111 protein-coding genes and 1 pseudogene (2 of these 112 running past the window's edge) are annotated in these 112385 nt (G+C 54.4%); 65 read left to right on the top strand and 47 right to left on the bottom strand.

The annotated features are described in order from the left end of the window. The 10 genes from accC to G0Q06_RS08765 all read left to right on the top strand — a co-directional run. Window positions 1-614: the final stretch of an acetyl-CoA carboxylase biotin carboxylase subunit gene (accC, locus tag G0Q06_RS08810; protein ID WP_163964575.1), read on the top strand. 766 nt of this gene lie to the left of the window's left edge; only the last 614 of its 1380 coding nucleotides appear in the window; its start codon lies beyond the left edge, outside the window; its stop codon occupies window positions 612-614. 26 nt (window positions 615-640) lie between these two features. After that, window positions 641-1072 (top strand): Asp23/Gls24 family envelope stress response protein, encoded by a 432-nt coding sequence (locus G0Q06_RS08805; protein WP_163964572.1) that lies wholly within the window; start codon window positions 641-643, stop codon window positions 1070-1072. 35 nt (window positions 1073-1107) lie between these two features. Further along, complete coding sequence (locus tag G0Q06_RS08800) at window positions 1108-1650, top strand: Asp23/Gls24 family envelope stress response protein (RefSeq protein WP_163964569.1); 543 nt, start codon at window positions 1108-1110, stop codon at window positions 1648-1650. Window positions 1651-1708: 58 nt separating this feature from the next. Then, window positions 1709-2191, top strand: a complete 483-nt coding sequence (locus G0Q06_RS08795; protein ID WP_163964566.1) for a low molecular weight protein arginine phosphatase — start codon at window positions 1709-1711, stop codon at window positions 2189-2191. Then, window positions 2188-2637, top strand: a complete 450-nt coding sequence (gene rpiB / locus G0Q06_RS08790; protein WP_163964563.1) for a ribose 5-phosphate isomerase B — start codon at window positions 2188-2190, stop codon at window positions 2635-2637. Before G0Q06_RS08795 ends, rpiB begins: the two co-directional genes overlap by 4 nt. A 40-nt stretch (window positions 2638-2677) precedes the next feature. Then, window positions 2678-3955: a serine hydroxymethyltransferase gene (locus G0Q06_RS08785; protein ID WP_163964560.1), complete on the top strand. Its 1278-nt coding sequence runs from the start codon at window positions 2678-2680 to the stop codon at window positions 3953-3955. Beyond that, window positions 3952-4656, top strand: coding sequence for a TrmH family RNA methyltransferase (locus G0Q06_RS08780; RefSeq protein WP_238710451.1), 705 nt, complete (start codon window positions 3952-3954; stop codon window positions 4654-4656). The genes G0Q06_RS08785 and G0Q06_RS08780 overlap by 4 nt, the downstream gene beginning before the upstream one ends. 60 nt (window positions 4657-4716) lie before the next feature. Then, window positions 4717-5520, top strand: coding sequence for a DUF4339 domain-containing protein (locus G0Q06_RS08775; protein ID WP_163964558.1), 804 nt, complete (start codon window positions 4717-4719; stop codon window positions 5518-5520). Between the two features lie 19 nt (window positions 5521-5539). After that, complete coding sequence (locus G0Q06_RS08770; RefSeq protein ID WP_163964555.1) at window positions 5540-7009, top strand: YihY/virulence factor BrkB family protein; 1470 nt, start codon at window positions 5540-5542, stop codon at window positions 7007-7009. A gap of 75 nt (window positions 7010-7084) precedes the next feature. Then, window positions 7085-8740, top strand: coding sequence for a SurA N-terminal domain-containing protein (locus G0Q06_RS08765; RefSeq protein WP_163964553.1), 1656 nt, complete (start codon window positions 7085-7087; stop codon window positions 8738-8740). Window positions 8741-8743: 3 nt separating this feature from the next. On the opposite strand, the gene miaA is transcribed toward G0Q06_RS08765, so the two are convergent. Next, window positions 8744-9637, bottom strand: coding sequence for a tRNA (adenosine(37)-N6)-dimethylallyltransferase MiaA (gene miaA, locus G0Q06_RS08760; RefSeq protein ID WP_163964550.1), 894 nt, complete (start codon window positions 9635-9637; stop codon window positions 8744-8746). 44 nt (window positions 9638-9681) lie between these two features. Beyond that, window positions 9682-9999 carry a HesB/IscA family protein gene (locus G0Q06_RS08755; protein WP_163964548.1) on the bottom strand — a complete coding sequence of 106 codons (318 nt, stop codon included), beginning with the start codon at window positions 9997-9999 and terminating at the stop codon, window positions 9682-9684. Between the two features lie 133 nt (window positions 10000-10132). Between G0Q06_RS08755 and G0Q06_RS08750 the strand changes: the two genes are divergently transcribed. Genes G0Q06_RS08750 through G0Q06_RS08730 form a run of 5 tightly spaced genes read left to right on the top strand, consistent with a single transcriptional unit; the run spans window position 10133 to window position 14961 of the window. Beyond that, the gene (locus G0Q06_RS08750; protein WP_163964545.1) at window positions 10133-11134 is read left to right on the top strand and encodes a serine/threonine protein kinase; all 1002 of its coding nucleotides are present in this window, start codon (window positions 10133-10135) and stop codon (window positions 11132-11134) included. 5 nt (window positions 11135-11139) lie between these two features. Then, window positions 11140-12648, top strand: a complete 1509-nt coding sequence (gene rpoN, locus G0Q06_RS08745; RefSeq protein ID WP_163964542.1) for an RNA polymerase factor sigma-54 — start codon at window positions 11140-11142, stop codon at window positions 12646-12648. Further along, window positions 12641-13303, top strand: a complete 663-nt coding sequence (locus tag G0Q06_RS08740) for a hypothetical protein (protein ID WP_163964539.1) — start codon at window positions 12641-12643, stop codon at window positions 13301-13303. The genes rpoN and G0Q06_RS08740 overlap by 8 nt, the downstream gene beginning before the upstream one ends. Next, on the top strand, window positions 13300-14448 hold the full coding sequence (alr, locus tag G0Q06_RS08735) for an alanine racemase (RefSeq protein ID WP_163964537.1): 1149 nt from the start codon (window positions 13300-13302) through the stop codon (window positions 14446-14448). Before G0Q06_RS08740 ends, alr begins: the two co-directional genes overlap by 4 nt. 57 nt (window positions 14449-14505) lie before the next feature. Further along, a complete protein-coding gene (locus G0Q06_RS08730; protein WP_163964534.1) occupies window positions 14506-14961 on the top strand; it encodes a hypothetical protein in 456 nt (151 codons plus the stop codon). A 13-nt stretch (window positions 14962-14974) separates the two neighbouring features. Here G0Q06_RS08730 and G0Q06_RS08725 read toward each other — a convergent pair whose 3' ends face one another. Continuing rightward, window positions 14975-16198: an aminoacetone oxidase family FAD-binding enzyme gene (locus G0Q06_RS08725; RefSeq protein ID WP_163964531.1), complete on the bottom strand. Its 1224-nt coding sequence runs from the start codon at window positions 16196-16198 to the stop codon at window positions 14975-14977. Between the two features lie 38 nt (window positions 16199-16236). On the opposite strand from G0Q06_RS08725, the gene G0Q06_RS08720 reads away from it, so the two are divergent. Continuing rightward, window positions 16237-16614 carry a hypothetical protein gene (locus G0Q06_RS08720; RefSeq protein ID WP_163964529.1) on the top strand — a complete coding sequence of 126 codons (378 nt, stop codon included), beginning with the start codon at window positions 16237-16239 and terminating at the stop codon, window positions 16612-16614. On the opposite strand, the gene G0Q06_RS08715 is transcribed toward G0Q06_RS08720, so the two are convergent. The 11 genes and pseudogenes from G0Q06_RS08715 to G0Q06_RS08665 all read right to left on the bottom strand — a co-directional run bounded on the left by G0Q06_RS08715 (window position 16593) and on the right by G0Q06_RS08665 (window position 27597). Continuing rightward, the gene (locus tag G0Q06_RS08715; protein ID WP_163964526.1) at window positions 16593-18095 is read right to left on the bottom strand and encodes a sigma-54-dependent transcriptional regulator; all 1503 of its coding nucleotides are present in this window, start codon (window positions 18093-18095) and stop codon (window positions 16593-16595) included. The two genes, G0Q06_RS08720 and G0Q06_RS08715, sit on opposite strands and share 22 nt — an antisense overlap. 69 nt (window positions 18096-18164) lie before the next feature. Continuing rightward, window positions 18165-19130, bottom strand: coding sequence for an AAA family ATPase (locus G0Q06_RS08710; RefSeq protein WP_163964523.1), 966 nt, complete (start codon window positions 19128-19130; stop codon window positions 18165-18167). A gap of 255 nt (window positions 19131-19385) precedes the next feature. Continuing rightward, window positions 19386-19463: pseudogene (locus G0Q06_RS14800) on the bottom strand (EF-hand domain-containing protein); the annotation flags it as partial. Window positions 19464-20405: 942 nt separating this feature from the next. Next, window positions 20406-21191 (bottom strand): LolA-like protein, encoded by a 786-nt coding sequence (locus G0Q06_RS08700; protein ID WP_163964520.1) that lies wholly within the window; start codon window positions 21189-21191, stop codon window positions 20406-20408. A 32-nt stretch (window positions 21192-21223) separates the two neighbouring features. Beyond that, window positions 21224-21697, bottom strand: coding sequence for a preprotein translocase subunit SecG (gene secG / locus G0Q06_RS08695; protein WP_163964517.1), 474 nt, complete (start codon window positions 21695-21697; stop codon window positions 21224-21226). A gap of 86 nt (window positions 21698-21783) precedes the next feature. Then, the gene (locus G0Q06_RS08690; protein WP_163964500.1) at window positions 21784-22833 is read right to left on the bottom strand and encodes a ParB/RepB/Spo0J family partition protein; all 1050 of its coding nucleotides are present in this window, start codon (window positions 22831-22833) and stop codon (window positions 21784-21786) included. Between the two features lies 1 nt (window position 22834). After that, a complete protein-coding gene (locus tag G0Q06_RS08685) occupies window positions 22835-23446 on the bottom strand; it encodes a LysM peptidoglycan-binding domain-containing protein (RefSeq protein ID WP_163964498.1) in 612 nt (203 codons plus the stop codon). Window positions 23447-23485: 39 nt separating this feature from the next. Further along, a complete protein-coding gene (gene fmt / locus G0Q06_RS08680) occupies window positions 23486-24499 on the bottom strand; it encodes a methionyl-tRNA formyltransferase (RefSeq protein ID WP_163964496.1) in 1014 nt (337 codons plus the stop codon). Then, a complete protein-coding gene (gene der / locus G0Q06_RS08675; RefSeq protein ID WP_163964494.1) occupies window positions 24496-25899 on the bottom strand; it encodes a ribosome biogenesis GTPase Der in 1404 nt (467 codons plus the stop codon). Before der ends, fmt begins: the two co-directional genes overlap by 4 nt. Window positions 25900-25914: 15 nt before the next feature. Further along, window positions 25915-27078 (bottom strand): pyridoxal phosphate-dependent aminotransferase, encoded by a 1164-nt coding sequence (locus G0Q06_RS08670; RefSeq protein WP_163964492.1) that lies wholly within the window; start codon window positions 27076-27078, stop codon window positions 25915-25917. Window positions 27079-27111: 33 nt separating this feature from the next. Beyond that, window positions 27112-27597: an Lrp/AsnC family transcriptional regulator gene (locus tag G0Q06_RS08665; RefSeq protein ID WP_238710449.1), complete on the bottom strand. Its 486-nt coding sequence runs from the start codon at window positions 27595-27597 to the stop codon at window positions 27112-27114. 130 nt (window positions 27598-27727) lie between these two features. Between G0Q06_RS08665 and G0Q06_RS08660 the strand changes: the two genes are divergently transcribed. Together G0Q06_RS08660 and rpmB are read left to right on the top strand one after the other, a co-directional pair. Continuing rightward, window positions 27728-28726, top strand: a complete 999-nt coding sequence (locus tag G0Q06_RS08660; protein ID WP_163964491.1) for an SAM-dependent methyltransferase — start codon at window positions 27728-27730, stop codon at window positions 28724-28726. Between the two features lie 63 nt (window positions 28727-28789). Continuing rightward, complete coding sequence (gene rpmB, locus G0Q06_RS08655; protein WP_163964489.1) at window positions 28790-29020, top strand: 50S ribosomal protein L28; 231 nt, start codon at window positions 28790-28792, stop codon at window positions 29018-29020. A 75-nt stretch (window positions 29021-29095) separates the two neighbouring features. Here the strand turns inward: rpmB and cobA are convergent, their stop codons facing one another. Further along, complete coding sequence (gene cobA / locus G0Q06_RS08650) at window positions 29096-29854, bottom strand: uroporphyrinogen-III C-methyltransferase (RefSeq protein ID WP_163964487.1); 759 nt, start codon at window positions 29852-29854, stop codon at window positions 29096-29098. 107 nt (window positions 29855-29961) lie between these two features. On the opposite strand from cobA, the gene G0Q06_RS08645 reads away from it, so the two are divergent. After that, window positions 29962-30684, top strand: coding sequence for a phosphoadenylyl-sulfate reductase (locus G0Q06_RS08645; protein WP_163964485.1), 723 nt, complete (start codon window positions 29962-29964; stop codon window positions 30682-30684). 20 nt (window positions 30685-30704) lie between these two features. On the opposite strand, the gene ligA is transcribed toward G0Q06_RS08645, so the two are convergent. Next, window positions 30705-32726, bottom strand: a complete 2022-nt coding sequence (ligA, locus tag G0Q06_RS08640) for an NAD-dependent DNA ligase LigA (protein ID WP_238710447.1) — start codon at window positions 32724-32726, stop codon at window positions 30705-30707. Further along, on the bottom strand, window positions 32723-33199 hold the full coding sequence (locus tag G0Q06_RS08635) for a VanZ family protein (protein WP_163964480.1): 477 nt from the start codon (window positions 33197-33199) through the stop codon (window positions 32723-32725). The genes ligA and G0Q06_RS08635 overlap by 4 nt, the downstream gene beginning before the upstream one ends. 204 nt (window positions 33200-33403) lie before the next feature. On the opposite strand from G0Q06_RS08635, the gene G0Q06_RS08630 reads away from it, so the two are divergent. The 15 genes from G0Q06_RS08630 (at window position 33404) to G0Q06_RS08560 (ending at window position 48766) form a co-directional block, all read left to right on the top strand. Then, complete coding sequence (locus G0Q06_RS08630; protein WP_163964478.1) at window positions 33404-34249, top strand: phosphopantetheine-binding protein; 846 nt, start codon at window positions 33404-33406, stop codon at window positions 34247-34249. Window positions 34250-34273: 24 nt separating this feature from the next. Continuing rightward, a complete protein-coding gene (locus G0Q06_RS08625; protein WP_163964476.1) occupies window positions 34274-35533 on the top strand; it encodes a beta-ketoacyl-[acyl-carrier-protein] synthase family protein in 1260 nt (419 codons plus the stop codon). Further along, window positions 35530-36672 (top strand): glycosyltransferase, encoded by a 1143-nt coding sequence (locus tag G0Q06_RS08620; RefSeq protein WP_163964474.1) that lies wholly within the window; start codon window positions 35530-35532, stop codon window positions 36670-36672. The genes G0Q06_RS08625 and G0Q06_RS08620 overlap by 4 nt, the downstream gene beginning before the upstream one ends. 74 nt (window positions 36673-36746) lie before the next feature. Further along, entirely contained in the window at window positions 36747-37187 is a 441-nt protein-coding gene (gene gspG / locus G0Q06_RS08615) for a type II secretion system major pseudopilin GspG (RefSeq protein ID WP_163964473.1), read from the top strand. Further along, window positions 37120-37686, top strand: a complete 567-nt coding sequence (locus G0Q06_RS08610) for a prepilin-type N-terminal cleavage/methylation domain-containing protein (protein WP_163964471.1) — start codon at window positions 37120-37122, stop codon at window positions 37684-37686. The genes gspG and G0Q06_RS08610 overlap by 68 nt, the downstream gene beginning before the upstream one ends. Further along, the gene (locus G0Q06_RS08605; protein ID WP_163964469.1) at window positions 37667-38140 is read left to right on the top strand and encodes a prepilin-type N-terminal cleavage/methylation domain-containing protein; all 474 of its coding nucleotides are present in this window, start codon (window positions 37667-37669) and stop codon (window positions 38138-38140) included. The genes G0Q06_RS08610 and G0Q06_RS08605 overlap by 20 nt, the downstream gene beginning before the upstream one ends. A 2-nt stretch (window positions 38141-38142) precedes the next feature. After that, on the top strand, window positions 38143-38817 hold the full coding sequence (locus G0Q06_RS08600; protein ID WP_163964467.1) for a pilus assembly FimT family protein: 675 nt from the start codon (window positions 38143-38145) through the stop codon (window positions 38815-38817). Between the two features lies 1 nt (window position 38818). Beyond that, a complete protein-coding gene (locus G0Q06_RS08595; protein WP_163964464.1) occupies window positions 38819-39949 on the top strand; it encodes a type II secretion system minor pseudopilin in 1131 nt (376 codons plus the stop codon). A gap of 47 nt (window positions 39950-39996) precedes the next feature. Then, window positions 39997-41247, top strand: coding sequence for a hypothetical protein (locus G0Q06_RS08590; protein WP_163964462.1), 1251 nt, complete (start codon window positions 39997-39999; stop codon window positions 41245-41247). Between the two features lie 3 nt (window positions 41248-41250). Then, window positions 41251-41796: a hypothetical protein gene (locus G0Q06_RS08585; RefSeq protein WP_163964460.1), complete on the top strand. Its 546-nt coding sequence runs from the start codon at window positions 41251-41253 to the stop codon at window positions 41794-41796. A gap of 16 nt (window positions 41797-41812) precedes the next feature. Continuing rightward, window positions 41813-44029, top strand: coding sequence for a secretin N-terminal domain-containing protein (locus tag G0Q06_RS08580; protein WP_238710440.1), 2217 nt, complete (start codon window positions 41813-41815; stop codon window positions 44027-44029). A 6-nt stretch (window positions 44030-44035) separates the two neighbouring features. Further along, window positions 44036-44590, top strand: a complete 555-nt coding sequence (locus G0Q06_RS08575; protein WP_163964457.1) for a hypothetical protein — start codon at window positions 44036-44038, stop codon at window positions 44588-44590. Between the two features lie 16 nt (window positions 44591-44606). After that, on the top strand, window positions 44607-46298 hold the full coding sequence (locus G0Q06_RS08570; protein ID WP_163964454.1) for a GspE/PulE family protein: 1692 nt from the start codon (window positions 44607-44609) through the stop codon (window positions 46296-46298). A gap of 6 nt (window positions 46299-46304) precedes the next feature. Beyond that, window positions 46305-47564, top strand: coding sequence for a type II secretion system F family protein (locus G0Q06_RS08565; RefSeq protein ID WP_163964453.1), 1260 nt, complete (start codon window positions 46305-46307; stop codon window positions 47562-47564). A gap of 134 nt (window positions 47565-47698) precedes the next feature. Further along, complete coding sequence (locus tag G0Q06_RS08560) at window positions 47699-48766, top strand: aldose epimerase family protein (protein ID WP_163964451.1); 1068 nt, start codon at window positions 47699-47701, stop codon at window positions 48764-48766. A 1-nt stretch (window position 48767) separates the two neighbouring features. Here the strand turns inward: G0Q06_RS08560 and lpxA are convergent, their stop codons facing one another. Continuing rightward, complete coding sequence (gene lpxA / locus G0Q06_RS08555) at window positions 48768-49547, bottom strand: acyl-ACP--UDP-N-acetylglucosamine O-acyltransferase (protein ID WP_163964449.1); 780 nt, start codon at window positions 49545-49547, stop codon at window positions 48768-48770. Between the two features lie 14 nt (window positions 49548-49561). Further along, a complete protein-coding gene (gene efp, locus G0Q06_RS08550; protein WP_163964447.1) occupies window positions 49562-50119 on the bottom strand; it encodes an elongation factor P in 558 nt (185 codons plus the stop codon). Between the two features lie 153 nt (window positions 50120-50272). Between efp and G0Q06_RS08545 the strand changes: the two genes are divergently transcribed. Continuing rightward, window positions 50273-51634, top strand: a complete 1362-nt coding sequence (locus G0Q06_RS08545; protein WP_163964445.1) for a bifunctional UDP-3-O-[3-hydroxymyristoyl] N-acetylglucosamine deacetylase/3-hydroxyacyl-ACP dehydratase — start codon at window positions 50273-50275, stop codon at window positions 51632-51634. A 35-nt stretch (window positions 51635-51669) separates the two neighbouring features. Beyond that, the gene (locus G0Q06_RS08540; RefSeq protein ID WP_163964443.1) at window positions 51670-52014 is read left to right on the top strand and encodes a histidine triad nucleotide-binding protein; all 345 of its coding nucleotides are present in this window, start codon (window positions 51670-51672) and stop codon (window positions 52012-52014) included. An 8-nt stretch (window positions 52015-52022) separates the two neighbouring features. Here G0Q06_RS08540 and dprA read toward each other — a convergent pair whose 3' ends face one another. Genes dprA through rnhC form a run of 6 tightly spaced genes read right to left on the bottom strand, consistent with a single transcriptional unit; the run spans window position 52023 to window position 57663 of the window. Continuing rightward, window positions 52023-53147 carry a DNA-processing protein DprA gene (gene dprA, locus G0Q06_RS08535; RefSeq protein ID WP_163964441.1) on the bottom strand — a complete coding sequence of 375 codons (1125 nt, stop codon included), beginning with the start codon at window positions 53145-53147 and terminating at the stop codon, window positions 52023-52025. A 47-nt stretch (window positions 53148-53194) separates the two neighbouring features. Beyond that, entirely contained in the window at window positions 53195-54751 is a 1557-nt protein-coding gene (locus G0Q06_RS08530) for an NAD(P)H-hydrate dehydratase (protein ID WP_163964430.1), read from the bottom strand. A gap of 17 nt (window positions 54752-54768) precedes the next feature. Then, a complete protein-coding gene (gene acpS / locus G0Q06_RS08525; protein WP_163964428.1) occupies window positions 54769-55176 on the bottom strand; it encodes a holo-ACP synthase in 408 nt (135 codons plus the stop codon). Next, on the bottom strand, window positions 55173-55943 hold the full coding sequence (locus G0Q06_RS08520) for a pyridoxine 5'-phosphate synthase (RefSeq protein ID WP_163964426.1): 771 nt from the start codon (window positions 55941-55943) through the stop codon (window positions 55173-55175). The genes acpS and G0Q06_RS08520 overlap by 4 nt, the downstream gene beginning before the upstream one ends. Continuing rightward, the gene (locus G0Q06_RS08515) at window positions 55940-56683 is read right to left on the bottom strand and encodes a ribonuclease HII (protein ID WP_163964424.1); all 744 of its coding nucleotides are present in this window, start codon (window positions 56681-56683) and stop codon (window positions 55940-55942) included. Before G0Q06_RS08515 ends, G0Q06_RS08520 begins: the two co-directional genes overlap by 4 nt. Next, a complete protein-coding gene (gene rnhC / locus G0Q06_RS08510; protein ID WP_163964422.1) occupies window positions 56683-57663 on the bottom strand; it encodes a ribonuclease HIII in 981 nt (326 codons plus the stop codon). The genes G0Q06_RS08515 and rnhC overlap by 1 nt, the downstream gene beginning before the upstream one ends. A gap of 47 nt (window positions 57664-57710) precedes the next feature. Here rnhC and G0Q06_RS08505 point away from each other — a divergent pair, with 47 nt between their 5' ends. The 3 genes from G0Q06_RS08505 (at window position 57711) to G0Q06_RS08495 (ending at window position 62951) form a co-directional block, all read left to right on the top strand. Then, a complete protein-coding gene (locus G0Q06_RS08505) occupies window positions 57711-58727 on the top strand; it encodes an A/G-specific adenine glycosylase (protein WP_163964413.1) in 1017 nt (338 codons plus the stop codon). Between the two features lie 252 nt (window positions 58728-58979). Then, window positions 58980-61919 carry a vitamin B12-dependent ribonucleotide reductase gene (locus G0Q06_RS08500; protein ID WP_163964411.1) on the top strand — a complete coding sequence of 980 codons (2940 nt, stop codon included), beginning with the start codon at window positions 58980-58982 and terminating at the stop codon, window positions 61917-61919. Between the two features lie 60 nt (window positions 61920-61979). Continuing rightward, entirely contained in the window at window positions 61980-62951 is a 972-nt protein-coding gene (locus tag G0Q06_RS08495) for a histone deacetylase family protein (protein ID WP_163964409.1), read from the top strand. Between the two features lie 19 nt (window positions 62952-62970). On the opposite strand, the gene G0Q06_RS08490 is transcribed toward G0Q06_RS08495, so the two are convergent. Then, on the bottom strand, window positions 62971-63654 hold the full coding sequence (locus G0Q06_RS08490) for a type II secretion system protein (RefSeq protein ID WP_163964407.1): 684 nt from the start codon (window positions 63652-63654) through the stop codon (window positions 62971-62973). Window positions 63655-63737: 83 nt separating this feature from the next. Beyond that, entirely contained in the window at window positions 63738-64724 is a 987-nt protein-coding gene (locus G0Q06_RS08485) for a ligase-associated DNA damage response exonuclease (protein ID WP_238710438.1), read from the bottom strand. Between the two features lie 59 nt (window positions 64725-64783). Between G0Q06_RS08485 and G0Q06_RS08480 the strand changes: the two genes are divergently transcribed. After that, window positions 64784-65407 (top strand): DUF445 domain-containing protein, encoded by a 624-nt coding sequence (locus G0Q06_RS08480; protein ID WP_163964403.1) that lies wholly within the window; start codon window positions 64784-64786, stop codon window positions 65405-65407. Window positions 65408-65465: 58 nt separating this feature from the next. On the opposite strand, the gene G0Q06_RS08475 is transcribed toward G0Q06_RS08480, so the two are convergent. Then, entirely contained in the window at window positions 65466-65831 is a 366-nt protein-coding gene (locus G0Q06_RS08475; RefSeq protein WP_163964401.1) for a hypothetical protein, read from the bottom strand. Between the two features lie 173 nt (window positions 65832-66004). Here G0Q06_RS08475 and G0Q06_RS08470 point away from each other — a divergent pair, with 173 nt between their 5' ends. After that, window positions 66005-67375, top strand: coding sequence for a M20/M25/M40 family metallo-hydrolase (locus G0Q06_RS08470; RefSeq protein ID WP_163964399.1), 1371 nt, complete (start codon window positions 66005-66007; stop codon window positions 67373-67375). Window positions 67376-67382: 7 nt separating this feature from the next. Here the strand turns inward: G0Q06_RS08470 and G0Q06_RS08465 are convergent, their stop codons facing one another. The 12 genes from G0Q06_RS08465 to G0Q06_RS08410 form a co-directional block, all read right to left on the bottom strand. Continuing rightward, a complete protein-coding gene (locus G0Q06_RS08465) occupies window positions 67383-68237 on the bottom strand; it encodes a sirohydrochlorin chelatase (protein ID WP_163964398.1) in 855 nt (284 codons plus the stop codon). Between the two features lie 22 nt (window positions 68238-68259). Further along, complete coding sequence (locus G0Q06_RS08460) at window positions 68260-69291, bottom strand: 3-deoxy-D-arabino-heptulosonate 7-phosphate synthase (protein ID WP_163964397.1); 1032 nt, start codon at window positions 69289-69291, stop codon at window positions 68260-68262. A 26-nt stretch (window positions 69292-69317) separates the two neighbouring features. Continuing rightward, a complete protein-coding gene (locus G0Q06_RS08455) occupies window positions 69318-70040 on the bottom strand; it encodes an RluA family pseudouridine synthase (protein WP_163964396.1) in 723 nt (240 codons plus the stop codon). 4 nt (window positions 70041-70044) lie between these two features. After that, window positions 70045-71169, bottom strand: a complete 1125-nt coding sequence (locus tag G0Q06_RS08450) for a hypothetical protein (protein ID WP_163964395.1) — start codon at window positions 71167-71169, stop codon at window positions 70045-70047. Then, on the bottom strand, window positions 71169-71762 hold the full coding sequence (locus G0Q06_RS08445; protein WP_163964394.1) for a Maf family protein: 594 nt from the start codon (window positions 71760-71762) through the stop codon (window positions 71169-71171). The genes G0Q06_RS08450 and G0Q06_RS08445 overlap by 1 nt, the downstream gene beginning before the upstream one ends. Beyond that, window positions 71759-72697, bottom strand: a complete 939-nt coding sequence (locus tag G0Q06_RS08440; RefSeq protein ID WP_163964393.1) for a sugar phosphate isomerase/epimerase family protein — start codon at window positions 72695-72697, stop codon at window positions 71759-71761. The genes G0Q06_RS08445 and G0Q06_RS08440 overlap by 4 nt, the downstream gene beginning before the upstream one ends. Window positions 72698-72821: 124 nt before the next feature. Continuing rightward, on the bottom strand, window positions 72822-73022 hold the full coding sequence (gene rpsU, locus G0Q06_RS08435; protein WP_163964392.1) for a 30S ribosomal protein S21: 201 nt from the start codon (window positions 73020-73022) through the stop codon (window positions 72822-72824). A gap of 75 nt (window positions 73023-73097) precedes the next feature. Then, the gene (gene clpB / locus G0Q06_RS08430) at window positions 73098-75707 is read right to left on the bottom strand and encodes an ATP-dependent chaperone ClpB (protein ID WP_163964390.1); all 2610 of its coding nucleotides are present in this window, start codon (window positions 75705-75707) and stop codon (window positions 73098-73100) included. 147 nt (window positions 75708-75854) lie between these two features. Further along, the gene (locus tag G0Q06_RS08425) at window positions 75855-77483 is read right to left on the bottom strand and encodes a peptide ABC transporter substrate-binding protein (protein WP_163964388.1); all 1629 of its coding nucleotides are present in this window, start codon (window positions 77481-77483) and stop codon (window positions 75855-75857) included. Beyond that, window positions 77464-78270: a glucosaminidase domain-containing protein gene (locus G0Q06_RS08420; RefSeq protein WP_163964387.1), complete on the bottom strand. Its 807-nt coding sequence runs from the start codon at window positions 78268-78270 to the stop codon at window positions 77464-77466. Before G0Q06_RS08420 ends, G0Q06_RS08425 begins: the two co-directional genes overlap by 20 nt. A gap of 4 nt (window positions 78271-78274) precedes the next feature. After that, window positions 78275-78664, bottom strand: a complete 390-nt coding sequence (locus G0Q06_RS08415; protein ID WP_163964385.1) for a hypothetical protein — start codon at window positions 78662-78664, stop codon at window positions 78275-78277. Window positions 78665-78720: 56 nt separating this feature from the next. Continuing rightward, window positions 78721-79065 (bottom strand): hypothetical protein, encoded by a 345-nt coding sequence (locus G0Q06_RS08410; RefSeq protein ID WP_163964383.1) that lies wholly within the window; start codon window positions 79063-79065, stop codon window positions 78721-78723. 86 nt (window positions 79066-79151) lie between these two features. On the opposite strand from G0Q06_RS08410, the gene G0Q06_RS08405 reads away from it, so the two are divergent. Both G0Q06_RS08405 and G0Q06_RS08400 read left to right on the top strand, forming a co-directional pair. Then, the gene (locus G0Q06_RS08405; protein ID WP_163964381.1) at window positions 79152-80249 is read left to right on the top strand and encodes a FecCD family ABC transporter permease; all 1098 of its coding nucleotides are present in this window, start codon (window positions 79152-79154) and stop codon (window positions 80247-80249) included. Window positions 80250-80251: 2 nt separating this feature from the next. Next, a complete protein-coding gene (locus tag G0Q06_RS08400; protein WP_163964379.1) occupies window positions 80252-81058 on the top strand; it encodes a heme ABC transporter ATP-binding protein in 807 nt (268 codons plus the stop codon). Here G0Q06_RS08400 and G0Q06_RS08395 read toward each other — a convergent pair. After that, on the bottom strand, window positions 81055-82536 hold the full coding sequence (locus tag G0Q06_RS08395; RefSeq protein WP_163964378.1) for an isochorismate synthase: 1482 nt from the start codon (window positions 82534-82536) through the stop codon (window positions 81055-81057). The genes G0Q06_RS08400 and G0Q06_RS08395 overlap by 4 nt on opposite strands. Continuing rightward, window positions 82494-83246 carry a putative 4-mercaptohistidine N1-methyltransferase gene (locus G0Q06_RS08390; protein WP_163964376.1) on the bottom strand — a complete coding sequence of 251 codons (753 nt, stop codon included), beginning with the start codon at window positions 83244-83246 and terminating at the stop codon, window positions 82494-82496. Before G0Q06_RS08390 ends, G0Q06_RS08395 begins: the two co-directional genes overlap by 43 nt. Before the next feature lie 109 nt (window positions 83247-83355). On the opposite strand from G0Q06_RS08390, the gene G0Q06_RS08385 reads away from it, so the two are divergent. Further along, the gene (locus G0Q06_RS08385) at window positions 83356-83892 is read left to right on the top strand and encodes a gamma carbonic anhydrase family protein (protein ID WP_163964374.1); all 537 of its coding nucleotides are present in this window, start codon (window positions 83356-83358) and stop codon (window positions 83890-83892) included. After that, on the top strand, window positions 83889-84887 hold the full coding sequence (locus G0Q06_RS08380) for an ABC transporter substrate-binding protein (protein WP_163964372.1): 999 nt from the start codon (window positions 83889-83891) through the stop codon (window positions 84885-84887). The genes G0Q06_RS08385 and G0Q06_RS08380 overlap by 4 nt, the downstream gene beginning before the upstream one ends. Before the next feature lie 37 nt (window positions 84888-84924). Here the strand turns inward: G0Q06_RS08380 and G0Q06_RS08375 are convergent, their stop codons facing one another. The 3 genes from G0Q06_RS08375 to def are packed head-to-tail and all read right to left on the bottom strand — an operon-like array spanning window position 84925 to window position 86659. Further along, window positions 84925-85293: a transcriptional repressor gene (locus G0Q06_RS08375; protein ID WP_163964370.1), complete on the bottom strand. Its 369-nt coding sequence runs from the start codon at window positions 85291-85293 to the stop codon at window positions 84925-84927. Window positions 85294-85307: 14 nt separating this feature from the next. Continuing rightward, on the bottom strand, window positions 85308-86081 hold the full coding sequence (locus G0Q06_RS08370) for a sugar phosphate isomerase/epimerase family protein (protein ID WP_163964355.1): 774 nt from the start codon (window positions 86079-86081) through the stop codon (window positions 85308-85310). Window positions 86082-86089: 8 nt separating this feature from the next. Further along, the gene (gene def / locus G0Q06_RS08365) at window positions 86090-86659 is read right to left on the bottom strand and encodes a peptide deformylase (protein WP_163964353.1); all 570 of its coding nucleotides are present in this window, start codon (window positions 86657-86659) and stop codon (window positions 86090-86092) included. A 56-nt stretch (window positions 86660-86715) separates the two neighbouring features. Between def and G0Q06_RS08360 the strand changes: the two genes are divergently transcribed. The 14 genes from G0Q06_RS08360 (at window position 86716) to G0Q06_RS08295 (ending at window position 104915) form a co-directional block, all read left to right on the top strand. After that, window positions 86716-88440 carry a hypothetical protein gene (locus G0Q06_RS08360; protein ID WP_163964352.1) on the top strand — a complete coding sequence of 575 codons (1725 nt, stop codon included), beginning with the start codon at window positions 86716-86718 and terminating at the stop codon, window positions 88438-88440. Next, a complete protein-coding gene (locus tag G0Q06_RS08355; RefSeq protein WP_163964350.1) occupies window positions 88437-89774 on the top strand; it encodes a coiled-coil domain-containing protein in 1338 nt (445 codons plus the stop codon). Before G0Q06_RS08360 ends, G0Q06_RS08355 begins: the two co-directional genes overlap by 4 nt. 142 nt (window positions 89775-89916) lie before the next feature. Continuing rightward, complete coding sequence (locus G0Q06_RS08350) at window positions 89917-90945, top strand: PIN/TRAM domain-containing protein (protein WP_163964348.1); 1029 nt, start codon at window positions 89917-89919, stop codon at window positions 90943-90945. 144 nt (window positions 90946-91089) lie between these two features. Further along, window positions 91090-91434 (top strand): prepilin-type N-terminal cleavage/methylation domain-containing protein, encoded by a 345-nt coding sequence (locus G0Q06_RS14630; RefSeq protein ID WP_163964345.1) that lies wholly within the window; start codon window positions 91090-91092, stop codon window positions 91432-91434. A gap of 76 nt (window positions 91435-91510) precedes the next feature. Next, a complete protein-coding gene (locus G0Q06_RS08340) occupies window positions 91511-93454 on the top strand; it encodes a glycosyltransferase family 39 protein (protein WP_163964343.1) in 1944 nt (647 codons plus the stop codon). Then, on the top strand, window positions 93454-95436 hold the full coding sequence (locus G0Q06_RS08335) for an ArnT family glycosyltransferase (protein WP_163964341.1): 1983 nt from the start codon (window positions 93454-93456) through the stop codon (window positions 95434-95436). Before G0Q06_RS08340 ends, G0Q06_RS08335 begins: the two co-directional genes overlap by 1 nt. A gap of 84 nt (window positions 95437-95520) precedes the next feature. Then, window positions 95521-97263 carry an ArnT family glycosyltransferase gene (locus G0Q06_RS08330; protein ID WP_163964338.1) on the top strand — a complete coding sequence of 581 codons (1743 nt, stop codon included), beginning with the start codon at window positions 95521-95523 and terminating at the stop codon, window positions 97261-97263. A gap of 1 nt (window position 97264) precedes the next feature. Beyond that, on the top strand, window positions 97265-98893 hold the full coding sequence (locus G0Q06_RS08325; protein ID WP_163964336.1) for an ArnT family glycosyltransferase: 1629 nt from the start codon (window positions 97265-97267) through the stop codon (window positions 98891-98893). A gap of 23 nt (window positions 98894-98916) precedes the next feature. After that, a complete protein-coding gene (locus G0Q06_RS08320; protein ID WP_163964334.1) occupies window positions 98917-99954 on the top strand; it encodes a DUF354 domain-containing protein in 1038 nt (345 codons plus the stop codon). After that, window positions 99951-100709, top strand: a complete 759-nt coding sequence (locus G0Q06_RS08315; RefSeq protein WP_163964332.1) for a glycosyltransferase family 2 protein — start codon at window positions 99951-99953, stop codon at window positions 100707-100709. Before G0Q06_RS08320 ends, G0Q06_RS08315 begins: the two co-directional genes overlap by 4 nt. Further along, complete coding sequence (locus tag G0Q06_RS08310) at window positions 100700-102025, top strand: flippase (RefSeq protein ID WP_163964330.1); 1326 nt, start codon at window positions 100700-100702, stop codon at window positions 102023-102025. The genes G0Q06_RS08315 and G0Q06_RS08310 overlap by 10 nt, the downstream gene beginning before the upstream one ends. After that, window positions 102022-102981 carry a glycosyltransferase family 2 protein gene (locus tag G0Q06_RS08305; protein ID WP_163964328.1) on the top strand — a complete coding sequence of 320 codons (960 nt, stop codon included), beginning with the start codon at window positions 102022-102024 and terminating at the stop codon, window positions 102979-102981. The genes G0Q06_RS08310 and G0Q06_RS08305 overlap by 4 nt, the downstream gene beginning before the upstream one ends. 40 nt (window positions 102982-103021) lie before the next feature. Further along, window positions 103022-103789 carry a class I SAM-dependent methyltransferase gene (locus tag G0Q06_RS08300; protein WP_163964326.1) on the top strand — a complete coding sequence of 256 codons (768 nt, stop codon included), beginning with the start codon at window positions 103022-103024 and terminating at the stop codon, window positions 103787-103789. A gap of 31 nt (window positions 103790-103820) precedes the next feature. Further along, window positions 103821-104915 carry a glycosyltransferase family 4 protein gene (locus tag G0Q06_RS08295; RefSeq protein ID WP_163964324.1) on the top strand — a complete coding sequence of 365 codons (1095 nt, stop codon included), beginning with the start codon at window positions 103821-103823 and terminating at the stop codon, window positions 104913-104915. A 38-nt stretch (window positions 104916-104953) separates the two neighbouring features. Here the strand turns inward: G0Q06_RS08295 and G0Q06_RS08290 are convergent, their stop codons facing one another. Continuing rightward, window positions 104954-105940: a glycosyltransferase family 2 protein gene (locus G0Q06_RS08290; RefSeq protein ID WP_163964322.1), complete on the bottom strand. Its 987-nt coding sequence runs from the start codon at window positions 105938-105940 to the stop codon at window positions 104954-104956. A 106-nt stretch (window positions 105941-106046) separates the two neighbouring features. Here G0Q06_RS08290 and G0Q06_RS08285 point away from each other — a divergent pair, with 106 nt between their 5' ends. The 3 genes from G0Q06_RS08285 to G0Q06_RS08275 all read left to right on the top strand — a co-directional run bounded on the left by G0Q06_RS08285 (window position 106047) and on the right by G0Q06_RS08275 (window position 109192). Next, the gene (locus G0Q06_RS08285) at window positions 106047-106739 is read left to right on the top strand and encodes a TVP38/TMEM64 family protein (RefSeq protein WP_163964320.1); all 693 of its coding nucleotides are present in this window, start codon (window positions 106047-106049) and stop codon (window positions 106737-106739) included. Beyond that, a complete protein-coding gene (xseA, locus tag G0Q06_RS08280) occupies window positions 106714-107994 on the top strand; it encodes an exodeoxyribonuclease VII large subunit (RefSeq protein WP_163964318.1) in 1281 nt (426 codons plus the stop codon). The genes G0Q06_RS08285 and xseA overlap by 26 nt, the downstream gene beginning before the upstream one ends. Window positions 107995-108271: 277 nt before the next feature. Continuing rightward, entirely contained in the window at window positions 108272-109192 is a 921-nt protein-coding gene (locus tag G0Q06_RS08275) for an aldose epimerase family protein (protein WP_163964316.1), read from the top strand. On the opposite strand, the gene G0Q06_RS08270 is transcribed toward G0Q06_RS08275, so the two are convergent. Next, a complete protein-coding gene (locus G0Q06_RS08270) occupies window positions 109179-109784 on the bottom strand; it encodes a hypothetical protein (protein ID WP_163964314.1) in 606 nt (201 codons plus the stop codon). The genes G0Q06_RS08275 and G0Q06_RS08270 overlap by 14 nt on opposite strands. Before the next feature lie 90 nt (window positions 109785-109874). On the opposite strand from G0Q06_RS08270, the gene G0Q06_RS08265 reads away from it, so the two are divergent. The 3 genes from G0Q06_RS08265 to G0Q06_RS08255 all read left to right on the top strand — a co-directional run. Next, on the top strand, window positions 109875-110570 hold the full coding sequence (locus G0Q06_RS08265) for a metallophosphoesterase (protein WP_163964312.1): 696 nt from the start codon (window positions 109875-109877) through the stop codon (window positions 110568-110570). Window positions 110571-110641: 71 nt separating this feature from the next. After that, window positions 110642-112003, top strand: coding sequence for a magnesium transporter (gene mgtE / locus G0Q06_RS08260; RefSeq protein ID WP_163964310.1), 1362 nt, complete (start codon window positions 110642-110644; stop codon window positions 112001-112003). A gap of 71 nt (window positions 112004-112074) precedes the next feature. After that, window positions 112075-112385 carry the beginning of an HAD family hydrolase gene (locus G0Q06_RS08255; RefSeq protein ID WP_238710436.1) on the top strand. The gene runs 742 nt beyond the window's last position, so 311 of the gene's 1053 nt are visible here — the first part of the coding sequence; its start codon is at window positions 112075-112077; its stop codon lies beyond the right edge, outside the window.

Below are 112385 nucleotides of genomic sequence, written 5' to 3'. Positions count from 1 at the left end.
GCGACGCCGCCATAAAGGCAGCCAAGGCATGCAATTATTGGAATGCAGGAACAATCGAATTCCTCGTCGATAAGCACCGGAACTTCTATTTCATCGAAATGAACACCCGGATCCAGGTGGAGCATCCTGTCACCGAGGAAGTCACGGGAATCGATCTCATCAAGGAGCAGTTCCGGATCGCCTCAGGCGAGAAGCTTCTTCTCGAGCAGAAGGATGTCCAGATGAAAGGCCATGCCATTGAATGCCGGATCTGCGCGGAAAACCCCAGTATGAATTTTGCTCCCAGCCCGGGAGAGATCAGTCTTTACTACCCGCCGGGCGGGCACGGTGTCCGGGTGGACAGCCATATTTACGGCGGCTACACGATTCCAAAATATTACGACAGCATGATTGCCAAGGTCATTACTGTTGGTCGCAACCGCGAACTTGCGCTTTCCCGTATGAACCGGGCCTTGAATGAATACCTTATTCGTGGTATCTTTACAAATATCAGCTTTGCCCAATCCATTATCAATGATCCGGATTTTGTGCGGGGCAACTATACCACCCGCTTTATCGAGGAATTCATGCAACGAACACCGAAAACTCTTTTCGAATCGAAGCACCGTCCCTAAAATAACCATTTAACCCAATACACGTCATGGAAGAAAGTCATCAAGAAGAGCAGAGTGAAAATTTCGATACCCTCCAGGAGGACTCCGGTCTCGGGAGCATCAGTATCAACAACGAGGTTGTGGCCAACATCGTCGCCATGGCGGCCAAGGAAGTTCCCGGTGTCGTCGGGCTTGCCAGTGGTGGCATCAAGGACGACATCGCAGGTCTATTTGGTGGCAAGCGCGACAGCAGTTCAGCAGTCTCGATCTCAGAGGCTGCTGACGGATCCTACCACATCAAGGCAAAGCTGATCCTGACCTTTGGGGTCCAGTTGGCCAAGGTGGCCCAAAGTGTCCAGGAGGCCGTTCGCGACCAAGTGGAAAACATGACCAACAAGGATGTTTCCAAGGTTGATGTGATCGTGGATGGCGTGCGCCGGGAAGACGCCGCTTCTCCTGAAGAGACGGAAACCGAATAAGGCAGAGTTAACCCCCTCGAAGACAGGGACTACCCATGAAGACAACCATTGAATCGCTTGAACATCTGTTGAGGGTTCCCTACCTCTACTACGCGGCGGTTGCCGTGGTTCTATTGGTGGCCTTGTATCTTTTCCGCAGTTACCGACGGGCAAACCAAGGCATTGTTCCCTTCAAGACCCAGGGAGGCACGATTGAAATTGCCCCTCAAACGCTTCGGAGCGTCATGCAGAACGCCGCCAATAGCGTTGAGGGAATCGACAAAGCGGCCTGCCGTCACTTCATGAAAGGCAGGAATGTCGGCGTGAAAGTGGCTGTGCATCTCCGCGCCAATCACCGGTTGAAGGATGTCGAGACAATGATCAAGCAACGGATCCGGGCAACTTTGCTGGATCAGTTTGGCATGGAAACCGTCGACCCGATCCATATCCGCGTCACCCGGATTGTCGGCGATCCGGTTGCCTCCGTCCCCAAGGATTCCGACTCAATGGAAGCTCTTCCGGGAGATGAATTTGAGGATGAAACGATTCCGAGGGATTCGGAAGACGACCGGCCTTATTCCGACGACACCCGCCTTTAAAGTCGCGCGCTTGACAAGGCAACTGAGGCATCCTTCCTTCAATCTCAATTGAGCAGTTATGGAAGGCCATCCTCGAATAATTACCGTAGTCTGTACCGGCAATGTCTGCCGGAGCCCAATGGCGGCCAGTCTGCTCAAGCACGCCTTGAAAGCTGAGGAAGAACCGCTTCGCTCCATCATTGTTCATTCGGCTGGGGTGTCAGCCTTCTCCGGGGATCCAGCATCAAGAAATGCCTGCAAGGCTCTGCAGCCGGTCAATCTGGATATTTCCGCACACCGGAGTCGTCCCCTTTCAGACCAGCTTGCTGACGAATCAGATCTTATCCTGACAATGACCTCGGGCCATATCGAAGCCATTCGACTGCACCATCCGGATCTGAAGGCCCCTGTTTACCGGTTTCGGGAATGGGTTGAATCAGGATCAAAGGAGGTGCCTGATCCCTTTGGCGGCCCTCTTGATTTGTATGTTGAAACAAGGGATCACCTGGCCGAGGCTGTCCCTTCCATCATCAAGTTTCTCAAGGAATCCCCACAACAATGAAAATCAGCATAGGTTTTGACCACGGAGCTCTTCCGCTCCGCCAAGCGCTTCTGGAACACCTTCAATCCGGCGGTCATGAGATCATCGACCATGGAACCGATTCACCCGCTTCTGTGGACTATCCGGACTTTTCCAGGGAAGTCTGCAAGGACGTGACGGAGCAACGGGCGGAAATCGGTATTCTCTGCTGCACAACCGGCATCGGAATGAGCATGTCAGCAAATAAATTCAAGGGAATCCGGGCGGCACTGGTCCAACATGAAGACGAGGCTGCCCTTACCCGCCGGCACAATAATGCAAATGTCATATGCTTTGGAGCCCTCCACACAACCCCCTACGAAGCCTGTCGCTTGGTCGATTGCTTCATCGAAAATGCCTTTGAAGGCGGGCGTCACGAGCGGCGAGTGGCGAAGTTCATGGAATTGGAGGAAGAATCCTGCAGTTGACGGGGAACTTTTGAATAGCACTCTACACTGAATTTTTAAAATGAGCACAATCGAATCCAATATCAACCATCTTGACCCGACTCCAACCCAGCAGCTCGACCCGGAGCTGTACGCCGCCATCCAAGGCGAATGGAAGCGACAACAAAACCACATCGAGCTAATCGCCTCGGAGAACTTCACCTTGCCCGCGATCATGGAGCTGACCGGCAGTGTTCTTACCAACAAATATGCTGAGGGTTATCCGGGAAAACGCTATTACGGGGGCTGTGAATGGGTCGATGTTGCCGAGCAACTCGCCATCGACCGGGCCAAGGAGTTATTCGGGGCCGAGTACGCCAACGTCCAGCCACATGCCGGCAGCCAGGCGAATTTCGGGGTCTATACGGCTGTTCTCGAACCGGGTGACAAAATCCTGACGATGAACCTGTCCGATGGGGGTCACCTGACGCACGGGAGTGCAGTCAATTTTTCTGGCAAGCTGTATTCAGTCGTTCATTACGGTGTGGATCCCGAGACAGGGCTGATCGATTATGATTCCCTGGAGGAACAGGCCCGCAAGGAGCGCCCGAAGATGATCACCGTCGGGGCCTCTGCTTACCCGCGCATTATTGATTTTGAGCGAATGGCTGGCATTGCCAAGGAAGTCGGGGCCTACATCCTCGCCGACATTGCCCATATCGCCGGACTCGTCGCCGCGGGCGAACATCCAAACCCCGTCCCGTTTTGTGATTTTGTCACGACAACTACCCACAAAACCCTTCGCGGGCCGCGGGGTGGCTTGATCCTTGCAAAGGAAAAATATGCCAAGCAATTGAATTCCGCTATCTTCCCCGGCGGGCAGGGCGGGCCCCTCATGCACGTCATTGCCGCAAAGGCGCTGTGCTTCCGCGAGGCCATGAAGCCAGAATTCAAAGCGTACCAGAGCCAGGTCCGCAAAAATGCGGCGGCCATGGCTCAGACCTTCCTCGATAAAGGTTACAAACTAAGCAGTAACGGGACCGACAATCACCTGATTTTAATCGACCTGCGCAAGAGTCATCCAGACCTGACCGGAAAAGTGGCTCAAATCGCCCTCGACAAGGCCCACATTACAACCAATCGCAACACCGTTCCCGGCGAAACCCGTAGCCCGTTCCAGACGAGTGGATTGCGGCTGGGCTCTCCCGCTTGCACAAGCCGGGGTATGGTTGAGTCTGATTTCCAGAAGATCGCGGAAGCTATCGACCTGGTCCTGGGAGATGTCGAGAGCGAGGCCGCTTTTGAATCAGCTCGCAAAGTGGCTCTCGAGCTTTGTGAAGCCCACCCGTTGCCCTATTGATTTTGTCTGCCCTTGATCCCCAGACCGAGGCGGCACTCGTCGAGCATCTCCTCCAATTCGTGACCCCGTCCAAGCGGGCGCGAATGGAAGCGGTCATTGCTCGCCGGACCGACCGGATACAGGTGGTCCTCGAGGACATTTACCAGCCGCATAACGCGAGCGCGGTTATGCGGTCATGTGAATGTTTCGGCATTCAAAACCTGCATGTCATTGAAAACCGCTACGAGTATACAGTGAACCGGGATGTAGCCATGGGATCCTCAAAATGGATCACACTCCATCGCTACCGGGAGGAGGCAGCTGACAATACAAAAACCTGTATGGAAGCTCTGCGGCAGAAGGGCTTCCGGATTGTTGCCACAAGCCTCGATCCGGGATCCGTTCCACTGGATGAATTCTCTCTCGATGAAAACACTTCCCTCTGGTTCGGTACCGAGGAGGAAGGACTGAGCCAGACTGTCCTCGAGTCAGCTGATGAACATGTCCACATCCCCATGGATGGCTTCACCCAGAGTTTTAATATCTCGGTCAGCGCGGCCTTGTGCCTTTATGAGTTGCGCCGGAAATTGGTCCAAGGCGATTTGCCCTGGCAGCTTTCCGAGAGTCGGAAAAATGAGATTTACCGGCTCTGGTTGCGCAATATTGTGAAAAATGCAGATATCCTCGAGCGCGGCTTCCTGAAGGAGAATTTACCCCAATAGGGCCCTGCATTGTCAATTTTGCTTGCTGGAAAGTTGAATATTCGCACCCTCGGATGAGGCATGGCTGAGGAATATTTTATCCGTGGACCCGAAGAAGAAACCGCCAGTGGGCCTTTCTCCATCGATGCGTTGTTGACCCTTGCGGAAGCGGGCAAAATCACCCCCGATCATTATTATTTTGATCCGCGCATGGAGAGCTGGGCTTTGATCCGCTCCAACGATGCCCTGATGGGACAGGTCTTTCCGGAAAAGAAACGCCTTTCCCTTCGGCAGAAGGCAGCTGACGAGGAACTGGAATCCGTGGAGGAGTCCCTTCCTGAGGTTAAAGTGGATGAAATGTTGGCGGCCGCCGAAGGCCACACCAAGGAGACCAGGCATGTTCGCACCAAAAGGGAATGGGAAGATCGGGCAGCGGGATTTTCGGTCCCGATCCTTGGTACCCTGCTCCTGATTTCCGCACTGTCGGTTTTGTATCCAAGCTGGAGCATCATTGACGGTATCATGAATGAAACGGATGGGTCCATGCACAAGCTCTTCCAAAACCCGGTTGTTTTTCTCGGGGCATTTGACTTGGTCATGGGGGCATTCCTCTTTCTGAATGCGACAGAAGTTTTCCCGCTTCTGCGCTTCCGCGCGATGGTCGGAGGCGGATTTTTCACGATTGTCTATGCAGCCGCCTGGTTGAACGGCGACCCTACCGGCATCTGGCTCTCCCTATCCTCCCTTTCTTTCGCCGTCGGTCTGTATACCTGCACCATCACCCTGAATTTTGTGTTGATGACGAGTGCGGCAATTCTTGGTTTTGCCGGTGCGCTCGGTGTCATCTGGTACAGCAACCTGGTTCCTCTCCTCCTCGGATCCTGACCGATCCGGTTCTTGTTTGATGGACCGGCAATCAAAAAGTCCCCCGCAAAAAACCGAATCGGAAGGCAAGCCCGGCTCCCGAATTGAGCGTGCCAGAAAATTTATCCAGGAAGATATCTGGGAATCCGGTTGGGGCACGGGCGAGAGCAGGCACAACCGCTGGGTATCCTTCCTGAGAATCCTGACCATTTCCTGGAAAGGCCTGAACGAAAACCGGCTTTTCAGCCGAGCCGCGGCGCTGAGCTACTCCTCGCTGATCGCCCTTGGGCCGCTTGTCGCCATCATCGTTATCCTTTCCAGCTCGTTTGTGCAGACGAATGCTGAGACACAAATCAAGCGGGCCCTCCTCTTTATTGCCCCTTCCCTGCAGGAGATGGTCACCTTGGATTCCGATTCTGAAGGCGCTGAAATGGCCACCGCCCTCGATGAGCTGCTCTCCCAAATTGTGGACGGAGCCGAGGGTTTGCTGAATCAAGTGAATACATCCGGATCAAAGGCCTTCGGGGCTCTCGGCGGCATCATCTTGATTTGGGTCGTTATACAGTTGCTGACCTCTGTGGAGACTACGCTCAATCAGATTTGGGGAGTTCACCAAGGACGGCCATGGAGCCAGCGGATCGTCTTTTATTGGACCTTTATCAGCTTGGGGGCCCTGCTTGGATTGGGGTCAACCGCCCTCTTTTCCGCTTCCAACCTGGCCAAAATGACGGACTGGGTGCCGTTTGGCAGCGAAATGACCGGCGCCCTGCTGAATTTCAGCCCGGTATTGTCATTTGCCATGCTGGTCCTCCTGTTGGCCCTGTTCTACCGCTTTTTTCCAAACACCACGGTTCGTTTCAGGGCGGCGCTGACAGGAAGTCTCCTTACCTCTGCCCTGTTGTTCCTGAATAATTACCTCAGCATCCTCTATGTTCACCGGGTCATTTCCTTCCAGAGCCTGTACGGCTCGGTCGGGATTATTCCGGTCCTGATGATTGGCCTCTACTTTTTCTGGGTACTCATTCTCCTTGGAGGTCAGCTCACCTATGCCGTCCAGAATGTCAGCTACCTTGCCAACCAGTCTGCCTGGAAGCGAATCAGCCCGATTGCCCGTGAAATTCTGGTCCTCTCCACCTTTGTCAACCTGGCCCGCCGCTTCCATGCCTGTAAGCCGGCCCCCACATTAATCGAGATGAGCGAGGAATTATCTGTCCCTGTAAATATCCTCAACGAGTCACTCGAGACACTGGAGGATATGGATTGGGTGACTAAAGTCTCCATGGATGACGGGGAAGACACCACGGAAAAGATTGGCTTCCGCCCAAGCAAACCTCTTTCTGCGTACACCCTTTCCAAGTTCAAAAGCTCAATCGAGCAATTCGGGCAGTCAGCCATTATAAAGGGCCTTCTGCAGTCGGATAACCTGCTGATAGAGTACCATGAGGCCCTTCGCTGGCATGAAAAAGACCCGTTTTGCAAAAAGGATATCCAATCTCACTTCTCCAACTGAAGGAGAGATGCGCCACAACCTTGACAGGGAGTACTCCACACCTAGCATCCCCGCCTTTAATATTGCATCAATTTTATGATTACCAAGCTTCAGAATTTCTTTCTCAAACATAATAAATGGCTCTTTGGCGGCCTTCTGGTCGTCATCATTGTGACCTTCGTCCTGACGATCGGACCGCAAAGCTTTTTCGGAAGCGGTGGCTCCCAGCAGCGCCAAGCCCTCAAATACTACGGCTACGATTTGAGCTCGCAGGCTGACCAACGGGCCATGGGGTTCACTGCCGAAATTAGTGCGATTTTGCACCCTGAACTGCGTCTGCGCCGCGAGCAGTTGATGGATTATGCCTACCTCCGTGTGGCAGCTCTCGGTTTGGCGAATCAATTGGGAATCCCTGATCCGGACAAGGAGGCCCTCGCGAAATTTGTCGAGACCCTGCAGATTTTCCAGGATCCTCAAAGCGGTGAATTTTCCGCTGAGGCCTACCAGCGGATGATTGAAGCGCTCCAGAGCAATGCCCGCTTTGATCGCGAATCAGTGGCCCTTGTCCTGCGTGAGGACTATCGCATCTCGAAGGTGCGGGAAGCGCTTGGCGGCCCGGTCTATGCCCTCCCCTTCGAAAGCCAGCAGGACTTTATCGATCGGGAAACCTCCTACACTGTCGCACTGGCCACATTTGACTATGAGAGCTTTAGTCCTGAGTTGGAAGCCAGTGATGAAGCGCTGAACCAATATTACATGGAAAACCCCAGCCGGTACGAAATCCCCGAGACCATTTCAGTAACGGGTCTGCTTTTTGAAGCCGAGGCTTATCTCGACGAAGCACCAATGCCGGACGCCGGCGCGCTGGAAACATTTTTCGCCGTACGGAAGGCCCAATATACTCCACAGCCCGAGGAGGGCGCTGAACCGGTGGAAATCACCCTTGACGAAGTGCGCGAGCAGGTGGTTTCCGACTGGCGGCTTGAGCAGGCAGCGAAGATTGCCGCCAAGAAAAGCGAGCAGTTCAGCCTGAAAATCTGGCAGGACGGCGTGCTCCTTGATTCAGATGCTTACAAGGCTTTGCTTGATGAATTCAAGATCCGGACGATGCCGATTCCCGCTTATTCCCGGGATCAGGCTCCATCCATCCCCGAGGCCCCGGCCGAACTTTTGAATTCCATGTGGATCTACACCAGTAATCCCGCCCGCTATTTCTCCGATATTGCCCAGACTGCCAATGGGGCGGTTGTCCTTGTGACAAACGGCATCACGGAAGCCCGCATGCCGGAGTTTGAGGAAGTCCGTGAGGCGGTGACAGGGGATTACAATCTGGCTGAGAAACGCCGCCTCTTTGCCGAAAAGGGCGCAGAGTACAAACAGTCCATTGAAGCAGGACTTGAGGGCTCTTCATTTTCAGAGCTGGCCTCATCCCTCGGGTTGACAGTCGAGGAACTGGATTCCTTCACAGGCCTCAACCTTCCGACACAGTTGCGTGGCGGCCCACTCTGGGAACAAGTCCGTTATCTTGAGGCTGGGTCCCTCACGGATATGGTCCTGCAGGCCAACGAGGGGATATTCGCCTATGTAGCGGAAAGGTCGATACCGGAAATCGATACAGAATCCGAGGCGTATCAGACATTCCTCAGCCAACGCAACCTCGCCATGAATCAGTCGATGGGCTGGGCGCGGCTTCGCGAAATAACCGACCAGAGCCTCAACGCCCTCCTGGGCCCAAGGGGAGAAGTCGAGTAAGTCTCAGGTCAGTTTGAGTGTTCGGGTCACCGGTATCTGGCGACGAAACCAGGTGCGCTGCTTGCGCATAAGCTGGTTGGTATGAATATAAATGTTCTCGGCCAGATCTTCCTCGGAACCTGGATTATCCAGATACTCCAGAACCTCCCTGTAACCAATCGACCCGCTGGCGCTGGGGTTTTGCTCAAATCCCTCGGCGCGTAAGCGCCGGACCTCATCAATCAGACCAGCACGAAGCATCTGGTGGACCCGTTGACGATTACGCTCCTGCAAATCCTCACGGTCCCGTTCAATCAACCAAACCTCCTTGTCCCAGTCAGCGAGCGGTTCAGGCTGCGATTTGAAAGCACTGAGCAACTCTCCGTATTTCTTTCCTGAAGCAAGGCAGCGGACAAGGGCCTTCTCTACCCGACGCGGGTTCTGCAGATCAAGCCCGGGAAATTCCCGGTTTCCCTCATGCAAGTCGATAAGCGCTTCTATCATGCCCTCCAATCCACCTGACTGATGGATTCCCTGAACGTGTAAATTCACTTTTTCGGGAACCTCAATTTCATCGATCACCGGGGCAAAAAAACTTTTCAGGTAAAACCCGCTTCCTCCGGCGACAATGATCGGTCTCTTCTCCTCCCTGTGTTTTGCCAGGACCTGATCCCGGTATTCGATATACTTCGAGACAGAAAAGGGGTCACGCGGCTCAGCCAGATCAATCCCGTAATGAGGCACGCGCTTTTGTTCACCGGGAGTGGGCTTAGCGGTCCCTATATCCATTCCCTTGAAAACGCACAGGCTGTCACAGCTCAGGATTGAGGCTCCGTTTCGCTCAGCCTCACGGAGGGCAATCTCAGTCTTTCCGGATGCAGTCGGACCAACAATGAACAGAAGACGTGGGTGGCTCATGGTGAAGTGTTCCCGTCTTTAGTCCCCGGAAGTGAAACCTGTCCTCAGTTGAAGGATTTTCCGCAACCGCAGGTTGATTCAGCGTTGGGATTGGTGATTTGGAATCCCTTGCCAGTGAGTCCGTCGTCAAAATCAATCTCTGAGCCTTCAAGGCGCTTGAGACTCTTTTTGTCGACAAGGAAGGCCATGCCGTCCTGTTCAAGTTTCTCATCGGTCTCCTCGGGTTGCGTAAACTCCATCGCATACTCCAATCCGGAACACCCTCCGGATTTGATTGAGACCCGCATCAGCTGTCCCGGCGCGGCACGCTCCTCAGATAACCCCTGGATTGCCGCAATTGCTCGTTTTGTTAGCCGTATCATTCTACGGTATGGGTAGTCCAATCCTGCCCATTGTCAACCAGCAGGATGTCCCCAGCGCCCCAACAAAGCAGAAATCGTGCTAGTTTGAAAACTTCGCTTGCAAGAGGGCCTGATTCCAGCAAAAAACTGTCTCATGCGACCGGTGAGCAAATTTGCAGACAAAGTCCCGTATCAGTTGCTGCGTCCTATCGCGCAGGGCGGGATGGGCTGTGTCTATGAAGCTCTCCAGGAGGGCAGTGACGGCTTCAGGAAGCGTGTGGCGATCAAGATCATTCGCCAGGAATACAGCCAGCTTCCGCTCTTCAGGAAGAACTTTATCGGGGAAGCCCAACTGGTGGCGGACTTGATCCATGCCAACATCGTACAGACCTATCACCTTGGTCATGCCCACAACCAGTATTACATGGTCATGGAGTATGTCCGTGGGGTTAACCTTGAGCAATTCATGCTGCAGCACCGGGCCCTCGACAAGGTCCTTCCCTGGGATCTAGCCGCCTTTGTCATCTCGCGACTTTCACGAGCACTTGCCTGTGCCCACGACCATTGTGACGCAAACGGCAAACATCTGGGCATTGTCCATCGGGATGTCAGTCCGAAAAATATCATGCTGGGCGAGTCCGGCGATGTGAAGTTGACGGATTTCGGCATAGCGAAGGCTTTCAATCTCATGTACAGCAAGGAAGGGGAGATCATTGCCGGACGCAGTGATTACTTGTCGCCCGAGCAGGCACATCTGGAAGTCACGGATCCGCGCGCAGACTTGTTCTCCTGTGGTGTCGTGCTGGCCGAAATGCTGACGGGATACAATCCGTTCGTTGGGGCGACACCAGAGGAATCGAGGGATAACATCTGTTCCATGCCCCTGTCAGATTTTGAGGAGTTGCTCCCGAAGGACGGGGCGAAGCTTAAACCAATTTTGTACAAATGCCTCGAGAGGGAGCGGGAAAAGCGATACCAGAGTGCCAAGGACCTGATGGTGGATCTTGAAAAGCTGCTCTACGCAAAGGGCTATGGCCCGACCAATGAAAAACTGGCCCTCTACTTGAAAGAATTGTACGCGGACGGGCAGGCTTATGTGGATGACATGAGCGAGCTGCCGGTGAGTATGGCACTGAACCCGGACAAGGACGAATAAGATCCATGCCTCGCCAGGGATTTGAACAGACCCAGAAGCAGACTCAGTCGATGGTGCTTGCGCCTCAACTGAGGCAATCGCTTAAGATTCTTCAAGTACCAGCAATGGAGCTACGAACCGCCATCCTGGCGGAGCTTGAAGCAAACCCGACTCTGGAAGAGCTGCCTTATGATGATATCTCCATCGAGGAGCAACAGGATGGTTCTGAGCCTGTCTCGTCAAATGATACCGGTGATACCGAATTCGAAAGCGAAAGCCCGCCCGAGATCGAGCAACCGGCCCACGAGTCGGCTGAGGATCTCGATTTTTCCAACGAGTTTGAAGTACTGGAACGAATGGGTGAGGATTGGCAGGGATACATGAATGAAGCGGCTGGTGAAATTCCTTACACGAGCGAGGATGCCCAGCGACGCCAGTATTTCTTCGATTCATTGACCACCGATCAGTCATTTCAGGAAAACCTGCTCGAGCAAGCGCGACTGGTTGAGGAAGATCCCGAAATTATTTCCGCCTTGGAATACATTCTGGGCAGTCTGGATGACAATGGAATACTGACGTCAAATGCCTCCGACCTGGCCCTCATGGCGCAGCTTCCACTGATGGCGATTCAGAATGCCATCAAGTTGCTTCAGGGACTCGATCCGCCGGGAATCGGTGCCGAGTCAATTGCCGATTGTCTCCTCCTGCAGTTGAAACGGAAAGGGCTGGAGAACTCGCTTGCGGCGAAAATCATCGGCAAGCAATGGAACCTCCTCTTGCGACGGCGAATCCCTGAGATTGCAAGGAGCTTTCGCGTAAGCGTGAAAGAGGTGGAGGATGCCATAGCCGAGATTGCCTTGCTTGATCCAGCACCTGCCCGCCGTTTTTCGGAGGACGTCAATCAGGTGATCGAGGCGGATGTGACCGTTCAAAAAGATGAAAACGATGAATGGCAGATCATTCTGAACAATGAATATGTTCCCCGTTTGAGAATCAGTTCCGAGTACAAGCAATTATTGGCAAGGGGTAAACTCATCGGCAAAGACCGGGATTACCTGCAAAACCAGTTTCGCAACGGGCGATTCCTTATTTCGGCAATCGAGCAGCGCCAACAAACCATCGAAAAAATCACGCGCAAGCTACTCGAGTTTCAGGCGGAATTCTTCGAAAAGGGCCGGGCCTATTTGCGTCCGCTCACAATGAATCAGGTGGCCGAGAGTGTTGGGGTTCATGAGACCACGGTCAGTCGCGCGGTGTCCGGAAAATATATCCGCAGCCCAATCGGCTTGCACGATATGAAGTTCTTTTTCACGCCCGGATACCAGGGACAGGATGGACGGGAAGTATCGAACAAATCCATCAAGGACCGGATTGCCCGGATCATCGAATCGGAGACCCCAAGTAAACCCCTGAGCGACCAGAAGATTGTCGAGATCCTGAAATCTGAGGGAATTACAATCGCCCGGCGGACCGTGGCTAAATACCGGGAGGAACTGGGCATTCTGCCGACAAACTTAAGGCGGCAATATGACTAGTCACTGGCAGGATGGACGCTGGTTGCTGATTGATGCTGCAGGACCGGCATTGATTGTCGGAATACTCGAAGAAGACAAATGGCTGTGCATGGAATCTTTTTCCAGCGGCTTTTTGGAAGACCTTAAGCCGGGTGTGGAATCTCTTCTTGAAAAGTCCTCCCTGGATCTGAGTTCGCTGAGTGGGATCATTTGCTCAAGCGGACCCGGTTCGACACTCGGTCTCAGGTTGGCGGCAATGTTTGTCCGGACACTTCTGCAACAACCGGATTTGGAGAACTGGAAGTGTTTAACCTATAACAATCTGGAGCTTACCTGCGCCAGTCTATCAAAACCCGGTGGACCTGCGTGCCGGGTGGCGGCTCCATGGCGACGGGATCGTCTCCATCTGGCGACCCTCCTCCCCGGTCCCCCGGCACAGTTTGAGCTGGAAAGTGTTTCCGTGGAAGAGGCTACCGAACTTCCGGTGGTTGAGCTGGGAAACCGACTTGCCTTGTTGCCGGAGGGAGCCAACAGAATTTCCTATCCTGCTGAAAAAATCCCGCAAATATTGAAAGCCTGGCCAGACTTGCTCACGTCCACCCAAAAACCCGGACTCTACTCGGCCGAAACGCCTGAGTTTGCCAGGTGGACCTCCACCCGGCATCCACAAAAATGAGCCGAACACCCGATAAACTACGCGCGTGGGCGACCATTGATCTGGGTGCCCTTGAACGTAACTTGAAGACAATCCGCCAGGCCATGCCGGATTACCTGAGTTATATCTCCGTGGTGAAGGCTAACGCATATGGACACGGCTTGGCACCGGTTGTCTCCCGGTTGATGCGGGCAAACGCGGATGCCTTCGCCGTGGCCAACCTGGAAGAGGCCTCAGCGCTCAGGGAAGTCGGTGTGGGATGGCCCATCCTCATCCTCAGTGTCCTCCTCCCAAGTGAATACCCCGAGGCCGTCAGACTGGATGTGCGCCCCGTGCTATCATCCGTCCGCGAAGTGGAAGAGCTTGGTCGTGCCGCGGAGGCACAGGGAAAGTGCGTGGGTGTCCACTTGAAAATTGATACTGGCATGGGGCGTCTGGGCATTTGGTTTCCACGCTTTCCCGAGCTCCTGAGCGCCATTGTTACCCACCCTCTCCTTCGACTTGAAGGGCTTTGTACGCACTTTTCATCGGCCGACAAGGATCCTGAATTTACGACAATCCAGCGGACTCGCTTTCTCGAGTGTCTTGCAAAGGTCCCCGCCGGTGAGACGGAGAATCTTCTTATTCATGCCGATAACAGCGCCGGTATTGAGTCGTTTCCGGAAGACGGCCCCTTTAATGCGGCCCGTGTGGGACTTCTCCAGTTTGGCATCCGCCCTGCGCCGCAATCTCTTCTGGGTAAAGCCATCACGGAACCGGTGCTCTCCTTTCATGCACGCGTCGGACTGGTCAAGGAATTGCCGAAAGGCACTCCTGTCTCGTATGGACAGATGTATCGGCTCCAGCGTGACTCCCGCATTGCCGTGCTGACGGCAGGCTATGCAGATGGTCTTTCAACAGCCTTGAGCAATACCGGACAAGTCATCATCGGGGATTGCCTCTGCCCGATCATTGGCCGTGTGACAATGGACCAGACAATGGTCGATGTGACTGACATGCCCGCCTCCCCTGCCGTTGGCAATAAGGCGACTTTTATCGGAAGTTCGCCATCACACAGTATTTCCGTGAGCCAATACGCGGGTTGGTCCAACCAGATTGAATGGGAATCCCTCTGCTCGCTTTCGGCCCGCACACAGCGGATTTACCAGACAGATTCAGCCCTCTGAGCAAAGTCGGGGAAATAGATTTGCCACGCCACGGAATGAGCCTATCCCCTTTTTGTCATGGCCAAAGTAGATCTGGATTTAGTGAAACATATTCTCACCCGCAACGAGCTGGATGTTCGGCAAGTCAATGCGATCATCGAGGATATCCAACAAGAACTGAAAGTTCTCCAGGAGGAAAATCCTCCAGCCCCACGCGTGCCAAAACAATTCGCGATCCTCATTTCCGATCCGGAAGGTGTTCTTCCAAAAACTGACCTTACCGGCTGGGTGCTGCAGATGCCGGAGGAAGATAGCCCTGCGATCCTTGAGGAACAAATCTGCAAGGCGGCTTACGACTTCAACCAGACTCCGAAAGGGCGGCGTATGCCGGTCAAGACCATTGGTGAAGCATGTGAATCTGTCCCGGCGAGGATTTTCAAGGAGCAACAGGTCTGGGTAAAGACCAAAGAGCCGGTCCTGATGTTGAAAACCAACAACCAGATCCCAACTGAGCCGGCCCAGTTCGGCGATTGAGCCAGACAGGTTCTCAGGAAGAAAGGGCCATGCCGCTTCCCGCCAGATAGGCGCTGGCAAACATAAGATTGAGGTGCGCTCCGCCTGGTCGCCCGAGAGCGTCCATTATCTCACCGGCGTAATAAACCCTATCCGCCGAACGGGAGGCTCCGGTTCCCCAGTCGATTTCCTCCGCAAGGATCCCTCCCGCCCACACACGCTCGTGTGAAGGCAATCCCATTCCGCTGAAGCTGAGGGAATGGCTCTTCAGACGCTGGACAAGTGTCTGCAGCTGCCTTCCTTTCAGGCGCAGCCACGGGGTTTCAGGATCGATCCGGGCAAGTTGCAGGAAGCCATGCCATTGCCGCTCAGATAGACCGAAAAGAGCTGTCTCACCAATTCCCTTGCGACGGCCAGTCAGGCAACGGGAATCCAGTTCGCTTCGGATTGAGGAAGGGGATTGGGAAGGAATCCAGTCCAGCTCAAGTTTGATCCGATAGCCCCGCTGCTTCCAGTCCTCGCAAAAACGGGAGCTTAAATCCGAGATGGCAGGACCTTCCAGACCGCGTGCCGAAAGCTGGGCCATCCCGGTCACGGCGGTTCCGGTACGCGGACAGCGGACACGGACTTCGCGCTCAATGACTCCAAGTGAATCCGCCAGCCTGGAACTTGCCAGCCGCAATCTCAGGTATGCCGGGAGGCAAGGGTTTTCCGTGGCTCCAAGCTCGCGGGCGAGCGCCATCCCATGATTGCGCTCGCCTCCAGTGGCTATAAGCAGGCCCTGGCAGACATCCGCCTGGCCATCACGGCTCCATATCCGGAAAGTGCCATCGGGTTGCCTCGAAATGGACTCGAGCGAATAGCCAGTTTTGATTTTGACCCCCGTTTCTTTGACGACTTGCTGCAACGACTCTGCAAAGGCATTCGGCTTTTCCACAAAAAGAGTGCCAGTACCAGTTGTTTGCACCGGCAGGGAGTGTGACTGGAACCAGTCCCGCAAAGAAGTGCCTGCCCATTTGTCGAGGGCCGCCCGGATCCAAGGAAGGCCACGCGGAAAGTCTTCCTCACGCCAGGGCTGATCCCAGACCTGCCCAAGGCAGGTAGGCCCCAGACGGGCCCGCCTCATCCAGGAAAGTGTCTCCGGCTGCTTCTCATACAGGCAAACCGATTGGCTGGGATCTTGCTCTTTACACCAGTAAGCAGCCACAAGGCCACTGAGGCCTGCCCCAATAATCACTTTATTTCTACATTCAGGCATTTACAAAAAAAGCACTCAGTGCATCTTATTCTATCTCTGTGGGTGATCTCAATTTCAAACAAGCGCTTTGCCGCCATTATAATATCGGGGAGGACGATTATGTTTCCTTTGTCCTTGCCCGTTCTCTCTTCAAACGTGTTCGCATTTTCCTCCCCTTTATCCAATTCTTCAAGCCGCAGTATCTTTTCAATGAACGCCGCCTTGTGGAAAAAGTTGGAATGGCAACCACTTTGCGGGAGATACAATCCGAGATAGACTTCTACCAGCATAAACACGTGGTGAATTTCTTGTGGAGAGATGCCTTGAGGTTTCGTTTGTCCGGCATGCGGCTCATGAGCCTTGCGACTGCCACTCCAGGGATCGGCAGAAGTAAAGGAAGTTCCGCCGCGGACACTCAGGCATCTGCCAATCCGTAGCTGTCGATCCGCTTTCGCAGGGTTGCCCGGGTGATTCCCAGAAGGGTGCTCGCCTTCACTTGGTTTCCTCCCGTCTCCTTCAGGACCCTCCGGGTTATTTCCATTTCCGCGGCCTGAAGCAATTGACGATCCGTTCCCTCCCTCATGCGTTGGTAAACCTCGTCCCAGAGAGCGTCGAGGCCAAGAGTGGAAAGCTGTGGTTGGTTCCCGATTAACTCCTCTCTGACTTCCTCTTTTTGGAGTGGGCTTTTCAGGCCCTCTTTGCCGGAGGATTCGGTGAGAGCATCAGGAACCGCTTCCAGAATCTCTTGCGGCAGGTCCTTTTTCAGCACGGTGTCACCCTGTGCGATGACCACGCATCGCTGTATCGTGTTCTCAAGCTCTCTCACATTGCCGGGCCAACTGTATTGCATCATCACACGGAGCGCTTCATCGGAAACCCGTTTCACCGTCATCCGCCTGTCCTTTTGCAGACGTTGAAGCATGAAATCAACCAATGAAGGCACATCCGAAAGGCGATCCCTCAAACTTGGGATACGAATACGCATCACATTGAGCCGGTAATAAAGATCCTCGCGAAAGGATTTCTCCTCGACCATCTTCTCAAGATCGCGATTGGTCGCTGCGATCAAGCGGACATCGACCTTGATCGTTTTTTCACCACCAACGCGTTGGATTTCACCCTCCTGAAGTGCCCGGAGAATTTTTGTCTGGGTCGGCAAAGCCATATCTCCGATCTCATCCAGAAACAGGCTCCCTCCATCGCACAATTCAAATTTCCCTATTCGCTGCTGCGTTGCTCCCGTGAAGGATCCTTTTTCATGACCGAAAAGCTCCGACTCAATCAGGTTGTCGGGAATAGCCGCGCAGTTCACCGCCATAAAGGGTTTCGAAGACCGCAGACTGTGCTGGTGAATGCATCGTGCCACTAATTCTTTGCCGGTACCGCTCTCCCCGGTGACCATGACCGTGACATTGCTCGTCGCAACCTGGCCAATGGCTTTGAAAACGACTTGCATGGGTTCGGAGGAACCCACAATGCCTTCCTGGTAGTCCTCGCTGTTAACCAGTGGCGCAGTCCCCGAACGGGACTTTTGCAAGTCGGCAAAGGATTGCAGTGCCTTTTCCGTAAGATCGAGGACTTTCTTAAGGTCAAAAGGCTTTATAATATAGTCGAAGGCTCCGAATTTCATGGCCTCGATTGCCGTCTGGGTGGTTCCAAAGGCCGTCATCAGAATAACCATGGATTCAGAGGCAGCTGTTCGAAGATGTTGAAGTGTCTCCAGACCGCTCATCCCTTCCATCCGGTTATCGAGGAAGATCACCTGGAAAATGCTGGCCTTCGCGGCCTCAATGCCTGCTTCACCGCTTGAGGCTTCTTCAACCTCATATCCGCGCGATGAAAGGACCCGGTTCAGGGAATATCGGATTTCATCATCGTCATCGATAATCAGGATCCTGTCACTTTTATGCTCAGTCATTTCGAAGATCAGTGCAATTCCTACCCGGCAATCCGTCAAGGTCCGAGCGATTCAGGAGGATATGGTTATTCAGCGCGGTAAGGGAACAGTTTCCAGAATGTGCCGGAGCACGCCTTCGACACGGCGTCGTTCCTCCATGGGATTACTCCCGTGCGGTGTGGATTTGAGCCGGTGGGCACAGACAGGCAAAAGCATTTTCTCAACATCTTCAGGAAGAACGAATTCCCGTCCCAGATAAAGGGCCCGTGCCTGCGCAGCGGCTTTCAGGGAAAGTGCCCCGCGAGGGCTCAAGCCCGCCTGAAACGTGCTTTCACTACGCGTCGCGACAACCAACTTCAAAATATAATCCAGTACACTCTCTTCCACAAAAATTCCGGCCACCATGGACTGCCAGAGGAGAACGGATTCCAGATCCACAATCGGATCGTCTGCAATCTGGTCATAATGGCGAAAACCTGCCTCAAGGACCTTCATCTCGTCCTGGTAGGAAGGATACCCCATCTCCAGACGCATGAAAAACCGGTCCATCTGGCTGTCGGGAAGGGGGAAAGTCCCTTCAAAGTCTACTGGATTTTGCGTTGCAAAGACCATGAACGGCTGGCCCACCAGATGTGTCTCCCCGTCAATCGAGATGCGCCCGCGATCCATCACCTCGAGTAATGCGCTTTGCGTCTTGGGAGTTGTCCGATTGATTTCATCAGCCAGAATAATGTTCGCAAAGACCGGGCCGGGCTTGAACTCAAAGTCTCGTACCTTCTCATTAAAGACCGACACCCCAAGCACATCAGCGGGCAACAGGTCGCTGGTAAACTGGATTCTCTGAAAGCTTCCTGACAAGGCCCGGGCGAGGGCGTAGGCCAAGGTGGTCTTTCCCATGCCCGGCAAATCCTCCAGCAGGATATGCCCGCCACCGAGAAGGCAAATCAAGACGCTGTCGAGAACGTCGGATTTACCCCGGATAATTGTTCCCATCCGATCCTTCAATGCCTGCAGTGAAGAATGGATTCCGTCCCGGTCAGCTGGTTTTGGTGTCATCGTATCTGGTTTTGGGGAAATTAAGCCTTCCCGTCTAATAGAGGTATCCATCACAGCAGGCTTTTCAAACGACATTCTGCTTATTTCAAAAAAAATCCCCCTCGTTTGAGGGGGATGCTTAAACCGGTAAATAAAATTACAAGTTTTGGAGTAACCTTACTTCTTCTTTTTGCGAGGAGCAGCCTTCTTCTTCGCGACTTTTTTCTTGGCCGGCTTTTTAGCGGCTTTTTTCTTCGCGACCTTCTTCTTGGCTGGTTTCCGGGCTACTTTCTTCTTCGCAGCTTTACGGACTGGTTTCTTGGCCACTTTTTTCTTGGCAGCCTTTTTCACCACTTTCTTCTTCGCGACTTTCTTGGCCGGCTTTTTAGCGGCTTTTTTCTTCGCGACCTTCTTTTTGGCCGGTTTCCGGGCTACTTTCTTCTTCGCAGCTTTACGGACTGGTTTCTTGGCCACTTTTTTCTTGGCAGCCTTTTTCACCACTTTCTTCTTCGCGGCTTTTTTGGCCGGCTTTTTAGCGGCTTTTTTCTTCACGACCTTCTTCTTAGCAGGTTTTCTCGCTACTTTCTTCTTAGCGGCTTTCTTGACCACCTTTTTCTTGGCAGCTTTCTTCACGACTTTCTTTTTAGCCGGTTTTCTTACTGCTTTTTTCTTGGCGGCCTTCTTGGCCACTTTCTTTACCACCTTACGGACGCGCTTTTTAGCGGCCTTCTTAGCGGGTTTTGATTTTTTGGAAGCTAACGCCATTTTCAGTTCCTTATGTACGGTTTTTTTGTTTGCGGATTCCATTAGGGATTCCAGAGCCATCCTAATCAGATAAGCCATACTTACTTTTTCTGACTTGGAAATCCCTTCCAGTGAGCCGCGTTTATCGTCCGCCAGGCGGACAGATAATTGACGGCGTTTGCCACCCGCCTTGCGGGCAACTTTTTTGTAATCGAACTTGTCGATTGCGTAGTCGATGAGTTTCGAGAAGGAAGCTCCTCCCAACTCCTTGCGGAGCTTTTCGAGTTGTGATGCGAGATCGGCATCAATCTCAAAACTCAATGGTGTTGTTTTTATTGTCATCTGTTCTCCCTTGTATTGGATTCAGAATACTCGGCTTCAATGATTTACAAACATTAAAAAAAAATACAACAAAAAAGTATTGCCTTCACGGCCAGCATGCACTTGCCGATCGAAGTACCGGAAAGAAGATTCCAAGAACCGGGATAATGAATATTCACTACACGCAAAAGTGTGCTTGTGTGAATGGGGCAGTAAGCATTTTGAAACGAGTCAGCGTGAGGAGGTTTTATACGAGTAAACCTTTAGACGAATGCTTGAACGCTGGCGTCTGTTTTCCCAGTTCAACTCACTGAACATCCAGTTGTCTTCAAACTTTTTGATCCCTCCAACTCGCATGCGCTTAATGATTGAGTCTTTGCCATCAAGCAGCTCGGCCTTCAAGACAGCGGCATAGTCGGCATCAAGAGTGACAATAACTTTGGCAGGCAAGGCTTCCGGATCTGGATTGGCGAGGGAGTATCGATGAGCGGGTCGTCCGAGATAACGGTCCGGCCCGAGGTAAACAACATCTTCCCAATCGTAGTATGGCATCAACAGGTCCATCCAGGTTATGGGGAAGCCGTGAATAACCGGTTCACGCCAATTACCTTCATCAAGGAAGATTTCCTTATCAGAGTTGATCATGCGAGTCTGTAACCCTTCCTTGATCACATGACGCGAAGTGGTTTCACCCGATTCATCCGTTAGGGTGATGGAGGTGTCCTGCAAATCAGTCTGCCAGTCACCCTGCATCAGGAAATTGTAAGTAACAGAGGAGGCGCCTGCCGGGCGATGCGTCAAGATGCCGCCAATTTCAAAGACACCGGCTGCCCGGTTATATAAAAACCATTCCCAGAAGTCTTGTCCGACCGACTCGTTGAGGCTGTCAGGGAGTTGCCGGTTTGGAGGTTCCCTGAACTTGAACTGGCCCTTCAGTGCAGGCGAGAGAACAAGGACAAGGACAAGATAAAAAAAGCCGCTCCGAATTATACGGAACGGCTTTGGAGATAAATTCATAAGGAAAACCCTATGCCCTCACGGAAAATCCGTCAAGGCGCCGGGGTGGATACAGGCTCCTCGACTGGAGGAAGCTCTGCGGCCTCCTGCGAAAGACTCTCGGCCTCCTCAGCGACCGTCTGGGTTGCTTCTTCAGCCGTTGCCTGCATACCCGCCATTGCCTCTTCATCAGCGATGACTGGCATTTCCTCTGCCGGGGCAGTTTCAACGACCACCGGAATGTCAGGCAAATCAACCTCAGTTGTTTGAGCGAGGCGCCCTTCACGGCTCATGTAAAGGAGGTATAGCACAAGGGCGATCACGAAGAAGGCAATTGCTGACCACTTCGTGGCACGTGTAAGGATGTTCGTCGTCTCAGCGCCGAAGGCGGACTCCGTAACCCCGCCGCCGAAAGCAGAGCCCATACCAGCGTTCGAGTTGGCGCGCTGCATGAGAATGACCAGCACCAGAAAGAGACTGGTGAGAATCAGGACGAAAGTAAGGAAGGAAATGATGATATTGACCATGACGTGTGGCTAAATTTGGAAAAACCGAGAACGCTGGACCGCGCTGGGCCAAGTTTCAAGTAAAATCTAGAAAGGGGAATCCATCCTCAATGAAGGCCCATTTCCTCCATGATTCGCTGAAGATCATCGTTTCCATAGTACTCGATGATGATTTTTCCTTTTTTCGGCGTGTGCTTGAGGGTGACCCGGGTACTGAAGGCCCCCGAGAGCTGTTTCTGCAGGTCCTCAATCGCACTCAGCTCAGCTGTTGTGACAGAGCGTGATTTCTGCGGGCGATCCCCGGGCTTGCGGAAAGACTCAACCCGCCGTTCAAGCTCGCGCACACTCCAGCCACGCTCAATCGATTGGCGGGCAAGAAGGAGCCGGTTCTCAGAATCCTCAACGCCAAGAAGGACCTTGGCATGTCCGACGGAAAGATGCCCCTTGATGATGTAGCCTTGGATCTCCCGGGCAAGCTGGAGCAACCTGAGGGAATTTGCCACTGAAGCGCGATTGCGCCCTACCCGCTCGGCCACCTGCTCTTGTGTCAGGTCGAAATCCTTCATCAGGCTCGCGTAACCCATTGCCTCTTCAATGGGATTCAGGTCCTCGCGTTGAAGGTTTTCAATTAAAGAGAGAATCGCACTGGATGATTCCGAAGCCTCAATGACTCGCGCCGGGACGAGCTTCATCTTGAGTTTCTGGCAGGCCCGCCAACGACGTTCGCCAGCGATCAGCTCGTACTTCTCGCCCTGCAGACGGACAACCACCGGTTGCAGCAAGCCTTCTGAGCGAATGCTTTCGGCAAGCTCGAGTAGACTTTCCTCATGGAATTCACGACGTGGCTGGTGCGGATTTGGAATGATCCGTGTGATTGGGAGTTCATGAAGTCCAATCAGGTTCTCACTGACTGGTTCGACAGGTTTCCGAGAAGGCATGCGCTTGGTGCCCTCTAGAACAGGTGCCTTTTCCGGCTTTACCTGTGTTGGCGCCTTTTTCTTTTTAGAGGGAGCCTTCTTCTGCTTCCGCTGAGGTTTGGCCGCCTTCTTCTTGACGGTCTTTTTTGCTTTTGCCTTTTCAGGGGCAGCTTTCTTCGCAGCTACGCCACCACTGATGAGGGAGCCGAGTCCACGGCCGAGTCCAGTTCTTTTCGCCATATCAATCGTTTTTCAAAGGGATGAATAATTCCTGTCCGGGATAAATAATATCGGAAGACAAGCGGTTTGCATTGCGGATCCAATCCACCTTGGAGCCCAGTTCACGCGCGATCCGGGCGAGCGAGTCGCCGCCCTTGACGGTGTAGGATGTCCCCGAGCGCGGATAATTGTCATTGAAGACGATCACCTGCTCAAGCTGGGGCTGTCCTTCAACAGCTTTTGCCAAGGCATTGATGGCCTTCTGGGTCTGTTCAGCAAGGGTTTCAATCTCCTTGGAGACTTCATTCACCAGCGTTTGCCTGCTCACCTGGTTAACTGACTGGATTTTCTGTTCAAATTGCCGAAGCACGGCATTCAACTGCTCCGAGCTGACGGCATCCGGGGAAGTAGTCTGCAACTGTCCCTTGACCCATTCCTGCATCTGGCGGTTTTCCCGTTGAAGGGACTCCACTTCCAGACGAAGGCTCCGCACAACCTGATCCAGACGGTTGATGTCACTGCGCAAATTGGCCAACTGGACATTGACGGAATTGACCTGTGTCCACCCGGTCAGGGGCAAAAGACCAAATAAACCGACAAGGAATAAAACTTTTGCAAACTGCCTGCTCATCATGAACAAGGTATTGTCATAAAATCCATCACGGTCAACGACCTAAGTATTCCCCTTCGCGGAATTTCCACGGCGTCGATGAGGAAAGGGAGTGGCGGATTCCAAGGCACGCATTTCCCTCGATTGGAGAACTTCCCCGGATTCCATGTGAAATCCCCTCAAAAAAGTTTCCACGGCAAGCGGATTGCCCCCCGGACGCTGGAGTTTTTTGACCACTAGCGATCCCGATCCACAGGCGATGCGGAGGGTGCCTGGGGGATCCATTTCCAAGCTGCCAGGCTCAGCCGAGGTTTCATCGAGCGAGGCTTCTGCCTCGAGAATATGAATTTCCTTCCCGTGGTAGGGAAAACGGCTACCCGGCCATGGAGTGAATGCACGCACACGGCTCGCAAGCACTTCTGCCGGCTGATTGAAATCGAGATCGGCATCGCTCTTTTCAATAATCCGGCAATAGGTGACCTTTGATAAGTCCTGCTCGTGAAAAGTAAGGTTTCCAGCTGCGATGGCATCCAGGCAACGATCCATCAAGGGAATGCATGCCTGGCCTAGCTTGGCATGCACATCACCGGAGGTGTCTGACGGCCCAATGGCCACACGCTCAACATCCGCGACCGGACCGGCATCCATCTTGGGAGTGATCCGCATCAAACTGACACCCGTTTCCGGCAAACCAAGGGCGACTGACGTGTGGATTGGCGATGCGCCCCGCAAACGAGGCAGGATTGAAGCATGCAGATTCAGTATACCGAGCGGTGCCACCTTCAGAATACTGGAAGGAAGTAGCTGACCGTAAGCCATCACGAGAAGAAGATCGACCCCCTCCTGTTTCATTCGCTCGGCATCCTCCGCACCACACTTCAGCGGTTGGTGCACAGGCAGGCCTTCCTCAAGGGCCCATGTCTTGATTTCGTTGGCCCGCAATTTCATCCCGCGGCCGGATTTGCGATCCGGTTGGGTGTAAACAGCGCTTAATTCGAAAGTGGCCTTTTTCAGCCCCAGCAGGTGTTTCAGGACAGGCAGGGCAATCGGGTCGGACCCCATGAAAACCACCTTCATCGGCGAGACCCTTTCTTACCCATGTCCGCGTAACGCTTTTCCTTCCCTCTCAATTCAAATTGAACCGGGCAACCCTGTAACTTGAAGTTCTTGATAAATCCCTTTTGCAGGTATCGGCGGTAGCCGTCATCAAGTTTGGTCGCGCGATTGCAGAACAGCTTGAAACGGAAGGGCCGATTGCCGGTCTGCACTGCGTAATAAGCCTTGAATCGCTTGTTATCGATATAGCGCGGTTGTTTCTTTTCGATCAAACCATGAACAACGGCGTTGACCTTCGGGGTCGACAATGTCCTGCCGGAAGTTTCCCAAAGAGCGCGCGCCTGGTTCAGGACCTTGTCCATCGAGAAACCTCGCAAGGCGGAAACAAAGAGCACCGGACTGTCTGGAAGAAAAAAGAGCTCACTCAAGGCGGAAGCGGCATAGGCCCGCTTGAATTCTTCCATATTCTCGTAGCCGTCGGGGTGGTTTCCACGAAACCTGTCAATTGCCAGATCCCACTTGTTAACCAGAAGGGCCACGCACTTGCCCGCGTCCATGATTTCACCGGCCAGGGCCTTGTCCTGACGCGTTACCCCACTCTCAGCATCCACAACAAGAAAGACAATGTCGGAACGCTCGATCGACTGACGGGTGCGAAGCGTACTGAAGTATTCGATGGAATGGCTGACCCGTTTGCGCTTTCGCAGGCCGGCGGTATCGACAAGACGGAAGGGGATGGATTTTTCATCCTTGGTCTGGAAATCAAGATCCAGCATGACGCTGTCCCGTGTCGTTCCCGGGACTTCACTGACAACAAGGCGTTCGTCGGCAAGCAGGTGATTGCAAAGGCTGGACTTGCCCACGTTGGGGCGACCTGCAAACGCAATATGGATTCGGTACTCTTCAGGCTCATCAGTCTCCTCGGGTGCGGGACCCACGACGACCTCAATCTCCCTTTCCAACTGGCTGCTGTTGTAGCCATGTTCCGCCGAAACGGGAAAATACGTTTCAAATCCAAGACCGGTAAACTCATCCACCTGGTCCTCCATGCCCTCATGGTCAATCTTGTTCACGGCAAGGATCACGCGCTTTCCGCTCTCCCTGAGCTTTTCAGCGATGGTCTCGTCCAGTGCCGTCAGCCCCTCCCGGCCATCGACAACAAAGCAGATCAAGTCCGCCGCCTCGATAGCGAGCCACACTTGCGCCTCTGCTGCCTCGATTAACTTTTCATGATCCATATCGACAACAAGGCCGATCCCGCCCGTGTCGAGCAGCGTGTAGTGGTTTTTCACGACAGTTGAATTAACATCCCGGGTCACCCCGGCTTGATCATGTACGATAGCCAGACGCCTGCTGGCCAGCCGGTTGAATAACCGGCTTTTTCCCACATTGGGACGCCCGACAAGGGCTACTGTTTCCATTTTTCGCATTATATTTTAAAGGCTTTCAACAAATCGCTGCATGCGGTCGCAGGCCTTCTCGATCTTCGCGTATTGCGTCGAGAAGCTTGCCCGGACAAAATCGTGCCCGTCAGTGCCAAAGGCAGTGCCCGGGACAACCGCCACCTCGCCCTGCTGAAGAAGACGAGTGGCAAAAGTTTTCCCGTCCAGACCGGTCGGTGTAACGTCTGGAAAGGTGTAGAAAGTCGCCTGCGGGAGATGGCACTTCAGGCCCATCTCGCGAAAGCGACGCACCAGCAAGTCGCGACGACGCTGGTAGGACTCGCGCATTGAAGCAACGGCGTCATCGGAGTTCCGCAAGGCCTCGATGCCTGCCTCCTGGATAAAGATCGGAACGCTCATGATGGCGTATTGGTGGACTTTCATCATGGCCTCGATGATCGGATGCGGGGCACAGGCGTATCCGATACGGAAACCGGTCATCGCAAAAGCCTTTGAGACACCGTGGAGAAAGACCGTCCGCTCCCGCATGCCGGGAAAGGAAGCAATGCTGACATGCTCACCGTCATAGGTCAGCTCGGCATAAATCTCGTCACTGAGGACAATGAGGTCCTTCTCAATTGCGAAAGCGGCAATTTCTTCGAGCTGCTCACGCTCAACAACGCCACCAGTGGGATTAGTCGGGAAATTCAGGATAAGCAACTTGCAACCTGGTTCCCATTTCGCATCCAGATCGGCCCGCCGCAGGGCAAAGTTGTCCTTTGCATGGGTGGGGATGGCGATGGGTATGCCACCGGCCAACTGAACACTCGGAGAGTAACTCACATAACAAGGCTCATGATAAAGCACCTTGTCCCCTGGATTCACCAAGGCCCGAATTGCCGTGTCCATCGTTTCCGAGACGCCGATACCGATTAGGCACTCGGTTTGCCCGTCGTAGCTAAGGCCAAACTTCCGCTCCACATACCGGGCAACTTCCCGACGAAACGCATACAGTCCGAGATTATCGGTGTAACTGGTCTTCCCTTTTTCGAGCGAATAAATGGCGGCCTCACGGATGTTCCATGGCGTCACAAAATCCGGCTCACCAATCCCGAGTGAGATGGCATTCGGCATCTGCTGCACAAGGGCAAAGAAGTCGCGGATTCCGGAACGGTTCAATCCCTGGACATGGTGAGCTATGACAGTCTCGTAATTCATTTGATTAATTTAACGATTGAACAGGTAAATCGCCTACGGGCTGATCGCCGGTTTCTCCTGCTCGTCCTGTTCCGTGTCGATGAGGAATCCATCCACCTTGTAGCAACGCAACATGAAGCGTGTGGCAGTGGATTGTACAACACCGAGGGTCGCCAGTTTTTCAGAGACAAAAGTCGCCACGGAGAGAAGGTTTTTTCCGCGCACGATGACCATCAAGTCGTAGCCTCCACTCATCAGGTAACAAGTGACGACTTGGTCAAAACGGGCAATGCGCTCCGCGATCCGGTTGAACCCTCCGTCCCTCTCGGGAACAATGGAGACTTCGATCAATGCCTGCACTTCATTCTCGGCAATCGCCTTTGGATTGATCACCGGACGCCAGCCAAGCAACATGCGTTCCTCCTCCAGCTTGGCCAGAGTTGCTTCAATCTCTGCTTCGGAAACACCGAGAACAGAAGCCATGGCTTCCGTGCGCACAGCTTCCCCCTCGAGCAGTAATTTCAAGACATCTTTGATCATAAGCCGGCACTATGGGCACTCAATTCAAGGCATGCACGCTTTTTTCAACCCGTTTACCGAAGCCGTAATACAAGGCCCTGATTGCAGGCCAGTCTTGATCATTTAAGGGAAAGGCGCAATAATCCCCGGTATGGATCCCCCACCCAGCAATTCAATCTCTCCGGCAATGCTTGGTGCCTTGCAGGAAAGAGCTGATGCCGGAGGAGGCATTATCCCACTGGAAAGCTTTATCGAGTGCGCCCTTTATCTTCCTCATGAAGGCTACTACACCAGCGACCGTAAACGTGTCGGCATGAGCGGGGAGACCGACTTCTACACCTCCACCAGCATGGGCCCGCTCTTCGCCAAGCTGATCATCGCGGCAATTAAGGACCTTGTGGATATGGAACTCTCGAATCTGCAATTCATTGAGATTGGTCCCGAAAGCAAGGGCGGCCTCCTTGGCAGCATTGAGAATCCTCCGTTCAAGCAGTGCATGCAGATTCGCAAGGAGGATCCATTGGAGTTCGAATCCCCCTGCGTCGTCTATTCCAATGAACTGTTCGATGCCCAGCCATTTCGCCGCTTTGTCCGCAAGGGCAAGTCATGGAAGGAAGCTGGCGTGAAGATCCAGGAAGGTCAGTTTGAATTGATCTTGTCCGAACCGTTTCACACCCCACCCGACCTGCCAACAAAGGCCCCCGACGGATACACCATTGATTGGCCCTCTGCCGCCCATGCCTTGATGGAGAAAATTTGTCAAAGCCCATGGAAAGGGCTGTTTCTCGCTCTCGACTACGGGCTGGACCGCTCCACCATTCTTGCCGAACGCCCGGATGGGACCGCCCGCTCCTACTCCCGCCACCGGATGGGAAATGACCTCCTCTGCGACCCCGGGAGGCAGGATATCACTTGCCACCTCGTCTGGGATGAAATGACCGACATTCTTCGCCATTGGGAATTCGAGGAAATCCAGCTTCAAAAGCAGGAGGCCTTTTTCATGCATCACTCAGAGCGCCTCATCACCCAGATTGTTGCCGCTTCCCCGCCAGGGTTTTCACGCGAAAAACAGACCCTTATGCAACTGCTCCATCCCGATAACATGGGGCATAAGTTTCAGGCCCTACACGCCCGACGGGGCAAAATTTAAAAAAAACTTGCCATCAGGCAGGGGCGACCTACCTTCAGCCGTTTTTCTACAGGAGAATCAATCATGTCACGAATTTGTTCAGTCACCGGCAAACGCCGCGTCAGCGGAAGTAAAATCCACCGCAAGGGTCTCACCAAGAAAAGCGGCGGCATCGGCACGCACGTTGCCTCGGTCACCAAGCGTACCTTCAAGCCAAATGTCCAGCGCGTCCGCGTCCGGATGCCAAATGGCCAGGTGAAGCGGGTTTGGGTTTCCGCCAAGGCACTCAAGGCCGGCAAGGTCGAGAAGGCCTAAGCTCTTAATTAATCAATTTCCAAGCCCCGATTTGCCCAGGCAGACCGGGGCTTTTTTGTGCCCGTAAACAGCGACTCAGATCGAGGGATCAAACCACTGAAGGACTTCTCCCAGCCCGGCCACCTTGCCGATTATGACGATCGAGGGCGGCCCCAATCCCGCCTCCTCCACCAGCCAGGCAATACTGCCCAGCGTTCCCCGGACCGATTTCTGGCGCGCGGTCGTTCCCCACTGGATGACCACCGCAGGGGTTTCCTGGTCGCGGCCCTCTGAAACCAGCCGGTCACAGATTTCCCCCAGCCGGCCCATCGACATGTAAAGCACGAGAGTGGCTTCACTTTGTGCGTGTGATGCCCAATCGACCATTGTCGCTTCCTTGTCCGGACACTCATGCCCGGAGATAAAGGTCACCGAGCTGCTCCATTCCCTGTGCGTCAGGGGAATTCCACAATAAGCCGCGCACCCAAGGGCAGCTGTCACCGCTGGAATCACCTCGTATGGGATGCCCGTCTTTCGCAATGCTTCCGCCTCCTCACCGCCACGGCCAAAAACAAAGGGATCGCCGCCCTTGAGCCGGACCACCGACTTCCCGGACTTCGCCAGCTCAACCAGCAATGCCTCAATCAGTTCCTGCTTCATCGAATGGAATCCCGCCTGCTTCCCCACGTAATGCAGCTCACAGCCGGGCTTTATCCAGCCCTTGATCGACTCGTCCACCAGATAGTCATACACCAGCGCATCACAGCTCTCAATCAGCCGCTTGCCCTTTACTGTCAGCAATTCCGGATCTCCCGGACCGGCTCCCACCAGATAAACTGTCCCTGTTTTTGCCATTCTCCTCAGCCCTTCATACCCGAGCTTCATGCCGCTTCACAACCCGTTTTGCAAGAAATCCGCTTGCCAAGCCGACATTTATCATAAGTATTTTGCCCAACAAATCTATGATTAAGACGGAAGCAAGTCTGAAAGGCGAAGAAAGCGCCTGGTTGGAGGCCGCGACGGCAGAGGAGCGGGTCGGCTGGGCGCTGGAGCAATTTGGGGAGAAAGTGGTCCTCTCGACGAGTTTTGGGATCCAATCGGCGGTGATGCTACATCTCGTGACGCAAATCCGGCCGGAAATACCGGTCATATTCGTGGACACGGGATATTTATTTCCAGAAACGTATCAATTTGTGGAGGAGTTAGTGGAGCGGATGCAATTGAACCTGAAAGTGTATGCTCCGCTCTGGACGGCGGCCCGGCAGGAAGCGATCCACGGCAAGCGCTGGGAGAAGGGTTTGGAAGAGCTGGAAGCGTACAACCGTGACAACAAGGTCGAGCCAATGAACCGGGCGCTGAAAGACCTGGGGGCGGAGGCGTGGATCAGCGGGCTGAGGCGGGTCCAATCCAGCACGCGGGCACAACTTCAGGTCGTCCAGAAACAGAAGCGAACAACGAAAATCCATCCGATTATCGATTGGTCCGAAAAACAAGTTTACGAATACATGAAGGCCAACGAGCTACCCTTTCATCCATTGTGGGAGCAAGGTTATGTCAGCGTGGGCGATTGGCACAGCACGGCTCCGCTGGGAGCTGGCATGGATGCTGAATCGACCCGTTTTGGAGGCTTGAAGCGCGAGTGCGGGCTTCACGAGAAAAGCGACCAGCAGGACTGGCAAATTTAAGGTCGGGCTGATTGGACGGGTCAGGACCCGTCGGAAAGAATCGCCAGAAGGGCCTCCTGGTCGAGGATAGCGACATCAAGCTTGCGGGCCTTTTCGAGCTTGCTTCCGGCCTCCGCGCCAGCGACCAGAAAATCGGTTTTCCTGCTGACACTGCCAGTCACCTTACCGCCTGCCTTTTCGATTTTGGCCTTGGCCTCATCACGTGTCATGGATGGCAAAGTACCGGTCAGGACCAGGGTTTTTCCACTCAATGGACCCTCGTCATTATGTCTTTCCAGCGACGACTCCATTTTCAGACCGGCCTCTTGGAAGAGACGGCGGATCCGCTCCCGGTTGGCATCCTCATTGAAGTAGTCAACGAGGCTGTCGGCCATTTTGGGGCCAATGCCATCTATCGCGGCAAGGTCTTCCGTGGAGGCCTTTGTGAGCCGCTCCATTGTTCCAAACGTGGAGGCCAGCAACTTGGCCGCCTCGGCCCCGATCATGGGAATTCCCAGCCCGTGAATAACACGCCAGAGATCGGCTTCCCGACTGGTGGCAATCGCCGCGACCAGATTGTTGGCTGATTTTTCGGCAAACTTGTCCAAGCCAGCCAGCTCATCAGCCCCCAAGCCATAGAGATCTGCCACATCGCGAACAAGGCCGCGCTCAACCAACTGGCGCACAATTTCCTTCCCGAGGCCGTCAATGTCCATTGCCTGGCGACCAGCAAAGTGCTCGATCTGGCGCCGCAGGCGGACGGGATTGTCACTGGCGCGAAGTCGCCAGGCGGCTTGTCCGGGAACCCGCTCAGCCTCAAAACCCAGTTCGTCGAGGCGGCCCTTGAAATCAAACGGGCTGGAGTCCTTCTTGCGCTTCTCGGTGACGACCCGGACAACAGCAGGGATAATTTCCCCGGCTTTCTCCACGATCACGGTGTCCCCCTCGCGTACGTCCTTCCGGCGGATTTCATCCTCATTATGGAGAGTTGCGCGGCTGACGGTTGTGCCGGCAATTTCAACCGGCTCCAACTCGGCCACGGGGGTCAGGTTGCCCGTTCGTCCAATCTGGATCGTAATTTCCCGCAAAAGGGTCTCTGCCTGTTCAGCGGCAAATTTGTAACTGATAGCCCATCTCGGGGCCTTCGAAGTGGAACCTGCTTCCTGCTGCAGTGAGAGATCATCCAATTTCAGGACGGCACCGTCAGTTGGATAGGCAAATTCCAACCGCAAAGCATCGAGTTCCTCCACCGCTTTCCAGGCATTTTCAATTCCCTCCGCTTGCCAGACCCGCTCCACAGTGGGCAATCCCCATGCGGAGAACAGTTCATTGAATTCGTGCTGGTGGTGGAAGGTCATTCCCCGGATTTCCCCCACCCCATAGCAGACAATCTCCAATTTGCGCTGGGCGACCACGGCCGGATCCAGCTGCTTCAATGTCCCACTGGCGAGGTTTCGGGGATTCATGAAACGGGGCAGGTCACTGGCCTCACGTTCCTTGTTAATCCGCTTAAACTCCTTGCGGGTCATGTAAATCTCACCGCGAATCTCAATCAGGTCAGGAAAATCGTCTCCTTTCAGCCTGTCGGGAAGGCTGTGGATGGTCCGGACATTCTCCGTGACATCGTCCCCTTCCTCACCGTTACCGCGGGTCACCGCCTGCACAAAACGGCCTTTTTCGTACGTGAGGCTGATGGCCAGCCCATCAATCTTTGGCTCAACCAGGTAGACTGGCTGCAAACCGGGCAGCAGGCGCTTCAACCGGGTATCAAAATCAAAAAGTTCAGACTGGTTATAGGTGTTGTCGAGGGACTGCATCGGCACGCGGTGCCGGACGGTAATAAAACCCTTGCTGCGGTCGTCACCCACCTTCCGGGTCGGGCTTTCGGAACTGCTGAAGAGCGGATATTGGGCTTCCAGCTCCTCCAGCTCCTTGACCATCCGGTCAAATTCCTGATCAGAAATTTCCGGCTGGTTCTCTTTCCGGTAAAGGCGTTCATGCCGGGCAATTTCATTGCGCAGGCGCTCAATCTGCTGGCCGATGTCCTGGTCTTCAGACTTCATTTCGGACATTTTGTGGGCTTTGATTCGAAGCGCAAGAGCAGGAAGTGCCTGAAATCCAGTTCGAGGAAAGTTTGCCAAGGCCTGATGTAAAGATAGGAGGCTGCAAGGGCAAAAGCCCCGCAAGCGTCGGCAAGCAGATCCGCCCACTCAAAGTAGCGCTCAGGGTTGTGAAACTGGTGCAGCTCATCCAGAAACCCGAAAAGGGTGGTCAAGAAGGTGGCCAGCAGAAGGCGCCGCCCGGCTGGAAGTTGACTCGACAGACAACGACTCCAGGCAATACCCAGAAGCCCGAAGACGACAAAATGGCCCACCTTGTCTATTCCGACAAAGGACCAGGCGCCCACCTGCACGCCCGCAGTCCCCGAGAGGAGGGAAATACCGATCATCATGAATACGGGCACCCAGGCCCGGTGCATAATGGCATGGGCAAGAAGGCTCTCGGAAAAGGCTGTTGTTGGCTTGGTCAGGGGCAAAACTGTTCCACGATTGGATAAATAAAGGAAACAAAATTCCCAATCTGGCTGTTAAACTGATAAATTAGGGTATTGTTCCGATTACGAAGGCCATTCCTCCCACACAAATTCATTGTTTACAGATCATAAAGAGGGTTTTATCCCAATTAGACTAAAGAGGCATAATCCAGTTGGATAAAAGCCTATCGATTCAATCCAAATAAAATGGCGACAACCAAGCTAAATCAAGAGGAACTGCGCGAGTCCCTCAAACGCTGTCCTGAAAGTGCGATTGAAGCAGCACTGGAATTTAACGAAACCCGCAATCCAGATCTACTTCCGGCAATTGTCCTCGGTATTATCGAAAGATTCGTTGAGCCCGACGTCAGGCCGGTCATCCGGGAGGGCAAGGACCAGACCCGTCTGTTGGAGGACCTGGGTATTGATTCTCTCCTCATGGTCGAGATTGTCATTCTTGTTGAGGAGACCCTGAGTATCCAGATTGAAAACGAGGAACTGCGCAATCTGCGGACCTTGGGCGACATTAAAGGCTATCTGGATGCCAAGATCAAAGGCCTGCCCGTTCCGACGAACAAGAATATCTTCAATTTCGAGCAAGTGGTGGCAACCATGCCGCACCAAGCCCCTTTCCTCTTCCTGCAGGAGGCACGGATAAATGGGACGGAAGCTGATGGAAGTTACCACATTTCCGGCGAAGAAGTTTTTCTGGAAGGCCATTTCAAGGGGAATCCGGTCTTCCCGGCCTCGCTTATGCTGGAGGCCCTCGGCCAGTTGGCGGTCCTCTTCATGCTGAAGACCGACAGCGATGCCTTTGGTGGCCGGATCAAACCGGAATCAATCTATTTTGTCTCCTGCGATGGCGTACGCTGTCACAAGATGTGCAAGCCGCAGGACACCATGCAGATGAAAGTCGCCCTCAAGAAAGTGCATGCACCATTGGCCCAGTTTGAAGGCACAATTCTCTGTCAGGGAGCCCGTGTGGCCAAAGCTGAGGAAATTTCCCTGACCTTCGAGTTGGAGTCTTCCAACGAAGCTGGGGTCGAGCAGTAAAAACGGCCTGGGGGCCGCTTTGTCATGCGAAATGTTGTTGTCACCGGTTTAGGTCTTGTTACCTGTCTCGGTCACGACAAGGAAGCCGTGGGCAAACGGCTCAAGGAACTGAAGCACGGGTGCGTCGCCTATCAGCCGTTTGAGGCAGACGAGAAAATCCCGATTCATGTCGCGGCCCCGGTGCCGGGTTTTGACACAGCCTCAACAGATCCGGAGGACTGGACCTTTCCGGATGACATTCACTTCAGGCTGGAGCAGTTGAAAGGACTCTCGCCGAACGCCCTGTATGCCCACTTTGCCCTGAAGCGGGCGATCGGGGATGCCGGGCTCGAAAAGGGTGATTTATCCAATGAACGGACTGGCCTCTACACCGCTTCATCCGGTTCGGCGGCCATGACGCACTTTCATCTGGACCGCATGAAACGGTTTGGTCCACTCCGCTGCTCTCCCCTGGGGATTGTCGCCTCAATTGCCGGAACCCTGAATTTCAACTTGGCGGCGGCCTACAAGATTCGCGGATCGACGTGTGGTTTTGTCTCTGCCTGCGCCTCCAGCGGTCACGCATTGGGCTTTGCCCATGATGAAATAGCCCTCAACCGACAGGACCGCATGGTCGTGGTCGGGGCGGAAGACTTTACCCTGGACACCATCGTTCCCTTTGCCGGAATGCGTGTCTTGTCCGTGAATCCCGATCCGGATACGGCCTCCCGGCCATTCGACAAGAACAGGGATGGCTTTGTTGGGACAGGGGGTGCGGTTGCCCTCATCCTTGAAGAGGAATCCATCGCCCTTCGCCGGGGAGCACCAATTCTGGGGCGCTTCGCCGGTTGGGGACAAGCAACCGATGGTTATCACGTTGCCGCTTCCCATCCCGACGGGGAAGGCCTGGCCAACGCTATCCGTCTTGCCCTTGGTCAGGCCGGCTGGGACAAGGAAACTGTCGATTACATCAATGCCCATGCCACCTCCACCCTGGCCGGTGACATCTCCGAATGTCGCGCCTTGAAATCGGTCTTCGGGAGCTCTGGGGGGCCGGCGATCAGCAGTACCAAAGCACTCACAGGTCACGCACTCTCGCTTTCAAGCATCATGGAAGCGAGCTTCTGCCTGCTTGCAATGCAACAAGGCTTCACTCCAGGAAGCGCACATATCACGAGTCTGGATCCGGAAGCTCAGGGATTGAATATCCTTAGGGAATCACTGGATTCCGCACCTAAACGGCTGCTTTCCAATAGCAGTGGCTTTGGTGGTGTGAATGTGGTCCTCGCGATTGAGCAACCATGAGAACGCGGGTCCTTGTCCTCTCCTCGAGTACTGGCAGCGGCCACGACATGCGGGCCAAGGCCTTTGAGAATTGGGTCAAGCAACTGTACGGCGAGGCTGTTACTGTCCGCATTGAGCAGATCATTGAAAACGCCTCCCTGCTGGGGCGATTCGGGGTCTGGTTCTACAACCTGATCCACAAGTACTGCCCATTCCTCCACAACATCTATTTCTTCATTGTTGAGCTGTTCATCTTTTCCAACAGCCGGACCGTTTCATTTGGCGGAAAATACTACCGGAGCTTGTTGGAATCCTACCACCCGGACCTTGTCCTCAGTGTACACGATTCAACAAACCGTGGCTACTTCGAGGATGCCAGGAATGTTCTCGGTAATTCGGTCCGCTGTGTGACCTACTGCGGTGAATTTTCGGGCGGTTATGGATACAGCCGCAACTGGGTGAACCCGCGCGCGGATCACTTTATCGCCCGCACTCAGGATGCCCAGCAAACCGCTGTGAAGCTCGGCATGCCGGAGGAGCGGACAAGCATCTTCCACAAACTGCTTCCCCCGGAGGCATTTGAGAAGCGTCTCTCCGCCGGTGAAAGGATCTCACTACGCCAGCAGCTGGGTCTGGAACAGGACCGGTTCACCGTCTTCCTGGCCACCGGTGGATACGGTGCCAACCATCACCTGCGCTTTCTCAAGGAACTCCTGAAACAAGCTGACCGGGTCCAGGTCATAGCGGTCTGCGGCCGCAACAGGAAGATTTTGGACCGGGTCAGGAACTGGGCCAAGTCGAACCCCCAGCTGAAGATGCACATTGAAGGCTACAGTTCACGAATGTCACAGTTCCTCCAAATTTCAGATACCGTGATTACACGGGGCGGAGCCAACACGACCATGGAGGCCCTGCACTTTGGTTGCCCGGTTATTTATGATTCGCTGGGTGGTCTGATGCCGCAGGAGCGTTGCACAGTCCGCTATTTTCTAGAAAAGGAGGCCGCACGGATGCTCCGGCGCCCGGAAGACCTGGGCAATATCCTTCTCGAATGGATGCGCTCCAAGGACTCTTACCGGAAAATTCGTGAGCGGCTACAAGGGCTGCACAAGGAAGAGGATCCAAGAGATCTGATCCGCCTTATTCTGGAGGATGGATAAGACCTTTTCCAAAGGCTGCCATTCGGGTTTGCAACTTTACCAACCATCTATTGGTTAAACCTATGCACGGAAATATGAAGTTTGTTCCCAATAACCCTACTTCCCTCAAGAAATTGAAAGCCGGTTTTTCCCTTGTGGAGATGCTTATTGTGATCGCGCTCATTGCGATTGTCGGAACCCTTCTGATCGGACGGATCGGAAACTTGTTCGGCGGGGCACAAGAGGATGTCGCCAAGCAGTTTGTCGACAATGCCCTCAAGGCCCCTCTTCTCAAATATCGCATCGACACGGGTTCCTATCCGACGAATGAAGACGGCGGCCTGATGGCCTTGCTCAATCAGCCCTCTTCGAAACAGGGCAAATGGAAAGGTCCCTACATTGAAAAACTTCCTGAAGATCCATGGGGCAACGCTTACCAGTACAAGTACCCCGGAACAAAAAATACCGATGGCTACGATTTATGGTCCCTCGGTCCGGATGCACAATCTGAAGCGGACAATATTGGCAACTGGTAAGCCCGTGAGGCACGGGTTCACGCTCATTGAGTTGATAATTGTCATCGCCCTTGTCGCCCTCGTGGGTGGCCTGGTCGTGGTGAATGCGGAAGCCATCTTCCGCGGACTCGGCGAAGAACCGGTTGACCGGATCCTGCGCAAGGCCGTCAGGGAGGCCCGCTTTCAGGCGGCTTATCTGAAGGAGCCCGTGCAGTTGCGCTTCGACGAAGAGTCGGTCGCATTTCTACTGACCGGCGAGAGCGGGCAAACCCTCAAGGACTTTTCAACCGGTCTGGAAAGTTCTGCCAATGAGCTTGATGTTGAATTTGAACAACTGCTGCCTGAGGAGGGACTTAACCGTAATGCTTCCCCCGATACAGTGGAGATCGAAACCGTGACTTTTCGGCCCGACCGTTCTTCAACCCCTTTTCAGGTCATAATTGATCAGGATGGGCGGCCCTACACCCTACGTTTTGATCCTTTTTCAGACATCGTCATCGATGACTCACGCAATCCATAAAGAATCTTCCCATTCCGGGTTTTCCCTGATCGAGGCAGTCATCGCGATTGCCATCGCGGGCATTGCGTTTTTTATGCTCACGGAGACGTTCTTCAACGTCCTTCTCACACTGGAAAAGCTGGAGTCGGAATCGGATTACCAGAAGGATGTCCGTTTTGTCCGCAGCCAGATCATTCAGATTGCCGATCCTGATGAAGTTGAGGATGGCGGGGAAATTTCCACCCTGAATCTTGGTGAAGCTGAATGGTCGGCCGAGATTGAACCCACCGAAACGGTCGATCTTTTCCAGCTCCTGCTTGAGATTGAATTTGAAAATCCCGACGGGGAACCGATTCCCTATTCCGAGCGGCTTTACCTGCTTCGACCGACCTGGGGAGACTCCTTCGAGCGAAGCGCCTTGCTCGACGATATCCGTAGGAATATCGAGGACGAAGCGTTTGGGAGGGACTGGTAGCCATGAAAACACTACACCGCAGTAACCAGTCGGGACTCACCTTGATCGAGATGATCGTGACGATAGGGATCATCGCCACTTTCATGACGCTCCTCTCCTTTCACTTGTTTGCCCTCAGCAACCTCTGGCTTAACCGCACCGATGACGATTTCTTCGACCAGCATGTTGACGGTGTGGTGCTCTTCCTCAACAACGCCTTTGAGGCATCTGAAAGCACACCCGCTTCAGGCGACCAGGAGCAACAAATGCCGGTTGAATGGGCACGGCCACCGGGCTGGTCGGAATTCGATGATCCGCTTCTTCATTTCCGTCAGGCCGAGGCCCCTGCCCTCTTTGTGCGGGAAGGCAGGCCGCTGCCGGCCATCATGGCCTACATTCACTTTGAGGAGGACACCGGCCTTTCCATCCTCTGGTACTCTGCCTTCGATGCGGAGGAAATCGAGGAAGTACGGGATTTGAAACGAACACCTGTCTCCAGCTTTGTATCCAAAATTGAGTACGCTTATTATGAATTGGAGGACGATGAATGGGAGATTACCGAGCAACCCATTGAGGAAGATGACGACATTTTCCTTCTACCGAATTACCTTCGCCTGACCTTCAGTTATCCGGATGAAGACGACCGTATCCGGTCCATTTTCGTTCCCCAGAAATCCCTCGAGCTCCCCCTTTTCTAAAATGGCTTTTCATCCCACACAATTTGGCCAAAAAGGCGCTCCAAAGAACGGATCCATCACCGTTCTGGTTCTGGTATTTGTGGTTCTTCTGACGTTTATCGTTGTCGCCTTTCTCGAGGAAGCAACGAGCAAGATCAAATACTACGGGCTCTTTCATAACCGAGACGATCTTCGCGTGGATGCCTATTCCGCCCTGGAAATTTCCCTCGCCGTGATCAACCAGTACCGCGAGATCGAGGGTGCCCTCTGGGGCCCTGCCCAAGGTTGGTCCAACCCGCTCCAGCAGGTTGGCTTCACTCCCGCGCACGCCTCCTCCGTCTCGGTCTCCTTTGAGGATGAGAGCGCCAAACTGGGCCTCGAAAGCCTTGAATACGACGACCTGATCATCCTCTTCGATGTCATGGGCTTTGACCTCCCGGAAGCGCAGGCATTGGCCGATGGACTGATTGACTGGACCGACGAGGACGATGCCCGGCGACTGAACGGCTTTGACGGCGAAGATTACGAGGACATGGACCCGCCATACAAGCCAGCCAACTCCGCTATCGTCTCATGGGATGAATTTCGCCTGATCCAACCCTTTAATGAGCTCTTTTTCGATGAAGCGGGGAGCCCCACAAGCGACTGGGCCTCATTCAAAAATGCGGTCTCCCTTTATCACAGCGGCAAGACGAATATCAACCAGGCCTCGGGACTCGTCTTGGATTTTCTGGCTGAAAGCGGCTTCCTCGACCCCTATTCCCTCGCCGACTACAAAAATGGCATAGACGGGATTTCCGGGACTGAGGACGACCGGCTGATACGGAACCTCGAGGAGGCAGCCCTCGGCGAGACCAGCGACGTATCAACCGGGATTGAACTACTCCGCGTCAAGGTGAGGGCAAGCCGGGGCGATGCCCGATTTGACCTGGAAGCCCTTGTTTCCTGGTCCGGCTCAGATGCCGGGGCCGCTGATTCATCACAAAACCGGAATCAAGCGGAAACCAATTCCCCCGAAGAAGACGCCGCACCAGACTCGTCCGCGGCCCAGAGAAACCGGTCCCGCGGATCTGCGCGCACAGCGCCAGCTATCTCAGCGGAGCTGGGCTATCCGTTTCGCTTTATTCGTATCGTCGAGAATCGTAAATTTTGATCGACACCCTTTTTCACCAACCCGTTTAATAAGCCTTTAGGTCCAACATGAGCAATCTTCCGAACATAGCGTCCCGGTGGCTCTCCCAATTGAGGGACAAGCTACCCGAGAAACGCGTGGGCCTGGTCCCCGCGGACGCCTTCTTTACCCGGAAAGTGGATCTTCCCGGGGAGCTTTCATGGGAAGATAAGCGGGCCTTCATTGAGCTCTCGCTGGAAGGCAACGCCCCATTCCCGGTGGAACAGTTGGCATGGGGCTTTTTCCAGTCCGTCAATTCTCCCCATGCGTTTGTTTACGCGACCGCAAAGGCGCGCCTGAAACGGCTTGGATTCGAGGATATCGAGCAATATCTGCAGCTCTTTCCGGGCTTTATCAGCTTTTTCGGGGAAACAGTTTCGTCCCCGACAATCCGCTTTCTTTCCCAGAATGGAGTCATTTCCGCCCTCTATCTGGTTCCCGGCAACCCCGTTCCGGAAAAGGTCATTTCCCGAAAGGTGATGGGTGACCTGCTGACTGATGACAGCCTGCTGGAAGCCCGGGAGACGATGGCCGGGTCCATTAATGCTTCAGGCTATTCGCTGGAGGAGGGCCTCTGGCTCGGCGAGGGCTTTGATATTCTTTCAGATGATTCCCTTCTCTTCCGGCACCGGTTCTTGCAGCCGGAAGACCCGGGAAAGGTCGAGGAGCGCCTGCTCCCATTGTCTGAGGCTGAGTTATGGGCGGCCGACATCCGGGATGAAGCCTTTGCCAACACTGAGCGCATCGTCCGCCGTCGCAGCTCCTTTATCTGGAAAAGCCTCCGCGTGGCGGCTGTCACGGCGATCGTGCTCCTGTTTCTTCAGGTAGCCAACTTTGGCCTCTCCACTTTCAATATCTTCCGCGAGCGCACACTCCGCGAGCTGGAGCCGGGCGCTGTCCGCGTTGAAAACAAACTGACCCTTGCGCAGCGTCTCACCCAGTCCACCGAGGAGGATTTAAATCCTTTCCTGCTCATGGAGGCCATCAATCCGCTCCGGCCTGATTCGATCTATTTTGAGAAAGTCCGTTCGCGGGCCTTTGACAGCCTCGAAGTGGAAGGAAAGTCCTCGGAGGGCGTGACGCCCGTCAATGCGTTTGCCGATTCGATCAATCAGCTCGCCTTTGTTGATTCCGTGGAGAATAATTCGCAAACGCGCAACAACCAGACGAGCTTTGAACTGACGATAAGCTTTTCCTCGCTCCCGGAGGAGCCAGAGGGCGGATTTATCATTCCAGATGAAGACGAGGAAACACCGGAAACTGAGGAAGGAGGGGAATAAGCCATGTTGATTCGACAATTATATAACACCCTCTCCATTCGTGAGCGCTATCTTGTCGCGCTGATCATCTGGGTTGTTCTCCTGGTCTGGCTCCTTGGTATTATCGAGAGCTTCCGAACCACCTGGACCACATTTTCCCTGAACAGCCAACTCCTGGAATCATTTGAAAAAACCCTTGCCCAGTCTGAGGAAGCTCAGGTGCTGCTGGAAGCAGCCCGGCAGGGACTGGACGGCAACAAGACCTTTTCCGCAGCCCAGCTGGTCGGCCGGCTGGACTCAATTGCCCGGGAGAACGAAGTCTCCAGCTTTGATATCAGCACGCCTTCCACGCAGGAGTCACAACTGTTCAGTTTCCATAATGTCCGCCTGACCATCAAGCGCGGACGGGTCGCCGAGCTGATCCGCTTTGATCAGGCGGTGAAGACCCATTCTCCCTACATTGCACTGTCGGATTTCCAGATCTCCGCCAACAAGCGTGATCCACGCTTTCTCGATGCTGTTTTCGAACTGGTTTCCTTTGAATTGAAAGAAGAGGCTTTAAATGAGTAACCTATCCCATTCCTGCATGAAACGCTTAGCTGTGGCTACCCTCGCGATTGTGGTCGCACTTCCAGCATTGGCACAGGAAGAAAACGCGGGCCCTAAACCGTCTCCGCTCCTGAGCAATCCGGACTTTCTGCCACCACCGCCGCCGAATTTCACTCCGCCGCCTCCGCCGACGACCATCCCGACACGCCGGGTCCCTCCGGCACCGAAGGCACAGGTACAGACGTCGGCACAGGCACTGTCCGAGGATGTCCTTCTGCAACGACCGTCTCAAATCATCGAGACGGAAGATCCGCGAATGAAGGAAGTCGTCGGCCTGATCCGCATTCCGGAAATGGGCACCAACGAGGTCTTGGAGATGCTGGAGAATTTCACGGGCAAGCCCATCCTGCGCCAACAGACACTTCCCGCAGTCAAAATCACATTCTACAGCCAGGAGGCGCTGACCCGCGGTGAGGCCATCACGGCGATTGAGAGTTTGCTCTCCCTGAATGGCGTCGCCATCACCAATGTCGGCACGGCCTTTCTCAAGGCGGTCCCCAGCTCAATAGTCAATGCGCAGGTTCCCCGCGTCTGGGAAGGATCGACCCTCGATGCCATTCCCAGCCAGACCATTTATGAGAAGATTTTCGAGCTGGATTTCCTGACTCCTGAGGAAGCTTCCACGATCCTCCAGCCGCTCATGTCACAGGGAAGCCCGATCAGTTTTGCCAAGAGCAACTTCATCCTGATTACGGATGCCCTGATCAATCTCCAGCGGATTGAACGGCTCCTCCCCGTCCTCGACAAGCCGGCCGAATTGAAGACCAAGATGCTCTTCTTCGAATTGCAGAACATCGAGGCGCAGGATGTTGTCCGCCGGCTCCAGACAATCATCGCCGGACCACTCAAGCGCCAACTGGAGAATAATACTTCCGTCGAGGCGGACGAACGAACCAACCAGCTGCTCATCTTTACGCATCCTTCAAATGAGGAACTGGTGACCAGCCTCATTGAGCGGCTGGATATCAGCGTGGCTCCGAACACCGCGACAAAGGTGTATTCCATTCGCTATGCGGAAGCGACCGAGGTCGTCAGTATTATCGACCAGATTGTCAGCGGCCAGCGGGAGGTACGGATGGAAACCGGAAGCGGCAACGATGGCGCCGCGCAGGCAGCACGAGAACGCGCCTCGCAACTGCGGCAACTCAACCAGGCGGCCGCCAATGTACGGGCGGACGCTTCAAACCTGCAGTTCTCCAGTTTCCTGACCATTGTCCCGGACGAGCGGGCCAACACGATTGTCGCCAACGGCACCCACAGCGACCTCGAGTATCTCGAACAGCTGATTGGTGAAATCGATACATTGCTCGCCCAGGTACGCATCGAGGTCGTCATTGCCGAGGTCACACTGAGTGACGACGATACCCGCGGAATTGATTCCCTCGGATTCAGTTATTCCGGGACAGGATTTGATGTGGATTTGAATGACCCGACTTCAGAATCTCAATTCATTCCGGGTAACTTTTATGGAGTGACCTTTGGAGACGGTATTTCATGGGGACCGGATGAGGCCTTTTCCTTTGAAGTGATCCTTAACTCGATTGCTGAAAATGGTAATGCAAAGGTCCTCTCGGCACCGACCATTGTCACGACGCATAACAAGGAAGCAACAGTCTCTGTCGGGCAGGAACAACCGGTCATTACCGGAACCACCACCAGTGATTTATCATCCGGACTCAGCACACGTGAGCAGGTTCAATATCGTGATATCAAACTTGAGTTGAAAGTGACTCCGTTGATTGGCTCAGACGGGATTGTCCAGCTTGAGATTGAACAGCAGAACCAAAGCATTACCGGAACGGTGCTCGTCAACGGCAACCCACAGCCAATCATTGGGACAAGGACAGCCAACTCCTATGTCAGCGTAAAAGATCAGGGGCTGATCGCACTGGGTGGGTTGCAATCGCTGACCAGCCGCGAAACCAATTCCCGCATGGCGATCCTCGGGAAGTTGCCTCTCCTGGGCGACTTGTTCAGCCGGACCCAAACCGAAAGCGAACGTACCGAGCTGCTCATCTTTATTCGCCCGACAATCATTCGCAACGCTGAGGATGCCGACGAGGATGCCAACAGGCTGATCGATGGTATCGAGGGCCACAAGGAAGTGCGTGACTACTTGAAGGAAGGCACCTTCCGTGAACCGGACGAGGATACTCCCGAAGGGCACGAGGTCCCACGCCGCAACAAGCCGTGATCATTCATGCGTTTTCAATTTCCAGTTGGTTTCACTTTGATGACACTCCTGCTCTCCATTCCGGTCATGGCGGAGACGGAGAATACCTTGTCGCTGGTGTCCAATTCGCCCTTCCTGCCGCCGGGGTTCCAGCCACCGGGCACACCCGGTCAGCCGGCCACTCCGCCAGCCACATCCAACCAGTATGAATTCCGCGGTGTATACCAATTGAGCGGAACGTATTATTACAACCTGTACGATGTGCGCGAACGCAAGGGCTCATGGGTCACCAAGCAGGATGCCAATGAAAAGGATATGCGTATCCTGTCATTTGATCGCGAGTCGAATGAACTCGCTATCGACGTTGCCGGGAAAACCTTGAGTCTGGCCCTCGTTGAAACCTCTGACCGCACACTGCCGGTGCAAACTGCCCAGGCCACCGCTCAGCCTGCAGCAAAGGCTGCTACAACGCCGACCACCAAGCAACCCGTTCGCCGTCGTGTAATTCGGCCCACTTCGCGGGCCAGTCGCTCTAGCTCCCCCAACACTGCGAGACGGCGGGTAATCCGCCCTCCCCAATGACAAATTGATTTTAAACATGTCCTCCCAAAGCACCGACAGTTCCCTCTCTTTCCTCGGATTTCTCGAACCCGATCAACGGCAAATGCTTGAGGAGGCACCGCGCCAGAACCGCATTCCCCTCCTTGCCCAGCTCAAGCGCAAATCCGAGATGGAGGTCCTTGTGGATCTGGCCAAGGATTGCGACTTGGCCGTCCTGGAAGACTTTGAGGTTCCGGATGATGCTGCGGAGATTCTTCCCCTCCGCGTGATGCATGAATATCAATGCCTCCCGCTTCTGGGCGAACATGAGGATCCTCTTTTCCTGGAACTGGTCACGGTCTGGCCCCCCTCGGAAGAAATGACTGAATGGATCCTTGCGGTCAGCGGCAAGGAACCCAAATGGCATCTGGGGCCGGCAAATCGTATCAGTGATACCATTACACAACGCTACGGGGTCGGTGCGGATTCACTTAGTGAATCGGATATCGCCACCGAGGATTCCGGCCGACTGGAAGAAGCCGAGGAAGATGAAAACGCCGCCTTGATCCGCTTTGTGAACGAGGTCATCGCCAAGGCTGTTGACGACCGGGCAACGGATATTCATTTTGAGCCCCTCAAGGAGTCATTACAAATTCGCTACAGGATTGATGGTGAACTGGTCCCGATCCGCGTGCCGGATAATTTGATCCGATACCAGGGGGCGATCATCTCTCGTCTCAAGATCATGGCGAAACTCAACATTTCCGAGAAGCGCCGCCCGCAGGATGGACGTATTGTCTACAAGGCCAAGAATACCGAGCTGGACATCCGTATCTCCACAATGCCGACCATGTATGGCGAGAGCGTTTCATTGCGTCTTCTCAACCAGAAGAACCAGCCCCTTTCGATGGAAGAGCTGGGCATGCTCAAGAACGACCAGAACCGCATCAAGCGGGTCCTTGACCTGCCCTACGGCATCATCCTTGTCACCGGTCCGACAGGTTCCGGTAAGTCCACCTCACTCACGGCCTTTATCCGGCAGATTAATTCGCCCGGCCGGCGCATCATCACAGTCGAGGATCCGGTGGAATATGAGGTTGAAGGGGTTAACCAGACCCAGGTACACAGCGAAATTGGCTTCACCTTTGCCAGCGCGCTGCGGCATATCCTGCGTCAGGATCCGGATGTCATCATGGTCGGGGAAGTCCGGGATTCGGAAACCGCGGACATCGCCATCCGAGCAGCCCTGACGGGTCACCTTGTCCTCAGTACGCTCCACACGAATGACGCCCCCGGCGCGCTGACACGCCTCATCGACATGGAGATCGAGCCGTTCCTCATCGCCTCAGCCGTGGAAATGATTCTGGCCCAGCGGCTCGTTCGGCGACTCTGCGCGAAATGCGCACAACAGGGGAATTATACGGAGCACTATTTGCGTGAATGTCTCGACGCCCTCAATCTCGAGCCTACCCCGGAGCGGCTTGCCGCCAAGATCCTCGAGCCCATCGGCTGTGAGGCTTGCCGGGGACTTGGCTATCGGGGCCGTGTCGGCATCTTTGAGATATTGCGTGTGGACGATACAATCCACGAACTGATTGTCCAAAAGCTCTCCGCCGGTGAAATCCGGCAGGAGGCCCTCAAGCACGGGATGACAACCCTCCAGATGAGCGGCTGGGACCAGCTCGCCCTCGGACGGACCTCCCTCAACGAGATCATGCGCTACAGCACGGGCGAGGAAGACACCGAGTAATCCGATATGCCTCGTTTCTCATACAAAGCCATCGATGGAACCGGACGACAAGTCACGGGTGAAGCCGAGTCCTCGGACCGGAAGCGGCTTCTGCAGCAACTCTCCCAAAAGGGCCTGCGCCCCGTCTCGGTGGAATCACTCGGAGAAAAGGTTTCGACCGACGAAAGCATCGAGACAAGCGACTTTTTTAAAAACTCCGGTAAGCGCTCCCGCTTCCTCACCGTCAAGCGTTCCAAGAGTTCTATCTCGCTTGAATTTCTCAAGCGCTTGCTGGTCCTTCTATCCTCCGGCATGTCGCTCGGAGATGCGGTTAGCCTGCTCAGCCGCCGGCTGTCCGATCCACAGATGAAGGACCTCTGCGAGGCGATCTGGAAACGGCTCAGCGAGGGACAAACCCTTGCTTCCTCCATGCGGGCACACACGAATGTCTTTGCCCTCTCGACCATCCATCTGGTGGAAGCGGGTGAAGCCAGCGGAAACCTGATCGCCGTCCTTGAGCGAATTGTCGCCTACCTTGAGGAATCCCGTGATGTCCGGAAAAAACTGGTCAGTAATTTGACCTACCCCGCCTTCGTTCTCTCGACGGCGGTTGGCGTCGTGATCATCCTTCTGACGTTTCTCCTCCCGAAGATCCAGGACATGCTCGACCAGCTCGGAGGAGACCTTCCTCTCATTACACAAATCCTCATTGGTGGCTCGGAAGCAACAATCACCTTTGGACCGTTTGTCCTCGCAACAATCATCGCACTTGTCATCGGACTGCGACAATGGCGGCGCACCGCCTCAGGTGCCCGGAGAACAGATTACTGGCTCCTGCGCACGCCCATTATCGGCCGCATTTACCTGTATTCCAATATTTACGGAACGACCAACCTCATGTCGACGCTGCTCGGGAGCGGGGTCAACACAACGGAAACCCTCCGCCTTGTGGAACGGACGATTGCCAATGTCATCCTTCGAGGAAAGTTTTCCCTGGCACGGAAGCAAATCCAGGAAGGTGTCTCAATGGCGACCGCGATCCAACGGGTCCACTATATGCCGGATCTGGCCATGGACATCCTCACGGTGGGTGAAAACACCGGCAATATCGTCAATAGCCTGAATGATATCAACAAGGTTTACCGGGAAGAGCTGACCAAATCCCTCAATATTCTCACAACGGCCACCGTCGCGGTCGCCCTTGGGGGTGCCATCCTCCTCGTCGCTATTATCGCGATAAGCGTTGTATTTAGCGTCCTCAGCGTCGGACAGTCCCTCCAGCTGTAGCCGATTTGTTGGCCCCCGAAGGACGCCGGGCTAGCTTTTTGCTTTGCAGATTAGGAAATTGCGATTAGCGTAGCAACATCCATGCCGTAAGGCCCGCCTAACGGGCTATTGGGGATGGGTAAACTGTTCGAGCAATGACCAAGATCATCCACGAAGAAACGATAGGAAAACTGAAGCGCAAGGCCATCCGTGCCTACACGCTGGAAAACGAAAGTGGCTTGCGGGCCACTTTCCTGAACTATGGGGGAATCCTGGTCGAGTTGGAGGTCCCGGACAGTATCGGCATGCCAGATGATGTCACGCTTGGGCTCGATGCCGTGGAGGATTACGTCGAGAATAACCAGAATTACTTTGGAGCACTGGTCGGCCGCTACGCCAACCGCATTGCCCACGGTAAATTCAAGCTCGGACGCAAGACCATCACCCTTCCCTTGAATGAGGAACATGGCCACCTGCACGGCGGCCCGGAAGGGTTCTCCCACAAACTCTTCAAAGGAAGCGTCAAGGAGGGCAAGTACGGACAGGTATTGCTGCTTGAGTACACGAGTCCCGACGGCGAAATGGGGTATCCCGGCAATCTTGACCTGAAGGTGGAGATTTCCCTCACTCCGGAAAATGGACTGCGGTATGAATTCACCGCTACAACGGATGCCACAACAGTCGTCAATCTGACGATGCATCCTTACTTTAATCTCGCCGGTCAGGAATCCGGGAGCATCCGCCAGCACCTCGTCCAGATTGAGGCAGACAAATTCCTTCCCATCACCGATGACACCAGCACTCCAACCGGTGCCTTTGAATCGGTTAATGACGGTCCTTTCGATTTTCGCGAAGCAGAATCCCTGGATCATCGCCTGGACTCACCCAATCCACAGGTGGAAAAATGTGGTGGGTTTGACCACACTTTTGTTCTACGGGAAAACCGTGATTTCTCCGATCCGGTGGCCACCGTTACTGAGGAAGCCTCCGGTCGTAAAATGGAAGTCTATACTTCTGAACCGGGTGTCCAGTTCTACACGGCAAATGCCCTTGACGGTTCGCTGGCTGGCAAAAACGGCTTCTTCTACCCGAAACACGCCGGCTTCTGCCTCGAAACGCAACATTTCCCGGATTCCCCGAATTTTGAGGAGTTTCCCTCGACCGTCCTCAAGAAGGGGCAGACCTTCACTTCTTTCACGGAGTACCGGTTCTCCTCAATCTGATTCAAGCGAGCCCGCGCTCGCTGCGACGGGCGAAGGCAAGCGCCTCCTCGACAAGGGCATGCGTTCCCAACTCACCCGCCTCCAAGGCCTTGATGGCCTGGGCCTTGTTGAGCCCTTTGCGGAAAAACAGCTTATGGATACGGGCAGCAATCTGGATTGCTTCCTCATCAAACCCGCAACGCTGCATCCCGACCTTGTTGATGGTCCGGTGCGTGGCCGGGTAGCCTTCCGCAAGGGCATGGGGCAAGACATCCTGAAGGACTTTGCAACAGCCCCCGATCATGGCACCGCCGCCCACCTGGCAGAACTGATGCACCGCCGTAAGGCCGCCAATGATGACGTGATCACCGATACATACATGCCCACCGAGCGTGGCATTATTGCTGAAAATACAGTCATTCCCGACCCGACATTCATGCCCGATGTGGCTGTAGGCGCAGAAAAGGTTTCGTGAACCGATAGCGGTGGCCTTGTCCTTAAAGGTAGCGGGATGGACACTACAATATTCGCGGAAGATATTATCGTCACCTATTATTACAGGAGCCTCATCACCGGTCCACTTCTTGTCCTGGGTACGCCCGCCGATGAGGGCGTATGGAAAGACTTCATTACGCTCGCCCATGAACGTATTTCCCTCGACCGACGCATGGTGATGCAGGCGACACCCGGGACCCAGTTTCACCATTGGCCCGACGTAAGCAAACGCCCCCACAATCACATCCGGAGCCAGTTCAGCTCCGTCTTCGATGACTGCCGTGGGGTGAATGGATGTTGCTGACATCAGGGCATCCGCGCTCAGACGCGGCCGAGGTAACCTTTGTCCGCTGTGGAAACTTTGATCGTGTCGCCAGTTTTGACAAATAGCGGTGTCTGGATGACGAGGCCGGTTGAGACGGTGACCGGTTTCATCGCTGCCCCGGAGGTGTCTCCCCGGACAGCATCCGGTGCTTCCGTCACTTCCAGCTCAACGGAAGCAGGCAATTGGATCTGGACCGGCTCATCATTGACAAGAAGCACGTCAACCGCATTTCCCTCGGAAAGAAAGCCTTTGGCATCTTCGAGCAGGCTTTCCGCGAGGACCACGTCCTCGAAGGTCTCGGGATCCATGAAATGCCAGCCTTCCTGGTCGACATAGCTGAGCTCCATCTTGCGCGTATCCGTGATGAGGATTTCCACGGAATCCGTGGAACGAAGCTTTGTCGTCGTGCTTGAGCCACTACTCAGGTTGCGGAGGGTGACTTGGACAAAGCCTGCCTGACGGCCCTGGGTGCGGTGGAGCATATCGAGAACAAGGTGGGGAGCACCATTGTAGAGGATAACCTTGCCTTTGCGAATATCAGTTGGTGAAGCCATAATGGGTAATTGAATTGATCAATGGTTTCACCATTCCACAGAGAATCTGTCAATAGCGCTGAGATTCAGGCCTTTACAAAGGAGGACAGCAGCTTCCATACTAGGACTTTAAGTTGGCTAACCACTCAACCCTAACGACTTTCCTTAACCGACATGCGGCAACGAACCCTCCTCCGTGAAGTTTCCACCCACGGCAAAGCACTTCATACCGGGCAAATGGTGCACCTCACCTTTAAGCCCGCACCGGTAAACCACGGGATCGTCTTCAAGCGGACGGACCTTTACGGCAAGCCGGAGGTGCAACCCAAAATTGAGTTTGTGCAGGACAAGTTGGTCCGCAGCACCGATATTTCCTCCGGACACACCAGCCTCCACACAATCGAGCACGTCCTCAGCGCCCTTGCGGGATGCGGGATTGACAATTGCCTGGTTGAACTGGACGCCTCTGAGCCGCCAATCCTTGACGGATCAGCCAAGCACTACGTCAACCTGATCCAGAAGGCCGAACCAGTCGAACAGGATGCCGACCGCGACTGCTTTGAGCTCAAGGAGCCTATCTCGGTGACTGAAGGGAACCGGTCAATCATTGCCCTCCCCTACAACGGGTTCAAGGTGACCTGTACAAGCGCTGATGACCGTGGCATCCACACCCAGCACCTATCGATTGATATCTCACCGGATGAGTACATCGCTGGTATCGCCCCGGCCCGGACCTTCACTGTCTACGAAGACATTGAGCCGCTCTTGAAAATGGGTAAAATCCAAGGTGGCAGCCTCGATTCAGCCATTGTTATCAAGGGTGACCAGATCCTTTCAAAGGAACCGCTCCGCTTTGAGGATGAGTTTGTCCGGCATAAGATTCTCGATATTGTCGGCGATCTCTCGCTGCTTGGAAAATCCCTCAAGGCGCACATTGTCGCCGTCCGCCCGGGACATAAGCTGAATTCCGAGTTGACCAAGGTCCTGTTCCAGAAAATGCAGGCCAAACCGGAGCCCAAGGCACTCGAACCCGTGCGCAAGGACGGCCCGGCAGCCAAGAAGAGCAAAATGATCTCCCCGGACGAGACTCAGATCAATATCCGGCGGATTCTCGATATTCTCCCGCATGCTTACCCGTTCGTTCTTGTCGACCGTGTCATCGAGTTGAAGGACGACGAGGAGATCACGGCCATCAAGAATGTCACTATCAATGAGCCATACTTCACCGGTCATTTTCCGGGAAATCCGGTCATGCCGGGTGTCCTCCAGATGGAATCGATGGCCCAGGCAGCCGGACTCCTGATGCTCCGCAAGATTTCTTCCGAGGGGAAAGTCGCCCTCTTCATGAGCGCCGACAAGGTTAAGTTCCGGCGTGCCGTGATCCCTGGCGACCAACTTGAGATCAACGTGAAAATTACCAAGGTCCGGGCCAACCGCCTCGCCAGTGCCTCCGCTAAGTGCTTTGTCGAGGGAGAACTAGCTTCCTCCGCAGAGCTGATGTTCACCGTTCTGGATGTGCCCGAAGAAGGCATGTAGGACGGCTGTCCATAAACCTCAAATCCGGCTTCGACATGAGTGAGAAAACCCTTTTTGAGCGAATCCTCGATAAGGAAATCCCGGCCGGGATTGTCCATGAGGACGATCTGGCTTTCGCGATTCGCGATATCAATCCGCAAGCCCCTGTGCATATTCTGGTCATCCCAAAGAAACCCCTGCCGAGACTGGCGCAAGGGGATGAGGGCGACCAAGCACTTCTCGGACATCTGCTGCTGGTCGCGGCAAAGTTGGCCAAGTCGGAAAATCTCGCCGAAGGCTACCGGGTTGTCATCAATAATGGCCCTCACGGCGGGGAAAGCGTTCCCCATCTGCATGTTCACCTGCTCGGTGGCCGGCAGATGACTTGGCCACCCGGTTGATCCGGCGCCTAGTTTCGCTCATAGCAGCCATCCAGCCGCCTGGCCAGATGGCCGGCAATTTCCATCTCCGTGACCGTCCGGGAAATCTCGCTCACCGACACGCCCAACTCGTTGGCCAGCGAATCCGCATGGGCATGGGACTTGTCTCCAAGAACCTTCCACACAGACGCCTCAAGGCCTGAAAGTTGTGGCTCCGGTTTGGGCTTCCGTCCCTGAAGCTCTGGAATCTGGCCCCACCCCGGGTTTTTCAGTCCCTCGGGCAGGTAACTCAAATCCTCAAGAATTTCCTCCACACTTGTGACCAACTGTGCACCGTCGCGAATCAAACTGTGACATCCTGCAGATTCGGGGGCATCAATTCGGCCGGGAATGATGTAGACCGGCTTCCCTTGTTCGGAAGCCATCCGCGCAGTGATCAGACTTCCCCCTTTCAATCCCGACTCGACGACCAGGACCGCCTCGCTGACACCCGAGACAATGCGGTTGCGTTGGGGAAAACTTCGACGGTCCGCGCTCCGCCAAAGGGGAAATTCCGACCAGACGCCCGCACTTTGGACAATCTCTTCCATCAGTTCACGATTGCTTGACGGGTAGCACCGGTTCAATCCACCACCCAGCACCGCTGCTGTTCGCCCTCCTGATTCAAGAGCCGCACGATGCGCCTCCGTGTCGATTCCTTCAGCCATGCCACTCACAACCGTGAAACCCGCACAGCTCAATTCCACCGCAAATTCACGGGCAACCTTGCGCCCGTATGCACTCGGCTGGCGTGTCCCGACAATTGCCACACAGCGCTCCCCAAAGGTCCTTCCCTCCCGGCAACGATATAACCCGATTGGACGGTCCGAATAAGGCCCCAGGCGACGTGGGTAGTCTGACTCCTCAGAGGTGATGAAATCGGCCTTCAAGCGCTTTAGCTCATTCCCCACCCGTTCCGGATGGAAGTACTTTTGCCACTCGCCCAGCTGATCCACCACGTTCCTTGCACAAAGCACACTCCGCTCGGCCTCTGTCATCTCCAGCAGGTGCTCCACCTTGCCCCCTAGCGCATTATCCAGTCGGCGGATGTTCACCGGGCCAAGACCCGGCAGGGCCGCCAATGCCATCAACGCAAATCGTCGCTCAAGGATCATTTAACGACCGTTATTAATCCGGCGCTAAAATCAAGTCTGGTTTTTACCTAAGAACGCAGGGCGACTGAAAGGTGAGGTAAGAGGTCGGTTGTGGTGACGGCCACACTCCCGCGTTGCCGTGCCAAGGAATCCCCTGCTGCGCCATGCCAGGTAACTGTCGAAATGACAGTCTCGAGCGGGGATTCATGATTCTGACCAAGCTGGGCCATCAGCATTCCAGCCAGGATGTCTCCCGATCCACCTCGTGCGAGAACCGGGCCGCCTGTACAAACGGAAATTATCTTATGCCCGTCGCAAATAGTTGTGGGATGGCCCTTGAGGACAAGGATGACGCGGTACTTGCGACAGAATGACATCAAGATGGCAGGATCGGTGGTGTCCTCCTTGGGACCGAGAATGCGGGCATACTCGCCCGGATGCGGCGTCAGGATGACCGGACCCGCCTCGAGCGACCGCCCGAGAATGGCCGCCATCACATCCTGCGTCAGGGCCGACGCATCCAGGACCAGTGGAAGTGGATTTTCCCGCACAATCCGGCAAACTGTAAAGGACGTCGACCGGTCCATCTGCAAACCCGGACCAATGAGAAGCGAGGTGGCCTTGTCCGTGGATTGGGAAATAATACGAACCGCATCAGGATCAAGTGTGCCGTCCACTTTCAGCGGGACGGGACACCACATAGCCTCCGGCACCGATCCGGCGATATAATGATAAAATCGACCCGGGGTAAACACGGTGGCAAGCCCGATCCCCGCGTGCAGGGCTCCTTGGGTGGCCATGATTGCCGCTCCCGGCATATGGGCGGATCCCGCGAGGATCAATCCGTGCCCATAGGTTCGCTTGTCGCTGGCCGACGGGCGAAGGCGGTTGATTGCCCTGTGGGCGTTGGGGGAAGAAACAAAATCCGTGCAATCCTGTTCGGGTTGCCCGGCAAAAACCTCCAGCTCGAGGAAGCGTACCCGTCCGACAAGGCCTGCGTTCTCCTTTTCAAAACAAGGCTTTTTGGCAACCCCGGGAATGTAGGTAAAATCCGCGACAAAAGTATCCGGCTCAGAGCTGCCTTCCGTCAATCCACTGGGCAGATCAATCGATAGACGAAGACCCACATCGCTCCGTCCATTCACTTGCCTGAGCAGGGATGCAACTTCCTCGCTCAGGGGCGGGTGAAAACCGAGGCCATAAATGCCATCGATCACAACATCGAAGCTGGTAGAAGGGCCGGCAAGATAATCGGCAACGGAAATAATTTGAAAGGCTTCGCCCAGAGAACTCTTCAACCGCGAAAGAACCTCCCTGACCAGCGGCTTCATTTCGCTCTCCTCCACGGTGGAAACCAGACTCAGCTGCATCCTTGGAAGGTAATTGAGCAGGGCTTCACAGGCAACCAGGGCGTCTCCCGTGTTCAGTCCCTTTCCACCAAGAATCAGGATACTTGCTGACTCAGACCATTCATTGAGCTCCAGATAATCCTCAAGCAAGGCCATCCCGATGGCCGTTCCAGCACTTTCCATGGCGGCTTCGGTGCGGCTGGAATCGCCTTTCAATACAGAGGATTCATAGGCGCGCGCCGCCTCGATGGAAAACTGGGGGTAAAGTGGGTTCATGATAAGATTTGAAATTGTTAATCGGAAACCAGGACCGCGACGGCCAGTCCATAGTTTTCCGTATGGGAGAGGGAAATGAGAATTTCATTTCCGCCAAGTTTGGAAAGCAAGGCAAGTCCTTGCTCATCCAATTTGATATACGGTTCTTCACGCTCGCCCTTGATGACCTCGATGGATTTCCAACCGATGGACCCGCCAATGCCCGTGGTGAAGCATTTCGAGACAGCCTCCTTGGCGGCAAAGCGGGCAGCGAGATGTGGAACCGGATTCTTCATCTTCATGCAGTAGTCGCGCTCGCCCTCCGTGTAGACACGTTCCAGAAAACGCTCCTTCTGCCGTTCCAGGACACGCTGTATGCGGGTGCATTCAATCAGGTCAGTGCCCACACTGCGGACAATGCCGCCATCCGGTAGTGAAATGTTCATGCCAGATCTTCCTCGTTCATGAGGTGCTTCATTTCCCGCACAGCTTCGCGGATTCCTGTAAATAGGGCGCGGGAGATAATACTGTGGCCAATATTCATTTCATGGATACCGGGGATTCCCCGCACGCGCTCAATATTCGTGTAATTAATTCCGTGTCCCATATTGACGATCAATCCGAGCTGATGCCCCATGAGAACTCCCGCTTCAAGGCGCTTTGCCTCGGCTTCACCTTCATCTCCGTAATAGGCATTGGCGAATGAGCCCGAATGCAGTTCAATATAGTCCGCGCCAGTTCGCTTTGCGGCCTCGATCTGGACAGTGTCCGGATCGATGAACAGGCTTGTGCGGATTCCCTTCTCGAGGAGCAGCCCAACATGTTTTGTGATCCATGCCTCCCGCGCCAGTACATCCAAACCGCCCTCTGTCGAAATTTCCTCACGCTTCTCCGGGACAAGACAAACCGTCCGGGGACAGACCTCCACGGCAAATTCAAACATTTCATCGGTGCAAGCCATCTCCATGTTCAGCGGCACCTGAAGGACCTCCTTCAAAAGCAGGACATCTCCTCTTTGGATGTGGCGTCCGTCTTCCCGTGGGTGCACCGTGATTCCATCGGCCCCGGCTTTTTCCGCCTCGATCGCAAGGGCGACCGGATCGGGTTCCACCATCTCTCCGCGCAAACGCTCATAGCCGCGGTACCGTGCCTGCCGCAGTGTCGCAGCATGGTCGATATTCACACCCAGTCGGATCCTTTTCTCGGCACTCATGATTGAAATACTTTATGGGAAGAGGGCTCAAAAAGCGAGTCTTGCCTTACTCTTTCAGCAGAGGCTGGCTGCGTTCGGAATTTCCGCAGAAACAACGAACGATGATGGACGGTCTCCCCATGCCTTCGGATCGCCTCCAAGTGTGTCTTTGTTCCATAGCCCTTGTGCTGCTCAAACCCGTATTCAGGACATTCCCCGGCCAGTTCACGCATGTGAGCATCGCGCCATTCCTTGGCATGGATTCCCGCCAGGGCGATTGCAAACGACTGCCGGTCGCCCTTCACCACGCCCCGATGCGGAAACGGAAAAGTCTTGATAGGGCGTCCATCTATCAGGATGGGCGGCGTTTCTGCGGGAAGGAACACATCTCCACCCTGCAACACTCCTTTCAAACGGGCACAAGCTCGGCGCATCGCCAACACATTGGCCTGGAAAATGTTGTGCTCCTCGATCTCCTCGACAGAGGCCAGTCCAATTCCCACCTGTATCCAGTTTTCATGACACTCCCCCCTGAAACGCTCGACAATGGCGGCCCGCTTCTCCGCCGACAGGCGTTTGGAGTCATCCACTCCACGGCACAGGGATGCGCAACGCGAGGATTTATAGAAAGCCCGGTCACAACAGACCGCAGCCGCAACTACCGGACCGGCAAGACAACCCCGTCCCGCTTCGTCAATTCCCACGAGACAGGTGGCCTCGCCCAGGAATCGCTTGTCGAACGGAATGAGCCCGCGTGCCATTATTTGAAGTACGACGGCTTTTTAGGGACTGGGAGGCCGAGGATTTCGTAGGCTGTCTTGAAATGCACTTTGGCAAAGTCCTTCAGGCGGTGCCCGCCAAGCTTTGCCACGAGCTCTTCGCCCTGCTTCTTGGCCGGGGCCCCGGATCCCTTTTTCAATTCCTCGCCAAATTCCGTGCTGAGTTTGCGCAACTGCTTCACAAATTCGGCCCTGGCGCAGATGGAGGCAGCTGCCACTACGGGATCTGATTCCGCCTTGGTCCGCATTTTCAAGTCGAAGTCGACCCCGTCTTTTTTCAGTTGCTGTTGGGTCAGGGGAGCCTTGCTGAATTGGTCCAGAAGCCCCCACTCCACGGTGCGCTTTTCAAGTGCCGCGGCAACCGAGCGCGCATGATACCACGCCAGCAACTTGTTCAGGTTTGCACCGGGCTTGCTCATCAACTCGTTGTAGCGGTTCATGTTGGCGAAGGTCTTCTTTACGACAACGCCCTTGGTCCGGAGGATAATCTTCTCCAATCGGAGGATGCTTCCATCGGTCAGGCTTTTTGAATCCTTCACCCCCTCGGACTGCCAATGACGGACCATATCACCGTCTGCAATAACACAGCAGGATACCAACGGGCCGAACAAGTCACCCTTGCCGGCCTCATCCACTCCCGCATGCGGCTCAAACCACTCCGGATTATGGAATTCCTCGTACCCCATCAGCGGTTGGCCTGTGACTTCCGCTTCGAGGATGTTCTGCACAAACGATTCAGTCCCTTTTCCCTGGATCACCACCTTGCCGCTCTTGTAGGCGACAATGTTCACCTGCTCGAAAGGTGCCTTGAAGGCGAACAAACTGTGGTCCACATGGTAATAGCCGTACAGGCGCTTATCGCAGATGGATTCGAGTTTCTCCAACTGGTCCGCATCCAGCGTAATGGTGTAAATTGTCTTCTTGGCCGGTTCGTCCCCGTCGCCACTTTTTTTCTTTTTCATCAGGATTTGTATCGAATGATCAAGAAATCTAGGTTTTTCCCTATTTCATGCGAGGGGATTTCTCAATTTTTCGCCGACAATTGCTCGAATGGTTCGATTCGCACAAGCGAACCCTCCCTTGGCGCACTGAATCAAGCCTCTACAAGACGGCGGTTTCTGAGTTCATGCTCCAGCAAACACAGGTGGAAACGGTCATCCCCTACTTCGAGCGATGGCTGGCAGCATTCCCTCACTTTGAGGTTCTGGCAGCGGCTCCGGAAGCTCAGGTCCTCAAACACTGGGAGGGCCTCGGCTATTATTCCCGGGCCCGTAACCTGCATAAACTGGCCAAATCCATCGTGGAGGAAGGGATTCCGCAAACCCCGGATGACTGGCGGAAACGCCCTGGAATCGGGCCCTACACCGCTGCGGCCATCTCCAGCATTGCACAAAACCAGCCCGAACCAGTCATTGACGGCAATGTGATCCGGGTTCTGGCCCGCCTCGAGGATGATGCCCGACCTGTCCAGTCTTCCAGCGAGGCGCAAAAACGCTTCCGGCCTTTCGCCAGCCAGCTGATCGATCCCCAGCGCCCCGGCGACTATAATGAGGCCCTGATGGAACTCGGGGCGACCACCTGTCGCAAGGCCCGCCCAGCATGCCTGCTCTGCCCTGTTCAGGAACATTGTTGTGCCAAAGCCAATGGCACACAGGAATCGGTTCCAGTCATTGTCCGCAAATCCGCCACCAAGCGGGAAGTCCACCGCCTTTGGCTACTCAAGGACGAATGTCTCCTCCTTCATTTCTACCCGGAGTCAGCCCCGCGCCTTGCCGGGCTCGCCGAACTTCCTCAACTGGACAAGGCCTTGACGGACAAGCCCCTCCTTTCACGCTCCCGCGGGATCAGTTCGGAACAGATCCGCGAGCATATTCATGCCTTGCCCGCTGATCATCCTCTTTCGAATAAGTGCCTGTCCCGAAACCAAAGCCGCTTTATCTCACTTGCAGATCTCGACACAATTTCCCTCTCCGCGCCCCACAAGCGCTGGATCAAGGAGCTGCTGCGAAAAGACGTTGCACGGTAACCCCTTTTTTCGGGGTAACCCTGCCTTTCACCCGTCCGGTTATTAACAAATGTAATTATCCTGCTTAGTTCAGGTAATTACGGGGCATGGAATCATTTTCGTCTTTTCAGCTGAACAGCTTATCTTTTGGATCGGACGACACAACATGTTGGGGACAGAAGGGGCAGCAACCCCTATATGTTGCTAACATGTTGTTCACAAAGTTCTTAACACGCTTTTACCGAAAACCCCGAACTACCAGACGAACCGACTATGAAAAGTGCCACCTCCACCAGCGCAAAACCCACCTCCAGCGACCCAGTTACGCCCGAAAAGGAGGCCAGTGTCCTGCTGAAAGAGCATAGTTTTGCGAGGCCGGAGGTCCATCCATTCGATGAAATCGAGTGGGAAAAGCGCGCGGCAAGCATTCTGGACGAGAACGGGAAGGCCATCTTTGAACAGGATGAGATTGAAGTCCCGAAACCCTTTTCCGAGCTGGCCACCAAGATCCTTGCCTCAAAGTATTTCTACGGCGATATCGACCGCGGAAAGGATCCCAAAACAGGTGGCCGCGAATCTTCCTTCAAGGAGGTTGTCACACGCGTTGCGAAAACGCTGAAGGATTGGGGCCTCGCCGACGGATATTTCAAGACGGATACCGAAGCTAAGATTTTCGAGGAAGACCTGATGTGGCTCCTCATCAACCAGACCGGTGCCTTCAATTCTCCCGTATGGTTCAACCTTGGCTTGTACCATGAATATGAAGTCGGGAAGGACTCCGCCAAGGGCAACTTCTTCTGGGACCAGGAAGCGGGGGCCGTCAAACGCGCACCAAACCAATACCAATACCCTCAGTGTTCAGCCTGTTTTATCCAGCATGTGGAGGATGATCTCGAATCCATCATGCACCTGGCAAAGGCTGAGGCCATGCTGTTCAAGTTTGGTTCGGGAAGCGGGACGGACCTCTCCTCAATCCGCTCAACCCGTGAGAAACTTTCCGGTGGTGGCCGTCCGAGTGGCCCCTTGAGCTTCCTGGCGGTCTACGACTCGGTGGCCGGCGTCGTCAAGAGCGGTGGCAAGACCCGTCGGGCCGCCAAGATGAACACCTTGAAGGACTGGCATCCGGACATTGAGGAATTCATCGAGGCCAAGAAAGTCGAGGAGCGCAAGGCATGGGCCCTGATTGAAGAGGGCTATGATCCGTCATTCAACGGCGATGCCTATGGCTCGATCAAGTTCCAGAATGAGAACCTGAGCATCCGGGCCTCCGATGCATTCATGGATGCAGCATCACAGAATGGCGACTGGTGGACAAAGCGCGTAACAGATGGTCAGCCCTGTGAGAAGAAAAACGCCGGTGCCCTGCTGACCCAGATTGCTGAAGGAACGCACATGTGTGGTGATCCCGGCATGCAGTTTGATGATACCATCCATGAGTGGCACACCTGTAAGGGATCAGGACGCCAGAACTGTACAAACCCCTGCAGCGAATACCTTTTTCTCGACAATTCCGCCTGCAACCTTGCCAGCATCAACCTCCTCAAGTTCCGCACCGAGCAGGGATTTGACTTCGAGCGCTTTGCCCGGGCCTGCCGGATTTTCATCATAGCCCAGGAAATCATTGTCGACCGTTCCTCCTACCCGACGGAAGCCATTACCTACAATTCCCACTGGTTCCGTACCCTGGGATTGGGATACGCCAACCTTGGGGCACTCCTGATGTCGTACGGCCATTCCTACGACTCCGACGAAGGTCGCTCCCTGGCTGCCTTGATTACCGCAGTCATGACTGGCACCGCCTACCGGACATCCGCTGAACTGGCCCGCCACAAGGGACCCTTTGCCGGCTACAAGGATGCCCGCTACGCCGGTTGCGACAACCCTCCCGGCAAGGATAACGTCGACTCGATGCTGGCCGTCATTGAAAAGCACCTCAAGGCGCTTGAGCAGATTGATGAGTCTATCGATCCGGAAATGCTGAATTACGCCCGCTCAACGTGGAAGCAAGCCCTGCAGCAAGGCAAGCAACACGGTTTCCGCAATGCCCAAGTCACTGTCCTGGCTCCCACGGGAACAATCGGCTTCCTGATGGATTGCGACACGACAGGTATTGAACCGGCCATCGGCCTGGTTGCCTACAAGTCCCTCGCCGGAGGTGGCATGCTGCAACTTCCGATCAAGTCGATTCCGCACGCCCTGGAAAACCTGGGTTACAAGTTATCCGAGCGGGAACGGATATTGAACCACATCAAGGAATACGGTACAATTGAGCCGGTTAAAAGTAATGGTGAAACCATTACAAGTGGCTTGAAGGAGGAACATTTCAAGGTATTCGACACGGCCTTCCGCTCAGGTTCAGGAAAACGGGTCCTGACGCATCTGGCTCACATCGAAATGATGTCAGCTGTCCAGCCCTTCCTTTCCGGCGGCATTTCCAAAACCGTCAACATGCCTCAGGAGGCCACTGTCCAGGATATCCGCGAGACCTATTTCCATGCATGGCGCAAAGGCATCAAGGGGGTGGCAATTTACCGTGACGGTTCCAAGCGAAGCGCCCCTGTGCGCACCAAGAAGGACGTCCAGGAGGAGGTCAAGGCGAGCCGCGAGGTGCAGATGGTTACCGAACCCTATCGCCGTCGTCTGCCTGACACGCGCGCATCCCTGACGCACAAGTTTAACCTGGCCGGAACAAAGGGATACCTGACAGTCGGTAATTTCGAGGACGGTGCCCCCGGAGAAGTTTTTATCCAGATGGCAAAAGCGGGCAGCACGATCAACGGCCTCATGGACACGATCGGCACACTCCTCTCCATGTGCCTTCAGTATGGTGTTCCCCTGGAAACAATTGTTAAGAAATTTGCCCATATCCGTTTTGAACCGGAAGGCATGACGCGCAATCCGGACATTCCGATGGCCAAGAGCGTCATGGATTACCTGGCCCGCTGGCTGGGAATGGAATATATTCAAGGCTACCGGGAACAAATGTCCCCGGCGGCCCAGGCTGAAAAGGGCCTCGAGGATCAAGCTCCGGATTCCGTGGCCATTGAGCGCGAAGAAGAAGGGTCAGAGCGACAGCTCTCCCAGGAACAAATGGAGCTCCTCGTCCAGTCCGAAGGACACCTCACCTGCTCCGAATGCGGTAGCTCAAAGGTGAAAGTGACGGGGACTTGCGCCTGCTGTCTCAACTGCGGTACCTCCCTTGGCTGCAGTTGAGCGCGGCGCTCCTCGAATCCGCCTTGGAAATTGGCGGCTGATGTGCATCAATAGAACTTGATGCCACGGCCAGTTGCCATTTTCTATCATCCGGATTGCCTGCTTCACGATACCGGTGCTCATCACCCGGAACGTCCGGAACGGCTGATCTCAGCAAAGGCGGCTCTTGAAGAGGCCCCCTTCGCTAAATTACTGCATTGGCACACACCCGAGCCCGTGAAGGCCAAATGGATTGAAAAAATCCATTCGCCTGAATACCGGCACTACATCGAGGAGGCATGCCTGCAGGGGCGCAGCTTCGCCGACTCGGGCGAGACGGCCATTTGCTCAGAATCCTATCGGGCCGCCTTGCTCTCGGCCGGCGGCGCGATCGGTGCCATTGATGCCGTTTTCAATGAGGGTTACTCCGCCGCCTTTAGCCTGACCCGTCCCCCGGGGCATCACGCCAGCACGGAAAAAGCCATGGGATTCTGCCTCTTCAACAACGTGGCGATTGCCGCCCAATACGCTGAAGAAACCTTTGGATTGGAACGCATTTGTATCATCGATTGGGATGTTCATCACGGCAATGGGACCCAGGACATCTTCTTTGGCAGTCCGTCTGTTTTATTCTGCAGCCTGCACCAGCTACCCCTCTATCCACACAGTGGGGAATTTCACGAAACGGGCACCCGGGCCGGCGCGGGCCTCACCGTTAATTGCCCGTTTCCGAATGGATCCACAATTGAACACTACATGGAGGTCCTTGAGGAGGATATCCTCCCAAAACTGCGCGAGTTCAAGCCCGAGCTGTTTCTAATCTCCGCAGGCTTTGATGCCCATCGGCATGATCCGCTGGCCGACATCGAGCTTGAATCCCATCATTATCATCTGCTCACGCAGTGGATTCTGCAGCAGGCAGAAATATTCGCGAAAGGACGCGTTGTCTCAATTCTCGAGGGAGGCTACCATCTGGACGCGCTCGCCGAGTCGGTCGCTGAACATGTGCGGGCCCTCACGGATGGATTGCCAGCACCAACTTCTCAATCATGAAAAGTTTTGCGACGGTTAATCAAAAGACGCGTCCAAGGTAATCGTAGGCCATCGCCCCGGGGCCAAGCGCATCCCGTATATCAGCCGTGCGTTGACCATTGATCGATGTGACCAACTGACCGCCGTCCTCAGCGAGGTCACGATAGAATTCCACATGCCCATCGAGGAAGGCGATAAAGCCGCCTTCAGACCCGTAAATCCCCGCCCGATTCTGGCCAAAATCCTGCCAGACACCCTCTGCGGTCAATCCGCGTGTCCACACCACCGGTGTAGTGGATGGATTGGCCAGCGGGCTGATGCCGCTCGCGATGACTATTCCGAGAGGCCAGTCGGCAAAGCCTTCCACGGCGGCCCACACTCCCGGTTGGTCCTGCTCAATAAGGACCGGGGGAACCGAATCCGGGATGGCCGCCACCAATGGATCTTCTTCAAAGATGAAAAGCGGCCCTTCGCTGACGCCTGTCTGCTCGGCAAGGCGGCTCAGGCAATCGGCCAGGTTGTTCCCGGCAAGCGCCCGCCCGGTCACGCTCTGGTAAGTGGCTACGGCAAGGCTGATCTGCCGCAATTTGTGTCCCGTGGCCATGCGCTGGGCCTTTGCCCGGACAACACCCACGGAGGGAATCAACATGCCCATGAGAAGGCTCATCACCCCAAGCACCATCAGTAATTCGACAAGGCTGAATCCGTTTTTTCGTGTCTGCATGAATTGATGTTTTCATGGGAAAAAACGAGGACAATATTTGAAAGTAGTTAAATTTCACTACCAGGAATACCCGAATTGAATGATCAATCCCCGCTGCTTTCAAAATGTGTGGGGACCGGAAAGCTATCCACCCCCACCACCTCACGCAGGTACCGGGCAAACACTTCAGTCTGCCCATGAGTCACTCCCACACGAGTGGCTCCGGACTCTCGGACACATCGAAGCAGGCCCTGCCAGTCGGAGTGATCGGACAAGACAAACCCGCGGTCAAAATCCCGGCTGCGCCGAACTCCCCGCACCTGTAACCATCCGCTGGCTGCTCCATGGGAAAGCGGTTGCAACCGCTTCAGGAGGGCTGGCTCCTGGCCGGCAAAGGAAACGAGGACAAGGCCCTGCCCTTTCAGTTCCGGAACCGTCTTTTCAGTCAAGTCCAGGCACGTCGGGAGCTCTACCCCTGCCTCCTTGTAATGGGGCAAAAAGGCCCGTCCCGGACCCACAAGGGCAATTGGTCCGATATTCGCATCCAAAGCGGCAAGAATACGCTGGGTCTTTCCAAGCGGATAACAGGGCAAAATTGATGTGCGGCCAACTTCTTGATTCCGCTTCCACCAACCGTGTATTTCCTCAATGACCGATTCCTGGGAAGGCCATTGGTAGACCGGCAATCCGAAAGTCGACTCTGTAATGAGCAGGTCGCAGCGAACCGGTTCAAATGCCTCGGCTGCGGAATGGGAGTGTGTGGCATTATGGTCACCTGTCACGACAACGACCTCTCCCTTGTGTTCAATCCGCACTTGGGCCGAGCCGAGGACATGCCCGGCAGGATGCAGGGAAAGGGACACGTCCCCGACTTTCAGCGATTTGCCAAATGGAAGCGCTGTCAAATCGATGCCCTGCCCCACGCGCTTGCGCAAAAGGGCCTCTCCGGACGCGGAACCAATATACCGGCCCATTCCCGAACGGGCATGGTCGGAATGAGCGTGCGTAACAACCGCCAACGGGACCTTCTTCCATGGATCAATATGGAATTCCCCCGCCGGACAATACAGCCCGGCGCTTGAGAGCTGCAAAATATCGGATTGTTTAAACCCCACTCTCGTCATTGAATCCTATTCAAGCTACATCTCAAATGGATTTACCGGAAAGCTCACAGATTATTATTTACCTCACGGTCTTCCCCTTGATCGGGGCCTGCATCGGCTGGCTAACAAACCGTTTGGCCATCCAGATGCTCTTTCGCCCCCGCGAACCCATCAACTTTTTGGGCCTAAGGGTTCAGGGACTCATTCCGAAGCGCCAGTCGGAGCTGGCCAAACGGGTCGGGGAAATTGTCGAAAGTGAATTATTCAACCAACACCTTATCCGGAACGAGATTCACAAGATTGATCTACAACCGTACCTTGATGAGCTGGCGACCAACATTGTCTGGGACCGCCTTGCCCCAAAGTTGCGGCAAATCCCCCTGCTGGGAAATTTCGTGAACGACAAACTACTCTACAACCTCACCAAAGTCGCCTTGGAAAGTCTCTCGGCAGAAACTGAACCGCTTCTCGAAAAGGTCTCAACGGAGGTTGAACGGAAAATTGCCGTGCGGAAGATCGTAGAGGAAAAAATTCACGCCTTCGATCTCGACCAACTGGAATCCATTGTCCGGAAGCTCGCCCAGAAGGAATTTCGGAGCATTGAAATCCTCGGCGGGGTGATCGGCTTTCTCATTGGCCTGGTGCAGGCTGGGCTGGTCCTTGTGATCTGAACCCGTACTGGATAAACCCGCTCACTACGTCCAAGAATTGCACGGGAAGCCGCGGGGCTCAGTCATTTCCGAGCAGATCGACCGTCTTGAGCTCCTCAAGCTGTTGTTTGAGCTCTTCTTCAAGGGCTGCTTCCTCAGCCTCAATCCGGGCCACGGCCTTTTGGGTCTCGGTCTCGGTAATTTCCGGTGCCTGGTCGACTTCAATCAAATTCTCGTTTGATTCGTCCTCTGCTGCCGCCTTGTAAATCTGGATGGCAAAGTAAAAGGCGGCCACCGTGAGAACCATTAACAGGGACCCCAGAATAGCGTAGGCACGGAGTTTTCTGTTGGTTCCAAGCGTCGGTGCCTGCTCACGCAGGAGCGCCAACCGGGCCTCCGGATTGCCCGATTCAAAACGCGTCTCCCGCGGCCTACGATCCTGCATCTTCATAACAACAGCTTAACTCTCCAACATCCGCTCAAGATTATCAACATTGAGATCAATTTCGTTATTCACCCCAACCCGACTGAACATCCTCGAAAGCATCGACCAACAATTACACTCCAGCATGCGTTGGCAAACTTGCATTTTCGGGCTTCCCGGTCCACCTTCCTTCCATGTTTGACCCGATTGAAGTCATTAAGGAATTGGTCAGTAATCCGAGTGTCTCGACGGACTCGGCCTACGCAGATGGGATGCAGGGGACGCGAGACGTCCTGACCAAATTGTTTTCAAAAATGAGCTTGGAAGTGGAAGTCGTGGATACCCCGCGCCATCCAGTTGTCCTCGCCCGGCGCAACGGCCCAGATAGCTGGCCCCATGTCATCATTTACGGACACTACGATGTGCAACCACCGGATCCCCTTGATCTCTGGGACTCCCCGGCCTTTGAACCCACGATGCGCGGCACCCGCCTGTACGGGCGTGGCGTGGCGGACAACAAAGGCCCGATGATGGTGCATGTCACTGCGGTGGCCCGGTTACTTGAGGAAAAGCCCGATCTTCCCTTGCGTATCACTTTCCTCATCGAGGGAGAGGAGGAAATCGGCAGCCCAAGCCTTCCGATGGTCCTGGAGAGCCATGGGGAGAGTTTGCGGGGAGATTTCGTCCTGCTCTCGGATACCCTGAATCCTTCCGAGGACCAGGTAGCCATCAATATGGGCCTGCGCGGAATTGTTTCCCTCGAAATCGAAGTCAGCGGACCCTCACGTGACCTTCATTCCGGTGGCTTTGGCGGGGCAATCTACAATCCACTACAGGCCCTCACGGAAATCTGTGCCAGCCTGCACCATCCAGATGGCCGCATCAATGTACCCGGCTTTTATGATGATGTGATCCTTCCAGCTGATTGGGAGAAAGAAGAAATTGCCAAGTTGCCATCGGGAGATGAGGAGCTCAGGGAATCAACAGGGGTTCCCGGTTTGTTCACGGCGAACAACCGTACCGGCATGGAAGCCATCCGCTATGAACCCACGCTTGAAATAAATGGGATTGGTGGCGGCTACCAGGGCGAGGGAGACAAGACAATCATCCCTTCAAAGGCATTCGCCAAGATCACCTGCCGGCTGGTGGCAAATCAAGATCCGGACGACATCCAGAAGAAAGTCTTTGCCGCCATCCGCGAGCGCTGCCCGAAGGAAGTTCGGCTGAACATCAAGGAAGGCCACGATGGCATGCCGTACTCTGTTGTTCCCCCGGGCAGATCAAATACGCCCGCCGACCAGAATCCCCATCTGGCCAAGGCTTTCAAGGCTTGCGAAGAGGCGGTTGAGAAGGAATTTGGATTACCGCCACTTTACCTCCGCGGAGGAGGATCGATTCCAATTATTGGCGAAATCAACAAGGTCCTCGGTCTGGATTGCATCATGCTCGGAATGGGCACGGAGGAAAATAATCTCCACTCGCCAAATGAATCCTTCAATGTCGCCAGCCTCGAAAAGGGGATCGCCGTCTCAAAGGCCATCCTGCTCGCCGTTGCCGACAAGTAGACCTTTGTCACATCGGGATCCGTTCCATTTCCAGCCTTTGCTGGAGAAGCGGAATCATTCCCGGGTGATCGCCGACGAGGCCCGTCATGTGCGTGCGCAAGCCAGGTGACTCAGCCTCGGCCGCCTTGCATATCCCGTCAATATCGCCGCCTTGGCCGGCATGCCTGCCCGGCGATAGAAAAAGCATGGAAATGACCACGTCCCCGTGGTTCCATTCAGGATGGCGCAGGAGCTTTTCGAGAAGCGGTTCGTTGAACGCAAATTCATCGCCTTCACGGCGCTCCATTGAGGATTGGAAAAGCGCACAAACCTCGTTGCCCAGAGCGCCTGCAAGAGCGCAGGATACTTCATTCCTAAGCATCGCAACCTCCGGCTTGGGAGACCCATGATCGACAACAGCAACCTTGGGCCGGGAAAGCTTCTTGTCGCGAATTACCTCCCTCACGCGGTCAGCTAGAATATCGACAAGCTTGTGGTTCACATCCAGATCAATGGAGTTTTGGGATTTTTCCTCCAGTCCATGAGCGAGGAAGGGCGTCCGCCAGACATTGAAATCTCCATGTTTTTCACGGCGATAGGCCAGCCTTTCCGGGAGGTAACCGGTAATTGCCCCACTCTTTCCAAAGAAAAAGGGAATGATCGTGAAGTCGCGCTCACCGGCTTCGAGAAACAACCTGATGCGACGCTCCAGATTGACAGCCGCTTCACCCTCCAAATCCCCGACGGGTACCTTGCTGGAATGCAGAAGTGAGGAGGGCAGGATTTCCAAACCAGTGGCCTCGCTGAGGTCACGGGCCACCCTGCGCAAATTCAACACGCTGGAGGCACGCAAGCTTCCGTTGTCCACAAGGAGATAGCGCATCTTTGAAACCGGGCCGCCTGTCTCAGGAATGGACAAGATCCCACAGGATCCTTGCGTCTTGTATCAGTTTTTTCAGTACATCCGGAGTGATACTCTGCTTCGGGTCATCCCCGATTCCGGTTATTGGATTAACGTGGGATTCAATGACCAGCCCGTCGGCTCCATAAGCAATCGAGGCAAGGGAACACGCGGGAACATACTTGGCCCGCCCGACGGAGTGGGACGGATCAGCAATCACGGGAACCCAGGACTTCTCCTTCAGGAGAGGCGTCACGCTCTCATCGGGATGGTTCCGGAACCCGTCGAGTGCCGGCATCGTCCCACGCGGACAAAAAATGACATTGGGATTGCCGTTGGCGACAATGTATTCCGCTGCGGAAATGAATTCGTCAACCGGTCCCATGTGACGGCCTCGTTTCAAGAGCACCGGTATTCCCACCTCAGCTGTCTGTCGACCGATTTCGGCCAGCAGGGTATAATTCAAGGCGTTCCGTGTCCCGATCTGGAGCATGTCGACCTTTGCCTCGACCGCATACTTCAACTGGGCCTCATCCATCACCTCGGCAATCACCGGCAAACCTGTGCGCTGTCGTGCCTCAAGCAGGAAATCCATCGATTTTGCGGTTCCCTGGAAACTATGCGGAGAAGTGCGGGGTTTCCAGACACCACCGCGGATAACATGCGCACCCGCCTCCTTCACCGCCTCAGCTGTTTCAAGGAATGCTGAGCCATTATCAGGATCAATTGTGCAGTGCCCGGCGATGAAGAGCGGTTCCTTGCCCAGCTCCACTCCACCGATAACGGTCTTGTGGTTGGCAAGGTCAGAGCGCTTGTCCATGAGCTTATAGACCGACTCCATCCGGTCGACGCGATCAATGTACTCAAGACCGAGCAGGCGATTGACCATGGTCTCGCTGCGCTCGTCCCCGATAATCGCGTAGATATTCCGGTGTGCCCCGTAGATCACCTGGATCTTACAGCCAAATCCGCCAACGATTGCTTCGACTTCAGCGAGCTGGCTGTTCGTCAAGGTAGGTGCTTTTGAAATAATCATAAGTTGAATTTGTTAAGGAAATTGAATCATTGGAGGGCAAGGGGAAAAGCCTTCGGGATCGGGCTTTCGACCGAGAACTTCAGGGTGTGTCCCCGGAAGTCCACTTGCAAGCGGGTTTTCCAGCTGTGCAGAAAGAGCCGGTTTTCTCCAGTCCGATGCTTGAATTCGCGGTTGAATCGAAAATCGCCGTAGGTGGCGTCTCCAATGATCGGCAGGTGCCGGCTGGCACACTGCACCCGCAACTGATGGGTTTTACCCGTGGATGGCTTGAGCAGGACCATTGCCCGTGCTGGCGGGCCTGCGCCACGCTGTTGAAGCTCCATCTCAAGCATTGCGTTGGGTTTGCCACGCGCTGTTTCCGTCCGGAGTGCCGACCCCCGCTTCCGCGTCACAAGATAATCCCGCCACGTGTCGTGCTTGCGGGCCGGAATCCCTTTTACGATCGCAACGTAGGCCTTTTCAATTCGGTGTTGTGCAAAGGCCTCTTTCACCAGACCAGCCAGCTCTGGATCTTCAGCAAGAAGGACGACACCCGATGTGGGCCCATCCAGCCGGTTGAGAAGATACCAGCGCTTCCCGCCATCGATGTAGGCCTCGCTGTCCTGATCATATGAAACGGCCAGCAGGGATGAGGCCCGGTCATCCTTTTTGTTGGGGTGGGACAGCACACCTGTCGCCTTTTCGACGGCAAGGAGGCCGGAGGGGTCCGCCTTCAATAATGAACAAGCTGGATGTAGCGGGATTTTCATGACATCAGTAGTAAAAATGAATGGCGCATCCCGCCTTCTCACCCATCTTGACAATCATCTCCGGAGTCCAGTCGAAGAAAGGCGCCTCCCCGACTATCGAGTCAACGGATATGGTCTCGGCGAGCTTGCCAGCGGTGGAGTGGCTGACATTCACATCCTGCACGGAACCGTCCCGGGTAATGGAAAACTCAACCACGACCTTGTATCCACCGAATGGGATCGACTTGGTATTGTAGACTAGATTACGCCAGCGGGCTTCAATAATCTCAGCCACCCGCCGCCAATATTCGCCAAATTCCGAGTACTGCGCGTCAAAGGCGAGGCGGCCCACCTGAATGGCGCCCTGGCGGTTGTCCTTGATCGGGCCAAATGACGTGTCCCGCTCCACGCGCGGACGTGGACGCGGCGTTGGAGCCTGTTCCTGCTGGGCTTGAGGGGGAGTTGTCAACTGTGCCTCACCCTGCCGGTCCTGCGGGCTTGTCACGGCCACCGGATCGCGCATTTCGGTCGGGTCTTCAGGCTCATCAACAGCCTCATCGGGCTTTTCAATACTGGCCAGACCCTCTTCCTCTTCGGGGATTTCCTCGAGAAGGTCCTGCACCGTTTCAGCAGGAAGTTTTTCGGGGGCGGCCTCCTGTTGCACCATCGGGCTTGCTCCGGCAGACTGACTTGCCGCAGGCGGTGTCTGCGGCGTCGGTTCCTGAAAAGGATTTCCCTGCACAAGGCGGTTGGACTCCTCCTCGTCTCCCTCGACATAAGGCGTATTCTCCGGATCAAGTGGCACCTGCTCCTCCTGCGCGGCGCGTTGATCGCGGTCGGAGATATTCATTGTTTCCTCCGGCTTGGCTTCGGTAATATTGGGGGCGGCGCGCACATAGCGCTCTTCCAGCTCAGGTTCCTCAGGTAATGGCTCCAGCATAATCTCCATGGATTGCGGAACCAGCTCACTTTGTGCGGGCTTTTCAAAAAGGGAGGATGGGGTCGCCCAGAAGAGGAGCAGGTGAAGAAAAAACGCCAGGAGAACCGCCGCAAAAAGGCTGTCGCGGTTTCCCCGGGACGGCTCATCGAGAAGCCTTTGGGAAGCATCCCGCGGTTCAGTACCGGGCTTGTCTGTCGTTTGCAATCGCATCAATCATCCAATTCGGGAAGAAGCTCCCACCCTCTTGAGACTAATTCATCGCGCAAACGTTGAACAGGAAGACCCATGATATTTTCAAAGGAGCCAGAATAACGCTCAATCACCAGGTCCCCGTGCTCCTGAATGGCGTAGGCTCCCGCCTTGTCGAAAACGTGCACGCGCTCCATGTAGATGCTGATTTGCTCCGGGTCAAGAGGACGGAATTCGACTGAACTGCTCTCGTGGAAAACATGCGACTGTCCGTTGAAAAAGAGTGCCACCCCGGTGAGAACCTGATGGGTCCGGCCGCTTAGTTCAGTCAGCATTGAGACTGCGTGATCCGGATTCTTCGGCTTCGCAAAAAGGCGCTTGCCGAGGGCAACGGTCGTATCTGCCGCAATGACAAGGGCGTCAGCGTGGCGGGCAGCAACTGCTTCACCTTTTCGACGAGCGTTCTCCTCGACCTGCTCCACCGGGTCCGCGTGATCCGGCTCCCATTCCTCCACATCCGCGGTGACGACCCGGAAATCAGCCTTTAGTTGCGATAGCAACTCACGGCGCCGCGGGGATCCCGAGGCGAGAATCCACTCCACGGGGGCCTTCATGATGCGCTCAGGGCGGGAATTGTCCGGAGGAGAAATTCACGGCCTTCCCGCATCTGCTCAGAAGACAGGCGCGGACTCATCTCCATCACGACCACATCGTCGGATCGGACAAACTTGGCCAGCATGTCCCAGTCAATGACTCCCGTTCCGGGAACCTGGTGATCCCGGTCCTCCGTGCTCACGTCATGCAAATGGAACCCTACCAAGTTGGGCCGGAGGGATTCAAGAAAGCCTTTATGCTCAAGCAAGCCCATGCGCTCCTTGAGCTGGGCATGGCCAGAATCATGCCAGTAACCAAAAACGCCGTGTTCCTTCAGGCTGTCGATAAGGTTTGGCATTTCCTCGTCCATGGGCAGCTCGGTAAATCCCTCGCGGTTTTCAATCCCGAAAAGAACGCCCTTGTCCTTCGCTTTCTCAGCCAGCAGGTCGTAGTTTTTCTTCAGCTGCTTCATGAACGACCCCTGCTTTTTACGCAGCCGCTTGAGACCCTTCTCCCGGGCCAGTTGAAATGTTTCGCTGTTTTTCCCTTCATCCACCTCATAGGCGGCCTCAAACACCGGCTCCGGATTACGCCAGACAAAGAGCGTCCTCCCGGAATGGAGAACAACCCGTTCGCATTCCACGCGCTGGGCAAATTCCAGCGTCCTCAGGGTGTTGTTCAACCAGAGAATTCGCTCACGGCGGCTCGGTGAGCTCGGCTCGAACAAATTAGGCGCTGCGCCCATCACGCCAACCGGCAAAGGACAGAAGTTATGAACCGAAGACACCTTGATAATGCCCTCCTCGAGTGCCTTGAGAATTCCCGGGACAAGGCTTAGGCGCGTCCCGTGCGACAACTCGACATAGTCAAATCCAAGCTCGGCCAATTCGACGAGCATCGGGTAACCGTCGTCATGGCGATGTGAATTCCAACAACTGGAGACAGAAAATTTCATTTGATAAGGCGCTTCTAGAAGAACGGCATCCCTGCCAAAAGGGCAACCCTCCCATCAAAAAACGGCAAAAAAAATCCCCACCGGGAGATCCGGAGGGGAAGGAAAAGGGTCAATTTCCGCTCAATTACTGATTTTCGTAACGGGCACGCAACATAGCCGAGAAAGCAGCGACCTTCTTCTTGCGGCGGCGTACTTCACAGGGCTTTTCAAAATACCGTTTGGCACGGACGTCACGGATGACGCCTTCGCGGTCAAGCCGCTTCTTCAGGCGACGCAGCGCGCGCTCAATCGGTTCTCCTTTGCGAATCTTAATTTCTACGGACATAATAAATTTGTATTAGGGAAAAGGAGCCAGCAAACCAGCCCGACCCGGTGCGTCAACAAAAAATCCCGCTTTAAGTCAGGAACTGGTAATTTCCGCCCAGACCGGCTGGTCCTCCTCAATAGAGAACTGGACAAGTGACCCTTCGCGGATCTCGCCGCTGATAATTCCCCTGGCAAGGGCGTTTTCAACGCGTTTCTGGAGAAGGCGTCGAAGCGGCCGGGCTCCATAGACAGGATCATAACCCTTCTCGGCAAACCAGTGACGGGCCTTTTCATCGAGACAAATCTCAATTTTCCGGTCCTTGAGGCGCTTATTGAGGTCCTTCAGCAGGATTTCGATGATGGCCTCGATATTCTCAAGGGTCAGGGGTTTGAAAAGGATGGTATCATCGAGCCGGTTGAGGAACTCCGGTCGGAAGGCATTCCGCAATTCAGTGAAGACGGACTCCTTGACGGAATCCGGAATCTCATCGCCGGTCACTCCCTCTGTCAGGTAGCGGCTGCCAATATTGGAGGTCAGGATGAGAACCGTGTTCTTGAAATCAACGGTGTGGCCCTGGCTGTCAGTGATGCGCCCATCGTCCATGATTTGGAGGAGCGTGTTGAAGACGTCTGGGTGGGCCTTCTCAATCTCATCGAAAAGGATGACCGAATACGGTTTGCGCCGGACGGCCTCGGTCAGCTGACCGCCTTCGTCATATCCGACATAGCCGGGAGGCGCACCGACAAGACGCGAAACCGAGTGCTTCTCCATGTATTCAGACATGTCCAGCCGGACCATATTGTCTTCACTGTCGAACAAGGACTCAGCCAATGTGCGTGCGAGCTCGGTCTTGCCGACCCCCGTCGGCCCGAGAAAGAGAAAGCTTCCGATTGGGCGACGCGGGTCCTTGATGCCGGCCCTTGAGCGCAGGATGGCCTCGCTGACAACGCGAACTCCCTCATCCTGTCCGATGACTCGCTCATGGAGGATGTCTTCCATTTTGAGAAGTTTCTCCTTTTCCCCTTCGAGGAGTCGTGAAACCGGAATACCTGTCCAGCGGCTGACTATTTCCCCGATCTCCTCGTCGGTCACCTCCTCCTTGAAGAGATGGCTTTTGTCAGTCTGGACCTGATCCTCGGCCTGCTTCAGGCGCTCCTCGAGATCAGGAATTGTCCCGTGGCGTAACTGGGCCGCCTTGTTCAAGTCGTAGACGCGCTCGGCGGCCTCCATATCGAGACGGGCCTTCTCGAGGGCCTCCCGCAGCTTGCGTGTACCACTCAGGGCCTCCTTCTCGGACTCCCACTGGGCGCGAAGGGCAGAACACTTTTCCCGCTCACTGGCCAGCTCGGACTTCAATTCCTTGAGGCGCTCACGGGAGGCCTCGTCCTTCTCCTTCTTGAGCGCGGCTTCCTCGATTTCCAACTGCATGACGCGTCTCGAAAGGGTGTCCAGTTCCTGCGGCATGGAATCCATTTCCGTACGGATCATGGCCCCGGCCTCGTCAACGAGGTCAATTGCCTTGTCGGGAAGAAAGCGATCGGAGATGTAGCGGTGCGAGAGGGTTGCCGCGTGCACAAGGGCATTGTCAGTAATCCGGACCCCATGGTGCACCTCAAAGCGTTCCCGCAATCCACGCAGGATGGAAATTGTGTCCTCCACGCTCGGCTGATCGACCAGCACCGGCTGGAAACGCCGCTCGAGGGCAGCATCCTTTTCAAGATGCTTGCGGTATTCATCAAGGGTGGTCGCTCCTATGCAATGGAGTTCCCCACGGGCCAACATCGGCTTGAGCAAATTCCCGGCATCCATGGCACCCTCCGCCTTGCCCGCACCAACAATTGTGTGCAGCTCGTCGATGAAGAGGAGAATTCGACCTTCGGCGGACTTGATTTCCTGCAGGACCGCCTTCAAGCGCTCTTCAAACTCGCCCCGGAATTTGGCCCCAGCGAGCAGGGCCCCCATATCGAGGGCAAAAACGGTCTTATCCTTCAGGCCCTCAGGGACATCCCCGTTCAGGATTCGCTGGGCTAGTCCCTCCACAATGGCAGTCTTCCCCACTCCCGGATCTCCGATCAGGACAGGGTTGTTCTTGGTCTTCCTGGAAAGAATACGAATGACGCGTCGGATTTCATCATCCCGGCCGATGACCGGGTCCAGCTTGCCGGACCGTGCTGTTTCAACCAGATCAATACCGTACTTTTCCAATACGTCATAGGTCCCCTCGGGATTCTGGCTGGTCACGCGCTGTGACCCGCGCATGCGCCTGACTGCTTCAAGCACGCGCTTCTCATCCAGCTCAAAGGTCTTGAGGACCTTCTGTAGCTCGGCATTGCCGGTTTCCCGGATGAGGCCCAGAAACAGGTGCTCGACCGAGACAAATTCGTCCTTGAGTTCACTGGCAAGGTTTTCCGCATGCGTAAAAGCCCGACCCAGACTCTCGGAAATGTAGACCGTCCCTGAAGCTGTCGCGCCGCTCACTGCAGGCAATTTCTCCAACTCTCGCCGGAGCGCCAGCTCGACCGCCGCCGGTGTGATCTCAAGGCGTTTCAGGAGTACGGGCAGGATTCCGTTGGTTTGGATCAACATGGCGGCCAGCAGATGCCAGCAATCGACTTGTTGGTGCCCAAGCCGGCGGGCCTCGGTCTGGGCCCCGACAACGGCCTCACGAGCCTTTTCTGTATACTTGTTTGCGTCAAATGTCATACCTCAGCTAACGCATAACCCACGCCAAGGTAGCAATTAACGTAACAACCTGTTTTTCAGCATGTTATGATTAACATCCAGACGGAGATAGCGACATTATTACACACCGCTTCGTGGCTATCAACCCACACTGGGTCAACTTGTCGCTTATTCTCCCGGCACCAGACGGACTGATTCATACGGCTGATCCATCAGGGCTTTGGAGGCCCAACCCTGGACATCGGGATGAATGAGATACATGTTCCGGGCCCACGTAATGGGCAAAATTGGCAAATCCGCGAGCAGAATGGCCTCGGCTTCCGCAAGAAGGGCATAGCGCTCTTCAATCGAGGTGACCTGATTGGCTTTGGCCAGCAGGGCATCATAGGCAGGATTCCCATAGCCTGTGCGATTATTGCCATCTCCTGTCCGCATGATTTTCAGGAAAGTAGCTGGATCCAGATAATCCCCGATCCAAGAAAGAAGGAAGATGTCATAATTGCCACTATCCATCTCGGCGATGAGGACCTGCCATTCCTTGTTCAGGATCTCGATGGAAACGCCGAGCTCGGTCCGCCACATTTCCTGGACCACTTCGGCAAAGGTGCGGGAGGTGTCGGAATTGGCGATCATGAACTCAAATTCCGGCAAACCTTCCCCGCCGGGATAACCCGCCTCGGCAAGTAATTGCCGGGCCGCCTCCGGATCGTAGGGAAGCGCGTCGGAGAGGGCATATCCCCCAATCGTCGGAGGGACAAACCCACCGGCTGGAGATCCATTCTTGGTGACTTTATCAATGATCGTTTTCCGATCAAGGGCCATGGAGAGGGCATGGCGAACACGGGGATCATCAAGACCCTCGTGACGGTTATTCAGGCCGAGATAGCCGGTCGCAAACATGGGGTCCTCGCGAAGAGCGGGGTTGTTTTCCTGACGGTATTTGTCACGCAAATTGAAAGGAACACCGTTTGTGATATGGAGTTGACCGGTCTGGAACATGCGGTTTTCCGTCTGACGATCCTGAATGGGAAAGAAATGGATGCCGTTCAGGGCCACAGATCCGGCGTCCCAATAACCCGGATTCTTCTCAACAATGATCCGCTGATTTGGTAGCCACTCCTTAAGGACAAACGGGCCGTTGCCGACATAGTTCCCGGGAAGGGTCCAACCGCTGTCCCGGCTGGCAAAGCCTCCCGCTTTTTCAATCGTGGCCCGGTGCAGCGGGAACCACGTGTAGTGCGTCAACATGAGCGGAAGGTAAGGCGTCGGACCATCCAGTTCGACTTGCAACGTGCGTGGACCCAGGACCTTGATCCCGACCTCGCCAAAATCAGTGACTTGTCCCGTATTGTAAGCCTCGGCATTTTTCACGCGAAACAGCATGCTGACGTAGGGTGCACCAAATTCGGGATTCAGGATACGACTGTACGAATAAGCAAAATCATCCGCCGTCACCGGATCGCCATTTGTCCAGTACGCCTCACGCAAATGAAAGGTCCAAATGCTCTTTTCCAGATTGCTCTCCCAGCGCTCAGCCATTCCCGGAAGCACCTTGTCGCTGCTTTCCGGATGCTCGCGGACAAGTCCCTCCAGAAGGGATTTGATGACCCGGTTCTCGGGCATTCCGGTGACCACGTGGGGATCCAAATCACGCGGTTCAGCTCCGTTGTTGAAAAGGAGAATTCCATCTCGTGAAGACGCGATGACCGCATCCTCGCGCTTGCCGCATCCGGCAACCGAAAGCAGGCCGAGGAGAACGGTGATAAGTGAAAAAAAGTTAATCTTTGATCGTGTCATAAATCTGCAGGTTATTGGTCTGGATAACGCGTTGAATCTTTCCGATGTAGGTCCATCCCTCTTCTGAATAGCGATAAAGGCCGTCAGACAGAGCAATGCCGGTCACCGGTTTGCCTTCCCGGCGGAGGCTGCTGCGAATTTGCCGGAGGGACAGGTAGGCCGGATTTGTATTCAAATTCTGGATATAATCGTCAAAGGACTCCTTCGGTGTGCTGTATTTCTTAACCTCGTAGGTGGCACCTGCCGGTCGACGCTTTGGCACAATTCCGCAGCCCGGCTCATAGCACCAGACCCCATACAGGTTATTCCCTTGCTGGGCGAAGCGGCTCGTCCCCCACCCGCTTTCCAGTGCCGCTTGGGCAAGCGCCATGGACTGTGGAATGATGTCCACCCGCTCGAGAAGACTGCCGACCAAATCCGCCGTCAACGGACTTTCCGGATCAATCTCCATTTCGTATGCAGAGGCGAGCTGCCTGACCCAACGCTCATTGCGCCGGCTCATGGGTCCGCGGTCCAGATTCCCATTAATTGCCTCGAGGCGCTTGCGCTGGCTCAGGATCTCCAGGTCAGACCGGTCAACGTAGGGTTTGAGGAATTCGAAGAAGGCGGCCTTGCGTTCCCCGATATCATCAATCTTGGAAAAGTCTGGCAGGTCACGGCCCAACTTGACTGGAATCAAGACGACAATCAGGACAACTGCTGCGATGAGGATTCCGGCAAGAACGGCCGGATTCATCCAGTAGTGTCTCTTTGAACGCGATAGGATCTTGTCTAATGAAACGGGCATAAGACTACTTCACTTTCTTCAAGTGGAGAATCTTCTCACCCGACATCCAGTACTCAATGTACGGTGATACCGTTTCAATCCAATCGGTCCACTGGTTTGGTTGCTTGCCTTGATTGGCGGGAGAAACCAACTCATAACTACCATTGAACCATTTGCGGTAACCCGCACCTTCCTCGGAGGAAATTTTCAAAATAATTTCCTGCTCACGGTAAGTCGGATTCAATAATAGCCAGATCTTTCCACCGTCGTCTACTTTCACCCCTCGAACCACTTCACTGTTGATCGTCAAGGCTTCGTACGGGCCGAATAGGATCTTGCCCTCCGCTGAGGCCACCGAGGCCAGGGGAATGACAAAGGCACATATAACGAGAATTTTCCGGATCGCTGCTTTCATGCTCTTGAATCTGCAGCAGAGCGACCGGTTTGTCAAAATCTCGCTACCTCCAGGGCTTAAAGAAAGTCTCCGCGGAGAACTCCCATCGCCAAAGAATAGGAAAAAAGGAGGAAGGTCGCAATAAAGGCCACCAAGTTGCCCCAGTAGCCGATTTGCGCCATCGATTCCCCGCCCAGCGATCCATGGCGGCGCCGGATATACTTACCCGCAGCCCGGCCGAAAAGCCACCCGCCAAAGGCAACCGCCATCGAGAGAAATGATAACAAGACGATGTCCAGGCTCCTTAATCCAGCCCAGATAAACCCGTTTACCAAAAGCAGAAGGATCGAGGCCTTGGCTATCCATGGCTCCTTCTGCCTCCGGGAGCGGCTCCGGCGTCTTGATTTCAGGTTTTTCGACATCTTGGGCAGAATTAGTGGATATTCTGTTAAAAGATACAAACGCAATTCCGCACAAACTGTTTATCCCCTGTTTTATTGACACTAGAATGCCATTAAGCGAGGCTGGCGGGATGGAGAAAGGGAGAAATCCGCAGAACAGTCGAGCGCGGAAGGGATGGATGATCCCACTCCTTTCGGGCTGTCTTCTGATCCTCGGATTGATCTCCTTGATGCTGGGGCCACTGGTCACGGAGCCGGGTGCAGTTCTTGCGGTTTTGGGCAACCGGCTCAGCTTCGGGCATTGGCCTGAAGTGGTGGACTCCCGGGTAGCGGCGGCAGTCTGGGAGATTCGTCTGCCGCGTGTGCTGGTCGCGATGGGAGTCGGGGCGGCTCTGGCAACAGCGGGCGCCTGCCTGCAGGGATTGTTCCGGAATCCATTGGCTGATCCCGGCTTGATCGGTGTGTCAAGCGGTGGTGCGATTGGCTCGATCCTCGCTATCAGCAGCCTTGGCTGGCTACCGGGAATGACCGGTTGGCTGGCTGCCCTGCAAGTCCCGCTTTGGGCCATGCTCGGGGCCATGCTGACCACCTTCATTGTCTACCGCATCGCCCGGATTGCCGGGAAGACGCACATCTCGACGCTACTCCTGGCTGGGATTGCCGTAAACGCACTGGCCGGAGCAATTGTCGGGGCAGTCCTGTACTTATCGGATAATGACGCCTTGCGGCGCTTCACATTCTGGACCTTGGGAAGCCTGCATACAACCACCTGGAAAAGCGTCGCCATGATGGCTCCTTTCATCGTCGTTCCAATACTGATTCTTCCACGTTACCGAAACGCCTTGAATGCTTTTCTTCTTGGCGAAGCGGAAGCCTATCACCTCGGTTTCAATACCCAATGGGTCAAGCGGATAGTGGTGGGGCTTTGTGCCATAATGGTCGGAGTGACTGTTGCCTTCTGTGGCCTCATTGGCTTTGTCGGACTGGTTGTTCCACACGTTGTGAGAATGATCTGGGGCCCTGATTTTCGCCGACTCATTCCCGCTTCAGCCTTTCTTGGGGCTTTTCTTGTCCTGGCCGCCGACCTTGTGGCCCGGACGGTCAACGCGCCGGCCGAGATTCCCATCGGGGTCGTAACCTCCCTCATGGGCGCCCCTTTTTTCCTTTACCTGATCAACCGTCGCAAACGCCAACTGAGTGTATGAGCATGTTGAAGGGTCACCAGATCTCCAAGTTAATCGGATCGCGGGAAATTCTCTCCGGGGTGAATATCGAGCTGCTTCCCGGGAGGGTCACTGCCCTTCTAGGCCCGAATGGGGCCGGTAAGACAACTCTCCTCCGTATTCTCTCCGGCGAATGGGATTGCACGACCGGATCCGTCCAACTGAACGGGGAGCCACTACACGATATTCCGGTGAGAAGGCTTGGAAAACTTCGGGCATACCTGCATCAGGAGTCCTCGCTTGATTTTGCCTTCAAGGTCATTGAGGTAGTCATGCTCGGGAGGAGCCCGCACATGCATGGAGGTGAGCGCCCGGCCGACTACGAAGCCGCCCGACGGGCCCTTGTGGAAGTCGATCTTCATGACCGGGAAAACGACCTGTATACCTCACTCTCCGGAGGCGAGAAACAGCGAGTCCATTTGGCCAGGGTGCTTGCACAAATGGATGAACCGACCATTGAGGAGCCCCGCTATCTGTTTCTTGATGAACCGACCAACAATCTCGACCTGTCACACCAACGTACCATCTACCGGGTGGTCCGTGCAGTGGCCTCACGCAACGTGGCAGTCTGCATGGTGATCCATGACCTCAACCAGGCCTTCCAGGTAGCAGATACTATTCACATTCTCAACAGGGGCCGGATGGCTCTCAGCGGTGAGCCGGAGCAAATTGCCAACTCACGTGAATGTGAGGCGATCTTCGGCGTGCCCCTTCAGCGAGTACAAATCCCCGGAAGCCGCTACCCTTATCTCGTTTTCAACGCGGGTCAGGACGTCAACCGCGAGGCCTAACCAGCTGCACCACGAATACAGCGGAGCAAGGCCTCCATCTTCAGGGTGGTTTCACGCAATTCCATTTCCGGAATGGACCCCTCCACGATTCCCGCACCCGCGAAGAGACGTGCCCGCGAATCCCGCACAAGGGCACTCCTGATCCCGACTGCGAATTCGCCATTGCCGCGCAAGTCAAACCAGCCAGTGAGACCGGCAAACATGCCCCGGGGAAAAGGTTCCCATTTGAATATATCCTTGAGCGCATCCTCGCGGGGAGTTCCTCCAACAGCCGGCGTCGGGTGAAGCGCTTCAGCAAGATCCAGAATGTGGACACCTTCCTTCAGTGGGCCGTTGATGGGTGTCCGCAAATGCTGGACGTTGGGCAGGACCAGCAAACCCGGGGAATCCGGGATGCGGGCCTCCAGGCCAAGGGATTCCAAACGCCGCCGAATACTCTCCACAACATGGCCGTGCTCGCGAAGGTCTTTTTCGCTGGCAAGAAGATCACGGGCCAGGCGCGCATCTTCTCCTGCGGAAGGGTCACGGGCCGCCGAGCCCGCGATGGCCTCAGTCGTGTAGCGTCCGTTGTCCACTGAAACCAGACGCTCGGGGGTGGCTCCGATGAAGCTCGTGCCGTTCTCGCTTTGTAATGAAAAACTGCTACATCGAGGATAGTCGCGGCGGAGGCGGTTGAGGATCTTCAGTGGCTGACAGGAATTATCAAAAAGCAGGTCCACGGCTCGCGACAGGACAATCTTGTTGTAAGACCCCTTCTTGATCGCCTCAAGGGCCAGCGCAACGTTTTTGAGGAATGTTCCTTCCGGGCCGACCTCGCGCTCTTCGAGGATATGATAGACAGGCGGCCGTGGCGGCTGGTCGTAAGTGTAGGCACTGAATTTCCGGTGAGCCGACCAGATGCGTTGAGCCACTGCCTCAACATCCATTCCGGGCCGTATCAAGGCATTCGCTACAGCGACATAATGATCACCAGCCCTCGCCACCTGCCATTGCGGGACGAAAACCTGTCCGCCCGGGAATGCCTCTTCCCTGCCGTCGACTGAGTCGTAGAAGGAAAAACCGGCGAAGAAAAGCGGGCCGGAAAACGGTAGCGACAAATCCCCGATGGCAATGACATGCTCATCAAGCCCGGCCGCAAATGTGCGGGCCTGCTGGAAACGATCCGGTCCGTTCCATGAAGCGGAGACAACGGCCTCCGCGCCGGCGACAGCCCATTCGCGGTAGGGGTTTTCCATGTAGAAATGGTGAGCGTCCCCCTCGTAGATGGAATCCAGGACGGCAAGGGGATCGATATGCTTAACCGACAGAGTGATGCTGGCTATCTTGTCGTGTCCATCCTCATTGGCCGCGTCCAGGCAGGCCGACAGAAAGGCCCGCAGGCCGTCCATGTCTGCCCGCCCCTCAAGCGGTATGTCGATGATTTCCATTCGGGCAACTAGCTTTTCCGGATCCACCGGGAGGCCTGGGCGACGGACCATTGGTATTTCCGCCGATGTTCGCGAATCAGGAACGGCATATCCCATGTGGCATCAAATTCAAAGGCATCGCCCAGGAGCGGCTTGAGTGCTTCAAGCGGTTCGCCTGTTTCCGGTGTGGCACCAATCCAGAACTCTCGTGCGGTAAATGTCTCGAGCCATGTATTCGGAGTTGTGATGATCAATTGTCCCCCGGGATTTAGCAGGTGCGGCAGACGGGCAAGAAAGTCCTGCGGTCGGGCCAACCGGCATAACAAGTTGGCGGCAAGAACGCAGTCGAAGGAACCGAGGTCCGCACGCAGATCCTGCGCATCGCCCTGCTCAAAGTGAAGTTTGCCACTTACGCCTTCCGGCCGCGTAGCCACCAGGCGATGGGTTATGGTCCCGGTTTCCTTCAGGAGAAATGGCAAATGACCATTTTCGTAAATATTCCTCGCAGCGCTCGCAAAGGCCTCGGAGTAGTCGATCCCGATCACTTCGTCGAAGAAGCGGGCCAGCTCAAAAGAAGCCCGTCCCACCGCGCAACCAATATCCAAGGCACGGACCCTCTTTACCAATCTCGCCTGATCAAGACCCTCCTGAACGCATCGGACAGGAAAAGCCAAGGCGTCCGTTGGTCCAAATGCCAAGGGAAGTTGATCGTTCGACTCACCATAATGGAAGAGCAGGTATTGATGCAGAAGCTCATCGGTTTCATAACTCGAGGAATCCATACCCGCAGAATGCCGGAATACCGGATTTTGGCAAGGCAGGTCAACGGGAAAGCCAGCATCCCAAGGAAATCGCCTTGTCAGTCCAATTTTGCAGGGACAGGTTACAAGAATGACACCACAAGAACGACTGGATAAGTTCCTTTCCCGCCAACCTGAAGTGGATCCCTCGGCCTATGTGGCATCCTCGGTGGTCATGATGGGTGCGGTCAAGATTGGACCAAGGGCATCGGTCTGGCCACTCTGCGTGCTGCGCGGGGATATTGAGGAAATCGAGATTGGTGAAGGCTCGAATGTGCAGGATGGAACAATTGTCCACCTTGCGGATGATCTCGGCGTGAAAATTGGCAAGTACGTGACAATAGGCCATGCGGCAATGATCCATGCCTGTACCATTGAGGATGAATGCCTGATCGGGATGAAGGCCACAGTCCTGGATGGGGCGGTGATTGGAAAGCGTTCAATTGTCGGCGCCGGGGCCGTCGTGACAAAAAACATGCAAGTCCCGCCCGGTTCACTTGTCCTCGGGATGCCGGCCAAAGTCATTAAGCAGCTCAGCGAGGAGGAACAGGAAGGCCTGAAATACTGGGCTGATAAATATGTCATCGCGGCCGAAGCGCACAAGAAGCGGGATGCAACCATAAAATGAACAGACAGCAAAAGATCACTACTTATGCTGTCGGCTTTGTCCTTGGCTGCTTGATTCTGGCGCTCATACCACGGGAGGAGAAGAAGCCCCAGCGCCATCCGTGGCACGCCCAGACCGCAGTGGAAGGGACTTACCCCATGACGGTCACCGACGACATTGGCCGCACCGTAACTTTCGGGAAACAACCCCGCCACTTTATCTCACTGGCCCCAAGCGTCACAGAAATCCTCTTTGCCATGGATATGGGAGACCACCTGATGGCTGTCACCCAGTGGTGCACATTTCCCGAGGAAGCGAAAGCTCTCCGGGACTCCGGGGCCCAGGTCGGTTCCATGGACCAGCCCAATAGGGAAGCGCTGGTCGCATACCGGCCGGATCTCATCCTGGGGACAGACCTCACGCCACCGGTAATCTATGAGGCAATTCACAATCCTCCCCGTACGATCGCTTTTGCTCTTCGGCATGAGAACATGAGTGACATTCTGGAGGATATAAAGTCTGTCGGGACGATCACGGGGGTCCCCGGAAAAGCACTGGCGTTGATCAACCGGCTAAAGGCGGAACGATCCGCAGTAGAGGAAAGCTTAGCGCCTTTTCTTGAATTCCCGAAAAGGAAAGTCCTGTTTCTTCTGTCCATCGAGGAAAACAGCCAACCCGGATGGGCACCCGGGGAAGATGCCTGGGTGACCAACCTAATCGAGTCCTCACATGCCATCAATGTCGCTTCAGAGTTGGGCAAGGCCTGGGGAGAGGTTTCCTTTGAAGCGCTCCTCGCCCTGGATCCCGATGTTCTTCTTGTCCGGGAAGCGGATTCTCCCGCCGAACAGGCCCGCATGGAAGCGCTTGTCGCCCAGTTGCCAGATCACCCGGTCTGGAGCCAGATCCCGGCAATCCGGAACGGACGGGTTCATTGGATCCCCAACGGCCCTCTCAGCATCCCGGGACCGCGCGTCATGGAAGCGTACGCGGAAATCGCTCAGGCTATATGGCGATAGCTGGGAGTCTCGCCTTCATAATAAGGCGGAACCCCAACTATTTACACTCCGGGCAAGTCCCGTAGAACACGGTTTCCTGTCCGGTCAGTTTAAACCCCTTTGGTGGCTTTATTTTCACATCCGGCACGGCCACCTGAAGATCAAACACCCGATCGCATTTCCGACAGATAAAGTGGGCATGATGGGCATCACTGACCCATTCATAACGCAGGGGTTGTCCCGGATAATCAACGCCGACGATCAAACCTTCGGCAGCCATGTCCTTAAGTTGTCGATACACAGTGCGGAGGCCGATCCGGGGAAGAATGCGCTTTGCTCCCTCAAATACCTCGGGGGGCGTCAAGGGACGGGCCTCCTTCTGGAAGACCTCCTCAATCGTGAGTCGCTGGCGCGTCGTGCGAATCACCTCTTCATTGCCCCCTACGCCTCGACGAGGTTATCACTGATGTAGCGAAAACTCATTTCGAGGGATTTAAACGGATCACCAGGGCATGTGTCCTGCTCAACAATAAACCATTCACAACCAGAAGCTTCAGCAGTGGCAATAATGGTCTTGAAATCAAGGATACCATGGCCGATTTCAGCAAAGCGGGCGGTGCCATCCTCATCTGTAGCGTAATCCTTCAAATGGAGGAGCGGAAGCCGGTCACGCAAACGGGCGCACCATGCCTGCGGGGACGATCCCCCGGCATGAATCCAGTATGTATCGATTTCGCCCTGAAGGTATTCCGGGTTGGTCTCGCCATAGATAATCTCAAGAATCGGAACCCCTTTTAAAATGTCCAGCTCCAGATCATGATTGTGGTATGTGAGGACTTTGCCAGCTGCCTTGAGCACCTTGCCGGCAGCATCCAGGCCGTTGACCAGCCCCATTACGGATTCCTCGGAATTGAAATTGATATCCCGGGGGTAAGGATAGGCGGTGTAACGACAACCGAAAGCCTCCAAGTTTTCCACCACCTTGTGTGGGTTGTTCAGGATTAAATCGGATTCCTCATGGCAGGAGTTTATCACAAGGCCCTTTTCGGCACACAGGGAAGCAATCTCAGATTCGCTTACAGGGCGTGGACCGGCAACCTCCACGGACCGGTAGCCAATATCAGCCACCTTTTGAAGGGATTCCTGAAAATCCTCCGGTGTCTTTAAATAATCACGGAGGGTGTATAGCTGTACAGCGACTTGTTCGATTCTCATGATTTTGGCTACTCCATTAACGCTTTGCGGCTATTTTGTTTCAAGCGCTTTATTTTGGAGTCAAGGGTGCGCAATTGGCGCTTGTCCATTAAGTCGATAAAGAGGCGCCCGTGGAGGTGATCGAGCTCGTGTTGGACGACCCGGGCAACCCATCCGCTACAGACAAGGGTGTGCGGCTTGCCATTGATATCCTGAAAATCGACTTTCACCGCCTCTGCACGTGGGACATCTCCGCGGATATTGGGAAAGGAAAGACACCCTTCCTCCCCGAAAACTTTTTTCCCGGGAAGCACTTCCACTTCCGGGTTAACAAGGGCCATTGGCATGATCAGATCGATTGGCTGGCGGAGACCATCCAGCTGGTAATCCAATTCCTCACCGGGCAGATGGGAAACATCCATGACGAACACCATCAGTGCCTTATTCACCTGTTGGGCAGCCAGGCCAACCCCCTCCTCTGCATACATCGTCTCGATCATGTCAGAAACGAGGTTTCGAAGTTCTTCATCAAAAACTTCGACCTTCTTTCCGGCCTGACGGAGTACAGGCTCCCCATACTGTGTCACGCGCAACTGCATAAGGACTATTTAACAGCTTGCACCCATCTGCATGTCCAGTCAAATAAGGGGTTCCCATGGGAAGCACCCTGGAAAAGCCGCCCACCCGCAAACGACGACCAGTCTGGCAACTAGTTGGCCTGGTAATGATAAACTTGTTTCTCGCTTTTGCCGCGTTGGCGCTGGGAATGTGCATTCCTTCCTATTTTCGTTCAGTCTCCCCGCTGGTCCTTGAGGCTGCGGCAAAGGATACGCCAACTCTCCTCTCGCAGGCTGAAGGCCAACTGCAGGCCGGGCGGCCCGGGCCGGCCGGCTCCCTCTTGCAAACATGGAAACGGACGACGGGAAACAAGATCCCAACAGGACTGGCCAGCCGTCAGCAAGCACTGCTTGAAGAAAACCCTCTCTACCGGTGGAGTGGCGGTCCAGCGCCCTTTTACGAGCAATTCCTGCGGCAGGCACCCTATCTCAGGGAGGATGAACCGGCGGTTATTCCCACCCTGCTTCCCGGCGAGAACCGGATTGAATTGGCCGCCTTCTTAAGCCAGAGCTCCAACCAGAATGTACAACTCATACTAAAAACGCGCACCCTTGGCGGTTGGCAGCGTTTTTATCCAGTCTACTCCACTTCCGGACAACCGCTGGAAGCGACAATTCTTGCCACTGCACTGCTGGAGCAGTCATCGGCTCTCCCGGATGGTATCCGGTCCCCAATATTGAAAAACATGGCGGATGCCCTGCAGGGCGACTTGTCTGCGGTCACCCAACTGGAGAGCTCCTACATCGCTCTCCTGACCATCGGGCGCCGCGCAACCTGGCTCCAGTTCCAAGAACTGGTGCGCAGCCTGGAGAATCCTGAACAGCTTTTCATGATTGCCCAGGCAATTCAGGAGTCGCCAGACCGGTTGCCCCTGATCATGAGCGCTGTCTTCAACCTGCGCTCACCTGAAGGGCTGATACAATACCTTGGTCAGCACAAGGAGCGCGGATGGGAGGGCCTTGAGGTGGCCCTTGCATTGGGTCAGGGAGCCATGGAGGCGCTTTTGCAATTTGACAAGCCGGTCTATGATCCTCCCGGACTCTGGGAAGCCCTTCCTGAAAAAATCCGCCAGAATCAACATGCCTTCAAACAATTTGCGGAGACCTGGCCTGTTCTGGCAATCGGGGCACGCGCGGCGGCATTCGCCCTTTGTGGGTTTTTCCTCGTGGCAATCCTGCGCGTGATCATTTTCAAGGGGCAGGCGCGCCCGGATCACCAGAGACGGGTCCTCATAAATCTCGACAGCATCGTAGGCGGCGTCCTTGTCATGATGCTTGTCTGGATTTTAATTGAACCCGGCCTGCTTGATTTCCAACCAAATGAACAAGGCACCCTTCAGATCCAGCTCGCGCAAATTCTTCCCGACAGCCAGGATTTACAATCACCAACCGATTCAACAACCATGATTGACCAAGTCACCATCCTCATCCTCCTGTTGTTTTTTATCATTCAGCTACTCGTCTTCATATTCTGTCTTCTCAAGATTGCCGAAGTGAGGCGCCAACGCCATGCGGCCCGTGTCAAACTCCATCTTCTGGATAACGAGGAAAACCTGTTTGATCTCGGTCTGTATGTCGGGCTTGGCGGCACCGTGGCCTCCCTCATCCTGGTTGTCCTGAATGTCGTCGATGCCAGCCTGATGGCGGCCTACGCTTCCACCCTGTTCGGGATTATTTTTGTCGCTGTCCTGAAGGTCGGGTTTCTCAGGCCTTATCGCCGGTTGCTGATCCTCGAAAAGAACGATTCCCAAAAGGACAAGTGAACAAGACCTTGCTCATCATCATCTGCGATTTCCTGCTGATCAGCATTCTCGCCCTTGTTGAATTCAAACCGACGGTGGAAGTGGATGCCGTCGATGAGGAAGCTCTGCGCGACCAGGCAGCAGAGGAAATGCTGGAGCTGCTGCAGCTGTCGCTTGAACATGAAAGTGCCCAGCGGCAGGAAGTTGAAAGCAGCCTCGATGATACACGTGAGCAACTGACCAAGACCAACGAGAACCTGCAGGAAACCTCGGAAACACTTGAGGAAGTGAATACTGCACTCAAGGAGAAGGAACAGGAAACAACTGCCCTTTCCACGGAACTCGCCCAGACCCGCGGGTCTCTGGAGCTGACCCTCGAGGAAAAAGCCAACCTCGCCAAATCCCTTCAGGAAAAGGAAGCTCGCTCGCGACAACTTCAGGAGGAACTACAGGCTCAACAAGCCCTGGCTCTTGAGAAAAACCAAGCGCTGGAAACCGCAAAGAGCAAGTTGACCGAGCTGGAGGGCCAGCAACGGCAGCTTTCAACGCAACTCCAGATCCGGGAAACGGAAAAGGAAATGCTCGAGCAAAACCTTATCGCGGCCCAAGCGGAGGTCGAGCGGGCAAGGATTGAGGCTGAGCGCGCGCAAAAACAAACGGAAAATCTGGCCGTGGGCGTGAGTGAGCTGGCGGCTTCGTCTTCCGCCCTGCAAGAAGAGTTCCGGCAGGCCCAACCGCTATCCCTCAACGCAATATTCAAGAAATTCGAGGACAACCGCGTCTTCCTGCGCTTCCAATGGGAAGAACGGGCCTTTCTGGGTTCAAGCACCCGTCAAGTCGCCCTTCAATCCATCCTTGTACAGACCCCGCAAGGCACTCACGCACTGTTTGCCACCGTCAACACCCCGTTTGCCGGTGGAAGGCAGGGTATTTCCACTGAAGCCATCCTGAGCATCGGAAACCGGTCATTTGCCATTCGTCAACTGGGATTTCTTGAGGCAGACCAGGGCATTGCCGCTGTGCGGGTACCGGATTCCATTACAGATAGCGCCGGGCTGGCCATATTTTCCCTTTCGACTGATCCATTCCGGTTTTCCGAGGCCGTCCTCGTCAGCGATGATCAAGAACTCTATGGGGAGATCCCGGTACGTGTCCCACCCGGGGAATCGGGCACCCTTGAGGTGGAATCCAAGCTTTTTAACCGCCTCTTTGGGGAATTTACCCCAAATCCGGGCGATTATGTCTTCTCCATGACGGGTGAACTGATCGGTGTCATGGTAGGAAACAACCGCGCTCGCCTGTTGCAGGATCCGGAATTCACGAACTTTATCAATCTACAGGCCCCACAAAATTGAAAAGTCCGTCAAAGAATGCCCGAAAACCTGAATTTATTCGCCTTAATGAGTCCCTTCCCAAAACCTGAACATCATCAAACACCTTCCAATTTCAGCTCTGATAACAAGTCCCGGGGCGGAAACCCCAAGACCTTAGTCTAAAATGGCCTACACGATCCGGATTCTCCGCCTGTTTTTTATCCTGCTCTGCATCGCTGCCGGGTGGCTCGTCAGCTACTCGGTTCCCGAATGGGACGAATATCGATGGGTTGCTGTTTTTATTGCCGCCGCAATGGGCGCCCTTGTCGTCCTCGTCGATGTCCTCCTGAAGGGCTTCTCCCTGCGAGGACTCTCCGCCCTGACGTTTGGGCTGTTTGTTGGCTGGGCCTGTGCAAAATTAATCGCCGCTTCACCTTTCTTTGATGTGCCCTTCGACGCCCTCGATGAAGGCAGCATGATTCTGACCCAGAATAAATATCTCATCCAATTGTCGCTTTATGTCATTCTTATGTATCTGGGGGCCGTCATTGCGCTGCGCGGCCGTGATGAATTCAATCTGGTAATTCCCTACATTCGATTTGTTCCTCACGGAGTGGAAGTCCCCCTTGCGATTGTCGACACCAGCGCGCTCATCGATGGCCGGCTAGTCGGCATTTGTGAAAGCCGCTTCATGGGATTTGGATTAGTCATCCCGCGTTTTGTCATTGATGAGCTACAGAATATCGCCGATTCCAAGGATCCAGAGCGGCAGGCCAAGGGCCGCAAGGGCATTGAGGTGCTCAATCAGCTCCGCGAAATGGAGCACCTTGACCTGAGAATCAACGAAAGCAGCGTCAGTAATCGACAGCGTGTTGATGCCAAGCTCGTTTATTTGGCGCAATCCCTCAAGGCGAAGCTCATGACGACCGATTACAACCTGGCTCAGATCGCAGAGTTTCATAATATCGACTGGCTCAACCTCAACGCCCTCGCCAAGGCCATGAATCCCCAACTTCTGGTCGGGGAGGAACTCCGTATCAAATTGACCAAGCCGGGCAAAGACCACAACCAGGCAGTCGGCTATCTGCCTGATGGCTCAATGGTCGTGGTCTCCGAGGCAAAGCACCTGATCGGGGAAACGGTCACTGCTTCCGTCGACTCAATTATTCCGTCTGCAGGCGGAAAAATGATCTTTGCTGTCATCAAAAAATGATTACCGGGGATACCCCCCAAGTCTTTTTAAATTTCCTGTAAATCGTTCATTCACAAATGTTTTGACTTGGCAAAAACTGGAAAATCGTAGAAGGTCGTTCTCACCTCACGAGAGGTATATATAAAACATATAAAGGATAATATTATGAATAATAAGAGCAAAAAGGGCTTCACCCTCGTTGAAATTATGATTGTTGTGGTCATCATCGGCCTCTTGGCTGCTATGGCTATCCCTGCCTTCCAGAAAGTCCGCGCGACTTCACAGGATAAGGCTGTAACCAATAACCTTCGCCAGATCGCTTCTGCTGCTCAGCAGTACATGCTGGAAGAAGGTCTCTCCACGGTTGCTGTTAACGACCTCTACCCGGAATACTTGACTACTCCGGAACTGGTTGCTGACGAAACCTACCCGACCGCTATCACTGCTGGTGACACGACTATCACAGCCACCAACGTTGGTAACGAGCGCACGGTTACTTACACATTCTAATAAACTTTCTAGTTTACCGAATGAACAAGCCGCCCCACACTGGGGCGGCTTTTTATTTATCAAGAAAGATGCAGTTATGACACGACTCCTCAGTTTTATATCGGTTGCCCTCTTTGCCTTCTGGGTCGCTTTCTTTTGGTTCGGTGAAGGGACTCTCCACTATGTGGTAGTCTATATGGCCTATCCGAGCCTGTTTATCACCTTCGCGCTTTTCCTCTGGTCGCTGTTTGAATTGAACCGTGATGATTTTTGCCTGAAAGCGCTGCTCCCGAAAAAACGCAGTGCATGGGTGGCCATCGGGCTAGTCACAGGACTTCTGATTCTCTTTGAACCCCTGCAATTCAAAATTGTCTTTGACGAAACCATCCTGGCCGTTTCCGGGCAATTTCTTCACTTCAACCGCCTCTCCGGGGTGCCGCGTGAGGCCAATGATTATCTGGGCAGCTATGTTCTGATGGATGCGATTCTGGACAAGCGTCCCTTCTTTTTCCCGTTTCTGCTGGGACTGGTCCATGATCTCACGGGCTACCGCTTCCAGAATGCCTTTTACCTGAATGGGTTTCTCACCCTGATCCTCATCACCCTTACCTATATCGTGGGAAAACTCTTCTCCGGACATCGTGGAGGCCTGCTTTCTGTCCTTCTTGCCGGAACTCTTCCGCTTCTTGCCATTTTTGCTACCAGTGGCCACTTCGAAGTACTGAACCTGGTCATGGTGAGCGTTGTCGTCCTGCTCGGATACCTGTATATTGAAAAGCCATGTGACAGGCGATTAATCCCCCTGATCTATGCCTTGATTCTACTCTGCCAAGTGCGCTACGAGAACGGGCTTTACCTGCTCCCCTTTGGATTCCTGATCCTCTTGGGATGGAAAAAGGCGGACCAGTTAATTCTCCCCTTCCGGGCCATCATCTGCCCGATTTTCCTGATTCTCTTCGCGATGCAATTCAAGATGATCCAATCATCCTCGCATGGCTTTTTCCAGGAGGGCCCGAACGGCCGGATGGATACTTTTTCCCTCTCCTACGCTTCCGAGAACCTGCTTTCCGCGGTCAGGTTTTTCTTTGCCACAGGACAAAACCAGCCGAATTCCTATCTGCTTTCGGTATTGGGTTTCTCGGCCCTCTTTGCCTTCCTGTACTATGCCTTGCGACGGTCCCGGTTCCTCACCGGGAAAGACCCGAAAGGCACGATTATCTTTGTCTTCACCCTGGCAATATTCCTCTTCTGCCTGGTCATTGCCTTCTTTAATTTCGGCATGTTCGACCGCTACATCACCAGCCGGTTGAGCCTCCCGATTCACCTCTACTTCATCATTCTGGTGCCCTACATGATGAAGCGCCTGCGGCGCAATTACACCGTCTGGGCCCTGTTATTCGGCCTTGTCTGCGCCTTCATCACCTTCTCCTCATTTGACCGGGAGAGTATTCTCAAGATGGGAAGCCAGTTTACCCTTCTTCTGTTTGGATTTATGGGCGCCATGTACTGGTTGTCAAAAAAGGCGGCCCACCCGCAAAGCGGTATCCTCCTGATTCCCCTTGTCTACATCCTGACTGTCACCCTGCCGGTCGGTCATAGCCAGCGCTATACCAAAAACTACAAGTCGGCGAACATCATCATGGAGGAGATCAACTTCATCGAGGAGCGCCAGGACCATGAGAAAATCCTCTTTGTATCGGGCAATCAATACAGTGCCCTGCTCACCCAGACAAATTCGACTTTCATTGATGTACTCAAGCAGTATCCAAATGTCGCCTTTGAGCATCTGCGGCACAAGATGTACACCTCCATCTATATCTCGAGGCGGTTTGAGAGAAATGCGGAAGACGGGGAATTTTATCCGGTGAATGAGGATGAAGCGCTTGATCCGGAGATTTTCATCACCGAACCGGTTTATGAGAAGCCGCTCAACAACACGATCCACCTGAGATTCGAACGTCTGGTGGAAGTTCATGTACCGGAGAAAGCAGCTGAGGAAAGCGAGGATGAGGATCCCGGTGAAGTCCTGACGGAAGGATAATGGAAACACATTCCAGATCAGTGCAGGAATCCCGGCCATCGCTCATTCTGGCAAAAGTCTCTCGTCGGGACATTATTCCGGTAATCATCATCCTTCTTGCCATTGGCTTGTCCGCGTGGATCGGAACCCGGGACAAGGCCAACACAACTGATGAGCTTGTCCATGTTCTGGCTGGGCATGTGGCACTGAGCCTGAATGATTATCGGCTGAATCCGGAAAACGGGACTCTGGTCTGCCGGATTGCCGCCCTCCCAATCCAGGGGCTGAAGGATTTAGCCCCCGTCGAAACAGATTCCAGTGACTGGGCGGAATCCCAACAATGGTTTCTTGGATACCGCTGGTGGTTCAAGTCAGGGATGGACCACCGCAAGGTCTTTCATCTCTCACACCTGACAATGCTCGCCTTCAATCTCCTTGGACTACTGCTGGTCTTTATCTGGAGTGGACATCTCTGGGGGCGTGGAGGCGCTTATTTCAGTCTTATCCTGGCTGGCTTTTCCCCGAATTTCCTCGGCCACATCCCGCTCGCGACTTCCGACTTTTTAGGGACATGGACGCTAGTCCTCGCGATTCTGGCCTTTGTCCAGATGTTGGAGAGGGTCCGCTTCCACACGGTTGTCCTTGCCGGGATCACCGCTGCTGTAGCCCTGCTTTGCAAACATTCCGCAGTGATTATTGCCCCTATCGCTGGAGCCCTTGTTCTCTGGCGGATTCTTGAGCAAAGGCCATTGGACATTTCCTGCTTTGGACTTGTTAAGAAGAGCCAAAACCGTCTTGGCAAAACAGCCTGGTTGACCGGGGCCTCACTCCTGTCTGCGGCCGTGTCGGTCCTGATCATCTGGTGGGCCTACTCCTGGCGTTACTCGGCGGCCAACCCTTCCGTTGGAGAATTCACCCAGTTTCAAGTTCCGTGGGATCAACTTACCGGCATTTCGCTCTATCCAATAATTGCCTTCATGCGTGAATGGCAGCTTTTGCCGGAAGCCTTCCTGTACGGCCTCAACTTCATTCTGGCCCACGGGGCCCGGGGCGGATTCTTGAATGGTGAATATTCAGTGGATGGATTCCAGTTTTATCACTTCTGGACATTCCTCTACAAGACGCCCCTGCCAGCCATGCTGCTTCATATAATCGGCGGCAGCTGCTTTGTTTCCTATCTGTGGAAAAATCGGCCCAATCTCAGCCCGACCATCCGCGGAATCTTGATACTGGGGATAGTCTATTTCCTGATGCTTTGGTCATCGCAAATCAGCATCGGCCACCGGCACGCGTTCGTATTGCTTTATCTGTCGACTATCATCGCCGGGGTCAGCATTCCATGGATTGCCGCACGCCGACCGCGGGCTGGCATCGCGCTTTTTGTCATTCTTGTCAGTTTGGTTCCCCTTAGCGTGTCACAGATTAACCGGACTATTTCCTATGTGAACATCCTTGGAGGAGGTGAGGAACGGGGTTACCAGCGCCTTGCCGACAGTTCGCTCGACTGGGGGCAGGATCTCCCCGCTGCGGTTGCCGCCATTAAGGCATTTCAAGAGGAAGAACCCGAGAAAGCCGTCCACTTATCCTATTTTGGATCAGCCGAACCGGAATCATTTGGGTTAAGCAATGCCGGGTACCTTCCTTCCTGGGGAAGCTGGCGAAGGAAGGCCTATACTCCCAAGCTGGAAAGTGGCTTGTATGTGATCGGCGCGACGGCATTCATCACCACAAAACAGGAATGGACAACCCAACTTGAGCAAGCATACCAACTCATTCGTCGGGAAGCGGATCCGCTGTACAAGAAACTCATGCAAAGAGGTGACCTCTCGATTGAGTCGGCAGACTCCCTGCTTGGTGGAGCTGAAGTGAAGACCCTCGAGGACTTTGAATACCTGAGGTTCCAGCGGCTCAAAAACTATCTGCAAAAAAGGGATCCGGAAGAGGTCTTGAACGGATCGATTCTTGTCTTCAGGCTTGGCCCGGAAGAATTGGACACCTTCTAAGGCGAAAAGGGGAACAGATACTTGTCAGCAAGAGGAATAACAACCCAAAGAGGACAGTTTCCCGCAAACCGCGGGATCAATTTCATGCGTGGCCTTTTTGTAGTAGTGATTGGCTACATTATCCTCTTTGGCATCCAATACTCGTTTGATGCCCTTGCCCATGCACCTCAACTGGATGCGCAAGAGAATCTTGTCATCGCACAAGCCATAAAGGATAGCAGCCTTGAACCGGAACCTTTCTACAGGGCGCTCCTCTATCCATATATCCTAGGACTATTCGATGCTGGCGATCATCCGATGCGTGGCCTTTTCTTTGGCCTGATCTGCCATCTGCTCTGTGGTTGGCTTGTCTCCCGGATTGCCCTGTCCCTCTGGGAATCCAGACAACTTGGCACCCTATCGGGTCTGCTGTATCTAATAAATCCGGTCTCACTGTTCTTTGCTGTTCAGTTATTGGATGTGACCCTTTCCATTACCCTGTTTCTTGGCGGGTTGGCCCTCGCCATGTCTCGACGGATAGATTTCTGGACCATTCTCCTGAGCGGACTGTTCATGGGTTTGGCGGTGATCACCAGGCCACACTTCCTTCCACTTGCCCTGGCCATGCCCGTTATCCTGATGCTCCGGCAATCCCGCCTGGCTCCGCGTTGGTTGACAATGTGGGTTCCTCTTGGGGCAATTCTACTTATACAGGGAATATTAAATTTCCAGCATTCGGCCGAATTCCGGGTACTTCCCTGGCAGGGTGCCTACAATCTCTGGGCAGCCAACAAGCCTTCAGCGAACGGCCTCTATTACAAGCAATCAGTCGACATGTCCCAGCGTGGATCGGTGCGCAACCCCGCCAAGGCGGAGTCGGTTTACCTGTACGGACAAGCACATCCAGCGGAAGAACCGCCCTACTCGATCGACAAGATGAACGCATACTGGCGCGAACTGTTTGTTGACCAAGTCAAGACCAGTCCCACGCAGGTGCTTCGTCTCTGGGTTTTCAAGGCTTACGCGACCGCCAATGCATTTGAGCAATATAACAACCTGACATTCTCATTCCACAAGGCGCGCTTACCGTTATTGAATTACAACCCCATTAACTGGGGAATTCTTTTTGTCTTCGCGAGCCTCGGATTGATGCAACTTTACCGGAAAGACCCTCGCTCAGCCACTACGATGACTTTAATTATCATGGCGTACGCCTCCGTACTCATTCTCTTCTATGCGAGTGCCCGTTTCCGCCTGCCCCTTGTTCCCTTGATGGCTGTCCTGGCCGTTGGAAGTTTACCCTGGTTCAGGAACCTGCTGGACGAGAAAAGTCGCTTGGTCATCACGGTGGGCGTTGTCCTCGTGAGCGGTGGCCTTGCCTTCAGTTCATTCGGGGAAATCCGCAATACGGACACCTTTATTCAGGATAAGCTCTTGTTGGCCAATGCAAATGCCGAGGTGAACAACGACCTTGAGGCGGCGAAATGGGCCCGGCAAGTTCTTCAGGAATCACCAAACCGGCTGGAGGCACAACGCATTTACGCAATCAGCTATTTCAATCTGCGCCTCACCAACTCCAAGGGCTGGAAAGTATTCGGCACATGGGACGAACAGAAAGATTGGGTCAATCCGGGATCAACGCAGGATGCGGATCTGGCGACGATCCTCGCTTTCTACAAATGGCATTGGGGAGAGCAAGAAACAGCCACGCGAATCTGGCAACAAGTGAGCAAGTCCCAAGCCAGCGCACCTTCACTTGCCGGTCTGACTTTGTCTGTACTGAATACAAAAGAGAATGCGCTGACTCCAAAGCAGCTGACCATTAAAACCCTTCTATCAGAAGATTAGAATGCCGGATTCCCAATACAGCCGATGGACAATTGCCACCTGGATCTGGGTGGGGATGCTGTCCGTCGTGGCCTTGCTGACGGCGAGCCAATACGGCGACAGCTGGGATGAAAAACTTCGCTTTGATGCAGGAGAATTAAAGCTCGGCTATTATCAAGCTCTCCTCAGCGGAGATATGGAGGGTGCAGTGGAAAAGGCGCCCCGGGGCGACAACTATCCCGGTTTCCATGACCTCAATCTTGCCATACTTCGGCGAATCTCCCCCGCACCAGACTTTCTTACCGGCAATTTGTTTTCGGCCATCCTTGGCATTCTTGGCGTCATTGGGACAGTCCGACTGGCGCGAATTCTGGGCGGTCCTGCCGCAGGTTTCTGGGCAGGCGTACTCCTGACCCTTCTGCCCGCCTGGTACGGGCACATGTTCATCAATCCGAAGGATATCCCGTTCGCTTGTGGATACATTTGGGCCCTTAATTTTATTTTTCAATGGATCACTAGCAGGAAAGCACCCTCATGGCGCATTGTCATCATCTGTGGAGTCGCCATAGGCGTCGCGATGGCATCGCGTATCGGAGGCCTCCTGCTTATATGCTACCTTGGGCTCTTCATCGGACTAAGCTGGATGCTTGATCTCTGGAACTCAGGACCGAACGGCGGGAAGGATTTCACATTCAAGGTGATGAAAGCTCAACTGCCCCGGCTTTTGACTGTCCTCTGTATCAGCTTTTTCATTCTACTCCTGTACTGGCCATCCGGTCAGCTACGACCCTTTTCAGGTGCTGGGGAAACCCTCGGTAAGATCACACATTATGATTGGCCCATGCCCGTCTTTTTTGAAGGGGCCTTTATCAGCGCCCCGGATCTTCCGGCCTACTACATCCTGAAAATGTTTCTCCTGAAGGTTCCGGTCATTACCCTTCTTCTCTTTGCCGCTTCCATCGGATTATCAATCATGGAAGTCAGAAAAAGGTGGACCCGACCGAAGGGCCGTGGGCAATCCGGGTTGGGCTTGTTCCTTATCTTCTTCTCAATCTTGTTTCCACTGCTCTACGTCATTGTCAGGGACTCTATTCTCTATAATGGACTGCGCCACCTGCTCTTTGTCCTACCCTCCATTTGCGTTGTTGCTGGTTGGGCTCTCTGCCGACTGGACAAACTCCTCAGAGACCGGCTCCCACGACTGCTTGTCCCGCTCCGCGTGGCTTTTATCGCGGCCCTGCTGCTTCCCTTCGCCAGCATGATCCGGCTCCATCCTTATCAATATATTTATTACAATGAACTGGCCGGAGGAACCGCCAATGCCTCCCGAAGCTATGAACTGGATTACTGGGGCACCGTCTACAAGGAACTGGCAGAGGAGTTCTATGCGCACCTTGCTGAGGAAAGACCGGCCTTTTCCAGGCCCGAGGTAGTCGTCAACATGGAGCATGTCACCTGGCTCTTTACCCCCTTCCTGCCTGAAGAAACGAGCCTTCCGATCACCGTCACCCGATCGCGTCCGGATGATGATGACTACTATGCGGCTGCAACAACTTGGGCCGCAGACCAATTTTACGAGGGAGAAGTCATTGTCGAGGTGACTCGAGCAGGTGCCACACTCGGGGTTGTCAAGGATCGGAGAGACCCTTAACCTTCCATGACCAATCAAGAAATATGCGTATCCTGATAGAGGCCCATCATCCCGGAGACATCCACTTCTGGAAATATCCCGTCCAGGAGCTGCAGGATCGCGGTCACAAGGTCCTGATGCTCGGCCGGGATCGCGATGTGATGCGCAGGCTGGTGGAGGCCTATGATTGGATCCCGCACAAGATTCCAAAGCGTTCAAGCAACCGCAACCGCTTTCCCCTGAAGGAAATGCTCTCCCGGCAATGGGCTGTTGCTCAAGCAGTGCACCGTTTCAGGCCGGATATTGTAAGCAGCCTGTTTGGAAGCTATTGCCAGAGTGCCGGAATGATGGGATGCCCGAATATCATCTTCACCGATTCGGAATTCCAGCATTTCAACCACCGCATTGCCCACCCGTTTGCAGATGCCGTGTATACGCCGTACTGCTTTTGGAAGGACCTGGGGTCCAAGCAAGTTCACTACAATGGTATCCATGAACTGGCCTTTCTCGATGGAAGGCGGTTTGTCCCGGATCAGAAAGTCCTGGAAAACCATGGGAATCTGGTTCCCGGTAAATATGTCGTGATCCGCCTGTCCGCGTGGAATACCTTTCACGACATCAATCACCAGGGCATCGGCAAAGCTGTTTTTGAATTTATCAATCGCTTCAAGGATACCTGGCAAATTGTCATTTCCGCCGAGGAAAACCAGTTGCCGGAGGAATTACGGCAGTACGCGATGCCTGTGCCCCCGGAAGACTTTCATCATGTTCTCGGGTTCGCCCGCTTTGTCCTGACCGAGGGCGCGTCCACCGCAAGCGAAGCGGCCTGCCTCGGTATTCCCACAGTCTATATCAATTCAACTGAACCTCGCGGTTACCTCCAGATGCTAGAGGACAGATACGGCCTTGTGCAAAACTTCAGGGAGGCCGGCATGGGTATGCCGGCGGCCATTAACTGGCTAAGTTCACTTGATGACTCATCCATGGTGAAGATGCGGGCTAACCGCCAGAAGCTCATCGAGGATCATTGTGATGTGACAAAATTTGTCGTGAATGTTCTGGAGGGGGCACACAAGGAATGAGCCCCTCTGTCAGTGTGATCACAGTCTGCCGGAATGCCTTGAAGGATTTGCGGAAGACTGCGGATTCCGTGTTTCTCCAATCGGCGGATGATTTTGAGTGGATCATCGTCGATGGAGCCTCAACCGACGGGACAGGTGAATTTCTCGAGACTCTGGATCAACCATGGATTCACACGATCAGCGAGCCCGATGAGGGGATTTACGATGCCATGAACAAGGGGTTGGCAAAAGCCAGCGGGGAATGGGTCTGGTTCATGAACGCGGGAGACTGCTTTCATGATCAATCCTCCGTGCAAAAGGTGGCACAGGCGGATTCCAATTTAGATATCTGCTTTGGTGAGAGTCTTGTTTACGATGGCAAAGGAAATAACCTGGGGCCGCGATCATACGTAACGCCCCACGCATTACCGGAATTTCTCGAAAGATCCCAATTCACTCACGGAATGGTGGTTTCACATCAGGCCTTCGTGGTTAAAAGGCGCTTGGTCCCAACATTTGCACATCCGCGATATCGGTTTTCCGCAGATCTGGATTGGATGCTCAGGATTCTTGCCGAGCCCCGCAATTCCGTGAATCTCGGCACCCTTGCCAGAATCGACCGTGACGGAGCCACTCTCCAGAACTGGGAGCAATCCCAGTATGAACGCTTTCTCATCCTCGCAAGGCACTTTGGTACCGTGCCGACCCTAATAAACCATTGCACGATTTTGTTGCGGCGTCTTCTACATGGGAAAAGGACCAAGCTATGGAAGTAAAGGCGTTCACAAAAAGCGGGATTAGACGCTACTTCCAGAATACGAGCTGGTTAATGGGGGGCCATACTTTCCGCATGGCCGTGAACATGGCCGTGACAATTGCCATGGCCCGTTATCTGGGACCGCAGGAGTTCGGGCGCCTGAACTTTGTCCTCGCGATCACATTGTTGTTGGGCGTGCTCGCCAATCTGGGACTGGATAAACGTCTCCAGAAGGAGCTCGCGGAAAGACCGGACAGACGGGATGTGACATTGGGAACTTATATTGTTCTCACGCTGGCTGCTTCTCTTTTTGTCTACTTGCTGATGGCGATGGTGATTATTACCGGAACCGGAGATCTAACAAACCTCCCTCTCTATCTGTGGCTTGGGGCAGTCTTCCTTTTCTCTCCGCTTCGATGTACGGAAATCTGGTTTCAGACGCAGGTGCGATCGCAGTTAACTGTCATTGCTGGATCTGCAGGGGTGACCTTGTCCGCCATTGTCAAAATCTATTTAATCCTGACGGGTGCCGGGCTACCGTTGTTCGCCGCAGCCATATTCCTTGAAACTCTGGTGACGATCATCCTCCTGCTTGGATTCTACAGGCTGAAAGCTGGCACCTTTACCGACTGGAAAGTTGACTGGAAGCTATCCCGGCAACTTTTATCAGACAGTTGGCCACTGCTACTCTCCGGAATTGCAGTGACCGTATACATGCAAATCGATCAGGTCATGCTGGGCCTTCTGCTGGACGAGGAAGCAGTCGGTCACTACTCAGCCGCGATCCGCATCAGCACGGTCTGGTACTTTATTCCCATGATGCTGGCGACATCCTTGTTTCCCGCGATAGTCAAAGCCCGTGCTGACTCCGAAGCCCAGTACCGATCACGCTTGCGGCAATACTTTGAGCTCAATGCTTTTGTTGCTTACCTGATAACAGTGCCATTGGCCATTGGAGCTTTCTGGCTTGTTCCTCTCCTCTTTGGCCAAAGCTATGGCCAAGCATCATTGATCCTGTCCGTTCATATCTGGAGCCTCCTGTTTGTTTTTCTGGGTGTTGCGAGGGGCCAGGCCCTTCTCGTCGAGGAGCAGTATCGATTTGTCATGATTTCAACTGTTTCAGGAGCTGTTCTCAACATTGTTCTCAACCTTCTCCTGATTCCTTCACTCGGTGGAGTTGGTGCCGCGGTAGCAACATTGCTTGCCCAGGCCTTTGCCTCTGTTGGCGCTTGTTTTGCCTATTCGCCTGTCCGGCCAATCGGATTAGCGCTTGTCAAGGCAGCTGTCTTTCCGTTCAGCTTTATAAGCGACCTCACCCGGAGCCAAGACCAATGAATTCAGGTAATTCCAATCTGCCCGATCGCCCGTCAAAGACCCCTGTGGCTTTCCTGGTCTATAATCGTCCGGAATTAACCCGGCGCGTGTTTGAGAAAATCCGGCAGGCGCGCCCACCAATACTGTTAGTGGTTGCCGACGGACCAAACCCCGGAAAGCCGGGTGACACCGGCAAGTGTTCCGAGGTGAGGAACCTCATCACTCAAGGAATAGACTGGGAGTGTGAGTTGAAGACCAATTTTTCGAAAACCAATCTCGGGTGTGGAAAGCGTATTTCAAGTGGACTGGATTGGGTCTTCGAAGAAGTTCCTGAAGCCATTATCCTGGAGGATGATTGTTTGCCGGATAAATCCTTCTTCCTGTTTTGTGATGAATTGCTGGAAAGATACAGGGACGACCATTCCATAATGCAGATTTGTGGCTTTCAATTGATGCCTTCCAGTCAGGAGAACGACCCATACAGTTACAGCTTCAGCCGACACTCACCCATCTGGGGATGGGCAAGCTGGGCAAGAGCGTGGAGCCATTATGACTTCGATATGAAAGCCTGGAAACATTCAGACTTTTCAAGACGATTGCGAAAAACCGGAGTCCCTGCGCGGGAAGTCATTTGGCGGAATATCGTGAATGCACGGATTCTGAATGGCCAGATCAACACTTGGGATTATCAATGGGACTTCGCAAAACTCCAAAATGGTTCCCTCAGTATTGTTCCCAGGAATAACTTAATTAAAAACATCGGTATTGGCGTGGATTCAACCCACACTCATGGTTCAGCTCAATATCCAGAACCTCAGCCAATGCAATTCCCCTTAAACCATCCATCAAAGCAGGTCAGCAATCGCGCCTTTGATAATGCTTTTTCGAGGGAATTTGTGCCATCGTGGCCCCGGATATTCCTGCAGCGTTTGAAGTGCTTGTATGGCAATCTGTTTCCAAAAGTAAACGGGACTTAGATCCGATGAGTAATGAAACCAATAAACTTCCACATGAGAGATGACCTGTAAAATCTGCAACGGACCAACCTCAGTCTTGTTCAAGCATTTGGTGTTGAACCGCCACACGGTGCGCTACGACCGGTGTGAGGAATGTGGGTTTGTTTCCACCGAAGAGCCACACTGGTTGGATGAAGCATATGCCCGCCCGATAAACCTTTGCGATACCGGCCTTTTGTTCCGCAACGAAAAGATGCGGGATGTTTTCTCTCTCCTTTTCAAGATCTACTTTAACAAACAAGACCGTTTTCTTGATTATGCTGGAGGATACGGTGTGCTCACCCGTTTCATGCGTGACTGCGGTTTTGATTTTTACTGGAATGATCCCTTCACGGAGAATCTTTTTGCCAGGGGATTTGAAATGACTGAGGAGCATATCCCATATTCAGCATTAACCTGCTGCGAGTGTTTTGAACATCTTGCTGATCCCATGCAAGAGCTACAAAAGCAACTGGGCATCAGCCGGAATATTTTTCTGACAACGACTCTGATCTCAATGAACCCTCCCGCCCCTGAAGACTGGGACTACTATGGATTCGACCACGGTCAGCATGTGGCCTTTTATACACTCAAATCCCTTGGGATAATGGCGAGGAAACATGGACTGCACCTTTCCTCAAACGGCAGGCAATTCCACTACATCGGTGAAAAGAAAATTCCAAGGATCATGATGCAATTGGCTTACAGCCCGCTTGTACGCTTTACGCCCTACTTGGTTCGAGCCCTCAACGGAAGTTATACTCAAGCAGACCATGATCGCTTGAGTTAAATAGCTTCCATGAAAGCAGATCTCCTCCCGGATGAAAATAGCCTACACTCACCAAGCCTTTATGGACCAACGTTACGGGGGTATCTCACGGTATCTTGTAAAGCTGGCAGAGGAGATGAGAAAATCCGGGAACGATCCAAGAATATTCCCCGCTGTACACCAGAACGCCTACGTCCAGAAGGGGCACCCGGATCATGCCCCGGGACTGAATTTAGCCTGGCTACCTGCTTTCCCGAAACCTCTGGTCTTCCCGCTCAATCAATTTATCAACAGCCGCCAGATAAGGAATTGGAACCCGGACATAGTGCATGAGACCCTTTATTCGCCTCGAGACCTGCGCCACATCAAAAAGCCTCTTGTCATAACAGTCCATGACCTGATCAATGAGAAACTTCCGCATTGCTCCTACAAGGCAAAGGAAAACATTGCCTTGAAACGGAGGGCCATTGAAAGGGCAGACCACATCATTTGCGTCTCGGAAAATACCCGGAAAGACTTGTTGGCTTACTACAATGTCAATGAATCGGATGTTTCGACTGTTCACCACGGCGTGGACAACCTGACAGATAAAGAGGAATGCCCGGAATCCCGTGAAAACATGATTCTATACGTGGGCTTGCGAGCTCGATACAAGAACTTCAATCGCCTTGTCCAAGCATATGCCTCTTCAAGTGTAATGAATTCCTCCTACAAAATTGTGACTCTGGGCGGTAAACCATTTTCAAGTTCAGAAAAGGAATTCTTCACGAAACTCGGACTTGCAAAGGATCAGGTCCAACGGGTGGAAGGAAATGATTCAACCCTGGACAGCCTATATCGTCGCGCCTCCGTTTTTGTTTATCCATCCCTCTACGAAGGGTTCGGAATCCCTCCGCTCGAGGCCATGATGCGCGGATGCCCGGTAGCCGCCAGCCGAGTCAGCTCGATTCCAGAAGTCACTGGTGATGCTGCTTCAATGTTCGATCCGTATGATATCGATGAGATGCGGCAGGCTATCGAACAGGTTCTCCTCGACGACTCATTCAGGCTGAAGCTGGTGCAAAGTGGTTATGAGAGAATTCCGCTCTTTTCATGGCAGAAGTGTGCTGAGAAAACACTGGAAATCTACAACGGGTTGCTCTCCTGATCACCAACCGGCACGCTCGCCGTTAGCCATTCCTGATTCTACTCCCCTACCCGCTCGGCGACACCTGCAGCCGGTTCGAGTCGCAGGGTCCTCACCAGGACCAACTCGGCCACCAGTCCAAGGGATATCAATTGTGCGGATAACAAGGTCCCGAGGATGCCGAAGAAAAACAGAGGTCGCGTCCCGATCCCTTTGTATCCAAGGAACCAGCCGATACTCAGATAGGAGAGAACCCCGATCCCGACCGCTCCAACCAGCAATCCAAGCCCCCCAAAGAAATGTGCCGGGCGACGCAGGTAGCGCGTGAGGACGACAGCGGTCAATAAATCCAACGCGCCCTTGAACATCCGGGTGGCACCGTATTTGGAATGGCCGTGCTGACGGGCATGATGCTCGACGACAATTTCCCCGATCCGGTATCCATCGGCATGGGCCAGGATCGGGATAAAGCGGTGCATCTCACCGTAGAGTTTGACGCCCTTCGCCACATCGGCCCGGTAGGCCTTGAACCCGCAGTTCATGTCGTGGAGCTTCACTCCGGAAATTGACCGGGCGACGAAATTAAAAACTTTCGAGGGCAGGGTCTTGTCGAGCGGATCGTGACGACGCTGCTTCCATCCGGAAACAAGGTCATGCCCCTCCTCAAGGGCCTTGATAAACTTGGGGATCTCCTCAGGCTGGTCCTGCAGATCGGCATCCATCGTGATAATGACCTTTGCATCCGCCGCGCGAAAGCCCTGGGCAAGCGCTGCTGCCTTGCCAAAGTTTCTCCGGTGCCTCAGGCCGCGCACGTGATTGGGATGCTTTTGGTGAAGTTCACGGATGCGCTTCCACGAGCCATCCGTACTGCCATCATCGACAAAGAGAATCTCAAAATCCTCCCCGACCTGTTCGCTGAGCACCACTACCAACCGCTGCGTCAATTCCTCAAGTGAATCCTCCTCATTGAAGACCGGCACGACCGCGCTGATCTCGCGGGGATCGTCATCCGGCGGCGGTTCGGGCGCAAGGAGTGGCTCTGTCATGTCTCAGGTTTAGTTTGGATTGATGGCAGAAGGCAATTCTTTCCCTCGAAATCCTCCCTTTTCCGATGCTTGCGCTCATCAGCTGAATACTCCAAGTTTGCTGAAAATGCGCCTATCGGAACATCGAAACCTGCTTTGGCTCGCCCTTGCCGCCGCCCTGCTCGGCTCAGCGGTGTGCGCCTTGGCAGTGTACATCTTCCGGGAGGCGATATTTCCATTGCCCCCGCTAGCGGAAATCCGGGAAGGCGTTTACAGCCTGCTCAACACGATCCCGGCGCCCTTGTATTTTCTGGCCTTGGTCATTCTTCCGGCCTTTGGCGTCCCGTTGACCCTCTTTTACTTGACGGCCCTGCCAGTTCTCGGACACGGAAATGCTTTTTACGGAGTGATGCTTACCTGGGTTGCCATCGCCCTGAACATGGCTTTCACCAATTTGCTGACGCATGGAGTCTTCCGCCCCATCATCGAACGGCTTATTCGCCACCGGAATATGAAAATTCCCCGTATCCGGAAGGAAAACGAATGGAAAATTGTTCTGGCAACAAGGATTTCACCTGCTCCATGGGCCCTGCAGAATTACCTTCTCGCCCTCGGGCATTCCCGCTGGAGATACTACCTCTGGTTTTCTCTTCCCATCCAAGGCGGCATCGGGCTGGCCATGATGCTGCTCGGGGAATCCGTTCTGAAGGGTGGATTTGGCTATGTCTTGCTCGCCATCTTTTTGATTTTTGTCGTGAACCTGTTACTACAAAATTTCCGCAAACGCCTCAGTCGTGAATCTGTCCAGCCAGAAATCTGATCCTTGTTACACGGTCACCTCCCTGACCCGTGAAATCAGGACTCTCCTCGAGTCGGCTTTCCCGGCTGTCCGAATCCGTGGAGAAATCAGTAATCTGCGCCAGCAGGCCTCCGGGCATATCTACTTCTCTCTCAAGGACAGCGGAGCTTCCATTTCCTGCGTCTGTTTCCGGAATGATGCCGCCCGACTGAAGGTCAAGCTGCGGGACGGCCTCCAGATTGTCGGCGGTGGACGCGTCAATGTCTACGAGCCACGCGGCAACTACCAGATCATCTTCAGGACCATTGAAGAGGATGGAGTCGGGCGTCTTCAGCAGGCATTTCTGGAGCTCAAGCAAAAGCTCGGGGACGAGGGCCTCTTTGACAAGGATCGCAAACGGGCCCTTCCCAGACTGCCCCGAACGGTTGGGTTTGTCACTTCCGAGACCGGGGCCGCCCTGCGGGATTTTGTCTCAATCCTGCAACGCAGGGATTGGCGGGGCCGGCTCATTGTCATCCCGGCCCGCGTGCAGGGTGCCGAGGCTGCCCCGGAAATTGTCCGGGGAATTGAACAGGCCAATCAACTGAAGCTTTGCGATCTGCTCGTCATCGGCCGTGGCGGAGGCAGCCTCGAAGACCTCTGGCCATTCAACGAGGAAGCCGTTGCCCGTGCTGTGGCCGTATCAGAAATTCCCATTATCTCGGCAGTCGGTCACGAAATCGATTTCACCCTGAGCGACTTTGCCGCTGATCACCGGGCTGAAACTCCTTCCGCCGCCGCTGAACTGATCACAAGTGCATGGCAGCAGACCCTTGACCAGTGCGATACGCTTAAGGACCGGCTTTATTCCACAGTGGACTATGCCGTTGAGCGAAAGACCCATTCACTCAATCTTGCGCGGGCCCACCTGCAGAATCAACACCCGCGGAATCGCCTCGAACAAGCGGCCTTGCGCCTTGATGACCTGCAGGCGCGCCTTGGCCAGACCCTTGTCAACGCGTTCCGGGACAATGCCCGGCAGCTCGAGCACATCTGCACTCGATTTCACTCCCTCAAGCCCGAAAAACAAATTGGCCATTATCGCGAAAATCTTCGTCAGCTCCGTTTGCGCCTAGTCAACAACAGCCATCAGGCTACCCTCAACCGGGGCTATGCGATCGTCCGGAAAACCGACCAATCTGTGCTCAGTGAGGCCGTAAAGCTACTTCCTGGAGAGGACTTTGTCGTTGAAATGCGGGACGATTCCTTTGAGGCAACCCGCAAAAGTGATTCTTAAGCCCAAAATTAGCGGTTCTTCTGCCCTGCTTTTGTTACAGATGTGTGAAATGACTGATTTTTGCAGAAAAATCCCATTTTCTACTTGAAAAACCCAAGAAGATGAAGATTAGTACAACCATACAAGATTTCCCGTAAGGGAGTTTTGGGGTAACATATAAGGAGTAGTGAAATAGAAAATAATGGCAGGCGACTTAGGGGTAGGTCGCCTGCCTTCTTTTTACCCTCCTACTTCGATTCGGCCTTCCCCACGGCTCTGAATTTTACATAGTCAGACCATGGCCGCCGAAGAAAATCCTGCCGCCTTGAAGACGGAAACCTTCGAACTAGGTTCCTCAACGTTCCAAATTGCCCCGGAGAGCGGCTTTCGCTTGATGCGATGGACCCTCTCGACAGCGGTTGGAAAGCGCGAAATCCTTCACTGGCCGGATTCTGCAGGAAATGAACCGTTCCATGGAATCCGTGGCGGTAATCCCCTCCTCTTCCCGTTTGCCGGAAGGTCCTTTGATCGCGGTCTGGAAGACCACTGGCGTGCTCCAGGGGGAGAACAGCTGCCTATGCCAAGGCATGGATTTGCCCGTGATGGAGAATTTGAAGTGGTGTCGAAGGATTCCCACCACATCTCAGCCAAGCTGGTGCCGGATGAGAAGGCAAAGGCGGCTTATCCATACAACTACACTTTCTCAACCCGCTACACGTTTGAAGAACTCGCCTTCACCATTTCCCTCAAGCTCGAAAATCATGGGGAGGAACCCATTCCCTGGTCTGCCGGACATCACTTTTATTTCACATTACCCTGGCACAATGCTGCCAGACGAAAAGATTACCGGCTGAACATGGAGGCCCGGAAATGCGCCTACCATGGGCCAGACGGCAAACTTGTCATGCAGAAGGATCGCGAATCCTGTCATGATTTATCCGATACAGATCTGCTTGACCGGATTCATTGGGAATTGCGACACAACCGGGTCTCGTTTGGACCCAAAGGTGGCGAAGAGGATGTTCACCTTATCATCGGGTCCGAGCCCGTGCCACAGAAGGGGGTTGCTGTCGTGACATGGTCAGAATCCGAAAGTGCGCCCTATTACTGTATTGAGCCGTGGATGGGTGCACCAAATGCAGCTGAGCACGGAAAGGGACTCCACTGGGTTGGCCCGGGGGAATGTGCCTCGTTTGAGGTGCAGGTCAGTCTTTTTTGATAGCTTCCGGACCAGGCTCAGCCAGTCCCTCCGTCGCGGCATTGTCCTCTTCCGGGGGAGTCACCTCCGTGTCGTCCTCCCCGGCAGCATCCTGACCGGAATCTTCCGGCATCTCCGGCTTCAAATGTGCCGCCACAAGCTCAGGGGTCAGTTCCAGTTGAGGAACCTCAAACTCTCGCTTGGTCGGCATGTGACGAAACTTTCCACGACCGAGCGGCTTGAGGACCCGCTTTCGCTCCAGTTGCAGGGCAAGGAAAAACTTGAGCCGGTCGCGCGTTTCCCGAATCTCTGCGGAATCATCACCATCCTCTTCCAGTTCATCATAGAGACTGAGGAAAATCTCGTCCGTTGATTGCAGATCAGCTTTACGCACTTCCGCCTCGGAAATCTCCCGTTCCTTGATCATCTGGCTCCATTTACAGAGCACACCCGCATCAAGATTCAATTGTTCCCTTTCCTCCTCCAGCACATCCACGCGCTCGAGCACGCCCTCATCCGTCCGGTAGAGACAGCTCCAGACCCGGTCTCCCGGGACAAAGGCCTTCCCCGAAACAAAGGATTGCTCGCCGACTGACTTGATTGGAACCTCCATGATCCGCTTGTATGGAGGAGCAGGGGAAAAATTCAAATCAAATGAGGATCGACAGGGCCCGCCACCTGCCTTGAAGGTAATCGCACTGCCATGGCAAAACTCACCGTCAAGTGCCTTCCGCCCTGTTCGGGCAGGACCCTTATTATCGGCGATATTCACGGCTGCGCCGATGAGTTGGAGACGCTCCTCGACGCCTTCTCTGCGCGGAAGGAAGACCGCATCATCGCCGCCGGTGATCTGATAAACCGCGGCCCGGACAGTGTTGGCGTCCTTAAGCTGGTGAGGAAGCACGCCATTGAACCCATTCTGGGCAATCACGAGATGCGCCTTCTGAAAGCCTGGCAGAAGGACAAATCCTCCCTTCTCAAATCCAAGGACAAACCGTCCTTCAAGAAGCTTTCTGAGACTGATTGGAAGTGGATTGAGACTTGGCCCCATGTGCTGGAGATTCCCTCCCTGAAGACCTTGGTCGTACACGGCGGATTTGCCCAAGGGGTTGCCTGGAAAAAGCAGGATCCGGAAATTGTGACCCGCATCCAGGTTCTCGACAAAAAGGGGCTCCCTGCAAAAAGATCCGATGCCCCGAGCGGTCGCCCGTGGGCGGAGAGCTGGTCCGGCCCTGAACATGTTTATTACGGACATACGCCAAGGCCGCATCCCCTCTTCCATCCCTTTGCGACCGGACTGGATACAGGTTGCCTGTATGGCTATACCCTCACCGGGATTTCCCTCCCGGAAAAGGAGATCTTCCGCGTACACGCCCGCAAAAATTACGTGGATGGCTAAAACGGCCGCAGCAGGAATTATTCGTTAGATTCTCCTTTGCCTCTTCGATCACTTTTCCCATTCTAATGAGCATGGATACGCCCACTGAACGTCAGGACCTCTCCTATTCGCACGAAGAGTTGATGGAATGGCCTCGGGATGAGCTGTCCAACCTGAACCCTGTCCGGTTGGCAGCCACCTCGTCTCTTGCCGTGGCCCAATTCCTTGAGCGGCTTGAGATTGACGAACGAAGGGAACTCCTGCGGCAGCTCTCCACCGAGCGGGCCGCGGACATCCTTGCCGAAATGGATGAGGAGGACGCGGCGGACGTCCTCGAGGAAATGCGACCCCACCGGGCGGCCCGAATCCTCGATGATTTCGAACCGGATGATGCCGCCGATGTTGTGGCCGAGCTCGAGCCTGAGAACCGGGAACAGCTGCTGGCCCACATGGAGCAGGACTCCCGGGAAAGCGTTGAAGAACTCCTGTCCTACGACCCTGACAGCGCCGGCGGTCTCATGACGACGGAAGTCGATACCGCGCTTGACAGGATGACGGTGGAAGAAGCCACCTCGCGCATCCGCGAATTCGCCAACAAGCATGAGGATCTGCACTACGTGTATGTAGTGAACGAGCAACGACAATTGAGGGGCATTGTTTCCTTGCGGAAACTTATCCAGTCCGGACCGCAGCAACTCATCAGCACCATCATGCGAAGTGATATCCAAGGGGTCTGTACTCCGGAAATGGACAAGGAGGAAGTCTCGCTGCTCATGGCGGAACATAATCTTCCGGATATCGCTGTCGTTGATGCACAAAACACCCTCCTTGGCGTGATCACCCACGATGACGTTTTGGACGTTATCCGGGACGAAGCGACTGAGGATATCCAGAAACTCGCCGGTGCGGGCGGGGACGAGGATATCCACGATGACATCCTCTTCAGTATTCGCCAACGCCAGCCCTGGCTTGCCGTCAACCTGGGGACAGCCTTCATTGCGGCAATGGTTGTGAAAATTTTCGAGGCAGACATTGGGGCACTCCCCATTCTGGCTGCCATCATGCCCATCATTGCCGGTGTGGGAGGCAACAGCGGGCAGCAGTCCCTTGCCATCACCATCCGCTCCATTGCCCTCGGTCTGGTCAAGGAAGGCGATGCCAAGGGAATCCTTTTTCGTCAGGCGGTTATTGGTCTCATTAACGGGCTTCTAATCGGCCTGTTGGCAGCCGTCATGGTGGCCTTTTTTGGCGGACCCTTGAAGCTGTCGATTATCGTCCTGAGCGCGATGATCATCAATCTTGCCATGGGCTGTATAACGGGAACTTTGATTCCACTGGTGCTCCTTAAACTCAAGCAGGATCCCGCCCAGGTATCCTCGATTCTTCTCACCTTCGTAACCGATACCGGTGGTTTTTTCATCTTTCTAACTCTGGGCTCAATATTCCTTCTTTAAGGACAAATTTCCCCCGCTGGATGTCTTTAAGCAGGATTGACCCGAAGGCGGATTCGGGTTTGATTAACCTTATGCCAGAAGACAGCACACTTAACCGACAAAACATTGTCGCTTGTATCTGGGACTTCGACAAGACCCTCATCCCGGGATACATGCAATGGCCCATTTTCGAGCACTATGGGATTGATGAGAAACGTTTCTGGAAGGAAGTGAACGACCTTCCACAGAAGTACAAGGAACAGGGGCAGATCGTGTCGACTGAGATCATGTACCTGAACCATATTCTCACGTACATCCGTCATGGCAAGTTGGCCGGGCTCAACAATGCGCTCCTGCGCAAACTCGGCGCAAAACTCAACTTCTACCAGGGCCTCCCGGAATT

The organism is Oceanipulchritudo coccoides, from assembly GCF_010500615.1.
Taxonomy (GTDB): domain Bacteria; phylum Verrucomicrobiota; class Verrucomicrobiia; order Opitutales; family Oceanipulchritudinaceae; genus Oceanipulchritudo; species Oceanipulchritudo coccoides.
This window is presented reverse-complemented; position numbering and strand designations above follow the sequence as displayed.

What these genes read in the sequence shown, in the direction of transcription:
- G0Q06_RS08500 (WP_163964411.1), top strand. Translation starts at nt 58,980, where the DNA reads ATGAAAAGTGCCACCTCCACCAGCGCAAAACCCACCTCCAGCGACCCA.
- miaA (WP_163964550.1), bottom strand. Translation starts at nt 9,637, where the DNA reads ATGAGCCACCCACGTCTTCTGTTCATTGTTGGTCCGACTGCATCCGGA.
- G0Q06_RS08570 (WP_163964454.1), top strand. Translation starts at nt 44,607, where the DNA reads ATGTCCTCCCAAAGCACCGACAGTTCCCTCTCTTTCCTCGGATTTCTC.
- G0Q06_RS08515 (WP_163964424.1), bottom strand. Translation starts at nt 56,683, where the DNA reads ATGGCACGCGGGCTCATTCCGTTCGACAAGCGATTCCTGGGCGAGGCC.
- G0Q06_RS08725 (WP_163964531.1), bottom strand. Translation starts at nt 16,198, where the DNA reads ATGCCTGAATGTAGAAATAAAGTGATTATTGGGGCAGGCCTCAGTGGC.
- G0Q06_RS08610 (WP_163964471.1), top strand. Translation starts at nt 37,120, where the DNA reads ATGGCTACGATTTATGGTCCCTCGGTCCGGATGCACAATCTGAAGCGG.
- secG (WP_163964517.1), bottom strand. Translation starts at nt 21,697, where the DNA reads ATGGTCAATATCATCATTTCCTTCCTTACTTTCGTCCTGATTCTCACC.
- G0Q06_RS08295 (WP_163964324.1), top strand. Translation starts at nt 103,821, where the DNA reads ATGAAAATAGCCTACACTCACCAAGCCTTTATGGACCAACGTTACGGG.
- G0Q06_RS08755 (WP_163964548.1), bottom strand. Translation starts at nt 9,999, where the DNA reads ATGATACGGCTAACAAAACGAGCAATTGCGGCAATCCAGGGGTTATCT.
- G0Q06_RS08335 (WP_163964341.1), top strand. Translation starts at nt 93,454, where the DNA reads ATGGAAACACATTCCAGATCAGTGCAGGAATCCCGGCCATCGCTCATT.
- G0Q06_RS08460 (WP_163964397.1), bottom strand. Translation starts at nt 69,291, where the DNA reads ATGATTATTTCAAAAGCACCTACCTTGACGAACAGCCAGCTCGCTGAA.
- G0Q06_RS08530 (WP_163964430.1), bottom strand. Translation starts at nt 54,751, where the DNA reads ATGAACCCACTTTACCCCCAGTTTTCCATCGAGGCGGCGCGCGCCTAT.
- G0Q06_RS08480 (WP_163964403.1), top strand. Translation starts at nt 64,784, where the DNA reads ATGGATTTACCGGAAAGCTCACAGATTATTATTTACCTCACGGTCTTC.
- G0Q06_RS08360 (WP_163964352.1), top strand. Translation starts at nt 86,716, where the DNA reads ATGGGAAGCACCCTGGAAAAGCCGCCCACCCGCAAACGACGACCAGTC.
- G0Q06_RS08465 (WP_163964398.1), bottom strand. Translation starts at nt 68,237, where the DNA reads ATGCGCTATCTCCTTGTGGACAACGGAAGCTTGCGTGCCTCCAGCGTG.
- G0Q06_RS08405 (WP_163964381.1), top strand. Translation starts at nt 79,152, where the DNA reads ATGCCATTAAGCGAGGCTGGCGGGATGGAGAAAGGGAGAAATCCGCAG.
- dprA (WP_163964441.1), bottom strand. Translation starts at nt 53,147, where the DNA reads ATGATCCTTGAGCGACGATTTGCGTTGATGGCATTGGCGGCCCTGCCG.
- G0Q06_RS08415 (WP_163964385.1), bottom strand. Translation starts at nt 78,664, where the DNA reads ATGAAAGCAGCGATCCGGAAAATTCTCGTTATATGTGCCTTTGTCATT.
- G0Q06_RS08785 (WP_163964560.1), top strand. Translation starts at nt 2,678, where the DNA reads ATGAGCACAATCGAATCCAATATCAACCATCTTGACCCGACTCCAACC.
- fmt (WP_163964496.1), bottom strand. Translation starts at nt 24,499, where the DNA reads ATGAAGGTGGTTTTCATGGGGTCCGACCCGATTGCCCTGCCTGTCCTG.
- rpmB (WP_163964489.1), top strand. Translation starts at nt 28,790, where the DNA reads ATGTCACGAATTTGTTCAGTCACCGGCAAACGCCGCGTCAGCGGAAGT.
- lpxA (WP_163964449.1), bottom strand. Translation starts at nt 49,547, where the DNA reads ATGTCAGCAACATCCATTCACCCCACGGCAGTCATCGAAGACGGAGCT.
- G0Q06_RS08795 (WP_163964566.1), top strand. Translation starts at nt 1,709, where the DNA reads ATGGAAGGCCATCCTCGAATAATTACCGTAGTCTGTACCGGCAATGTC.
- G0Q06_RS08620 (WP_163964474.1), top strand. Translation starts at nt 35,530, where the DNA reads ATGAGAACGCGGGTCCTTGTCCTCTCCTCGAGTACTGGCAGCGGCCAC.
- G0Q06_RS08590 (WP_163964462.1), top strand. Translation starts at nt 39,997, where the DNA reads ATGAGCAATCTTCCGAACATAGCGTCCCGGTGGCTCTCCCAATTGAGG.
- G0Q06_RS08765 (WP_163964553.1), top strand. Translation starts at nt 7,085, where the DNA reads ATGATTACCAAGCTTCAGAATTTCTTTCTCAAACATAATAAATGGCTC.
- G0Q06_RS08605 (WP_163964469.1), top strand. Translation starts at nt 37,667, where the DNA reads ATGACTCACGCAATCCATAAAGAATCTTCCCATTCCGGGTTTTCCCTG.
- rpoN (WP_163964542.1), top strand. Translation starts at nt 11,140, where the DNA reads ATGCCTCGCCAGGGATTTGAACAGACCCAGAAGCAGACTCAGTCGATG.
- G0Q06_RS08390 (WP_163964376.1), bottom strand. Translation starts at nt 83,246, where the DNA reads ATGGATTCCTCGAGTTATGAAACCGATGAGCTTCTGCATCAATACCTG.
- G0Q06_RS08265 (WP_163964312.1), top strand. Translation starts at nt 109,875, where the DNA reads ATGGCAAAACTCACCGTCAAGTGCCTTCCGCCCTGTTCGGGCAGGACC.
- rpiB (WP_163964563.1), top strand. Translation starts at nt 2,188, where the DNA reads ATGAAAATCAGCATAGGTTTTGACCACGGAGCTCTTCCGCTCCGCCAA.
- acpS (WP_163964428.1), bottom strand. Translation starts at nt 55,176, where the DNA reads ATGAACATTTCACTACCGGATGGCGGCATTGTCCGCAGTGTGGGCACT.
- G0Q06_RS08350 (WP_163964348.1), top strand. Translation starts at nt 89,917, where the DNA reads ATGGCCTACACGATCCGGATTCTCCGCCTGTTTTTTATCCTGCTCTGC.
- G0Q06_RS08710 (WP_163964523.1), bottom strand. Translation starts at nt 19,130, where the DNA reads ATGACACCAAAACCAGCTGACCGGGACGGAATCCATTCTTCACTGCAG.
- G0Q06_RS08400 (WP_163964379.1), top strand. Translation starts at nt 80,252, where the DNA reads ATGTTGAAGGGTCACCAGATCTCCAAGTTAATCGGATCGCGGGAAATT.
- G0Q06_RS08470 (WP_163964399.1), top strand. Translation starts at nt 66,005, where the DNA reads ATGTTTGACCCGATTGAAGTCATTAAGGAATTGGTCAGTAATCCGAGT.
- G0Q06_RS08340 (WP_163964343.1), top strand. Translation starts at nt 91,511, where the DNA reads ATGACACGACTCCTCAGTTTTATATCGGTTGCCCTCTTTGCCTTCTGG.
- G0Q06_RS08625 (WP_163964476.1), top strand. Translation starts at nt 34,274, where the DNA reads ATGCGAAATGTTGTTGTCACCGGTTTAGGTCTTGTTACCTGTCTCGGT.
- G0Q06_RS08630 (WP_163964478.1), top strand. Translation starts at nt 33,404, where the DNA reads ATGGCGACAACCAAGCTAAATCAAGAGGAACTGCGCGAGTCCCTCAAA.
- def (WP_163964353.1), bottom strand. Translation starts at nt 86,659, where the DNA reads ATGCAGTTGCGCGTGACACAGTATGGGGAGCCTGTACTCCGTCAGGCC.
- G0Q06_RS08450 (WP_163964395.1), bottom strand. Translation starts at nt 71,169, where the DNA reads ATGCGATTGCAAACGACAGACAAGCCCGGTACTGAACCGCGGGATGCT.
- G0Q06_RS08585 (WP_163964460.1), top strand. Translation starts at nt 41,251, where the DNA reads ATGTTGATTCGACAATTATATAACACCCTCTCCATTCGTGAGCGCTAT.
- G0Q06_RS08455 (WP_163964396.1), bottom strand. Translation starts at nt 70,040, where the DNA reads ATGAAAATCCCGCTACATCCAGCTTGTTCATTATTGAAGGCGGACCCC.
- G0Q06_RS08540 (WP_163964443.1), top strand. Translation starts at nt 51,670, where the DNA reads ATGAGTGAGAAAACCCTTTTTGAGCGAATCCTCGATAAGGAAATCCCG.
- G0Q06_RS08715 (WP_163964526.1), bottom strand. Translation starts at nt 18,095, where the DNA reads ATGACTGAGCATAAAAGTGACAGGATCCTGATTATCGATGACGATGAT.
- G0Q06_RS08660 (WP_163964491.1), top strand. Translation starts at nt 27,728, where the DNA reads ATGGATCCCCCACCCAGCAATTCAATCTCTCCGGCAATGCTTGGTGCC.
- G0Q06_RS08275 (WP_163964316.1), top strand. Translation starts at nt 108,272, where the DNA reads ATGGCCGCCGAAGAAAATCCTGCCGCCTTGAAGACGGAAACCTTCGAA.
- G0Q06_RS08545 (WP_163964445.1), top strand. Translation starts at nt 50,273, where the DNA reads ATGCGGCAACGAACCCTCCTCCGTGAAGTTTCCACCCACGGCAAAGCA.
- G0Q06_RS08475 (WP_163964401.1), bottom strand. Translation starts at nt 65,831, where the DNA reads ATGCAGGATCGTAGGCCGCGGGAGACGCGTTTTGAATCGGGCAATCCG.
- rnhC (WP_163964422.1), bottom strand. Translation starts at nt 57,663, where the DNA reads ATGAAAAAGAAAAAAAGTGGCGACGGGGACGAACCGGCCAAGAAGACA.
- gspG (WP_163964473.1), top strand. Translation starts at nt 36,747, where the DNA reads ATGAAGTTTGTTCCCAATAACCCTACTTCCCTCAAGAAATTGAAAGCC.
- G0Q06_RS08285 (WP_163964320.1), top strand. Translation starts at nt 106,047, where the DNA reads ATGCGCCTATCGGAACATCGAAACCTGCTTTGGCTCGCCCTTGCCGCC.
- G0Q06_RS08330 (WP_163964338.1), top strand. Translation starts at nt 95,521, where the DNA reads ATGCGTGGCCTTTTTGTAGTAGTGATTGGCTACATTATCCTCTTTGGC.
- G0Q06_RS08520 (WP_163964426.1), bottom strand. Translation starts at nt 55,943, where the DNA reads ATGAGTGCCGAGAAAAGGATCCGACTGGGTGTGAATATCGACCATGCT.
- der (WP_163964494.1), bottom strand. Translation starts at nt 25,899, where the DNA reads ATGGAAACAGTAGCCCTTGTCGGGCGTCCCAATGTGGGAAAAAGCCGG.
- G0Q06_RS08395 (WP_163964378.1), bottom strand. Translation starts at nt 82,536, where the DNA reads ATGGTCCGTCGCCCAGGCCTCCCGGTGGATCCGGAAAAGCTAGTTGCC.
- alr (WP_163964537.1), top strand. Translation starts at nt 13,300, where the DNA reads ATGAGCCGAACACCCGATAAACTACGCGCGTGGGCGACCATTGATCTG.
- G0Q06_RS08700 (WP_163964520.1), bottom strand. Translation starts at nt 21,191, where the DNA reads ATGAATTTATCTCCAAAGCCGTTCCGTATAATTCGGAGCGGCTTTTTT.
- G0Q06_RS08505 (WP_163964413.1), top strand. Translation starts at nt 57,711, where the DNA reads ATGCGAGGGGATTTCTCAATTTTTCGCCGACAATTGCTCGAATGGTTC.
- G0Q06_RS08575 (WP_163964457.1), top strand. Translation starts at nt 44,036, where the DNA reads ATGCGTTTTCAATTTCCAGTTGGTTTCACTTTGATGACACTCCTGCTC.
- G0Q06_RS08270 (WP_163964314.1), bottom strand. Translation starts at nt 109,784, where the DNA reads ATGGAGGTTCCAATCAAGTCAGTCGGCGAGCAATCCTTTGTTTCGGGG.
- G0Q06_RS08370 (WP_163964355.1), bottom strand. Translation starts at nt 86,081, where the DNA reads ATGAGAATCGAACAAGTCGCTGTACAGCTATACACCCTCCGTGATTAT.
- G0Q06_RS08740 (WP_163964539.1), top strand. Translation starts at nt 12,641, where the DNA reads ATGACTAGTCACTGGCAGGATGGACGCTGGTTGCTGATTGATGCTGCA.
- G0Q06_RS08300 (WP_163964326.1), top strand. Translation starts at nt 103,022, where the DNA reads ATGACCTGTAAAATCTGCAACGGACCAACCTCAGTCTTGTTCAAGCAT.
- G0Q06_RS08690 (WP_163964500.1), bottom strand. Translation starts at nt 22,833, where the DNA reads ATGGCGAAAAGAACTGGACTCGGCCGTGGACTCGGCTCCCTCATCAGT.
- G0Q06_RS08580 (WP_238710440.1), top strand. Translation starts at nt 41,813, where the DNA reads ATGAAACGCTTAGCTGTGGCTACCCTCGCGATTGTGGTCGCACTTCCA.
- G0Q06_RS08750 (WP_163964545.1), top strand. Translation starts at nt 10,133, where the DNA reads ATGCGACCGGTGAGCAAATTTGCAGACAAAGTCCCGTATCAGTTGCTG.
- G0Q06_RS08490 (WP_163964407.1), bottom strand. Translation starts at nt 63,654, where the DNA reads ATGCAGACACGAAAAAACGGATTCAGCCTTGTCGAATTACTGATGGTG.
- G0Q06_RS08410 (WP_163964383.1), bottom strand. Translation starts at nt 79,065, where the DNA reads ATGTCGAAAAACCTGAAATCAAGACGCCGGAGCCGCTCCCGGAGGCAG.
- cobA (WP_163964487.1), bottom strand. Translation starts at nt 29,854, where the DNA reads ATGGCAAAAACAGGGACAGTTTATCTGGTGGGAGCCGGTCCGGGAGAT.
- G0Q06_RS08320 (WP_163964334.1), top strand. Translation starts at nt 98,917, where the DNA reads ATGCGTATCCTGATAGAGGCCCATCATCCCGGAGACATCCACTTCTGG.
- efp (WP_163964447.1), bottom strand. Translation starts at nt 50,119, where the DNA reads ATGGCTTCACCAACTGATATTCGCAAAGGCAAGGTTATCCTCTACAAT.
- G0Q06_RS08310 (WP_163964330.1), top strand. Translation starts at nt 100,700, where the DNA reads ATGGAAGTAAAGGCGTTCACAAAAAGCGGGATTAGACGCTACTTCCAG.
- G0Q06_RS08730 (WP_163964534.1), top strand. Translation starts at nt 14,506, where the DNA reads ATGGCCAAAGTAGATCTGGATTTAGTGAAACATATTCTCACCCGCAAC.
- clpB (WP_163964390.1), bottom strand. Translation starts at nt 75,707, where the DNA reads ATGACATTTGACGCAAACAAGTATACAGAAAAGGCTCGTGAGGCCGTT.
- G0Q06_RS08380 (WP_163964372.1), top strand. Translation starts at nt 83,889, where the DNA reads ATGAACAGACAGCAAAAGATCACTACTTATGCTGTCGGCTTTGTCCTT.
- G0Q06_RS08425 (WP_163964388.1), bottom strand. Translation starts at nt 77,483, where the DNA reads ATGACACGATCAAAGATTAACTTTTTTTCACTTATCACCGTTCTCCTC.
- G0Q06_RS14630 (WP_163964345.1), top strand. Translation starts at nt 91,090, where the DNA reads ATGAATAATAAGAGCAAAAAGGGCTTCACCCTCGTTGAAATTATGATT.
- G0Q06_RS08805 (WP_163964572.1), top strand. Translation starts at nt 641, where the DNA reads ATGGAAGAAAGTCATCAAGAAGAGCAGAGTGAAAATTTCGATACCCTC.
- G0Q06_RS08560 (WP_163964451.1), top strand. Translation starts at nt 47,699, where the DNA reads ATGACCAAGATCATCCACGAAGAAACGATAGGAAAACTGAAGCGCAAG.
- G0Q06_RS08800 (WP_163964569.1), top strand. Translation starts at nt 1,108, where the DNA reads ATGAAGACAACCATTGAATCGCTTGAACATCTGTTGAGGGTTCCCTAC.
- G0Q06_RS08440 (WP_163964393.1), bottom strand. Translation starts at nt 72,697, where the DNA reads ATGAAATTTTCTGTCTCCAGTTGTTGGAATTCACATCGCCATGACGAC.
- G0Q06_RS08325 (WP_163964336.1), top strand. Translation starts at nt 97,265, where the DNA reads ATGCCGGATTCCCAATACAGCCGATGGACAATTGCCACCTGGATCTGG.
- G0Q06_RS08315 (WP_163964332.1), top strand. Translation starts at nt 99,951, where the DNA reads ATGAGCCCCTCTGTCAGTGTGATCACAGTCTGCCGGAATGCCTTGAAG.
- G0Q06_RS08495 (WP_163964409.1), top strand. Translation starts at nt 61,980, where the DNA reads ATGCCACGGCCAGTTGCCATTTTCTATCATCCGGATTGCCTGCTTCAC.
- mgtE (WP_163964310.1), top strand. Translation starts at nt 110,642, where the DNA reads ATGGATACGCCCACTGAACGTCAGGACCTCTCCTATTCGCACGAAGAG.
- G0Q06_RS08775 (WP_163964558.1), top strand. Translation starts at nt 4,717, where the DNA reads ATGGCTGAGGAATATTTTATCCGTGGACCCGAAGAAGAAACCGCCAGT.
- G0Q06_RS08595 (WP_163964464.1), top strand. Translation starts at nt 38,819, where the DNA reads ATGGCTTTTCATCCCACACAATTTGGCCAAAAAGGCGCTCCAAAGAAC.
- ligA (WP_238710447.1), bottom strand. Translation starts at nt 32,726, where the DNA reads ATGAAGTCTGAAGACCAGGACATCGGCCAGCAGATTGAGCGCCTGCGC.
- G0Q06_RS08670 (WP_163964492.1), bottom strand. Translation starts at nt 27,078, where the DNA reads ATGAATTACGAGACTGTCATAGCTCACCATGTCCAGGGATTGAACCGT.
- G0Q06_RS08420 (WP_163964387.1), bottom strand. Translation starts at nt 78,270, where the DNA reads ATGCCCGTTTCATTAGACAAGATCCTATCGCGTTCAAAGAGACACTAC.
- G0Q06_RS08290 (WP_163964322.1), bottom strand. Translation starts at nt 105,940, where the DNA reads ATGACAGAGCCACTCCTTGCGCCCGAACCGCCGCCGGATGACGATCCC.
- G0Q06_RS08665 (WP_238710449.1), bottom strand. Translation starts at nt 27,597, where the DNA reads ATGATCAAAGATGTCTTGAAATTACTGCTCGAGGGGGAAGCTGTGCGC.
- G0Q06_RS08305 (WP_163964328.1), top strand. Translation starts at nt 102,022, where the DNA reads ATGAATTCAGGTAATTCCAATCTGCCCGATCGCCCGTCAAAGACCCCT.
- G0Q06_RS08600 (WP_163964467.1), top strand. Translation starts at nt 38,143, where the DNA reads ATGAAAACACTACACCGCAGTAACCAGTCGGGACTCACCTTGATCGAG.
- G0Q06_RS08645 (WP_163964485.1), top strand. Translation starts at nt 29,962, where the DNA reads ATGATTAAGACGGAAGCAAGTCTGAAAGGCGAAGAAAGCGCCTGGTTG.
- G0Q06_RS08770 (WP_163964555.1), top strand. Translation starts at nt 5,540, where the DNA reads ATGGACCGGCAATCAAAAAGTCCCCCGCAAAAAACCGAATCGGAAGGC.
- G0Q06_RS08445 (WP_163964394.1), bottom strand. Translation starts at nt 71,762, where the DNA reads ATGAAGGCCCCCGTGGAGTGGATTCTCGCCTCGGGATCCCCGCGGCGC.
- G0Q06_RS08685 (WP_163964498.1), bottom strand. Translation starts at nt 23,446, where the DNA reads ATGATGAGCAGGCAGTTTGCAAAAGTTTTATTCCTTGTCGGTTTATTT.
- G0Q06_RS08385 (WP_163964374.1), top strand. Translation starts at nt 83,356, where the DNA reads ATGACACCACAAGAACGACTGGATAAGTTCCTTTCCCGCCAACCTGAA.
- G0Q06_RS08565 (WP_163964453.1), top strand. Translation starts at nt 46,305, where the DNA reads ATGCCTCGTTTCTCATACAAAGCCATCGATGGAACCGGACGACAAGTC.
- rpsU (WP_163964392.1), bottom strand. Translation starts at nt 73,022, where the DNA reads ATGTCCGTAGAAATTAAGATTCGCAAAGGAGAACCGATTGAGCGCGCG.